The sequence below is a fragment of the Devosia faecipullorum genome (assembly GCF_015158295.1).
In the GTDB taxonomy this organism is placed as follows: Bacteria; Pseudomonadota; Alphaproteobacteria; order Rhizobiales; family Devosiaceae; genus Devosia; species Devosia faecipullorum.
Genome location: NZ_JACDXV010000001.1, coordinates 627,149 through 741,287 on the forward strand (window position 1 = coordinate 627,149; position 114,139 = coordinate 741,287).

Annotated in this window: 113 protein-coding genes (1 of these 113 only partly in view); 52 read left to right on the forward strand and 61 right to left on the reverse strand. The window is 62.0% G+C overall.

The features are described 5' to 3' along the window. Positions 1-49 precede the first annotated feature (49 nt). Positions 50-385 (forward strand): Grx4 family monothiol glutaredoxin, encoded by a 336-nt coding sequence (grxD, locus tag H0482_RS03145; RefSeq protein ID WP_193728545.1) that lies wholly within the window; start codon positions 50-52, stop codon positions 383-385. 54 nt (positions 386-439) lie between these two features. On the opposite strand, the gene H0482_RS03150 is transcribed toward grxD, so the two are convergent. Continuing rightward, positions 440-736: a Dabb family protein gene (locus H0482_RS03150; RefSeq protein WP_193728546.1), complete on the reverse strand. Its 297-nt coding sequence runs from the start codon at positions 734-736 to the stop codon at positions 440-442. A 147-nt stretch (positions 737-883) separates the two neighbouring features. On the opposite strand from H0482_RS03150, the gene H0482_RS03155 reads away from it, so the two are divergent. Together H0482_RS03155 and H0482_RS03160 are read left to right on the forward strand one after the other, a co-directional pair. Continuing rightward, positions 884-2,098 carry an MFS transporter gene (locus H0482_RS03155; RefSeq protein WP_193728547.1) on the forward strand — a complete coding sequence of 405 codons (1,215 nt, stop codon included), beginning with the start codon at positions 884-886 and terminating at the stop codon, positions 2,096-2,098. Positions 2,099-2,206: 108 nt separating this feature from the next. After that, entirely contained in the window at positions 2,207-3,460 is a 1,254-nt protein-coding gene (locus H0482_RS03160) for a multidrug effflux MFS transporter (protein ID WP_193728548.1), read from the forward strand. Positions 3,461-3,528: 68 nt separating this feature from the next. Here H0482_RS03160 and H0482_RS03165 read toward each other — a convergent pair whose 3' ends face one another. After that, entirely contained in the window at positions 3,529-5,082 is a 1,554-nt protein-coding gene (locus H0482_RS03165; RefSeq protein ID WP_230989424.1) for a UxaA family hydrolase, read from the reverse strand. A gap of 128 nt (positions 5,083-5,210) precedes the next feature. Here H0482_RS03165 and H0482_RS03170 point away from each other — a divergent pair, with 128 nt between their 5' ends. From H0482_RS03170 to H0482_RS03180, 3 genes are all read left to right on the forward strand, one after another. Beyond that, entirely contained in the window at positions 5,211-5,960 is a 750-nt protein-coding gene (locus H0482_RS03170; RefSeq protein WP_193728549.1) for a GntR family transcriptional regulator, read from the forward strand. Between the two features lie 18 nt (positions 5,961-5,978). Next, positions 5,979-6,413 carry an RbsD/FucU family protein gene (locus tag H0482_RS03175; protein ID WP_193728550.1) on the forward strand — a complete coding sequence of 145 codons (435 nt, stop codon included), beginning with the start codon at positions 5,979-5,981 and terminating at the stop codon, positions 6,411-6,413. Between the two features lie 84 nt (positions 6,414-6,497). Further along, positions 6,498-7,349, forward strand: coding sequence for a fumarylacetoacetate hydrolase family protein (locus H0482_RS03180; protein ID WP_193728551.1), 852 nt, complete (start codon positions 6,498-6,500; stop codon positions 7,347-7,349). Between the two features lie 80 nt (positions 7,350-7,429). On the opposite strand, the gene H0482_RS03185 is transcribed toward H0482_RS03180, so the two are convergent. From H0482_RS03185 to H0482_RS03220, 8 genes are all read right to left on the reverse strand, one after another. Beyond that, complete coding sequence (locus tag H0482_RS03185) at positions 7,430-8,242, reverse strand: inositol monophosphatase family protein (protein ID WP_193728552.1); 813 nt, start codon at positions 8,240-8,242, stop codon at positions 7,430-7,432. Between the two features lie 4 nt (positions 8,243-8,246). Continuing rightward, positions 8,247-9,083, reverse strand: a complete 837-nt coding sequence (ttcA, locus tag H0482_RS03190; protein WP_407925681.1) for a tRNA 2-thiocytidine(32) synthetase TtcA — start codon at positions 9,081-9,083, stop codon at positions 8,247-8,249. 92 nt (positions 9,084-9,175) lie between these two features. Then, a complete protein-coding gene (locus tag H0482_RS03195; protein ID WP_193728554.1) occupies positions 9,176-10,252 on the reverse strand; it encodes a putative transporter in 1,077 nt (358 codons plus the stop codon). A 177-nt stretch (positions 10,253-10,429) separates the two neighbouring features. Further along, positions 10,430-11,047 carry a 30S ribosomal protein S4 gene (gene rpsD / locus H0482_RS03200; RefSeq protein ID WP_193728555.1) on the reverse strand — a complete coding sequence of 206 codons (618 nt, stop codon included), beginning with the start codon at positions 11,045-11,047 and terminating at the stop codon, positions 10,430-10,432. A gap of 222 nt (positions 11,048-11,269) precedes the next feature. Further along, positions 11,270-12,508: an MFS transporter gene (locus tag H0482_RS03205; protein ID WP_193728556.1), complete on the reverse strand. Its 1,239-nt coding sequence runs from the start codon at positions 12,506-12,508 to the stop codon at positions 11,270-11,272. Positions 12,509-12,617: 109 nt separating this feature from the next. Continuing rightward, positions 12,618-13,415 carry an RNA methyltransferase gene (locus H0482_RS03210; protein WP_193728557.1) on the reverse strand — a complete coding sequence of 266 codons (798 nt, stop codon included), beginning with the start codon at positions 13,413-13,415 and terminating at the stop codon, positions 12,618-12,620. Between the two features lie 58 nt (positions 13,416-13,473). Next, positions 13,474-14,070: a GNAT family N-acetyltransferase gene (locus tag H0482_RS03215; RefSeq protein ID WP_193728558.1), complete on the reverse strand. Its 597-nt coding sequence runs from the start codon at positions 14,068-14,070 to the stop codon at positions 13,474-13,476. Positions 14,071-14,174: 104 nt separating this feature from the next. Continuing rightward, entirely contained in the window at positions 14,175-14,753 is a 579-nt protein-coding gene (locus tag H0482_RS03220; protein ID WP_193728559.1) for a GNAT family N-acetyltransferase, read from the reverse strand. 95 nt (positions 14,754-14,848) lie between these two features. Here H0482_RS03220 and H0482_RS03225 point away from each other — a divergent pair, with 95 nt between their 5' ends. From H0482_RS03225 to H0482_RS03240, 4 genes are all read left to right on the forward strand, one after another. Then, positions 14,849-15,286, forward strand: a complete 438-nt coding sequence (locus tag H0482_RS03225) for a GFA family protein (protein ID WP_193728560.1) — start codon at positions 14,849-14,851, stop codon at positions 15,284-15,286. A gap of 115 nt (positions 15,287-15,401) precedes the next feature. Beyond that, a complete protein-coding gene (locus H0482_RS03230) occupies positions 15,402-16,613 on the forward strand; it encodes an NADP-dependent isocitrate dehydrogenase (protein ID WP_193728561.1) in 1,212 nt (403 codons plus the stop codon). 185 nt (positions 16,614-16,798) lie between these two features. After that, on the forward strand, positions 16,799-17,800 hold the full coding sequence (locus H0482_RS03235) for a glycerophosphodiester phosphodiesterase family protein (RefSeq protein WP_193728562.1): 1,002 nt from the start codon (positions 16,799-16,801) through the stop codon (positions 17,798-17,800). 72 nt (positions 17,801-17,872) lie between these two features. Next, positions 17,873-18,757: a DMT family transporter gene (locus H0482_RS03240; RefSeq protein WP_193728563.1), complete on the forward strand. Its 885-nt coding sequence runs from the start codon at positions 17,873-17,875 to the stop codon at positions 18,755-18,757. 143 nt (positions 18,758-18,900) lie between these two features. Here H0482_RS03240 and alaS read toward each other — a convergent pair whose 3' ends face one another. The 9 genes from alaS to H0482_RS03285 all read right to left on the reverse strand — a co-directional run bounded on the left by alaS (position 18,901) and on the right by H0482_RS03285 (position 32,807). Next, positions 18,901-21,546 (reverse strand): alanine--tRNA ligase, encoded by a 2,646-nt coding sequence (gene alaS / locus H0482_RS03245; RefSeq protein WP_193728564.1) that lies wholly within the window; start codon positions 21,544-21,546, stop codon positions 18,901-18,903. Positions 21,547-21,838: 292 nt separating this feature from the next. Then, complete coding sequence (gene recA / locus H0482_RS03250; protein ID WP_193728565.1) at positions 21,839-22,912, reverse strand: recombinase RecA; 1,074 nt, start codon at positions 22,910-22,912, stop codon at positions 21,839-21,841. A gap of 236 nt (positions 22,913-23,148) precedes the next feature. Further along, positions 23,149-23,544 carry a DUF2237 family protein gene (locus tag H0482_RS03255; protein WP_193728566.1) on the reverse strand — a complete coding sequence of 132 codons (396 nt, stop codon included), beginning with the start codon at positions 23,542-23,544 and terminating at the stop codon, positions 23,149-23,151. A gap of 3 nt (positions 23,545-23,547) precedes the next feature. Further along, on the reverse strand, positions 23,548-26,115 hold the full coding sequence (cckA, locus tag H0482_RS03260; RefSeq protein WP_193728567.1) for a cell cycle histidine kinase CckA: 2,568 nt from the start codon (positions 26,113-26,115) through the stop codon (positions 23,548-23,550). A gap of 133 nt (positions 26,116-26,248) precedes the next feature. Then, positions 26,249-29,497 (reverse strand): hypothetical protein, encoded by a 3,249-nt coding sequence (locus tag H0482_RS03265; protein ID WP_193728568.1) that lies wholly within the window; start codon positions 29,495-29,497, stop codon positions 26,249-26,251. Between the two features lie 238 nt (positions 29,498-29,735). Then, positions 29,736-30,707, reverse strand: a complete 972-nt coding sequence (locus H0482_RS03270; RefSeq protein ID WP_193728569.1) for a MotE family protein — start codon at positions 30,705-30,707, stop codon at positions 29,736-29,738. Then, a complete protein-coding gene (locus tag H0482_RS03275) occupies positions 30,704-31,135 on the reverse strand; it encodes a DUF6468 domain-containing protein (RefSeq protein WP_193728570.1) in 432 nt (143 codons plus the stop codon). Before H0482_RS03275 ends, H0482_RS03270 begins: the two co-directional genes overlap by 4 nt. Further along, positions 31,132-32,310 (reverse strand): flagellar motor switch protein FliM, encoded by a 1,179-nt coding sequence (fliM, locus tag H0482_RS03280; RefSeq protein ID WP_193728571.1) that lies wholly within the window; start codon positions 32,308-32,310, stop codon positions 31,132-31,134. Before fliM ends, H0482_RS03275 begins: the two co-directional genes overlap by 4 nt. After that, on the reverse strand, positions 32,310-32,807 hold the full coding sequence (locus tag H0482_RS03285; RefSeq protein ID WP_193728572.1) for a flagellar basal body-associated FliL family protein: 498 nt from the start codon (positions 32,805-32,807) through the stop codon (positions 32,310-32,312). The genes fliM and H0482_RS03285 overlap by 1 nt, the downstream gene beginning before the upstream one ends. 281 nt (positions 32,808-33,088) lie before the next feature. Between H0482_RS03285 and flgF the strand changes: the two genes are divergently transcribed. From flgF to H0482_RS03330, 9 genes are all read left to right on the forward strand, one after another. Further along, a complete protein-coding gene (flgF, locus tag H0482_RS03290) occupies positions 33,089-33,829 on the forward strand; it encodes a flagellar basal-body rod protein FlgF (protein WP_210319058.1) in 741 nt (246 codons plus the stop codon). Between the two features lie 18 nt (positions 33,830-33,847). Continuing rightward, entirely contained in the window at positions 33,848-34,633 is a 786-nt protein-coding gene (flgG, locus tag H0482_RS03295; RefSeq protein WP_193728573.1) for a flagellar basal-body rod protein FlgG, read from the forward strand. A gap of 13 nt (positions 34,634-34,646) precedes the next feature. Continuing rightward, complete coding sequence (flgA, locus tag H0482_RS03300) at positions 34,647-35,594, forward strand: flagellar basal body P-ring formation chaperone FlgA (protein ID WP_193728574.1); 948 nt, start codon at positions 34,647-34,649, stop codon at positions 35,592-35,594. Positions 35,595-35,609: 15 nt separating this feature from the next. Then, entirely contained in the window at positions 35,610-36,347 is a 738-nt protein-coding gene (gene flgH / locus H0482_RS03305; protein WP_193728575.1) for a flagellar basal body L-ring protein FlgH, read from the forward strand. A 250-nt stretch (positions 36,348-36,597) separates the two neighbouring features. After that, positions 36,598-38,091, forward strand: a complete 1,494-nt coding sequence (locus H0482_RS03310) for a carboxypeptidase M32 (protein ID WP_193728576.1) — start codon at positions 36,598-36,600, stop codon at positions 38,089-38,091. Between the two features lie 172 nt (positions 38,092-38,263). Next, positions 38,264-38,698 (forward strand): curlin, encoded by a 435-nt coding sequence (locus H0482_RS03315; protein WP_193728577.1) that lies wholly within the window; start codon positions 38,264-38,266, stop codon positions 38,696-38,698. Between the two features lie 60 nt (positions 38,699-38,758). Then, complete coding sequence (csgH, locus tag H0482_RS03320) at positions 38,759-39,133, forward strand: curli-like amyloid fiber formation chaperone CsgH (RefSeq protein ID WP_193728578.1); 375 nt, start codon at positions 38,759-38,761, stop codon at positions 39,131-39,133. 198 nt (positions 39,134-39,331) lie between these two features. Next, a complete protein-coding gene (locus H0482_RS03325; RefSeq protein ID WP_193728579.1) occupies positions 39,332-39,745 on the forward strand; it encodes a curlin in 414 nt (137 codons plus the stop codon). A gap of 152 nt (positions 39,746-39,897) precedes the next feature. Beyond that, positions 39,898-40,320 carry a YciI family protein gene (locus tag H0482_RS03330; protein WP_193728580.1) on the forward strand — a complete coding sequence of 141 codons (423 nt, stop codon included), beginning with the start codon at positions 39,898-39,900 and terminating at the stop codon, positions 40,318-40,320. 53 nt (positions 40,321-40,373) lie between these two features. Here the strand turns inward: H0482_RS03330 and dksA are convergent, their stop codons facing one another. Further along, positions 40,374-40,790, reverse strand: a complete 417-nt coding sequence (gene dksA / locus H0482_RS03335; protein ID WP_193729081.1) for an RNA polymerase-binding protein DksA — start codon at positions 40,788-40,790, stop codon at positions 40,374-40,376. Positions 40,791-40,925: 135 nt separating this feature from the next. Next, positions 40,926-41,345, reverse strand: a complete 420-nt coding sequence (locus H0482_RS03340) for a flagellar assembly protein FliX (RefSeq protein ID WP_193728581.1) — start codon at positions 41,343-41,345, stop codon at positions 40,926-40,928. Positions 41,346-41,590: 245 nt separating this feature from the next. Between H0482_RS03340 and H0482_RS03345 the strand changes: the two genes are divergently transcribed. The 8 genes from H0482_RS03345 to flaF all read left to right on the forward strand — a co-directional run bounded on the left by H0482_RS03345 (position 41,591) and on the right by flaF (position 49,833). Then, positions 41,591-42,715 carry a flagellar basal body P-ring protein FlgI gene (locus H0482_RS03345; protein WP_230989425.1) on the forward strand — a complete coding sequence of 375 codons (1,125 nt, stop codon included), beginning with the start codon at positions 41,591-41,593 and terminating at the stop codon, positions 42,713-42,715. Beyond that, positions 42,715-43,038 (forward strand): rod-binding protein, encoded by a 324-nt coding sequence (locus tag H0482_RS03350; RefSeq protein ID WP_193728583.1) that lies wholly within the window; start codon positions 42,715-42,717, stop codon positions 43,036-43,038. Before H0482_RS03345 ends, H0482_RS03350 begins: the two co-directional genes overlap by 1 nt. Then, on the forward strand, positions 43,035-43,502 hold the full coding sequence (locus H0482_RS03355) for a flagellar protein FlgN (RefSeq protein WP_193728584.1): 468 nt from the start codon (positions 43,035-43,037) through the stop codon (positions 43,500-43,502). The genes H0482_RS03350 and H0482_RS03355 overlap by 4 nt, the downstream gene beginning before the upstream one ends. 110 nt (positions 43,503-43,612) lie before the next feature. Further along, positions 43,613-43,954 (forward strand): hypothetical protein, encoded by a 342-nt coding sequence (locus H0482_RS03360; RefSeq protein WP_193728585.1) that lies wholly within the window; start codon positions 43,613-43,615, stop codon positions 43,952-43,954. A 202-nt stretch (positions 43,955-44,156) separates the two neighbouring features. Continuing rightward, positions 44,157-46,481, forward strand: coding sequence for a flagellin N-terminal helical domain-containing protein (locus H0482_RS03365; protein WP_193728586.1), 2,325 nt, complete (start codon positions 44,157-44,159; stop codon positions 46,479-46,481). Positions 46,482-46,719: 238 nt separating this feature from the next. Further along, a complete protein-coding gene (locus tag H0482_RS03370; RefSeq protein WP_193728587.1) occupies positions 46,720-48,978 on the forward strand; it encodes a flagellin N-terminal helical domain-containing protein in 2,259 nt (752 codons plus the stop codon). 113 nt (positions 48,979-49,091) lie between these two features. Further along, positions 49,092-49,517: a flagellar biosynthesis repressor FlbT gene (flbT, locus tag H0482_RS03375; protein ID WP_193728588.1), complete on the forward strand. Its 426-nt coding sequence runs from the start codon at positions 49,092-49,094 to the stop codon at positions 49,515-49,517. Continuing rightward, positions 49,468-49,833: a flagellar biosynthesis regulator FlaF gene (gene flaF, locus H0482_RS03380; protein ID WP_193728589.1), complete on the forward strand. Its 366-nt coding sequence runs from the start codon at positions 49,468-49,470 to the stop codon at positions 49,831-49,833. Before flbT ends, flaF begins: the two co-directional genes overlap by 50 nt. Before the next feature lie 130 nt (positions 49,834-49,963). Here flaF and H0482_RS03385 read toward each other — a convergent pair whose 3' ends face one another. From H0482_RS03385 to H0482_RS03395, 3 genes are all read right to left on the reverse strand, one after another. Further along, complete coding sequence (locus tag H0482_RS03385; RefSeq protein ID WP_193728590.1) at positions 49,964-51,916, reverse strand: hypothetical protein; 1,953 nt, start codon at positions 51,914-51,916, stop codon at positions 49,964-49,966. Positions 51,917-51,930: 14 nt separating this feature from the next. Then, positions 51,931-53,769, reverse strand: coding sequence for a flagellar hook-associated protein FlgK (flgK, locus tag H0482_RS03390; RefSeq protein ID WP_193728591.1), 1,839 nt, complete (start codon positions 53,767-53,769; stop codon positions 51,931-51,933). Positions 53,770-53,835: 66 nt separating this feature from the next. After that, positions 53,836-56,583 (reverse strand): flagellar hook-basal body complex protein, encoded by a 2,748-nt coding sequence (locus H0482_RS03395; protein ID WP_193728592.1) that lies wholly within the window; start codon positions 56,581-56,583, stop codon positions 53,836-53,838. A gap of 238 nt (positions 56,584-56,821) precedes the next feature. Between H0482_RS03395 and H0482_RS03400 the strand changes: the two genes are divergently transcribed. The 4 genes from H0482_RS03400 (at position 56,822) to H0482_RS03415 (ending at position 61,309) form a co-directional block, all read left to right on the forward strand. Then, positions 56,822-57,688 (forward strand): ATPase, encoded by an 867-nt coding sequence (locus H0482_RS03400; protein ID WP_193728593.1) that lies wholly within the window; start codon positions 56,822-56,824, stop codon positions 57,686-57,688. A 67-nt stretch (positions 57,689-57,755) separates the two neighbouring features. Continuing rightward, the gene (locus tag H0482_RS03405) at positions 57,756-58,667 is read left to right on the forward strand and encodes a homoserine O-succinyltransferase (RefSeq protein WP_193728594.1); all 912 of its coding nucleotides are present in this window, start codon (positions 57,756-57,758) and stop codon (positions 58,665-58,667) included. A 177-nt stretch (positions 58,668-58,844) separates the two neighbouring features. Continuing rightward, entirely contained in the window at positions 58,845-60,296 is a 1,452-nt protein-coding gene (locus tag H0482_RS03410) for a YcjX family GTP-binding protein (RefSeq protein WP_193728595.1), read from the forward strand. Next, the gene (locus H0482_RS03415) at positions 60,293-61,309 is read left to right on the forward strand and encodes a YcjF family protein (RefSeq protein ID WP_193728596.1); all 1,017 of its coding nucleotides are present in this window, start codon (positions 60,293-60,295) and stop codon (positions 61,307-61,309) included. The genes H0482_RS03410 and H0482_RS03415 overlap by 4 nt, the downstream gene beginning before the upstream one ends. Positions 61,310-61,407: 98 nt before the next feature. Here the strand turns inward: H0482_RS03415 and H0482_RS03420 are convergent, their stop codons facing one another. From H0482_RS03420 to H0482_RS03465, 11 genes are all read right to left on the reverse strand, one after another. Continuing rightward, on the reverse strand, positions 61,408-61,728 hold the full coding sequence (locus H0482_RS03420) for a 2Fe-2S iron-sulfur cluster-binding protein (RefSeq protein WP_193728597.1): 321 nt from the start codon (positions 61,726-61,728) through the stop codon (positions 61,408-61,410). A 190-nt stretch (positions 61,729-61,918) separates the two neighbouring features. After that, entirely contained in the window at positions 61,919-62,944 is a 1,026-nt protein-coding gene (locus tag H0482_RS03425; protein WP_193728598.1) for an NAD(P)/FAD-dependent oxidoreductase, read from the reverse strand. Positions 62,945-63,093: 149 nt separating this feature from the next. Then, positions 63,094-64,368 (reverse strand): phosphoadenylyl-sulfate reductase, encoded by a 1,275-nt coding sequence (locus H0482_RS03430; protein WP_193728599.1) that lies wholly within the window; start codon positions 64,366-64,368, stop codon positions 63,094-63,096. 95 nt (positions 64,369-64,463) lie between these two features. Next, a complete protein-coding gene (locus H0482_RS03435; protein ID WP_193728600.1) occupies positions 64,464-66,122 on the reverse strand; it encodes a nitrite/sulfite reductase in 1,659 nt (552 codons plus the stop codon). Further along, on the reverse strand, positions 66,109-66,432 hold the full coding sequence (locus H0482_RS03440; protein WP_193728601.1) for a DUF2849 domain-containing protein: 324 nt from the start codon (positions 66,430-66,432) through the stop codon (positions 66,109-66,111). The genes H0482_RS03435 and H0482_RS03440 overlap by 14 nt, the downstream gene beginning before the upstream one ends. Positions 66,433-66,436: 4 nt before the next feature. Next, on the reverse strand, positions 66,437-67,798 hold the full coding sequence (cysG, locus tag H0482_RS03445; RefSeq protein ID WP_193728602.1) for a siroheme synthase CysG: 1,362 nt from the start codon (positions 67,796-67,798) through the stop codon (positions 66,437-66,439). A gap of 175 nt (positions 67,799-67,973) precedes the next feature. After that, the gene (locus H0482_RS03450; protein WP_193728603.1) at positions 67,974-68,294 is read right to left on the reverse strand and encodes a 2Fe-2S iron-sulfur cluster-binding protein; all 321 of its coding nucleotides are present in this window, start codon (positions 68,292-68,294) and stop codon (positions 67,974-67,976) included. Between the two features lie 23 nt (positions 68,295-68,317). After that, positions 68,318-69,169 carry a class I SAM-dependent methyltransferase gene (locus tag H0482_RS03455; RefSeq protein WP_210319059.1) on the reverse strand — a complete coding sequence of 284 codons (852 nt, stop codon included), beginning with the start codon at positions 69,167-69,169 and terminating at the stop codon, positions 68,318-68,320. Further along, positions 69,091-69,486, reverse strand: coding sequence for a hypothetical protein (locus H0482_RS16435; protein ID WP_210319060.1), 396 nt, complete (start codon positions 69,484-69,486; stop codon positions 69,091-69,093). The genes H0482_RS03455 and H0482_RS16435 overlap by 79 nt, the downstream gene beginning before the upstream one ends. Continuing rightward, positions 69,483-71,084 (reverse strand): peptide chain release factor 3, encoded by a 1,602-nt coding sequence (locus tag H0482_RS03460; RefSeq protein WP_193728604.1) that lies wholly within the window; start codon positions 71,082-71,084, stop codon positions 69,483-69,485. Before H0482_RS03460 ends, H0482_RS16435 begins: the two co-directional genes overlap by 4 nt. A 118-nt stretch (positions 71,085-71,202) precedes the next feature. Beyond that, positions 71,203-71,595 (reverse strand): Hpt domain-containing protein, encoded by a 393-nt coding sequence (locus H0482_RS03465; RefSeq protein WP_193728605.1) that lies wholly within the window; start codon positions 71,593-71,595, stop codon positions 71,203-71,205. 366 nt (positions 71,596-71,961) lie between these two features. On the opposite strand from H0482_RS03465, the gene H0482_RS03470 reads away from it, so the two are divergent. After that, entirely contained in the window at positions 71,962-77,091 is a 5,130-nt protein-coding gene (locus H0482_RS03470; protein ID WP_193728606.1) for an apolipoprotein A-IV repeat region-like domain-containing protein, read from the forward strand. A gap of 287 nt (positions 77,092-77,378) precedes the next feature. Here H0482_RS03470 and H0482_RS03475 read toward each other — a convergent pair whose 3' ends face one another. From H0482_RS03475 to acs, 5 genes are all read right to left on the reverse strand, one after another. Further along, on the reverse strand, positions 77,379-78,557 hold the full coding sequence (locus H0482_RS03475; protein WP_193728607.1) for an MFS transporter: 1,179 nt from the start codon (positions 78,555-78,557) through the stop codon (positions 77,379-77,381). A gap of 3 nt (positions 78,558-78,560) precedes the next feature. After that, complete coding sequence (locus tag H0482_RS03480; RefSeq protein WP_193728608.1) at positions 78,561-79,754, reverse strand: MFS transporter; 1,194 nt, start codon at positions 79,752-79,754, stop codon at positions 78,561-78,563. 136 nt (positions 79,755-79,890) lie between these two features. Next, the gene (locus tag H0482_RS03485; RefSeq protein WP_193728609.1) at positions 79,891-80,691 is read right to left on the reverse strand and encodes a UDP-2,3-diacylglucosamine diphosphatase; all 801 of its coding nucleotides are present in this window, start codon (positions 80,689-80,691) and stop codon (positions 79,891-79,893) included. Positions 80,692-80,792: 101 nt separating this feature from the next. Next, a complete protein-coding gene (locus H0482_RS03490) occupies positions 80,793-81,875 on the reverse strand; it encodes a glycoside hydrolase family 3 protein (protein ID WP_193728610.1) in 1,083 nt (360 codons plus the stop codon). Between the two features lie 230 nt (positions 81,876-82,105). Then, positions 82,106-84,058: an acetate--CoA ligase gene (acs, locus tag H0482_RS03495; RefSeq protein WP_193728611.1), complete on the reverse strand. Its 1,953-nt coding sequence runs from the start codon at positions 84,056-84,058 to the stop codon at positions 82,106-82,108. A 255-nt stretch (positions 84,059-84,313) separates the two neighbouring features. Between acs and H0482_RS03500 the strand changes: the two genes are divergently transcribed. Then, entirely contained in the window at positions 84,314-84,880 is a 567-nt protein-coding gene (locus H0482_RS03500; RefSeq protein ID WP_193728612.1) for a hypothetical protein, read from the forward strand. 16 nt (positions 84,881-84,896) lie between these two features. On the opposite strand, the gene H0482_RS03505 is transcribed toward H0482_RS03500, so the two are convergent. The 3 genes from H0482_RS03505 to H0482_RS03515 all read right to left on the reverse strand — a co-directional run bounded on the left by H0482_RS03505 (position 84,897) and on the right by H0482_RS03515 (position 88,197). Continuing rightward, positions 84,897-86,222 (reverse strand): lipopolysaccharide biosynthesis protein, encoded by a 1,326-nt coding sequence (locus H0482_RS03505; RefSeq protein ID WP_193728613.1) that lies wholly within the window; start codon positions 86,220-86,222, stop codon positions 84,897-84,899. Next, positions 86,219-87,391 (reverse strand): lipid II:glycine glycyltransferase FemX, encoded by a 1,173-nt coding sequence (locus tag H0482_RS03510; protein WP_193728614.1) that lies wholly within the window; start codon positions 87,389-87,391, stop codon positions 86,219-86,221. Before H0482_RS03510 ends, H0482_RS03505 begins: the two co-directional genes overlap by 4 nt. A gap of 110 nt (positions 87,392-87,501) precedes the next feature. Then, entirely contained in the window at positions 87,502-88,197 is a 696-nt protein-coding gene (locus tag H0482_RS03515) for a TerC family protein (protein ID WP_193728615.1), read from the reverse strand. 521 nt (positions 88,198-88,718) lie between these two features. Here H0482_RS03515 and H0482_RS03520 point away from each other — a divergent pair. Further along, a complete protein-coding gene (locus H0482_RS03520) occupies positions 88,719-90,209 on the forward strand; it encodes an integrase family protein (RefSeq protein ID WP_193728616.1) in 1,491 nt (496 codons plus the stop codon). Here the strand turns inward: H0482_RS03520 and H0482_RS03525 are convergent, their stop codons facing one another. After that, the gene (locus tag H0482_RS03525; RefSeq protein WP_193728617.1) at positions 90,210-90,488 is read right to left on the reverse strand and encodes a hypothetical protein; all 279 of its coding nucleotides are present in this window, start codon (positions 90,486-90,488) and stop codon (positions 90,210-90,212) included. Between the two features lies 1 nt (position 90,489). Between H0482_RS03525 and H0482_RS03530 the strand changes: the two genes are divergently transcribed. Continuing rightward, a complete protein-coding gene (locus H0482_RS03530; RefSeq protein WP_193728618.1) occupies positions 90,490-90,912 on the forward strand; it encodes a hypothetical protein in 423 nt (140 codons plus the stop codon). On the opposite strand, the gene H0482_RS03535 is transcribed toward H0482_RS03530, so the two are convergent. The 15 genes from H0482_RS03535 to H0482_RS03605 all read right to left on the reverse strand — a co-directional run bounded on the left by H0482_RS03535 (position 90,904) and on the right by H0482_RS03605 (position 99,103). Then, positions 90,904-91,266: a hypothetical protein gene (locus tag H0482_RS03535; protein WP_193728619.1), complete on the reverse strand. Its 363-nt coding sequence runs from the start codon at positions 91,264-91,266 to the stop codon at positions 90,904-90,906. The two genes, H0482_RS03530 and H0482_RS03535, sit on opposite strands and share 9 nt — an antisense overlap. 48 nt (positions 91,267-91,314) lie before the next feature. Then, on the reverse strand, positions 91,315-91,800 hold the full coding sequence (locus H0482_RS03540; protein ID WP_210319061.1) for a thermonuclease family protein: 486 nt from the start codon (positions 91,798-91,800) through the stop codon (positions 91,315-91,317). Between the two features lie 107 nt (positions 91,801-91,907). Continuing rightward, positions 91,908-92,714, reverse strand: a complete 807-nt coding sequence (locus H0482_RS03545; protein WP_193728620.1) for a metallophosphoesterase — start codon at positions 92,712-92,714, stop codon at positions 91,908-91,910. Between the two features lie 11 nt (positions 92,715-92,725). Then, entirely contained in the window at positions 92,726-93,346 is a 621-nt protein-coding gene (locus H0482_RS03550) for a metallophosphoesterase family protein (RefSeq protein ID WP_193728621.1), read from the reverse strand. A 62-nt stretch (positions 93,347-93,408) separates the two neighbouring features. Continuing rightward, the gene (locus H0482_RS03555; RefSeq protein WP_193728622.1) at positions 93,409-93,885 is read right to left on the reverse strand and encodes a hypothetical protein; all 477 of its coding nucleotides are present in this window, start codon (positions 93,883-93,885) and stop codon (positions 93,409-93,411) included. Next, positions 93,882-94,244 (reverse strand): hypothetical protein, encoded by a 363-nt coding sequence (locus H0482_RS03560; protein ID WP_193728623.1) that lies wholly within the window; start codon positions 94,242-94,244, stop codon positions 93,882-93,884. Before H0482_RS03560 ends, H0482_RS03555 begins: the two co-directional genes overlap by 4 nt. Continuing rightward, on the reverse strand, positions 94,231-95,103 hold the full coding sequence (locus H0482_RS03565) for a hypothetical protein (RefSeq protein ID WP_193728624.1): 873 nt from the start codon (positions 95,101-95,103) through the stop codon (positions 94,231-94,233). The genes H0482_RS03560 and H0482_RS03565 overlap by 14 nt, the downstream gene beginning before the upstream one ends. After that, the gene (locus H0482_RS03570; protein WP_193728625.1) at positions 95,100-95,576 is read right to left on the reverse strand and encodes a hypothetical protein; all 477 of its coding nucleotides are present in this window, start codon (positions 95,574-95,576) and stop codon (positions 95,100-95,102) included. Before H0482_RS03570 ends, H0482_RS03565 begins: the two co-directional genes overlap by 4 nt. Then, positions 95,573-96,322 carry a hypothetical protein gene (locus tag H0482_RS03575; protein WP_193728626.1) on the reverse strand — a complete coding sequence of 250 codons (750 nt, stop codon included), beginning with the start codon at positions 96,320-96,322 and terminating at the stop codon, positions 95,573-95,575. Before H0482_RS03575 ends, H0482_RS03570 begins: the two co-directional genes overlap by 4 nt. Beyond that, positions 96,315-96,650: a hypothetical protein gene (locus tag H0482_RS03580; RefSeq protein WP_193728627.1), complete on the reverse strand. Its 336-nt coding sequence runs from the start codon at positions 96,648-96,650 to the stop codon at positions 96,315-96,317. Before H0482_RS03580 ends, H0482_RS03575 begins: the two co-directional genes overlap by 8 nt. Before the next feature lie 85 nt (positions 96,651-96,735). Beyond that, the gene (locus H0482_RS03585; RefSeq protein WP_193728628.1) at positions 96,736-96,882 is read right to left on the reverse strand and encodes a hypothetical protein; all 147 of its coding nucleotides are present in this window, start codon (positions 96,880-96,882) and stop codon (positions 96,736-96,738) included. Next, positions 96,879-97,697 carry a hypothetical protein gene (locus tag H0482_RS03590; protein ID WP_193728629.1) on the reverse strand — a complete coding sequence of 273 codons (819 nt, stop codon included), beginning with the start codon at positions 97,695-97,697 and terminating at the stop codon, positions 96,879-96,881. Before H0482_RS03590 ends, H0482_RS03585 begins: the two co-directional genes overlap by 4 nt. Beyond that, entirely contained in the window at positions 97,697-98,209 is a 513-nt protein-coding gene (locus tag H0482_RS03595; RefSeq protein ID WP_193728630.1) for a hypothetical protein, read from the reverse strand. Before H0482_RS03595 ends, H0482_RS03590 begins: the two co-directional genes overlap by 1 nt. A 100-nt stretch (positions 98,210-98,309) precedes the next feature. Then, positions 98,310-98,759 carry a hypothetical protein gene (locus H0482_RS03600; protein WP_193728631.1) on the reverse strand — a complete coding sequence of 150 codons (450 nt, stop codon included), beginning with the start codon at positions 98,757-98,759 and terminating at the stop codon, positions 98,310-98,312. After that, positions 98,759-99,103, reverse strand: a complete 345-nt coding sequence (locus tag H0482_RS03605) for a hypothetical protein (RefSeq protein ID WP_193728632.1) — start codon at positions 99,101-99,103, stop codon at positions 98,759-98,761. The genes H0482_RS03600 and H0482_RS03605 overlap by 1 nt, the downstream gene beginning before the upstream one ends. Positions 99,104-99,471: 368 nt before the next feature. On the opposite strand from H0482_RS03605, the gene H0482_RS03610 reads away from it, so the two are divergent. Continuing rightward, positions 99,472-99,954 (forward strand): hypothetical protein, encoded by a 483-nt coding sequence (locus H0482_RS03610; RefSeq protein ID WP_193728633.1) that lies wholly within the window; start codon positions 99,472-99,474, stop codon positions 99,952-99,954. A 44-nt stretch (positions 99,955-99,998) separates the two neighbouring features. Here the strand turns inward: H0482_RS03610 and H0482_RS03615 are convergent, their stop codons facing one another. Together H0482_RS03615 and H0482_RS03620 are read right to left on the reverse strand one after the other, a co-directional pair. Beyond that, complete coding sequence (locus tag H0482_RS03615) at positions 99,999-100,217, reverse strand: hypothetical protein (RefSeq protein ID WP_193728634.1); 219 nt, start codon at positions 100,215-100,217, stop codon at positions 99,999-100,001. Between the two features lie 72 nt (positions 100,218-100,289). Continuing rightward, entirely contained in the window at positions 100,290-101,156 is an 867-nt protein-coding gene (locus tag H0482_RS03620) for a hypothetical protein (RefSeq protein ID WP_193728635.1), read from the reverse strand. Positions 101,157-101,684: 528 nt separating this feature from the next. On the opposite strand from H0482_RS03620, the gene H0482_RS03625 reads away from it, so the two are divergent. The 16 genes from H0482_RS03625 to H0482_RS03700 all read left to right on the forward strand — a co-directional run. Further along, the gene (locus H0482_RS03625; RefSeq protein ID WP_193728636.1) at positions 101,685-102,065 is read left to right on the forward strand and encodes a hypothetical protein; all 381 of its coding nucleotides are present in this window, start codon (positions 101,685-101,687) and stop codon (positions 102,063-102,065) included. A gap of 376 nt (positions 102,066-102,441) precedes the next feature. Beyond that, positions 102,442-102,672 carry a hypothetical protein gene (locus H0482_RS03630; RefSeq protein ID WP_193728637.1) on the forward strand — a complete coding sequence of 77 codons (231 nt, stop codon included), beginning with the start codon at positions 102,442-102,444 and terminating at the stop codon, positions 102,670-102,672. Positions 102,673-102,889: 217 nt separating this feature from the next. Next, a complete protein-coding gene (locus tag H0482_RS03635) occupies positions 102,890-103,114 on the forward strand; it encodes a hypothetical protein (protein WP_193728638.1) in 225 nt (74 codons plus the stop codon). 31 nt (positions 103,115-103,145) lie between these two features. Then, entirely contained in the window at positions 103,146-103,862 is a 717-nt protein-coding gene (locus H0482_RS03640) for a ParB/Srx family N-terminal domain-containing protein (protein WP_193728639.1), read from the forward strand. After that, positions 103,862-104,470 (forward strand): hypothetical protein, encoded by a 609-nt coding sequence (locus H0482_RS03645; protein ID WP_193728640.1) that lies wholly within the window; start codon positions 103,862-103,864, stop codon positions 104,468-104,470. Before H0482_RS03640 ends, H0482_RS03645 begins: the two co-directional genes overlap by 1 nt. Beyond that, positions 104,460-106,700, forward strand: coding sequence for a phage terminase large subunit family protein (locus H0482_RS03650; RefSeq protein ID WP_193728641.1), 2,241 nt, complete (start codon positions 104,460-104,462; stop codon positions 106,698-106,700). The genes H0482_RS03645 and H0482_RS03650 overlap by 11 nt, the downstream gene beginning before the upstream one ends. Beyond that, a complete protein-coding gene (locus H0482_RS03655; protein ID WP_193728642.1) occupies positions 106,693-106,923 on the forward strand; it encodes a hypothetical protein in 231 nt (76 codons plus the stop codon). Before H0482_RS03650 ends, H0482_RS03655 begins: the two co-directional genes overlap by 8 nt. Continuing rightward, the gene (locus H0482_RS03660; protein ID WP_193728643.1) at positions 106,923-108,494 is read left to right on the forward strand and encodes a phage portal protein; all 1,572 of its coding nucleotides are present in this window, start codon (positions 106,923-106,925) and stop codon (positions 108,492-108,494) included. The genes H0482_RS03655 and H0482_RS03660 overlap by 1 nt, the downstream gene beginning before the upstream one ends. Continuing rightward, on the forward strand, positions 108,484-109,350 hold the full coding sequence (locus tag H0482_RS03665) for a S49 family peptidase (RefSeq protein WP_193728644.1): 867 nt from the start codon (positions 108,484-108,486) through the stop codon (positions 109,348-109,350). The genes H0482_RS03660 and H0482_RS03665 overlap by 11 nt, the downstream gene beginning before the upstream one ends. Before the next feature lie 89 nt (positions 109,351-109,439). Then, positions 109,440-110,219, forward strand: a complete 780-nt coding sequence (locus H0482_RS03670; protein WP_193728645.1) for a hypothetical protein — start codon at positions 109,440-109,442, stop codon at positions 110,217-110,219. 11 nt (positions 110,220-110,230) lie between these two features. Then, on the forward strand, positions 110,231-110,641 hold the full coding sequence (locus H0482_RS03675) for a head decoration protein (RefSeq protein ID WP_193728646.1): 411 nt from the start codon (positions 110,231-110,233) through the stop codon (positions 110,639-110,641). Between the two features lie 62 nt (positions 110,642-110,703). Next, positions 110,704-111,744: a major capsid protein gene (locus H0482_RS03680; RefSeq protein WP_193728647.1), complete on the forward strand. Its 1,041-nt coding sequence runs from the start codon at positions 110,704-110,706 to the stop codon at positions 111,742-111,744. 73 nt (positions 111,745-111,817) lie between these two features. Further along, on the forward strand, positions 111,818-112,384 hold the full coding sequence (locus tag H0482_RS03685) for a hypothetical protein (protein WP_193728648.1): 567 nt from the start codon (positions 111,818-111,820) through the stop codon (positions 112,382-112,384). 3 nt (positions 112,385-112,387) lie between these two features. Beyond that, positions 112,388-112,762, forward strand: a complete 375-nt coding sequence (locus H0482_RS03690) for a hypothetical protein (protein ID WP_193728649.1) — start codon at positions 112,388-112,390, stop codon at positions 112,760-112,762. A gap of 2 nt (positions 112,763-112,764) precedes the next feature. Next, on the forward strand, positions 112,765-112,974 hold the full coding sequence (locus H0482_RS03695) for a hypothetical protein (protein ID WP_193728650.1): 210 nt from the start codon (positions 112,765-112,767) through the stop codon (positions 112,972-112,974). Between the two features lies 1 nt (position 112,975). Further along, positions 112,976-114,139 carry the 5' portion of a hypothetical protein gene (locus H0482_RS03700; protein ID WP_193728651.1) on the forward strand. The gene runs 147 nt beyond the window's last position, so 1,164 of the gene's 1,311 nt are visible here — the first part of the coding sequence; it begins with the start codon at positions 112,976-112,978; the stop codon falls past the right edge of the window.

The window sequence follows — 114,139 nt, forward strand, 5'->3', positions numbered from 1 at the left end:
GGCAGCTTCAGCCGGACCTTGACCCCGGACTTTTCGAAAGGCTCCACCCATGACCGACATCAACGCCTTCATCGACGACAAGGTGAAAAACAACGACGTATTCCTGTTCATGAAGGGTACCCCGGACTTCCCGCAATGCGGTTTTTCCGGCCAGGTCGTGCAGATTCTCAACTATCTCGGCGTCGAGTTCGACAGCGCCAACGTGTTGGCCAACGACGAATTGCGCGACGGCATCAAGACCTATTCCAACTGGCCGACCATTCCCCAGCTCTATGTGAAGGGCGAGTTCATCGGTGGCGCGGACATCACCCGCGAAATGTTCCAGTCGGGTGAGCTCAAGACCCACTTCGAGCAGGCTGGCATCACCGTCAAGCAAAGCGCCTGACCCGCTAAAGCAGATTTCGAAGACCCCACTCTAACCCGGTGGGGTTTTTGCTATTTAGCGTTGCGTCACAGCCTCGAAATCGGCGGCATGGCGCATGTCGCGCAGCGGGCGTACGCGCCGGGTCGCTTCGGCATAATTGGGATGGGATTTGTAGGCATCGAACGCCGCCCTGTCCGCAAATTCGGCATAGACCACGACATCCACCTCATTGCCGTAGAGGTCGACCTTGTTGTTGCGACTAACCTCGAAAACATCACTATGCGGTATGTCCGACAACAGCGACAACCCTTCGCAGATGGCGTCGATCTTGTCGGGTGACTTGGCGGTGAAGAAAACGATGTGGCGGATCAAGGCAGGCTCCTCATATCGCGCACCGTTTCCTCCCCTTTGACCAAAACGTCAACCCATCACGCCGGCTGATGCCAGCCATTTGCTATTATCGTTTTGCGTGATGCCGTCGGCGAGCATATGGTGCCGCGCCTGCCGGAGAATCTTTATATGTCCACCGCCGTCCGCCCCGCCGTCCCGCTTCCGCTGGTCATCATTTGCGGCTGCATCATCGCCGCCATCGGCTTCGGCACCCGTGGCTCTTTCGGGCTCTTCACCTTGCCGGCGACCGAAGATCTCGGGCTCAGCCGCGAGCAATGGGGCATGGCCATGGCCGTGCAGAACCTGGTCTGGGGGCTCACCCAGCCTTTTGCCGGAGCAATCGCCGATCGCTATGGCACTGCCCGCGTTCTTGCCGTCGGCGGCATCGTCTATGCCCTGGGCCTGTTGGGCATGGCTTTTTCGCCTGATGCGCTGACCATGACGCTGACCGCTGGAGTCGTGACGGGCGTCGGCATCGCCATCGCGTCCTTCGGTGTGGTCATGGCGGCGTTTGGCCGCGTGGTTCCCGCCGAAAAGCGCAGCTTCGTCTTCGGGATTGCGACCGCAGCGTCTTCCGCTGGCCAGTTCATTTTCGCCCCGCTCGGCCAGGGGTTCATCAATGCCTTCGGCTGGCAGATGGCGCTGGTCTGGATCGCCATGCTCCTGCTGCTCATCATTCCGCTATCGGTCGCTCTGCGCGGCCGGACGGAATCGGCGCCCGGCCAGGCGGACCTGCCATTCATGGAGGCGCTGTCGCGCGCCTGGGGCTTTGGCTCCTACCGCCTGCTGGTTATCGGCTTCTTCGTCTGCGGCTTCCACCTCGCCTTCATCAACGTCCACATGCCGGCCTATCTTGTGGCCTGCGGGCTTTCACCCGATGTCGGGTCCTGGACCATCGCCGTGATCGGGCTCTTCAACATCGTCGGCTCGCTCATGTCTGGCTGGCTGGGCAGCAGATTGCCCAAGCAATTGCTGCTTGCCGTGATCTACTTCCTCCGCGCCATCGCCATCGCCGCTTTCCTGCTGTTCCCCGTTAGCGAGGTCACTGCCTATGCCTTCGCTGCCGTCATGGGTCTGCTCTGGCTCTCGACCGTTCCGCTGACAGCCGGCCTGGTGAGTCTGTTCTTCGGCCCCCGCTATATGGGCATGCTCTATGGCATTGCCTTTCTCAGCCACCAGATCGGCTCCTTCGTCGGCGTCTGGCTCGGTGGCTATGTCTATGACGCGACCGGCGCCTATGACCTCGTCTGGTATCTGGGCATCATTCTCGGTCTGGCCTCGGCTGCCATCCACATCCCCATCAACGAGCGCTCGGACGCGGGCTTCATGCTCAAACCGGCGTAGCCATCCATCGGTTAATGACGATTGATTGCTTGCCAAACCGGGGCCACAGGTTCATGGTCCGATAATTCCTTTCGGCCGCCATTGTCGCGGCCATGACGAGTTTCAGACATGTCAGATCACTTTACGCGGGTTCTCTCCCGGCCCGAATTCATTGCCCTTGTCGCCGCGCTGATGGCGGTCAACGCCCTGGCCATCGACGTGATGCTGCCCGCCCTGCCCTATATGGGCGAGGCGCTGGGTATCAGCAGCGAAAATGAGCGGCAATTTGTCGTTACGGCCTATATGCTGGGCATGGGGATCGCGGTTTTGGCCTTTGGCCCGCTGACCGATCGCTTCGGCCGCCGCGCGCCTCTGCTCATCGGCGTCGGCATTTACGTCATCGCCGCCATAGCCGGCGCTTTCGCTCCCAGCTTCACTACTCTTTTGGTGCTGCGCTTCATTCAGGGCATGGGTGCGGCCAGCGTGCGCGTAATCGCGCAAGCGGTGGTCCGCGACCGCTATTCGGGCCGCGAAATGGCCGAAGTCATGTCCCTCACATTCATGGTCTTCATGGCCATTCCCATTATCGCCCCCGGCATCGGCCAGATCCTGCTGCTGACCGGCCCCTGGCAATCCATCTTCTTCTTCATGGGTGGATTGGCATTGGCGCTCTGGGTCTGGACCTATATGCGTCTGCCTGAAACCCTGCCGCTGAGCCAGCGTCGGCCCCTGAGCGTTTCAGGCATCATCGACAATTTCCGGCTGGTTTTCACCAATCGCGTCGCCATTTCCTACGGCCTGGCTGGCATGTTTCTCTTTGGTGCGCTGTTCGGCTTCATCACCTCGTCCCAGCAGATCTATGTCGATATTTATGGTCTGGGCGTCTATTTCCCCGTCGCCTTCGCCGCCATGGCCGGCCTTATGTCGATCTCATCTTTCACCAACTCGCGCGTCGTGCGCCGGTTTGGGATGCGGCGGCTGTCCCATGGCGCCATGCTGGTTTTCACGTTTTTCTCGGGTATCTGGCTGGTTTTGGCGCTCAACGACCTGATGCCGCTCTGGCTGTTCTTCAGCCTTCTCGCCATCATCATGTTTAGCTTCGGCTGGGCCTCGTCGAACATGAACTCGCTTTCCATGGAGCCTTTGGGAAAAGTCGCTGGCACGGCGGCTTCGGTCTTCGGTTTCATCCAGACCGTGGGCGGAGCTTTGATCGGCTCATTGACCGGCCAGCTTTTCAACGGCACCACGATCCCCACTGCCGCGGGTTATTTCCTCACGGGCGCGCTGGCTTTGGTTTTTATCCTGATCGCTGAAAACGGCCGGCTGTTCGGAGTCGGCGATTATTCCAAGCCCGATGCGAAGGCCGCCACGGACGGGAACTGACTGCCACAACAGGCCGCGCCAGCCATCAACGGCGCGGCCCACAAGGCTGAAGAAAGCCAGACGCCCGGCTACATCACCGCCCCGACCTGCCAGGGTACGAATTCATTGTCGCCATAGCCCAGCGCTTCGGATTTTGTCTCTTCGCCGGAGGCAACACGCAGCATCAGTTCGAAGATCTCCTGCCCCTTGGCCTCGATGGAAACACCTTCGACGATGTCGCCACAATTGATGTCCATATCGTCCTGCATGCGGGCATACATGTCCGAATTGGTGGCGAGCTTGATCGAGGGCACCGGCTTGCAGCCATAGGCCGAGCCGCGTCCGGTCGTGAAGGCGAGAATATTGGCCCCGCCCGCCACCTGCCCGGTGGCGGAAACCGGATCGAAACCCGGCGTATCCATGAATACCAGGCCCTTTTCGGTGACCTTTTCGGCGTATTCGTAAACCGCAGTCAGGGGGCTCATGCCACCCTTGGCCGCCGCGCCCAGAGATTTTTCGAGAATCGTGGTCAGCCCGCCCAACTTATTGCCTGGCGAGGGATTGTTGTTCATTTCCCCGCCATTGCGACCGGTATAATCCTCCCACCAATGAATGCGCGAGATCAGCTTTTCACCGACCTCCCGGTTCACGGCGCGGCGTGTCAGCAAGTGCTCCGCGCCATATATTTCCGGGGTTTCCGAGAGGATCGCCGTGCCGCCATTTTTCACCAGAATGTCCGCCGCGACGCCCAGCGCCGGATTGGCGGTAATGCCCGAATAGCCGTCCGAGCCGCCACATTGCAGCGCCAGCGTCAAATGACCGGCATCGACCGTTTCGCGCCGCGCCCTTGCCGCCACCGGCAACATGTCCTTGATGCGTTCGACGCCCCAATCGATCATCTTCTGCGTGCCGCCGATCTCCTGGATCGTCATGGTCTGGAAAGTGTCGGTTTCCTTGAGGTTGTAGGCCTCCTTCATCCTGTCGATCTGGAACCCCTCGCAGCCCAGCCCCACCAGCAAAGCCGCGCCAAGATTGGGGTTGGACGTGTAACCCCATTGCGTGCGGCGGAAGATCTGATAACCCTCGCCCTGCAGGTCCATGGCGCAACCAGTGCCATGCACGAAGGGGATGACGCCGTCGATTTCGGGGTAATCGTCGAGTATTCCTGATCGATTGATGGCTTCCGCCATGAACTTGGCCACTGTCGCCGAGCAATTCACCGATGTCAGGATGCCGATATAATTGCGTGTGCCGACGGAGCCATTGGCGCGGCGAAAGCCTTGAAACGTCGTCCGCTGGGCGGCGGGCAGGACATCCACCGGGACGACGCCCTGCGAGAACGCATAATCATGGGTCAACGAGCCATCCGCGCCACCCATGCCGCAATTATGCTCATGCACCCAATCACCAGGAGCGATGGCCTCCTTGGCAAAGCCGATGATCTGGCCAAACTTGAGAACGGCCTCACCTGCCCCGATGCCCCTCGTGGCGAATTTATGCCCGCGCGGCACCCGGCGGATGATGGAAACACCCTGTGCAGTCATTGTGCCCACATCCAGATTGGACAATGCCACGGCGATATTGTCGGCAGCATTGAGCACCAGCGTCTTGCCCTCTGCGGGGCGGGTCATGATGTCGGTCATGGCAATGGTCTTCCGGGGGCCTGGAAAATATAATGGTGCTTTTCCATGCCTTGGTTTACCTCCTGTTCATCGCTGACTTGGAGGAAATCGGCATTGTCTTTGAACACACCTCTAACTAACATGTTAGCATGAAAACGGAAGCCGGTCCCTACGATTTTCTCCCTGCGGCGGGCACATTTTCGCGCGGCAGCGTCACCGTGGACGTCACCAATACGCTGCGCCACGCCATCGTGACTTTGGCCTTGCCGCCGGGCATGACGCTTGACAAGTCGGCCATTTGCGCCCAGCTCGGCGTATCTCGATTTCCGGTCAGCGAAGCTTTGGCGCGTTTGGCCGAAGAGGGTTTGGTAGACATCGCGCCCCAGCGCGGATCCACTGTCTCGCTGGTGAAAATCGCCGATGTTCGCGAATATATGCTGATCCGGAAGGGGCTCGAAAGCGAGGCCCTGCGCGTCCTTATCGGCAAGCATGATGCAGACGTCATCGCCGCGCTGCACGCCAATATGGCGGCACAGCGCGAAGCTGCGTCTCGCGACGACGCCGAAACTTTCCATCAGATCGACGTCGATTTCCACGACATCATCTTCCGCACTATGCGCCTGTCCAAGGTCAAGGCGATCATCGACCGCGCCCGCGCCAATCTCGACCGCGCCCGCCGCATGATCATCACACCGCGCCGGCTGGCCCTGACCATTGCCGAGCATCAGGCCATTTTCGACGGTATCCTGGCGGCCAATGCGCCCCAGGCCATTGCCGCCATCCGCGCCCATATCGACGCGGTAATGGTGGAATTGTTCGCTTTCGCCGCCGACCATGCCGAGCATTTTGCCGACGGCGCCGAATTCGCCCCGGAAAAAGATGACTTCCCATTCGGCTGAGCACCCCTGGAGACCCAAATGCTCAAAAACATTCCACCCATTCTTGGCCCCGAACTTCTCGCCACCCTTCGCGCCATGGGCCATGGCGACGAAATCGTCATCGTCGACGCCAATTTCCCGGCCTCTTTTCTGGGCCCCAGAACGCATCGCGCCGACGGCATTACCGCCACAGACATGCTTGATGCGATCCTGACGCTAATGCCGCTGGACGAATTCGTCGATGAGGCGGCCATCGGCATGGCAGTGGTCGGCGATCCCCAGGCGCGCCCGCCGATCGTCGCCGAATTCGAGGCCATGCTTGCCCGCCACGAACCCAATTTCCGCTTTTCCACCATCGAGCGCTTCGCCTTCTATGATCGCGCCAGGAGCGCCACCGCACTGGTCCAGACAGGAGAAACGCGGCTTTATGGCAATATCATCCTGAAGAAGGGCATTATCCGCCCAGCCGCCTGAAACGGAACGGATTGAACCAAAGCCGCCCTCGACAGGCTAACATGTTAGCCTTATGAGCAGCCGACAGACAACGGAGACCCCGCCATGAAACTGCTTCGCGTCGGCGCCAAGGGCGCTGAAAAGCCCGCCATTCTCGCCCAGGATGGATCCATTCGCGACTTGTCCAGCATCGTCAACGACATTGGCGGCGAAGCACTGACCCCCGAAGGGTTGGCAAAAATCGCCGCAGCCGACATCGACTCCCTTCCTAAACTGGACGAAAACCAGCGCATCGGCGCCTGCGTCGCCAATGTCGGCAAATTCATCTGCATCGGCCTCAACTACGCCGACCACGCCGCCGAAACCGGCGCGAAAATCCCCGAAGAGCCGATCATCTTCATAAAGGCGACCAGCGCCATTATCGGACCGAATGACGACGTGATCATTCCCAAGAACGCCATCAAGCCCGACTGGGAAGTGGAACTGGGCATCGTTATTGGCAAAGAAGCCCGCTATACCGAGGAAGCCGACGCGCTCGATCACGTTGCCGGCTATTGCCTCGTCAACGATGTCTCCGAGCGCCACTTCCAGACCGAGCGCGGCGGCACATGGGACAAGGGCAAAGGTTGCGACACTTTTGGTCCGATCGGCCCCTGGGTCGTCACCAAGGACGAAATCGCCGATCCGCAAAATCTCGGCATGTGGCTCGAAGTCGACGGGCATCGCTATCAGAATGGCTCGACCAAGACCATGATCTTCGGCGTGGCCAATGTCGTGTCCTATGTCAGCCAGTTCATGAGCCTGCAGCCCGGCGACATCATTTCCACTGGTACACCGCCGGGTGTCGGCATGGGCATCAAGCCCGAGCCCGTCTGGCTCAAGCCCGGCAATGTCATGCGTCTGGGCATCGATGGCCTGGGCGAGCAGACCCAGAACGTCAAGGCCTATACCGCCTGATCGGGCCTGGCGGGGCCTTGTGCCCCGCCATCGCCCCTCTCCCGGCAGCGCCGGGAACATCTGCCCAATGGCCAGCGCCCTTAGACGGCGAACACTTCCCGCTTCAACTCATCCCAGCTCGCCTTGTCCGGCGCGACCAGCAGCCCCCCGTCCACATCGCCGGGCCGATAGGCGCTGCCATCGAACTTGGCAACATGCGCGCCGCATTCCTGCATCATCAGCGCACCGGCCACGTGGTCCCAGGGCATGAGCTTGCCATAGGCAAGAAAATGCACATTGCCGCCAGCGGCGAAACGATATTCGTGGCCGGCGCAGCGATAGCCGGCGATCATTTTCACCTTGGCGAGATTGCCCAGAATAGTGCGCCGCTGTTCAAAGGGAAAAAACGCCGTGGAGGCGAGCCCGCCCATTTCCGACAGAGGCACCGGATCGGCATATCTCAGCCTATGACGTCGGCCATCAGGAAACACCTGCCAGGTGCCGCAGCCCTTTTCGGCCATGAGGAAATCATCACCCATTGGATCGTAGATGATCCCCGCGACCGGCTCACCATTCTGCACCACGGCCGCCATGACCGCGAAGAGCGGCAGGCCGCCGGCAAAATTGGCAGTTCCGTCAACGGGATCGACGTAAACGGTGTTTCTGTCTTCAAGGCTTGAACTCAGCAGCGCCGGATTGGCTGCCACCGCTTCCTCTCCAATGACCAGCGTCTTCGGCGAATGGTCGAGGATGGCGGCGGTTATGACGCGCTCGGCGTTGGTGTCGGCTTCGGTGACAAGGTCGAACGCCCCGGTCTTGGTCTGGATCATACCCTCATCGAGCCGCCGGAAGCGCGGCATGATTTCGTCCTTGGCGGCCTGTCGGAGAATTGAGGCCAGCCGCTCGATATTCATTCGCTTAGTCCTTGGGTTGGGTGGCAAGACCCGCGAAATCGAAGAGCCGCGGATCAAGCATATGGCTGGGATTGATATTGCCCAGCGCCCGGATCATCACATCCTTGCGCCCGGGCATGGCCTTTTCCATGTCGGTCAGCATGGCCTTGGTGGCATTGCGCTGCAAGCCATCCTGACTTCCGCAAAGATCGCAGGGAATGATGGGAAAGGCCATGGCGTCGGAAAAGCGTTGCAGGTCTTCCTCGGCGCAATAGATCAGCGGACGCAGCACTTCGAGATCGCCATCGTCATTGACCAGCTTGGGCGGCATGGCAGCCAGCTTACCGCCATGAAACAGGTTCATGAAGAAAGTTTCGAGACTGTCGTCGCGATGATGGCCAAGGACCAGTGCCGTGCAGCCCTCCTCGCGCGCAATGCGGTAAAGATTGCCGCGCCGCAGCCGCGAACAGAGCGAACAATAGGTCGCGCCGGCCGGCAGCTTGTCGGTGACGATGGAATAGGTGTCCTGATATTCGATCCGGTGCTCGATGCCGAGCCCCGTGAGAAATTCCGGCAGGATATGCTTGGGAAAATTCGGCTGGCCCTGATCGAGATTACAGGCCAGCAGATCCACCGGCAGCAGCCCTCGCCATTTGAGGTCGAGCAGCAGCGCCAAGAGGCCGTACGAGTCCTTGCCACCGGACAAGGCGATCAGCCATTTGTCGCCCGGCCGCACCATGAAGAATTTTTCCAGCGCCTCCCGCATATTGCGGACGAGGCGCTTGCGCAGCTTGTTGAATTCGACCGAGCGCGGCGCCTGCGCAAAAATCGGGTGGGCGCCGGATTCTGCCTCTTCGGGCATTGGCGCTTCAATCGGGGCAGCGGCGTTCATGGTGAGCCTGAAACGATGGTGACTTGCGCGGCTTTCTTACCTCAACACTCGATTGCGCGCCACTACACTGGCAGCGGGCTCGCCTCCTGCGCGTTCGCCGCCACGTCGTGGCCAATATCATAGCGATCGAGATTTTCCTCAAACTCGTGCAGACGCTTCCAGATCGAGCGCAATTCGGTCAGCGTGGTCCAATTGTTGAGCACCACGGAGAATGCGCCGTCCACCTGCCCGTACGCATTGGTGACCTGAAACAGCAGGCCCACCGAAACCGCACCGGTGAACATTGCCGGCCCGATCATCAGCAGCGGCGTCATCGAGGTGATCTGGCCATAGGCGTTGGACCAGAGATTGAAGTAACCGTAGTGCAGATAGAGACGGAAATAATTGGTCCGCAGGCCGGTGAAAAGGCTGAACAGGGTTTCGGGCTGAGCATGATGTATCTTGTCGTCTTCGCCCAGGACCAGTTCCTTGCGGAACGCTGCCTCCACCTTCTGGTTTTTGTATTCGAGCCCGGGCAGGAACCAGCCGACAAACCACGATATCGTCATGCCTCCCACGCTCACCAGCAAGGCCGCCCAGACCAGCGAGCCCGGAATGTCACGGATCACCGGCAGGTCCACCTGCCCGCTTAGCGTCCACAAGATGGGCAGGAACGCGATCAGGGTGAGAATAGCCCGCAGCAATTGCAACCCCAGGCTCTCGACGATCCGGGCAAAACGGTTCGCGTCTTCCTGGATACGTTGCGAGGCGCCTTCGATCTCGTGTTCCACATGGCGCCAACGCGGAATGTAGTTCTCGGTAATGGCCTGACGCCAGCGGAAGCCGTAATGGGAGACCAGAAAGGAGCCTAACGTGCCCGTCAGGACGATAGGGACGGCGAGCCAGATGAAAGTCGTCGGGACCAGCATCGGCACCACGAAAAAGATGTGGCCCCACTGCCATTCCCAGCCGAACAGCGCATGCCAGAATTCGGACACGTCGTGCTCTGATGCGGTTTGCAACAGGTCGTAGAAGCCGCGATACCAGGTGTTGATCTGAACGGAGAGATCAACCTGCATCCAGATGATGAGGACGATCAGCAATCCTATGCCATAGGCCCACCCGGCCCAGCGGCGGCTTTTGAAGAAGGCGTGAATCATTGGCTTCACCTGCTGCGGTCGTTGCCGCATTGACAGGATTAGTCGTCAATGGAAATTCGGGCAGCAGCAAGCCCTAGTTTCCAAACTTACCAAGATTTAATCGCTATCCATGGCCCGAAAAGAAAGGGCCGCCCCAGCGGAGCGGCCCTTTCCAATTCTTTGTGCGTCGCTTCGCGCTTAGCGCGAGTAGAATTCGACGACCAGGTTCGGTTCCATCTGCACCGGATAGGGCACGTCCGATAGGGCCGGGACGCGCGCATAGGTAGCAACCTGCTTGCCGTGATCGACTTCGACGTAGTCAGGAACATCGCGCTCGGCGAGCTGGTTGGCTTCCAGCACGACGGTGAGCTGCTTGGAGCGCTCGCGCACTTCGACCTTGTCGCCGACCTTGACCTGGTAGGACGGAATGTTCACGCGCTTGCCGTTGACCAGAACGTGGCCGTGGCTGACGAACTGGCGGGCCGCGAACACGGTCGGCACGAATTTGGCGCGATAGACGATGGCGTCCAGACGCGATTCGAGCAGGCCGATCAGGTTCTCGCCGGTATCGCCCTTGCGGCGGGCAGCTTCGTCATAAAGCTTGCGGAAGCTCTTTTCAGTGATTGAGCCGTAATAGCCCTTGAGCTTCTGCTTGGCGCGCAGCTGCAGACCATAGTCAGACAGCTTGCCCTTGCGGCGCTGACCGTGCTGGCCGGGGCCATAGGCACGGGCATTCAGCGGGGACTTCGGACGACCCCAAATGTTTTCGCCAAGGCGGCGGTCAATCTTGTACTTGACGGAATGACGCTTCGACATCGCGTATCCTTTTCTAAAGCGTGGCCACGAAAATCGTAGAAAAGCCACGCGTCCTTGCGGACTGGTTTGAATGGATCGCGCCCTCCTCTGCCCTGCCTTGCGGCAGGACCGACAGACTCCCAACAGAGAATCCCGGGTGCGCCTATGGGCCGTTTGGCCGGAATAGGTGGCCGCGTCTTAGAGGCGCAGGCCTGCCGAGTCAAGCATTGCTGCAGGCCGCCGCTAAGCCATACGCTTGTCGAGACTGCGCTGATTGCGCAATTGGGGAAAAAGTCCCGCCCAGACACCGGCGATTATGATGGCGCCCACACCGCCCATGATCGCGGCGGGCACGGGGCCGAGTAAATGCGCAACACTTCCCGCCCGGAAGTCGCCCAATTCATTGGACGCGCCGATAAAGACCGAGTTCACCGCATTGACGCGACCGCGCACATCCTCCGGAGTCCAGAGCTGCATGATGGCTTCGCGAATGGTAACGCTCACCATGTCGGACGCGCCCACCATGGCCAGGGCGGCCATTGAGAGCCAGACATTGGTGGAAATGCCGAAAACCACGGTAAAGACCCCGAACAGGCCAACAAAAAGAAACAGCAATTTTCCGGCATGGTCGCGAATGGGATGGCGCATCAGCCACAGCGCCATGAACAGTGCTCCAATGCCCGGTGCAGCGCGCAGCAGGCCAAGCTCTTCCGGCCCCGCATGCAGAATATCCTTGGCATAGATCGGCATCAGCGCCACCGCGCCGCCGGCCATGACCGCAAACATGTCAAGCGACATGGCCCCGAGAACGACGCGATTGGAAAAGATGTAGCGGAACCCGCCGAGCAGGGTTTCGAGGCTCTTGGCCTGCGCCTGACGAAGCTGGGCCGGGCGCGGAATGAGAGACACCATGATTGCAGCAATGAGGATCAGCGCTCCGGCAACGCCGAAGGCAACCTCTGGCGCAATGCCATAAAGAAGGCCACCGGCAGCCGGCCCCATTATGGCGGCGAACTGCCAGGCAGAGGCATTGGCGGTGATTGCATTGGCCAGCGCCTCGGGCGGCACGATATTGGGGGCAAGCGATTGCGCCGCCGGTCCCCAGAAGGCTCTCGCGGTGCCCAGCAGGAACAGAATGGCGAAGATCGGCCAGATCTGGTCAGCATCAGCATTGGCCAAAAGGAAAAATCCGCCCGCGCAGGTCGCTTCGACCATAAGACAGGCCCGCATGATGCCACGACGGCTGAACCGATCTGCCGTAAGGCCAGTGAGCAGGATCAGGAGCAGCGCCGGCGTAAAAAGGCAGAGACCGACCACACCGAGCAGGAAGGCATTGCCGGTAACGTCATAGACCTGCCAGGCCACCGACACCGCCATGATCTGCACGGCGAAGCTGACGAAAAGCGTCGTCAGCCAAAAGAAACGAAAACCTTTGTAGTGGAAGGCGTGTTTGGAAGGCGCGGCGGAATGGGCATCGTTCATGGTGAACAAGCCATGTCATTTTGTCGACCGGCGGTCAAAGGCGGAATCAGCAGATCGGGCATGAGGATTTCAGCAACCGTGACTGTCCCTCCCGTACTCCGCCAATTCACTATTCGTCTGACTTCTTTTGTCGGTTGGGATTGGGCCGTTCATGGCGTCGGTCAATGGAAGAAATCACTCCGCGCAAAGTGCGGATTTCCTGGGCGGTAAATCGCCCGCGTGTCAGCGCCGTCCGCAGATTATTGACCATGCTTGGCCGCTTGTCCGGAGTCGTGAAAAAGCCCGACTGATCGAGCACGCCTTCGAGGTGTTCAAACAGGCCAACCAATTCGCTGCGCGGCGCAGCTTCATCCAATCCGTCTCCAAAGGGCAGCGCCCGGCCCTCGGCGCTGGTTCGGCGCCATTCATAGGACATGAGCAAAACGGCTTGGGCGATATTGAGCGAAGCAAAAGCCGCTTCGACCGGTAGCGTAACAATGGCGTCTGCCATGGCCACTTCGTCATTGAGCAGGCCCCACCGTTCACGCCCAAACAACAGGCCCGTCCCCCGACCGCCCGCGACATGGGCCGCCATTCGGGCAGAGGCATCCTCGGGACCAAGCACTTCCTTCTGCATGTCGCGCGAACGGGCGGTCGTTGCGTAGACGAGAGTAAGATCGCTCATCGCCGCTTCGAGAGTATCGAACACACGCACACGTTCCAGAACGTGGTCGGCGCGCGATGCAGCGGCTATCGCCTTTTCATTGGGCCAGCCGTCGCGCGGGCGCACCAGCCGCAAATCCCATAGGCCGAAATTGGCCATGGCGCGCGCGGCCGAGCCAATATTCTCGCCCAATTGCGGCTCGCACAGGACGATGGCCGGCGAAGGCGCGAGGGTGACCGGGATCGAAGAATCTGTACCTGCCATGGGCCGCCCCTTCCGAAAACTGGCGGGCGACATAACTCAATTGCGTTTCGCGCGCAAATCAGGCCACCTTTTCGCGCCGGGGCAGATCATGCACTTTGTCGTCTCGGACCCATTCACGGTCGAGCAGCGCGAAATGCAGTTCCTCGTCCCATTCGCCTTGAAACAAGGCGTGTTCGCGGTAGTGGGCTTCAAGGCGCATGCCCAGCCTTTGCATCAGCCGACTGGAATGGTGGCTCCGCCCATCGCAGCGCACCATCAGGCGATGGACACGGAAGTGACCGAAAGCCAGATCGAAGATCGCCGTCAAAGCTTCAGTCAGATAGCCCTTGCCGCTATGGGCCGGATCAATGGCGAAGCGCACCTCCCCCTGCCCCGATGTGGCGTCGGACCATTTGAGGCTGACCTGGCCGACCAATATGCCGTCGTCCTTGCGCACCATGGCCAGGGTCAGCGCATCGCCGGGCCGATGCAACTGCACCTGCTTGCGCATCATGTCCACGGCAATGGAAACATCGTCAGCATAGCGCGTTGGGCGCTCGAGATAACGCTGCACCGCCGGAAGAGTGTGGTATCGGGCAACGACTTCACAATCGCCACGCTCGAAAGGACGAAGACACAGGCGACTGGTCATGATCGGCAAGCGCAGACTGGACATAGTTCGATTTCCCGGCGGTCAAAGGAAAGCCCTTGAGGCAGAACGCCTCGACTCTGCCGGGGTTCCTGTCAGGCCCGGTAACATCTGCCGGACGGGAACAATTGTCAGATAGCGCCGGATTGGCGCAGCGCTATCCATTCTCGACGCAGGATGGCGTAGTAAAATTCCTCGTCCCACCGGCCCTTGAACAGGCCATGTTCGCGAAAATGAGCCTCGCGGCGCATGCCGAGCCGCTCCATCAATCTCCAGGAGGGCGCATTGCCGGCGTCACAACGCGCATAGACACGGTGCAGGTCGGCCTCGTCAAAAGCCAGGTCAAGCAGCCGCGCAGCCGCTTCCCGCGCATAGCCTCTCCGCTGATGATCAGGGTGAAAAATCCAGCCCAACTCCCCTTGCCGCGCTTCCACAGACCGCCAGATCAGCGACAATTCACCGACCAGAATGTCGCCGGCGCGCGTTTCGGCGGCCAGGATGATACGGTCATCCTCCTCCTCCAGCGACAATTGCGCCGTCCGCTGCTGCACCGCCAGGGCGCACTCTTCTCGGCTCATGGGCTGGTCGAACAGATATCGCGCCACGTCCTCGCGGCTGCGATAGGCGAATACTGCATCGACATCGCCGCGCACGAAAGGGCGCAGGCGAAGCCGCTCGGTCATCAGCGGATACTGGGGACGAAAAGCCATGCGCCTCCTTTCCGGCCACGCCAGTTATGTCGGAAGACGCCGCAAAGGCAAGCAGCGGTCTTGCGCAGCCACGACATGCATGCGAATCTGCAAGCATGAGCCGGATGCCACAACTGGACCTGACCGCGGCCTGCGATTGCGGCGCGGTAGCGCTTTTCGCCAAGGGCGAAGCGATTTCGATGTTCCAGTGCGCCTGCCTCAATTGCCAGAAGGTTTCAGGCGGCGGCCATTCCTCGGTACTTCTGCTTCCCGCCGATGGCGTACGAACGACCGGTGCCACGAAAAGTATCGCGCGATCAGCCGATTCCGGCGCAACCTTCACGCGTCACTTCTGTCCCGAATGCGGCACCACGCTCTATGCCCAATCCTCGCGCGTGCCCGGTTTCCGCATTCTTCCAGTCGGGCTTTTCGCAGGGCAGAACGACTGGTTCGCTCCCAATCAACTGATCTTCGCGCGCAGCCACCCTGCCTGGGATCTAGTGGAAGATCACCTGCCCCGCCACGAAGCCTACCGGCCCAGCCAGAAGCAATAGGGAAACAGCAAGCCCCCTTGCCGAGCGCAGCTTTGCGCTTTTTGCCAGCGATGGTATACGGGCCGGCGACAGGGCCCTCAAAGGCCGAAATCCGCATTTCCAAGGGAGTTACGCGATGAGCAAGATCAAGGTCGTCAACCCGGTCGTGGACCTCGACGGCGATGAGATGACCCGGATCATCTGGCAGGCGATCAAGGACAAGCTCATTCATCCCTATCTCGATCTGCCGATCGAGTACTACGACCTGTCGGTGGAAAGCCGCGACGCCACCAATGATCAGATCACCATCGATGCCGCCCATGCCATCCAGAAGCACGGCGTCGGCATCAAGTGCGCCACAATCACCCCCGACGAGCAGCGCGTCGAAGAATTCAAGCTCAAGAAAATGTGGAAGTCGCCCAACGGCACCATCCGCAACATTCTGGGCGGCGTGATCTTCCGCGAGCCGATCATCTGCAAGAACGTGCCGCGCCTCGTTCCCGGCTGGACCCAGCCGATCATCGTGGGCCGCCATGCGTTCGGCGACCAATATCGCGCCACCGACTTCCTGTTCCCCGGCAAGGGCACGCTGTCGATCAAGTTTACCGGCGAAGACGGCAAGGTCATCGAGCACGAAGTCTATCAGGCTCCGGGCGCCGGCGTGGCCATGGCCATGTACAACCTGGACGATTCGATCCGCGACTTCGCCTATTCGAGCTTCAACTACGGCCTTGCCCGTGGCGTACCGGTCTATCTCTCCACCAAAAATACCATCCTCAAGGCCTATGACGGCCGCTTCAAGGACATCTTCCAGGAGATTTACGACGCCGAGTTCAAGGAGCGCTTCGAAGCCGCCAAGATCTGGTACGAGCACCGCCTGATCGACGACATGGTCGCCTCCGCGCTCAAGTGGAGCGGTGGCTATGTCTGGGCGTGCAAGAACTATGACGGCGACGTGCAGTCCGACATCGTGGCGCAGGGTTTCGGTTCCCTCGGCCTGATGACCTCGGTTCTGGCCACGCCCGATGGCAAGATCGTGGAAGCTGAGGCCGCCCACGGCACCGTGACCCGTCACTATCGCCAGCATCAGCAGGGCAAGGAAACGTCCACCAACTCGACCGCATCCATCTTTGCCTGGACCCGTGGCCTCGCCCATCGCGCCAAGCTCGACGACAATGAGGCGCTGGCCAAGTTCGCCACCACGCTGGAAAAGGTCACCGTCGATACGATCGAAGAAGGCAAGATGACTAAGGATCTCTCCCTGCTCGTCGGCCCCGACCAGCCCTGGCTCTCCACGCTCGGTTTCCTCGACGCCATCGACCAGAACCTGCAGAAGGCCATGGCGTAGGCCAGGCCTGGTTCGTTATGGAAAGGGCCGGTGCGATGCATCGGCCCTTGTTTTTTGGAATCGATTGAGGCGGACCTGGCCAGGCCCGCCACAAGTGAACAATCAATTCACCAACGCTTACCCCCCAGCCCAATTTTCACCACGGTCAGCACCGAATTTTCGTTTCTGTTTCGGGGGGCAGAAATTTGAAGCGTCCGATTTTGATTGTTATCGTCGCATTCGCGGCCGCGATATACGTCTACAATGCCAGTTGGCGCGTGGGACCGCCCACAGATGGCGGGCTTACATTGATCGCCCATAGAGGCGTCCACCAGACTTTCTCTCGAGCCGATCTCGACAATGCGACCTGCACCGCCGAACGCATCGACACACCACGCCACGGGCTCCTGGAGAACACCATTCCCTCGATGCAGGCGGCTTTCGCTTCAGGAGCCGACATCGTTGAACTGGACGTGCATCCCACCACGGATGGCCAATTCGCCGTCATGCATGACTGGACGCTCGATTGCCGAACCGAGGGTGACGGGGAAACCCGGGCTCATTCCATGGAAGAGCTTCGGGCGCTCGACATTGGCCACGGCTATACTGCCGACGACGGACAGACCCACCCATTCCGAGGAACCGGCGTCGGCGCAATGCCGGAACTCCGGGAGGTTCTCGCTGCCATGCCGAACCGGAATTTTCTCGTCAATTTCAAGAGTCGGGAAGCACGCGAAGGCGACATGCTGGCCGCGCTTCTGTTCGACCACCCCGAATGGCGCGCGGCAATCTGGGGCGCGTATGGCGGCGACGAACCTACCTATCGCGCCGCCGATCTGATCGAGGGATTGCATGTGTGGTCCCGACGAGGGCTGGTCGATTGTCTCGGACAATATCTGGCCCTGGGCTGGACGGGCTTTTTGCCGGATGCCTGTCGAGACACCCAGGTGATGATCCCCATCAATATCGCGCCCTGGCTCTGGGGCTGGCCGAACCTGCTTCAGGCCCGACTGCACGAGGCTGGCAGCCGGATCATCCTGCTTGGTCCCTACGGGGCCGGCGATCCGGGCACGGCGGGCATCGACGATCTCGATACGCTGGCGCTGGTGCCGCCGGGCTTCACTGGTCTGGTGTGGACCAACCGGATTGAGCTGATCGGCCCGGCGATTAAGGGCACAAATCCGCCGCAGATTCCGCCGGCACCGTAATGACCCTTTCACTTTGGCCCTATATGATGACAGGATATTTTCTGCCCTGCTTCTCATGATCTGGATATTGCGATGCCAGTCGGCGTCATCCTGGCCTTTCTGGCCTATGCCAGTTTTTCCATTGCCGACGCGCTGATCAAGACGACGGGCCAGACCCTGTCGGTCTTCGAAATCGCATTTTTTACCACCTCGTTCTCGATCATTCCGGCAATCGTGACCAATCGGCACGAACGCTGGCGCGACATGTACAAGCTGCGCCATCCATGGCTGGTGCATCTGCGCTGCGCCACCTCCATAACCGGCACGGCGGGGGTGATGTACGCCTTTACCCACGTTCCCTTCGCCGAAGTCTATGCCATCGGTTTCACCACACCGCTTTTCGTGACATTTCTTTCGGTATTGGTGCTACGCGAACACGTGGCTGCGCACCGCTGGATGCTGCTGCTGATCAGTTTCATGGGCGTGCTGCTGGTCATAAGGCCGGGACTGCGCGAACTGGAACTGGGTCACTACGTGATGATGGGCGCAGCCATGCTCGGCGCGGTGACCACCACAGTTTTGCGCCACGTCGCGCCGAGGGAGCGACGTGTCAGCCTCGTGGGAGTACAGGTGGTCTATTCCGGAATTTTCAACGGCATATTGATGCTGCCGTCCTTCGTCATCCCCACAATGGAGCAAATAGCCATTCTGATCGGCATCGGCCTTTTGGGCGGCATGGGCGGCTTACTATTGATTCAGGCCAGCAAGCAGACACCAGCCAATCTCATCGCCCCGGTGCAATATAGCCAATTGATCTGGGCCATCCTGTTTGGCGCGCTGTTCTTCGGCGAGTTCCCCGACTGGATTGCCATTGCCGGCATGCTGGTGGTTGTCGTCGCGGGCCTGCTCAATGTTCTGAGCGAAAAACGGCCCATACGCTGGAAGGCACGGCTGTTCTTCTTCCGCACCGGCCAGTAGCGCATCCAAATTGCGGGCAATGGTCATGGAGACTTCCTGGACGCGCATATCTGGATGCACCTCGGCCGGCCCGCCCCATACGTCGCACCGAAGATCACGCGGCGCGAAGAGTGCAGCGGCCACCAAGGTAGCCGCTGCATCACTCAGTTGAGCAAGGCCCGCACAGCCGCGAGCGCGTCCTCTGCTTTGGCGCCATCCGGGCCGCCGGCCTGGGCCATGTCCGGGCGGCCGCCGCCGCCCTGCCCGCCCAAAGCCGCCGCACCGGCTTTGACCAGGTCAACAGCGGAAAACCGGCCGACGAGATCTTCGGTCACGCCAATGGCGATGCCGGCCTTGCCGTCTTCGGCGCGGCCGACAATGGCCACCACGCCCGAGCCGATCTGCTTTTTGGTCTGGTCCACCAGGCCACGAAGATCCTTGGGTTGAAGATCATCCACGATGCGGCCGGCAAAGGTGACGCCATTGATGGTTTCGCTGGCATTGCCGCCATCAGCCGCGCCTCCCCCCATGGCCAGCTTCTGGCGGGCGTCGACCAGGGCGCGTTCGGCCTTCTTGATTTGGTCCTGCAGCGCCTCGATGCGCTCGAGCACTTCATGGGTGCCGGACCGCAGCAGGCCGGCAGCCGAAGCCACGATATTGGTGTTGGCATTGCCACGGTGACGCGCCGCCTTGCCGGTCAGTGCCTCGATACGGCGAACGCCACCAGCAACGGAGCTTTCGGCGACGACCGAGACGAGGCCAATATCGCCAGTACGGCGCACATGCGTACCGCCGCACAATTCAACCGACCAGCCGAGGCCATTGCCATTGGGCTCACCCATGGAAACGACGCGAACCTCGTCCCCGTATTTTTCGCCAAACAGGGCCCTTGCGCCCGATTCCTTGGCTTCGTCCACGCCCATCATCCGTGTTTCGACTGGTGCGTTTTGCAGCACGATGGCATTGGCGATGTCTTCGACCTCGGCAATTTCCTGCTGACTCATCGGTTTGGTGTGCACGAAGTCGAAACGCAGCCGGTCCGCGGACACCATCGAACCCTTCTGCGCCACATGATCGCCGAGCACGATCCTCAGCGCCTCGTGCAGCAAATGGGTTGCCGAGTGATTGGCGCGGATGGAGGAGCGCCGTTCATGATCGACGATGAGTTCGACCGCCAGACCGGGCTTGAGCACCCCTTCGACAACCTTGACCTTGTGCGCGAAGACGCCATGGAACTTGTTGGTATCGAGGACTTCGGCCACCACGCCCTCGCCCCTGATCACGCCGCTATCGCCCACCTGGCCGCCGCTTTCACCAAAAAATGGCGTCTGGTTGACGACGACCAACCCTTCCTCGCCCGCCGCGATCGCATTCACTTCCGCGCCATTGGCCAGCAATATCCGGATTTCGGCCTCGGCCGTCTCGGTTTCATAGCCGAGGAATTCGGTTGGACCCACCTTGTCCGAAATTCCGTACCAGATCGTATCGGTGGCCGCCTCACCCGAGCCAGCCCAATTCTTGCGGGCTTCGGCCTTCTGCTGGGCCATGGCACCGTCGAATCCGGCCTGGTCGACCGAAATGTTGCGCATGCGCAATGCGTCCTGCGTCAGATCGAGCGGAAAACCATAGGTGTCGTAGAGCTTGAAGGCCGTGGCGCCGTCGAGCACGTCGCCCTCGCCAAGATTGGCCGTTTCGGCTTCGAGAATTTGCAGGCCTCGACCCAGCGTCTTGAGGAAGCGGCCTTCTTCGAGACGCACGGTCTCGGCGATCATCGCTTCGCCACGCGCGAGTTCAGGATAGGCCTGGCCCATCTCACGAACCAGCGTCGGCACCAGCTTGTGGATCACCGGCTCATTGGCGCCCAACAGAGTGGCATGACGCATGGCGCGGCGCATGATGCGGCGCAGCACATAGCCGCGTCCTTCATTGGAGGGCAGCACACCTTCGGCAATGAGGAAGCTCATCGAGCGCAGGTGATCGGCAATGACGCGCAGACTGCGATTTCCGGGCCCGTTCACATCGGCATTGGTGGCATTGGCCGCCGCGCCGATAAGCGCCCGGAACAGATCAATGTCGTAATTGTCATGCACGCCCTGCATGACAGCGGCGATACGTTCGAGCCCCATGCCGGTATCGATGGACGGATGCGGTAAACCGCTGCGCGACCCGTCGGGATGCTGCTCGAACTGCATGAACACAAGGTTCCAGATCTCGATCCAGCGGTCGCCGTCTTCATCGGCAGAACCCGGCGGGCCGCCCCAGATCTTGTCGCCATGATCGTAGAAGATTTCCGAGCACGGACCGCAGGGGCCGGTATCGCCCATCTGCCAGAAATTGGACTTGGCGCCGAGCCGCACGATGCGGTCTTCGGAAAGCCCCGCGATCTTCTTCCACAATTCCATCGCCTCGTCATCGTCTTCATAGACGGTGACCATCAGCTTTGCCTTGGGAAGCGCCCAATCCCGGGTCAGCAGGTTCCAGGCAAGTTCGATGGCCTGATCCTTGAAATAGTCCCCGAAGGAAAAATTCCCCAGCATCTCGAAAAAGGTGTGGTGGCGTGCGGTGAAGCCGACATTGTCCAGATCGTTGTGCTTGCCGCCGGCCCGCACGCATTTCTGCGCCGTGGTCGCGGTGGAATATGGCCGCTTCTCAACGCCGGTAAAGACGTTCTTGAATTGCACCATGCCCGCATTGGTGAACATCAGCGTGGGGTCATTGCGCGGCACGAGCGGGCTCGACGCCACGGCCTCATGGCCATTCTTGGCGAAATAGCCGGTAAAGCTCGAACGAAGATCGTTTACGCTGGTCATGCACAGGCTTTCATGGCGAGCGGGCGGAATATGCCCGTTAACAAAAACGTGGCTTTTTAGCTTGGGGGCGTGAGCTGTGTCCAGCACCGGGGACGGTATTCCGAGGGTTGAATTCGCCTCTTTCGGCAGGGACAGCCCCGCCGGGGCCGAAATCTCCGATTTCCAATGTCATCGTCAAATGGCTTTCCCGCTTTCCGGGCAAATTTCTCCTGGCACGTTTCAGTCCCCCGCATCCGTCTGAAAACAAAAACCCCCGCCGAAGCGGGGGCAGATGCATGGGAACGTTTGGAGATCAATCCTCGCTGCTGCTGTCGTCCTCGCCGCCAGCAACCAGCAGCACTTCGCCCAGAAGACCGGAACTCTCGCGTACGCCCTGCTCGATCGTCGCCGCGATCTCGGGGTTATCCTTGAGGAATTGCCGGGCATTTTCACGCCCCTGCCCCAGACGCTGGCTATCCCAGGAGAACCATGCGCCGGCCTTGTCCACGATGCCGGACTTGACGCCCAGATCGAGCAATTCGCCGGTCTTGGAAATACCTTCGCCATACATGATGTCGAACTCGACCTGGCGGAAGGGCGGCGCCAGCTTGTTCTTGACCACTTTCACCCGGGTCTGGTTGCCGACAATCTCCTCGCGGTCCTTGAGCGCGCCGATGCGGCGGATGTCGAGACGGACCGAGGCATAGAACTTGAGCGCATTACCGCCAGTAGTGGTTTCGGGCGAGCCATACATGACGCCGATCTTCATGCGGATCTGATTGATGAAGATGACGAGGCACTTCGACTTGGAGATGGACGAAGTCAGCTTGCGCATGGCCTGGCTCATCAACCGCGCCTGCTGGCCGGGAAGGCTGTCGCCCATCTCCCCTTCCAGTTCGGCCCGCGGAGTGAGCGCCGCGACAGAATCGACCACCAGCACGTCGATGGCTCCGGACCGGACCAGTGTGTCGGTGATTTCCAGCGCCTGTTCGCCGGCATCCGGCTGGGAGATCAGCAAGTCATCGACATTGACGCCCAGCTTGCGGGCATAGACTGGATCAAGTGCGTGCTCGGCATCGACAAAGGCACAGATACCGCCTTTACGCTGCGCCTCGGCGATGACATGCAGAGCCAAGGTGGTCTTGCCCGAGCTCTCCGGTCCGAAAATTTCCACGATGCGGCCCTTGGGCAGGCCGCCGATGCCGAGTGCGATATCCAGGCCCAGCGAACCGGTCGAGATGGCCTCCACCTCGATATTGGTGTTTTCGCCAAGGCGCATGATCGAGCCCTTGCCGAAATTGCGCTCGATCTGGCTTAGCGCTGCGGCGAGCGCCTTGTCCTTATCCATTGATCCACCTTCAACGACGCGAAGCGGCGAAGCTGCCATGTTGCTATCTCCTTATTTCACGCTCTCGAAGGTCGCGCAACGAGAGGACTAATCAGCTAAAGTGCAATATATGTACGCTCTTTGTTCTCATTTTGTTTCCGCGACGTCAAGAGACAAAATGAGAACATCATCACGGACGCAAGAACAAAGACCACAAGCGAGGAAAGCTGATTCTCTTGTGATGCCATGCCGTCCCATCGGCGCAGTCGGCGGAGCGCATGAAGATGGCCAACCGTCTAGTTGAGGTCCAGGGCATAGGCCTTGAGGACATCGAGCGGAATGAGGTCCAGAACCTTCAGATTGGTCGCACGCAGATAGAGCCGGGGCGCCCTATCCGCCTCATAAGCCTGCAACCAGCGCGCGGCCACCAGACACCACCTATTGCCCGCCACCAGCCCGGGAAAGGCAAATTCCGGGCGAGGAGTCGAGAGATCGTTGCCGACGCGGGCGGAATAGACAAGGAATTCTTCGCTCGCCGCGATGCATACAAGGTGTGCAGCCGCGCTGTCGGGCCCGGCGGCGCAATAGCCGCTGCGAAAAAAGCCGGTCAGGGGATCGTGCGAGCAGGGTTGCAGCTTTTCGCCCAGTACGTTGAGCTCTGACGCGCCATCGAAGCGGGGATGGGCCGTCATGGCCTATCCCTCTTTGTCCAACCGGCGCAGCACTTCCTTGACCTTGGAATTGATCTGGTCGAGCGAATAGGGCTTGGGCAGGAAATCGACGCTCTGATCCTCGCCAATGTCTCGCCGCACGCTTTCCTCCGCATAGCCGGACACGAAGATGATCTTGAGGTTCGGCATCTTCTCGCGAATGACCTTGAGCATGGTTGGGCCGTCCATTTCCGGCATCACCACGTCGGAAATGATCAGATCGACCTCGTATTCGAGCTCTTCCAGCACTTCGATTGCTTCTTCGCCGCCATCGGCCTCGAATACCTCATAGCCGGTGGCCTTGAGCGCCCGGGCGGAGAAGGCGCGCACGCTTTCCTCGTCCTCGACAAGCAGAATGCGCTCCTGTCCGGTCAGGTCCTTGACCGGCGCCGCCGCATTGGCGGCCTTGGCCGCGGTTTCCTCGGTGCTCGCAAGATAGCGCGGCAGGAAAATCTTGAACGTCGTGCCGACCCCGAGCGTCGAGACCGGATAGATATAACCCTCGGTCTGCTTGACGATGCCATAGACCGTGGACAATCCGAGCCCGGTTCCCTTGCCCAATTCCTTGGTGGTGAAGAAGGGCTCGAAAATCTTCTCCAGCACCTCCTGGCTCATGCCGGTGCCGGAATCCTGCACATCGATCAGCACATAATCGGCCGGGACCATACCCTCGAACTTCATTCCCGCTATGTCGTTCTCACCGACATTGGAGGTGCGCAGCGTGATCGCGCCGCCATTGGGCATGGCGTCGCGCGCATTGACCACCAGATTGATGATCACCTGCTCGAGTTGCACCACATCGGCGCGCACCGGCCAGATATTGCGGCCATGTTCGACCGAGAGCGAGTTCTTCTCCCCGATCATGCGCTTGAGCAGCACGGTCAGGTCGTCGACGATCAGTGGCAGTTCCAGCACTTGTGGGCGCAGGGTCTGGCGGCGCGAGAAAGCCAGCAGCTGGCGGGTCAGGCCAGCGGCACGGTTGGCGTTCTGCTTGATCTGCATCAGTTCGCTGAACGAGGGATCACCCGGCTTGTGCTTGAGCAGCAGCAGATCGGAAAAACCGATAATGGCGGTGAGCAGGTTGTTGAAATCGTGTGCGACACCGCCAGCGAGTTGACCCACTGCCTGCATTTTCTGGCTCTGGGCGAACTGGGCTTCCAGCTTGCGCTGGTCGGTCATGTCCAGCGCATAGACATTGATCTGCTCAGGCGATCCGGCGCTGACCTCGGACGCCGAGACATAGAGCCTGACCGCATGCTCGCCTTCGACGCTGAGCAGCGCATCGACCGGCTCGACCTCCGAATGCTGCGCCAGCGCGGCGGCGAGGGCACGGTCGAGCTTTTCGCGGCTGGCCTCCCCCACCAGATCGTGCAGCTTCTGCAATTCGAGGCTTTTGTCTTCGCCTGACCAGCGGAAAATGCGCCCGAACGGCGCATTGGTGCGTATGATGCGGCCCTCGCCGTCCAGAGTGGCGATGGCAAAAGGCGTGTCGTTGAAGAAGCGGGAGAACCGCACTTCGGCGGCGCGCAATTCTTCTTCGGTGTCTGGGGCGCTCGACATGTCGAGCACCAGCGTGCGCGTCTCGCCCAATTCGCCATCGGCGAGGCGCGCTGCCCGGTGCAGCAAGCGCACCGGCAAGGCAGTGCCATTGCGGCGCACCAGGTCGATGTCGATGATTTCAGTGCGGATTTCACCATCGCCCCGGCCCCGCATCAGCAGCGATGCGCCGTCGCCCCGCACGATATCCTTGAGGTTGAGATGGCCGGAATTGAACTCGGCAAGGTCATAGCCGAGCCAATCAGCCAGGGTGGAGTTGAGATATTGGATGCGGCCATTCGCGTCCGCAGAAAAGAAGCCGGACGGCGAATGATCGAGATAGTCGATGGCGCGCTGAAGGTCGCGGAACGCAGTCTCGTTGCTTTCGCGGTCGCGTGTCGTGTCTTCGATGGACCAGGCGACCAGCGCCTTGCGGGCATCGTCGGTCTGCGGCAGCGGCCGCACCGCCACGCGATACCAGAACACGCGGCCAGCCTCGGCCTGCGATCCGCCCAGCCCTCCCGGCACGCGAATATCCTCGATGGCACTGCGGCCATCTTTGGCAGCGCGCGACAGGCGGTAAATGGCCTCGCTGGCATCGGCATAACCGGCGAACAGGCGCGGTACACTGACCGGAACGCCATTATTCATCGCGCCGGGAAAACGCCCATAGTGCTGGTTGACATAGGCGATCTTGCCATCTCGGCCCGCAATCACCGTGCCGAAAGGCAGGCTGTCCACCACCGCATGGCTCAATGTGCGCCGCTCTTCGGTCGGTGAAAAGCGAAAGAGCCCCGCAACGAGCCCGAACAGGAAGAATACGCCCGCCACAGCCAGCACGCCCACAAAGGCCATCATCGCCTCGGCTGGAATCTGGTCGCTGAACAGGGAAAAGCCGACCGCCATCAGGATCAGTACCAGTCCGAGAAGCGCCACGCGCCACAGATCGATGCCGGCGCGCGCCGCGTCCAGAACCGGGTCGGGATAGCTGTCCTCGCCGCGCGGCGTCGATGCCATGATCTAATGCTCCAGCAGGCACAGGCCGTCCCGAATCGGGACATCGTCCAAGGTCTAGCAAATGCACCGCTCCCATGGGAGGGCGAAGCCGCTTTTCAACATGGGATGGTGGAATCTGCTGATGCCAGGTGGCTCAGCGCGCCACTGGAGCGGCGCTGGCCTCGGCGGCATTGGCCGGAGCCAGGGCGCCATCGGCGCCATAGGTTTCGCGATAAGAGGAAAGGAAAGCGGTGAGGCTGTCCTGCGCCGCAATTTCGGCAGCAACCTTCTTGAATTCGAGGCTCGTGGCCTGGATCGGCCCGGTCACGAAATCGAACATGGGCCATTCCGGCGAATTGACCATCTGCTCGCCAAATTTGTTGCGCAGCCGGGACAGGCCGTAATCGTCGCCGGCCAGCACGTAGCCGACCGCAGCCTTGACCAGGTTCAGGCGGGCCGTGCGGTTCAAAGCCTGCCCGCTGGTGTCACGGCCATAAATCGCCTCGATCATTTCCCCGGCCTGGCTGTAGCGCCGAGCTTTCCAATGAGCATCGATCCGCAACAATTCCACGTCCTTGCCGTCCATGTTGTTGACCAGATCGAGCGCCAGCTGATCGCGCCCGCCATCGATCATCGCCCGTGCCTCCAGGATGCGACGCTGGCGTGCCAGCGATTCCGGGATTTCGGGCAATCGTGTCTCGTTGAGCACCCGAAGGGCATCCTGCGGCTTGCGGTCGGCCAGGTAGATGACCGCAAGATCGGCAGCGATCTGCGTCCGCGCCACGCCGCGCAGCCTGTTGTCCAACTGGTATTGCAGCAGATCGGCGGCCTGCGGCAGCAGGTCCACGCGCACCAGCCGCCGCGCGAGATTGCGGATCATTTCATCGCCGCGCGCCCCCGGAGGCGTCAGATGGCGGAAATCATAATAGATGGCCAGAGCTTCGACCGCCCCGATGGAATCGGCAACGCCATTGAGGAAGAGGTCGGCGAACATGGTCTGGGCCTGATCGCGCAGGGCATTGACCGCGGGGCTTTCAGGAAAGCTGGTGACGGCGGCTCGAACGGTTTCGAACCCGACCCGGTATTCGCCATTGCGGAAATAGAGTCTGGCGAGCAGAGCCTGCATTTCTGCTTCAAGCGTATCGCCGCGCCAGAGCAGCGTTTCGGCCGCCAGGGTCTGGGTCGCCTTGCCCAGACTGAGCCGATCCTGCTGATCCAGCAGCAGCAGAGTACGATAGACCGCCTCGGCGCGGGTGGGGCGCACTTCCGACGCGATCACCTGCCCGTAAGTGTCCAATGCTTCCTGCAGGCGTCCGGAGGCTTCATCCACCCTGCCCGACAGCAGATGATAGAGCGATGCGTCCTCAACGCTGAGCGACGCGAATTCGATCTGCCCCAGCAGTTGCTCGGCAAATTCACTGTCCCCGACCTCGATAGCCGAGCGAGTAGCCGTCAGCCGGAATAGATTGCGGAGCCATTCGGGATATGAATCGACCACCAAGCGCGCATCGAGCGCGTCCTGCCGTGCGCCCCGGTAATCGCTTTGGCCCGCCCGCGCCATGCTGCGCCAGAACATTGCGTCAACCTCTTGGGCCAAAGCAGCGGCATTGAGAGCCTGCAACGCTTCATCCGGGCGGCCGGACATGACATTGGCCAAAGCCTGCGTCATGCGCATCGACTTGGTCAGATCCTGCGCCTTGAGATCGCCCTCGAGCACCCGCAACACCCCCAGCGCCTCGAACGAAAAGCGGTTGGCCAGTAGGAACTGCGCCAGATCGAGCCGGGCAATATCCCGATTGCGCCCCTCGCTGGAGGCGGCGGTCAGTTCCAGCGCATCACGTTTCTGCCCGAACTTGATCGGATCGCGTTCCTCGAGCGCCAAAAGGTTGATGAACCCCGCGCGAGCGGCCTCCTGCGCTTCCGTACCGAAATTGCGCAATGCATCGGAGGCGGACACCGTCAGCCCGCCAGTGTTGGAAATCACCGCGAGCGGGCTCTCCAGCGCCACATGGAGACCGGCGGATTTGGGCATGACCACCAGGCCATGTACGCTTCGGAGGGCGGTGAAATCGACATAATCCAGGGTGCGCGTCAGGCCCCGTGCCGGCGGATAGGCCGTCACCACCTTGAGAACGTCACCGACCAGCGGATCGCGAAAATCATGAATGCGACCGGGGCGCACCACATCGGCCACCATCTCGAACGCCCCCTCGACGTCGCGGCGGCGACTGAGGCTCATGGGCTCCGTTGGGCTCAGCATCATGTCACCAAGCGAGAGAACCCAGGCCATGCCTTCCGAGCCCAGCGTTGCCAGCCGGTCGTGCGACAGATCGATGCGCACCACCTGCGTATCGCCGGACGGGATCACGGCAAATTCGCTGGCGATATCATCGAGAGCCGAATTGGGCGACGGCGGTTGAATGCCGCTCACGCTGTCGAACACCATCCAGACCGTGTTGCCGCGCCGGAACACGCCGGCCGGCGTATCCTGCTCAAAGGGAAAAATCAGTCGGACGGTAGAGCCCAGAACGCTGACGAAAGGAGTGATCACCTCCGCAGCCGACGATTGCAGGGCGGCAATGCGCGGAGCTTCCGCAACCGGCTCGGCCGATTTTTCACTTTCTGCGCTCGCCGTCGCCAGATCTTCAGGCGTCAATACCGGAAGGCCCTGCCCGGCAATATCGATGTCGAGCACATATTGGCTGGGCGTGACCTCGTAGAAGCGCGGCTTGACGCCTTCGGCAAAAATGAAGGTAGCGACCGCTCCATCAGCGGACGATCCCGATTGAACCGAGACCACCTCGTCCGGCAGACCACCCATCAAGGCGCTGACGTCCATCCCGACCGGCCATTCGAAAGTGGCTGCGCCGATATTGCCCTTTTGAGCGAATTTCGCATCGGTTGGCACCGTCCAGTCGAATTGGATCCGCAGGAAGGTCGCGTTCTGTCCGACCCGGATATTGACCTCGGGATCAAGTTCGGCAGCCATGCGCGCCTTGCGCTCGCGCTCGGCCCTGATGGCGGCAAGGCGGGCCCGCTCAGCCAGTTCCTCGATGACTTCTGGCGGCAAAGGTGGCGGCATACCCTGCCAGGTGGGCGGCAGTAGATCGATATAGAGCTGTTCACCCGCCTCGATGCGGTTGAAGTTAAAACTGGATCTGAGACCAATGCGCAAGCCGCGCCCGTCGGGATCCACGCGGGCGATCGTGAGATAATCGGGCATCGTCAGCCCGACATCGGGCAGAGTAATCGCGACGGGCTCTGCGAATTCGATGGAGAGCACACCGTTTTCGATGCGAAAATCATGCTTGGGCAAGTCATCCAGCGCCGGAAAACTCAGGATCAGCCGGCCATAGCCATCTTGCGCGGCAGCATAGAGCTGGCCCTGGTCCAGTGCATGCACAGGCGCTATCATTGCCAGAAAACTGGCAAGGAAAGGAGCGACCAGGGCTATTCCTGCCCGTCGCAAGCCTGCGATATATGCGGTCTTCACCGGCTTTCTGCCCGTCCCGACGCCAGAGATAAACGTTTTGTGGTCGGGTTTTCTGCCCCGGAAGCCCCAAAACGCGAAGGATTACGCTCGTTGAGCCGTAAATCTAGCGAGGCGGGCTTAACGTCCCCCTAAAGCATTGCGGCCAGATTTACTGGCCGATGATCTGCGGCAATGCGGCAAGGTCGTCCTCGCTCATACTTTCGAGCGGATCGGTACTGGCCGAAGCCATGCCTACCGTCAATTCCTGGGCCCGGGTCGTATTCATCTCGGCAAGGATTGGCGCCATCTTGCGCGGCGCCATCATCTTGGACACCCGCAAAAGCACTTCCATCTCCAGATTGTCGAAAATCTTGGCAGCATCCTTCGGCTTCATGGTCTCGTACATGGCCACGATGCTGGCGAATTGCCCTTCTTCCATCTGCTTGCGCTGTTCGACCAGCGAGGCGATCTGGTCCTCGATGGACTGCATGGTCGCCTGGCGTTCCTCGATGCGCTTTTCCGCCGCTTCCACCAGCGAGGCGCGCATGGCCAATTGCTGTTCGTAGGTTTCCAGCTCGGTGCGCCGCGCGGCAAGGCGTTCAAGCAAGACCTGCTCGGTCTGTCCGCTCTCACTATTGCCAAAGGGCACCAGACCTTCGCCGGTTACCAATTGCGGCAAGGCATCGACCATCGGTGGGCAATCGGCGGGCATCACCATCAACTGGCCGTCCGAAGCACTCTGCTCGCCTTCAGGCAATACCGGGCGCAATGCACACGCATTTTCATCGGCGATCAAGTTTTCGCCGCCCTGCTCAGCGGCGGCGCCGATCACGTCACCCTCGTCATGGTCGACGGTTTCTCCGCTCACACCCTGCGCCGAGGCTTCCGCAGGCTGCATTGCCAGCGTCGGCGTCTTGTCGCCCAATGTCGGCGTCGTGTCAGCAATGGTGGGTTCCGAGGGCATGGTGACGGTTTCGCCCTGCGCCACCGGCGTCGTGGTGGGGGCGGCACCACCGGCCGCCTCCGCGATGCTTACCCCTGTCAGCACATAGCCGCCATTGGTCACCAGACCCACCGTCTTGAGGACGAAAAGGGCGGCAACAGCAAGAATGACGACGGGCAACAGGCGGATATTGGTCACGCGGCGGCTCCGCGATTGCGCACGCGCGCCGACAATTGCTGCAGCGCGGACTGAACCTTGTTGGGCTCCTCTTCCGTCTCGATGGCCTGGCTCTGGCGCGCCACGCTGGTGATCCGGGCAATGCGCTCCATCAGCACCGTGCCGGCATTGACGTGATTGGCAAGTTCGACGCCGAAACGCTCAGCCTCTTCAAGGCGGGCTGTCAGGCTGAGATCGGCCTCGACGGCGGTTGATTTCAGTTCCTTGATGGCCTGATTGGCCAGATTGGTGGCGCCAACCAGGTCGGCAACCATCTGGCGCAGCGCATCCTTGTCCTGATGCAGGCGCTTGAGCCGCTGATTGAGCAGCACGCAATAGCCGATTGTCAGAGCCAAGAGCACGGCCACGGCGCCTTCGACAAAAATTCCCAGCGGCAAACCGAACATCATCGTCCTTCCATCGTTTCGTCGATTGCCTCGAAGGCCGCCATGGTGACCTTGGGCGGGTTGAGCGGGCGCGTCACCCGCACGGAAACATTCTTGCCGATATGGCCCATGATGGCCTCGGTTAATTCGACATCGCCACAGCGCAGCCGGATCGGATCGCTGGGTGCGCGCTCGAACATCAAAGTCTGTCCGGGTTGCAGATTAAGCACCTTGGACAGCGGCAGATCCTGCTCGTGCATCACCGCCTCGATCTCGACATCGGCCTGATAAATCTCAGTGGCCAGATGTCCTTCCCAGATCGGGTCGCGGCCGAACTTCTCGCCCATGAACATCTGGAGCAATTGCTCGCGGATCGGCTCAATGGTGGCATAGGGCAGCAAAATCTCGATCTTGCCACCGCGATCATCCATCTCAATGCGCAATTCGATTAAAATGGCAGCGTTGCCAGGCCGGGAAATGGCAGCGAAGCGCGGATTGGTCTCCATGCGCTCCAGCTTGAAATTGATCTGCGTCACCGGCTCGAAGGCGCGATGCGTATCATCGAGAATGACCTCGATCATGCGACGGGCCAGCGCCATTTCGATGGTCGTGTAAGGGCGCCCCTCGACCCGGATATTGCCCCCCACCCGGCGGCCGCCGAGCAGTACGTCGATCATCGAATAGATGAGATTGGAATCGACGGTGAGCAGGCCGTAATTCTCCCATTCCTCGGCCTTGATCACCGAGAGGATGGCCGGCAACGGAATGGAATTGAGATAGTCGCCGAAGCGGACCGAGGAAATCGAATCCATCGTCACTTCGACATTGTCGCTGGTGAAATTGCGCAGCGAGGTCGTGGCCAGCCGCACCAGCCGGTCGAAGACGATCTCCAGCATCGGCAGGCGTTCATAGGAAACGAGCGCCGAATTGATCAGCGCCTGAACGCCGCTCAGTTCGACATTGCCGGCAGCGCTGGCGTCGAAGCCGAGCAGGCTGTCGATCTCGTCCTGATTCAGCACCCGGTCGGGGCCGCCATCCTCTCCGCCGTCGCCTCCTTCGAGCATCGCGGCCCATTCGGCAGCCGCGGCGGCATTGCGCTCTTCCTCGGTCATTTCCGATTCATCGGGCATTGCGGAAGCCGCGAGGCCTTCGACACCCCAATCGTCGCTCAATTTGTCCTGTTCGCTCGGCCCAGCCATTACTGCACCAGGATTTCCTTGAAGAGCACGTTCTGAACGTGGGCGGGATAGATCGCGATATTGACCCGCCGCAGCAGCTCTTCCTTGAGGCGATAAATGCCGGCCGATCCCTCGAGGTCGCTTTTGCGCAGTTCGCGCAGATAAACCTGGAATGCGTCGATCACCCGTGGCAGGCGCGGCTGGATTTCGGTCATCATCTTTTCGTCGGCGACTTCCAGCGCGATGGTCAGCTTCATCACCGCCGCATTGCCGTCATCGGTGCTTAGATTCACCATCATGGGCGGCAGGTTGAAGATGAAGGTGTTCTGCGGAATCGGCGTTCCGGCCACGCCATCCATTTGCGTTGCCGCGTCGGATGAACCCGAGGACGAGAGAAAGAAGAAGATCCCGCCGCCCGCCAGCAGCACCACGATGAGAGCGGCGCCGATTATCAGAAAGAGGTTGGGAATACCCTTCTTGGCAGGCGCTTCAGTTCCGACTTCTGCTTCCGCAGCCATTGCTCGCCCCACCAAATCCGGCAATTCCGGCCGATTCCGGCCTCTCATCCAGCTAAGGGGCACTTGGTTAACGAATAGTTACGATTAGCCCTGGCCCGGCAGTTTTTGCCGGGCAGCTTTTGCCGGCGACGCAGACATTAATTGCCGATGACTGCATCTGACACACCGTTAAGTATCTGATTTTACTAAAATACCGCTCTTGGCATGGTTTCTGCAAAGTTAATGGGCGAGGCGGTCAGCTTGGGGAAGCGGCTGTCTCGGGGAAAGACACGGGGAATGTCATGATCGAGAACGCGCAACTTATCAGCCTGTCCCGGCAGATCGCTTTGCAGCGCCGGATGGACGTGGTGGCGCACAATGTCGCCAACATCAACACGACCGGCTTCAAAGCCGAACAGATCCTGTTCGAAGAATACACCATGCCGGTGGCGCGCGACCGGACTTTCCCCAATCTCGACCAGCCGCTCTCCTATGTGCAGGACTGGGCGACGATCCACGACATGGCCGGCGGCACCATGATCCAGACCGGCAATGACCTCGATGTGGCCCTTAATGGCGACGGCTTTTTCGCCGTCCAGACCCCTGCCGGCGAACGCTGGACCCGGGCCGGATCGTTCCAGATCAGCAGCAACGGCACGCTGGTCGATCTTTCGGGCAATCCCGTTCTCGGCCTCGCCGGCCCGATCCAGTTCGGCCCCGAAGAAGTCGGCATCGCCATCGCCACCGATGGCATGATCTCCTCCAGCGCCGGCGCCCGGGGGCAGTTGCGCATCGTCGAGTTCGATAACCCGCAGGCCCTGGCCCGCGAGGGCAGCAATCTGTTTTCCGGCGGCACGCCCGGCCCCAACACCAATACCCGGGCCATCCAGGGCCACGTGGAGCGCTCCAACGTTTCCGGTGTGTCGGAAATGGCTGAACTCATCCGCGTCACCCGCGCCTACGAATCCATCGCTTCGCTGACGCAGAAGCAGGACGAGCTGCGCCGCTCGGCCATTCAGCGTCTCGGCGACGCCAACGCTTGATCCTGAGGACGAACCGCCATGAAAGCACTCTATATCGCATCGACCGGCATGAGCGCCCAGGAACGCAATGTCGAAGTCATTTCCAACAACATCGCCAATATGCGCACCACTGGCTATAAGCGCCAGCGCGCCGAATTCCAGGATCTGCTCTACCAGCAGATCACCCGCGCCGGGTCGCAGACCTCGGGTCAGGGCACCATGGTGCCGGCGGGACTGGAGATCGGCTCGGGTGTGCGCACCATCTCGACGCCTCGCGTCATGAGCCAGGGCTCGGTCAATATGACCGAGCGTGAATTGGACGTGGCCATTCGCGGCGAAGGCTTCTTCATGATCCAGCTGCCCGATGGCCGCACCGCCTATACCCGCGACGGCTCCTTCGAGCGCGACGCCGAAGGCACGCTGGTCAATTCCGCTGGTTATACCGTCGATCCCGGCATCAACATCCCCGGCGACGCACGCGGCGTCGCCATTTCGCCGGACGGCACGGTGGAAGCCTATATCGGCACCGACACCATGCCCACCCAGCTCGGCCAGCTGCAATTGGCGCGTTTTGTCAACAAGTCTGGCCTCGAATCCATGGGAGACAACCTCTTCCTCGAAACCGCGGCCAGCGGCGCGGCCCAGGTGGGCGTGCCCAATGCCGATGGCGCCGGTGACCTGCTGCAAAATTATCTGGAACTGGCCAACGTCAATTCGGTGACCGAAATCGCCGACCTGATCGCCGCCCAGCGAGCCTACGAAATGAACGCCCGTGTCATTTCCGGCGCCGACCAGATGATGCAGGCCACGAGCCAATTGCGCTGACTAGGAGGACGCCATGAAAAAAGCACACTCCCTCATCGCCATCATCGCCCTGACGCTGTCGGCCGGCACTGCCTTTGCAGCGCCCGTGCTCAAGTCCGACATCGTGGTTATGGCCCCCGTTGTGACCGTCGGCGACATGTTCGACGATTCCGGCGCGCTGGCTGAAAAACCGCTATTCCGCTCTCCGCTACCGGGCACGACCGGCAATGTCGATCTGGCCGCCATCCGCCAGGCGACGGCCCGCATCGGCCTTGATTATTTTGACGCTCAAGGCCTTGGCCAGGTGCGCGTGTCGCGCGCAGCCGCCATGGTCGACAAGGATATTCTGACTGCCCTCATCACAGATGACCTGCGCAGCCGGGGCATTCTTGCCGATGACATGAATGCCGATATCCTGCTGTCCCAGCCCTTCGATCCGATCCGCGCGGAGGCCGGCGAGGCCCCTGCCCGCCTCGACACCCTGCGCTATCTGCCGGGCAACGGCTCATTTGCGGCCCGTTTCATCGTCGCCGGCGTCAGCCAGCCGCTGGACCTTGCCGGCACCATCGAATTGAGCGTCAACGCGCCCCATCTGGCAGCGAACCTGCCTGCTGGCACCCTGCTGCAACCCGAGCATTTCGTCATGCGCCCGGTTCCGGCGCAGCAGGCCGCCGCCCAGGGCATCGCGCCGCTCGAGCAGTTGATCGGCATGTCCCTCAACCGCCAGAGCCGCGAAGGCATGCTGGTGCGCGCCAGCGATGTCGGCGTGCCGCAGGCCGTCTCCAAAAATGACCTCGTCACCATCTACTACCGTCACGGCCCGATGACGCTGACCGTGCGCGGCCAGGCCGTTACCGGCGCGGCCAAGGATGCTCCGCTCCAGGTGCTCAACCTGGTCTCCCGGCGCGTGATCAATGCCACGGCCATCGCCCCCGGCGCCGTCGAGGTTTCGACCGCTCCCATGACCCTTGCCGGCCTCTAATTCAGGATCGCAGAAATGAACCTCATCAAGCTCGCCACCATCCTGACCCTTGCCGCCACACTGGGCGCCTGCAGCACTATGGACCGTCTCGCCAATGTCGGCCAGGCGCCGGCCTTGTCCGCCATCAACGACCCCACCACTACGGCGGGCTATCAGCCGGTGCGCATGCCCATGCCCGAGCCCATCGCCGATACCTACCAGCCCAATTCGCTCTACCGCACCTCGGCGCGGGGCTTCTTCAAGGATGAGCGCGCCCACCGCATCGGCGACATTCTCACCGTGATGGTCACGATCGACGACAGCGCCAAGATCAACAACCAGACCCAGCGCAACCGGAACTCGACCAATTCGGCCGGCATGGGCGGGATTTTTGCTGCCGGCTTCAACAACATCACCAATAACAGCATCGACCCCAGCGCCGCCATCGACTTCAATTCGGGCATGCGCGACACCGGAAACGGCTCGGTGAACCGCGCTGAAAGCCTCGAAACCACCGTTGCCGCCGTGGTGACGCAGGTCCTGCCCAATGGCAATCTGGTCATCGAGGGCCGCCAGGAAGTCCGCGTCAATTTCGAGGTTCGCGACCTGATCGTTGCCGGCATTGTTCGCCCCTCGGACATCCAGGCCAACAATACGATCCTATCCAGCAAGATTGCCGAAGCGCGCATCTCTTATGGCGGACGTGGCCAGATCACCGACGTGCAGCAATCCCGCTACGGCCAGCAGGTCATGGACGCCATCCTGCCCTTCTGATCCCCACTACCGGCGCCGTCTCCTCCCCGTTGACGGCGCCGCTCCCCAGGCCGGACTGCAAAAGCCGTCGGCCATCCCCACAGGCTCCTCGTTCCCCAATGTCGCGAGCCTGGCTCCCCGAGGCACAGCTTCCCCGGCTGTGCCTCTCCCCATTTCCATGAACACCGCCACGCTGGCCGAGCCCCCCACCAACCTTGATCCGGCCGGACCTCTATGAAACAGATCGGGTTCATATTGCAGGAACCCGTTCATGTCCTTTGCCAAACTCGATGATCTCGGACGCAAGCTGGAAGCGCTCGAGCATGCCCTTTCCATTCTCGGCGCCGACGAGGCGACCCATATGGCCGTTGGCGGCGGCGAAAAGCGCGCCGAGGCCATGTCGCAACTTGCGGGCATGTATCACGCACAGGCCATCGCGCCGGAAATTGGCGACTGGATCGCATCGGCAAAGGCGGAGGCTCTGACCGAGGACCAGATTTTGGCCATCGGCGAGTTCGAGCGCAATTACATCAACGCCACCTGTCTGCCGACCGAATTCGTCCAGCGCCGCACCGCCGCCACCCTGCGCTCGGAGCAATTGTGGCGTGAATTGCGGCCCAGGGGCGATTGGGATTCCTTCCTGCCGGCGCTTGAAGGCGTCGTGTCACTGGTGCGCGAGGAGGCTGCCTTGCGTGCCGCCGCAACCGGCCTTTCCCCCTACGACGCCTTGATGGACCAATATGATCCGGGCAACCGGACTGCCGACATCGATGCCGTTTTTGCCGATCTAAAATCCTTCCTCAAGGAATTCGTACCAACAGCTTTGGTGGCGCAGCAGGAGCGGCTTGCCCGCCGCCCGCGCAAGGCGCTCAATGCCCACTACCCGATTGAAAAGCAGCGCGAACTGGGCCTCGCTGCCATGCGCGCCGTCGGTTTCGACTTCACTCACGGTTCGCTCGCTGTGTCGCATCACCCGTTTTGCGGTGGCGTGCCCAGCGACGTGCGCATGACCACCCGCTACCGCACCGACGAATTCCTGACCTCCCTGATGGGCGTATTGCACGAAACTGGCCATGCGCTTTACGAGCAGGGATTGCCCAAGGGCTGGTCGCATTGGCCTTTGGGCAAGGCGCGCGGCATGGGGATGCATGAAAGCCAGAGCCTGTTCGTGGAAATGCAGATCGCCCGCAGCGGCGACTTCTGGACCTATATGCTGCCTCTGGTCCATCAGCATCTGGGTGAGGACGCCATTCTCGGCTGGGACGTGGCCGACATTCTCAGCGAGGTCAATTTCGTCGAGCGCGGCTATATCCGGGTCGATGCCGACGAGGTGACCTATCCCCTGCATGTGATCCTGCGCTACGAACTGGAGCAGGATCTGGTCTCAGGCAAGCTCGAGGCCAGCCAGATCCCCGAGGCATGGGATGCCAAGATGATTGAATATCTCGGCATTTCCACCATCGACGACCCCAAGGACGGCCCGATGCAGGACGTGCACTGGCCCGGCGGCGCCTTCGGTTATTTCCCCTCCTATACACTCGGCGCGATGATCGCGGCACAATTGGGCTCCGCCATGAAGCGCGACATTCCCGATATGGGCGAGCACATGCAGAGGGGCGATTTCACCGCCATCAATCGATGGCGCGCCGATAAGGTCTGGTCCCAGGCTTCGCGCTATTCCACGCCTGACTTGATCATGAAGGCCACCGGCGAAGCGCTCAATGCCGAGCATTTTAAGGTCCATCTTACGAAAAGATACGGCTGATAATTCTTTATTTTCAGATACGTAGCGGAAAAGGCGGAATCAAGATCCGCCTTTTTCATATTCTGAACCGATTATGAATCCCGCCTTCAGGGGCGGTTCCAAATCACCCCCATAAAACAGTCTCCATCAACGACGCGGTCGGAGGGACCGCCACCCAACAAGGAGACGACAAATGATCCGCAAGCTCATCATCACCGCCCTGACCGTCAGCGTCATCGCCGCTTCTGCTACCCCTTCCATGGCCAATGACATCTACATCGACCAGTTCGGCTTCGGCAACGCCGTCGGCGGTGGCCAGGCGGGCTGGAACAACAAGTTCGGCGCCAAGCAGACCGGGTGGTGGAATACGGCCATCAGCCAGCAGAATGGCGGCAATAACACTTCCGCCATCGGCCAGCAGGGCAATAACAATTACGGCGATGTCTGGCAGAATGGCTGGAACAATGCCGGTGGCGTCGGCCAGTTCGGCGACAACCACAACGCCATCCTGACCCAGGACGGCAACGGCAATATCGCTGCCGGTGTGCAGGTGGGAAATGGCTGCAACGCCAATGTCGTCCAGCATGGTTCGGGCAATGTCAGCGCCTTCGTCCAGGCCTGCCCCTGACCCCTCCTGACCGGGCCGGCGTCATGCCGGCCCCCACACAATCCCCAAGAGGAGGAAAACATGCTCCGTTCACCCATCCGGCTGGGCCTCGTCGCCCTGCTCGCGCTCGGCGGCGCAGCCGTCGCAGCCAATGCCAATGGCAATGCCGGTTCGAGCGACATCACTTGCGGCATCACTACCGCGACCGATCGCGGCATGATGGCCATCGAAGGCGTCCTGCAGAGCCCCGACGCGCTGCATGGCGAATATCGCTTCGCACTCAGGAGTTCGGGCGCCGGCGGCTCCACCAATATCAACCAGGGTGGCCAGTTCTCGGCTTCCCCCGGCATGCTGGTGTCGCTGGGCAAGGTCATGGTCAATGCCGGTTCGGTTATTGAAGCGGATTTCACCATCACCACCGGCGGCAAGAAATTCGATTGTTCAAGCCAGATCTGAACCGTCCTCAACTCACCTCTATGGGCCCCGCTCGCGCGGGGCCTTTTTGTTTTCCATTGCCCCGACGAGGCAGCGCCAAAATGGTGAACGCCGTCTGAACAAAGCGCTCCGGATGAGTTCAGGTCAACGATTCTAGTCTCCGATCATGCGCTGGAGACACCAGCAACAGGGAACGCACCAATCTTAAGGGAGAGACAAATGACCATCCGCTTCACCAAGACTTTCGCCGCCGCCCTCACCGCCGCCATGCTTGGCCTTTCCGCCGCCCCCGCCATGGCGGGCGGTCAGATCGCGATCGGCTTTTCGCCCAGCGATCCGGATCAGGCACAGGCACTCGGCATGGGGCTGCAAATGTTCTCGCTGTTCCAGGGCATGTCCGCCACCGGCGCCAATGCCTACCAGAACGGCAATGGCAACGGGGCCGGTTTCAACCAGAACGGCTCGGGCAATCACGGCGTCATCTTCCAGGAAGGCAATGGCCATAACGGCACGATCAGCCAGAACGGCAACAACAATTCCTGCGGCCTCTTCCAGTTCGGCCAGGCCACCAATGCGCAATGCGTCCAGAACGGCAATGGCCAGTCCGGCATCACCACGGTGTTCGGCTTCTAGGCATCGCCACATACCATGTCGAAAAGGCGAGGCTTGAGGGGGCCTCGCCTTTTGCATTTCACAAATCGCGCGCAAAATGTCGAAGCTCAGGGCGCCGGCTCGTCGGCTGGGCAGAAAGGCAATTCCGCCTTCGTCGCATCAGGGGAACAACCATGCGCGTCGTCGTCTTCGTAAAAGCCACCACAGACAGTGAGCAGGGCACCATGCCGTCAACCGAACTGCTCGAAGCCATGACAAGGTATAACGAGCAACTGATCGAGGCAGGCATCATGCTCGGCGGCGATGGCCTGCAACCGTCCGCATCCGGCAAGCGGATCGCCTTCAGTGGCTCCAACCGCTCAGTGATCGATGGCCCATTTGCTGAAACCAAGGAATTGGTCGCAGGCTATTGGATCTGGCAGGTCAAAGACATGGACGAGGCGGTCGAATGGGTGAAACGCTGCCCCAATCCAATGCTCGGAGACAGTGAGATCGAAATCCGCCCCGTGATCGAAATGGAGGCGTTTGACGAGATCATGACGCCGGAAATCCAGGAAATTTATGATCGCAACTTAGCCAATTCCAGCAAGCGGTGAACACAAAAGCCCGCATCGCTGCGGGCTTTTTCAATCCTGTCCAACCTTGCGGCTTATTCGTCGCGATAAACCTTTTCGCGACGCTCGTGCAGCTCCTGGGCCTCCAGGCTCAGCGTGGCGGTCGGCCTGGCGTCGAGCCGGGCAATACCGATGGGCTCGCCGGTTTCTTCACAATATCCGTAAGTATGTTCCTCGATGCGCTTGAGCGCCGCATCGATCTTGGCGATCAGCTTCCGCTGCCGGTCGCGTGTGCGCAACTCAAGGGATCGATCGCTTTCTGAACTGGCACGGTCAGCCATGTCTGGATGATTCTGGCTTTCTTCCTGCAGGTTTTCCAGGGTCAGCCGGCTTTCGCGCAGAATTTCGTCCTTCCAGCTTAAAAGCTTGCTCCGGAAGTATTCCCGCTGCCGCGGGTTCATGAACGGCTCGTCCTCGCTGGGCCGATAGTCCGTAACGTCAACTGAAGACATGTGCAGACTCAACTTTTAAACGCCATTTGCGGCCTATATAGGCGGGTCGCCCTGCCCGGGCAAGCATACAAGTTACGACTTGTTAACGCATGAATTTCCACGCGGGCGGGACCGGGGTAAATCGATGGCAATCGATCAGAAGCGGGGATAGCGCCCGAGCTTGGCCAGTTCCACCAGCACGCGCAATTCGATGTCGTCGATAATAGCGTCGAGACCCGGATCGACCCGCTCGCGCATATCGTTGAGCTGGGTCACCAGCGTGTCGAGCTGATCGCCCCCCATTCGCCCCACCAACAAATCCGCCTTCAACCCTTCCAGGAGGTCGAGCAGGTCGGAGCCGCGCCGGACCGCCCTGCGGCGGCCCTCTCGGAAATCGCCCACGGCCTGAAGGGCAAGAATGGCATCGAGCCCGGTCGTCGATGCAACGGGCGTCGTGCTGGCAATACGCGATGCGCCGTGTTCCCCCGCCGGCACAAAGGCGGGCGCGCTGCCCGCCCGGCCCGCAGCGGACCGGCCGGAAACGCCATTGGAACGATTGGTGGCATCAATACGCAAAGCGCGGGACTCACTCGCCGAAAGCTACCCCGGCAAAATCTGCCCACGGGAGTTAACAAAGCGTTAACGCGCTCGGCAGGAATTGCTCACCAATCACCAGCCGGCTCCACACAACCCGACCCAGACAAGAAAAAGCCTTTCAATTTCAAAAGCATAAATCTGAAAAATCGAACTGGCACAGTTCTGGCATTAATCGATGCGAAGGTCGCGCCATGGAGATGGCACGGCTTCAGCCGGGGAAGAAAATGCCAAATCGCCTGTTCCGCACCATTATCGCCGCCACGCTGAGCGCTGTCCTGATCCTGCAACCGTTGACGACCGCACAGGCCGCGCCCGCCCGCATCAAGGACATCGTCGACATGGAGGGCATCCGCGAGAACCAACTCGTGGGATACGGCCTCGTGGTCGGCCTCAACGGCACCGGCGACAGCCTCAACAATTCGCCCTTCACGCGGCAATCGCTGCAATCCATGCTGGAGCGCCTCGGGGTGAATACGCAGGGCGAGAACGTCCGCACCAAGAATGTCGCGGCGGTTATGGTCACGGCCAACCTCCCGCCCTTCGCCACTCAGGGCTCGCGCATGGATGTGTCCGTGTCGGCCCTTGGCGATGCCGGCAGCCTTCAGGGCGGCACCCTGCTGGTCACACCCCTGCTCGGCGCTGACGGTGAGGTCTATGCCATCGCTCAGGGCCCGGTGCTGATCAACGGCTTCAAGGCCCAGGGCGATGCCGCCACGGTGATTTCCGGCGTCCCCACCACCGGCCGCATTTCTTTGGGCGCGCTGATCGAGCGCGAGATCGACTTTCACCTCGGCTCCAAGCATTCGCTGCGGCTGGCCCTGCGCAATCCCGACCTCACCACCGCGCGGCGCATCGCGCTGGCCGTCAATGACTTCATCGGCGCGCCTACCGCCGTGCCAGAAGATCCAGCGACGGTGCGGCTGACCCTGCCGCGCGGCTTTAACGGCAATATTGTCGATCTGCTGACCGACATCGAACAATTGATCGTGCAGACCGACCAGCCCGCCAAGATTGTCATTGACGAAAATTCCGGCATCATCGTCATGGGCAAGGATGTGCGCGTCTCCGCCGTGGCCGTGGCCCAGTCCAACCTCACCGTGACCATCGCCGAGAACCCGCAAGTGGTGCAGCCCAACCCGCTGAGCTTCGGCCAGACGGCGGTGGAGCCCAATACCGACCTCAACGTCAACCAATCCGATACCGCACTCCAGATGGTGCCTGAATCGGTGACGCTGCAGCAATTGGTGGATGGCCTCAATGCGCTGGGCATCTCTCCCCGCGACCTGATCGCCATCTTGCAGGCGATCAAGGTCACCGGCGCCCTGCAAGCCGAAATCGAGGTGCTGTGATGGTCGAGATCAACACGACCGGCTCCGTCTCTCCCCAGCAGATGCAGCGCCTGCGGGCGCAGGCCGAGGAAATGGAGGGCGTCTTCCTCAACATGCTGACCAAGCAGATGTTTTCCGGCCTCAAGTCCGACGAGAATTTCGGCGGCGGGTTTGGTGAGGAAACCTGGCGCTCGATGCAGGCCGAAGAGCTTGCCAACACCATGGCCAGGAATGGCGGGGTCGGTATCGCCGACCAATTGCTGGGCGAGATGATCGCCGCGCAGGAGGCCGCCAATGCCTCCAGAACAATGATCTTCCCAAGTGCCGGAGTATATGGAAAATGACCGCAGCCGCCCGCCTCGCCGCCCTCGACACCATGCCGGCCGAAGAGTTGTGCCGCCTTGCCGAGACCGGATTGTCGGCCCTGGTCGATGTGATGAACCAGGAAACCACCCTGCTGCGCGCCGGCCACATGCGCGAAGCGGGCAAGCTGACGCCCGAAAAGACCGGACTGGCGCAGGATTACGTGACCCTCGCCCGCGCCGTGCAGCGCCAGAACCAGCGCCTTTCCGTCGAGGCCCCCGCCGCGCTCGACCGGCTGCGGGCCGGCCACGAAAGCCTCGCCACCCAGATGGCCGAGAACCTGCGCGTTCTGGCCACGGCCAAGACCGTCACCGAGGACATTCTCACCGATGTGGCGCGCATGGTGGGGCAACAGGATCGCGCCCGCACCTATGGAACGGCCGGACGCGTTGCTGTCGACCCCGCTTCCGCCGCGCGCGGACTGACGGTGAACCGGGCGCTGTAGCACGCGCCCGAAATCGTCACATCTTGAATAAAACACGCCCGGAATTGCTCACGTCCGGCTAGGAATTGGTCTCTAGTCTTTCCCCGATTTGGTGCATTCGGGGGAAGACAATGGTTACGGCCCTTGCCATCGAGCCCGTCTCCTCGGGCACAACCCATCTTCAGGACTACCGTCATCGCCCGGCAATGGGCGAGCGAACGCTTTTGCCGAACGGCACGGCGCAGACGCAGCCCGGCGCTCAGCCGCGCAATGAACAGCGACAGCACGACCGCCGTCAGGAAGCAAGCCCCTCGCCTCCGCCCTCGCGCTCCGGATCCTCCATGTTTGCGGCCGCCGTCATCGCCGGCGCGCTTCCGCCCACGCCCCAATCCATGGACGAATTGATCCGGCGCATAGGCAGTAGCGAAATCCCTCCCGAATCCGAGGCCCGGCTCAAGGACATCCTCGCCTAGTTAACGATTGGTGCCACCCTCGCCAGACCCCTGTAAGCCCCGCCCTGCGGGGCTTTTCGTTTTGGTGGCAGGCCGGTTCATCGCGGAATTTGCCTAAGTCTTAATCCCGAATTTAACGCTTCCTTATCGTCTGAAGCGCAAGGATCGCCACTAGCCTCAGGAGAGGTGTCGTACAGAAGTATCCTAGAAAGGGACTCTATAAATGAGTGATGTCTCGCTCTCGAAAGCCGTTCGCTCGAACCTGCTTTCCCTCCAGAACACCGCGACCATGATGGCCAAGACGCAGGAGCGTCTCGCCACCGGTAACAAGGTGAATTCTGCCCTCGACAACCCCACCAACTTCTTCACCGCGTCGGCCCTCAACAGCCGCGCCGGCGACCTGAATTCGTTGCTCGACAACATGGCCAACGGCGTCAAGACGCTCGAAGCCGCCGACAACGGCCTCTCCGCCATCACCAAGACGCTGGAATCGATGAACTCGACCCTGCGCCAGGCCCGTCAGGACAAGTCCTTCCAGGTCGCTTCCTTCGACGTGACTGCAGACTCCGTGCTCAACATCGGTGGCGGCACCCTTGATGCAGAAGGCATCTCGGTTTCGCTGGCTGCTGCTGACCCCGGCGTGAAGGCTTCGGTCTCTACCGGCAGCAACTTTACCGGCCCGGTACCTGCTGCTGCAAACGAACTCGGCGCCGGCGCTGGCGCACGCACCACCGTGACGCTAGACGCCGCCAACGCCCTCGCTGGTGCTGCGATCAGCGTTGATGATCACGAACTCACCCTGGATGGAGCCTCGAATACCGCCGCTCTCGCTGCCGCCGATATTCAGACTAAGCTGAATGCGCTTGCGGGCGACGGTGCCTACACTGTTGGTTTCACCGCCGACAATGAAATCATCATCGAAAATAGCGCGACCACCGGCGCGACTTCCACTGCTCCGGTCGTTGACCTTGGAGCCACTGCCGCCGTTACCGGCTCGCAGACCTTCACCTACGATGCATCCCGCTTCCAGGGCAGCTTCAGCGTTGGTGGCACTGCATACGCAGTCGATGGCGCCAATGTGAACGACTTCGTGGCCTCCCTGCAGGAGCAGGTTGGTGCCGCCTATGTCGTTAGCAATGAAGGCAACGACGTCACCATCACCAATGCTACTGTTGGTGGGGTTGCACCTACACTGTCTCTGCCAAGCGCAACGCAGGCAACGACCACTTTCAACATCGGCGCTGTCACCGACGATACCCGTGATGGTCAGACCTTCATGGTGGCGGGCCAGGAAGTCACCGTAGCCTGGTCCACTGACGCGACTGGCACCAATGGAGCCATGGAAGCCGCTATCAGCCAGGCACTGGATGATGCTGGCCTGGATCCCACTGACTACACCGTTGCTGTAGACAGCACCACCGGCGCGGTCTCGATCACCGCAGATACCGCCGGCGCCTCTAACGCAGTTACAGCCGGCAATGGCACCGTTACCCTGACCAACAACAACGCGGTCAACGGTCTCGCTGCGATCGCGCCGACCACGACCGTGGGCGCTGCTGGCACGACCCAGGAAGCAACGGCCGCCGCCAAGCAGACGTTCAACGTCACCTATGGCAACAAGACCACCGAAATCACTATCGGTGCGGGTGAACCTGCTGACATTGCGTCCAGCATCAACTCCCAGCTTCAGGCCGCAGGCATCAAGGCAGAAGCAACCATCGGTGACGACGGCGCACTGAGTATCTCGGCAACCTCTGCCGAGGCCAAGACGCTGGCAATTTCTGGTGGCAACAGCGCAGCGATCTTCGGTGACAACGACACCGTTGCCGTCGGTACAGCTGCAACGGCTCCGATCAATGCCACGAAGGCTGTCGACAAGTTCGTTGAACTGATCAACCGCGATCATGGCGTTTCGATCCGCGCCTCCAACGACAACGGACGCCTCCGCATCGAGAACCTCTCGACTACCGAGATGAACGTTTCAGCAGACAAGGTGGGCGACGGCACCTTCACGGACACCAAGATCGGCGGCAACTCCGTCCGCGAAGGTCTGGCTGGCCAGTTCAACGAACTCAAGGATCAGCTCAACAAGCTGGCCGACGACGCTTCGTTCAACGGCATCAACCTGCTCCGTGGCGACCAGCTGACGATCACCTTCAACGAAACCGGCAACTCCTTCATGCAGATCAAGGCCGGCGACCAGCGTGGTATCAACTCGCAGTCGCTGAACCTGAACGATCTGGTCGGTTCCGATTTCGACAGCGACGCCAACATCGACAAGCTGCTGGGCGACATCAAGCTGGCCCTCAACAGCGTCCGGTCGCAGGCTTCGGCCTTCGGCTCGAACCTGTCGATCGTGCAGAACCGTCAGGACTTCACCAAGAACATGATCAACACGCTTGAGACTGGCGCTGCCAACCTCACGCTTGCTGACATGAATGAGGAAGCCGCCAACCTGCTGGCTCTCCAGACCCGCCAGTCCCTGTCGTCCTCGGCGCTGTCGATGGCTTCGCAGGCGGACCAGAGCGTACTGCAGCTGCTGCGTTAATCGCTGGCGATTCATCTCGAATCGAAAAGGCGGGCTTCGGCCCGCCTTTTTTCATTTCCGGGACCGCCCTCCCCTCAATTTTGGTGCCCAGCAGAAGAAAATTCAGCATTAACACCCAGGTAACAGACCTTTCCGGGCCGTTAGCGAGCACGGTTAATGGCTCGTTAACATTTACCTTCGTAAACATTTCCTTGATCAGTGGCGGTTCTCGAGAGTCGCCTGGATAAGGAAAAGGTCCATGTCCGACATTACGCTTTCAAAGGCCGTTCGCGCCAACCTGCTGTCGCTTCAGAATACCGCTGACCTGATGTCCAAGACCCAGGAAAGGCTGGCGACGGGCAAGAAGGTTAACAGCGCCCTGGACAACCCGACCAATTTCTTCACTGCATCGGCCTTGAATTCACGCGCTGGCGACCTAAACGCGCTGATGGACAACATGGCCAATGGCATGAAGACCATCGAAGCGGCGGACAATGGCCTGACAGCCATCACCAAGAATCTTGAATCGATGCAGTCCACATTGCGGCAGGCCCGCCAGGACAAATCCTTCCAGGTCACCACTTTCGACGTTACGGCCGATTCCATCATCAACATTGCCGGCGGCACCCTGCCCGATCCTGTGACCGTTGAACTGGCCGCCCCCTATGAGGGTGTCCGCGCCACGCTTACCAGCCAGGCTGCCTATGCCGGCCCCGACACGACCGGCACGACGCTGGGCGGCGCTCAAGCCGTTGTTGCCTACAACGCTACAATGGACAACAGCACCTCGATCACGGTCAACGGCGTCGGCATCAATCTGGCGGGCACAACCGGCATCAATGATGTTGCCAACAAGATCGGCGCTGATCTCGGACCCAATTATTCTGTCTCGGTCGATGGCACGGACATCGTTATCGAAAACGTCGACAGCACCCTCGCGCCGCCACAGGTTGATCTTGGCGGCGCTGCTGCAACGCCCTCGGTCGCGACATTCGCCTACGATCCCGCTCGCATGGGCGGCTCTATCGACATTGGCGGCACGACCTACACGGTCCCCGGCGGCCCGATCGAAGACTTCGTCGCTTCCCTTGGAACTCAGCTCGGCTCCGCCTATCAGGTTACCAGCCAGGGCAATGAAGTCACCATTCTGGCGACCAATCCCGGTGCAACCCCGATCAATGTGTCGGGACTGCCGGCAGCCACTTCTGCAACCACCACTTTTGACATCGACGACGTCGATGCCCTGATTACCGCTGGCTCGATCAATGTCGGCGGCGTCAATGTCAACCTTTCGGCACTGACTGCAGGAACCGATGATGAGGATGACGTCGCAGCGGCCATGCAGACACAGATCCAGACCGCGCTTGGTGCTGGCTGGACGGTCAATAATGCGGCCGGAACGATCACCATTTCTCATACCGCGGGCGCACAGACAGCACTGGATGTCGCCCCGGCAAGCGGCGTCGATGCGGCCAGCGTTTCTCGGACCAATGGCGTCGCCGCCATCACCGTCAATGGCGCCACCGGCAATGCCGGTGCCGTCGTCAGCACCAACAACGCGCCAGCGGATACATTCCGCCTGACCTACGGCACAGGCCATGTCGACCTCAAGATCACCGCAGGCGATGAGGCACAGATGTCCGCCCGGCTGAACAATCAGCTTGAGATCGCCGGGATCAAGGTGAAGGCCAGCTTCGTTGGCGGTGCGTTGACCTTTACCTCGGATGAGCCGGAAGCCAAGACTCTGGCTCTGTCGCAGGGCAGCTCAACCGCCATTTTCGGTCAGGAAACCGTGGCAATCGGCGAGGATGATGTGCCTCCGCTCAATGCCACCAAGGCCGTCGACAAGTTTGTGGAGCTGATCAACAGCTCCTATGCGACCTCCGTCCGCGCCTCCAACGACAATGGCCGCCTGCGCATAGAAAACCTGTCGACCAGCGAAATGAATGTCGTGTCGGACAAAACCGGCAATGGCGCGACGACCACGCATAAGATTGGCGGCAACGCGGTCCGTTCCAGCCTGGCCAATGAGTTCAACGATCTCAAGAACCAGCTCGATCGCCTCTCCGATGACGCCTCGTTCAACGGTATCAACCTGCTGCGCGGCGATAATCTACGCATCACGTTCAACGAGAGCGGTAATTCATTCATCGAGATCCAGACCACGACGGGCGATGGGCTCAATGCCGCAACGCTGAAACTGCGGGATCTTGACGCCAAGGATCTCGACGCGGATTCCAGCATCGATGCCCTGTTGGCCGAGGTAAAGCTCGCCCTGAACGGGGTACGCACGCAGGCATCCAAGTTCGGCTCGAACCTGTCCATCGTGCAGAACCGCCAGGACTTCACCAAGCGGATGATCAATACGCTGGAAACCGGCGCCGCCAACCTGACGCTGGCGGACATGAACGAGGAAGCGGCGAACCTGCTGGCGCTCCAGACCCGCCAGTCGCTCAGCTCCTCATCATTGTCCCTGGCCAGCCAGGCCGACCAGAGCGTGCTGCAACTGCTCCAATAGGGCATGGCTTCACGCACCAGTAACCAGAAGGCGGGCCTCTGGTCCGCCTTTGTTGTTCCGGCCGGATTCGCGAACTAGATTGCTTCGTCGTTGCAGGAATTGGAGGCGGTATCATGGCGCTCAAAGTCGAACTTAAGCCGGGGGAAAAGCTCCTGGTTGGCAATTGCATCATCACCAATTCGGACCAGCGTACCCGGCTGTTCATCGATGGTCGCGCTCCCATCCTGCGGGAAAAGGACATCCTGACCGCAGAGACTGCCACCAGCCCCGCCAAGCGCATCTATTTGGCTGTGCAGCTCATGTATATTGAGGACGACATCACCACGATGCGCGACGAGTATTTCGCGCTGGTCGATGATTTTGTCACTGCCGCCCCCTCGACCACCGAGACAGTTAACCAAATAAACAACGAGATATTAACCGGGCAACTATACAAGGCTCTGAAGGCTGCCCAAAAGCTTATCGAGTACGAACAGGAACTGCTTTCTAATGTACCAACAAGGCGCGCAGGTTTACCAACAGACGGCGAAGATCGTTGAATCGCCCCGCGAGAGGGAATCCGCGCTGCTGATGAAAGCAGCCGCCGCCCTGCAAAAGATCAAGGACGAGTGGCCCAACAGCTTTGACGACATGCCCGCCGCGTTGAACTTCAATCGCAAGCTTTGGTCGATCTTCATGATTTCGGTGACCAAGGAAGAAAGCCCCCTGCCCGAGGAAATCCGCCAGAATATCGCCAATCTTGGCCTGTTCGTGATGAACCAGACTCGCGAAATGCTGCTGGAGCCGCAGGTGCAGAAGCTGGACGTTCTGGTCCGCCTCAACCGCCAGATCGCCGCCGGCCTGCGCGGCATGTAAGCGGAAACCGCATTGAAAACGATCAAGGCCCCGCAATGCGGGGCCTTTTCTTTTGCGCGCATATTCCCATCAGCCGCAACCCTCGCGCTTGTCGCGAGGGCGAGGATCGGGGGGCCGGGACGGGCTTCGGCTAGATGAAATTGACCAGGCTCAGCTTGCTGACCATTGAGGTCACCTGATAGCTGGCCGTCAGGCGCGTTTGCAGCGCCATGATTTCCATGGCCACGTCTTCCTTGCTGACGGTCTCGACATCGCTGAGCAGGTTGTCGAGCTGGGTCTTGTAATTGGTGTGGCGCTGGCTTGCGGCCTGCAGCGAGGCGTGGGCGACACCAAGTTCCATGGTCACGATCTCGATGGAGCCGCGCTCGACATTGTGGGCTTCGGACAATTCCAGTTGTTGCCGCCGCGCCATGGCGTCGAAACGCAGCTTGGCGGGCTTGAGTCCCGCCGCATCGGGATCAGTCGAATTGCGCACTTCCGGATAGGTCTCCACGCTCATCGCCGCCATGGTGCGGATTAGGCGCAGATAGCCGCTTTCATTGGCCTGCATGCCGTAATTGACCCGGCCGGAATCCTCGATCGCGGCATTGACGCTCTGGCGCGGATTGCCCTCGGCGTCGGCGGCGGCCTGGGTGACCGAACGGTTGAGCGCGGCTTCGAAATTGGCCGCACTTTCTTCGGCATTGGCTCCCAGGGAAAATTCTCCCGCGACCGCCTTGCCGCTGACGGCGGTGAGGGTCACGTCCCGCTGCTTGCCGCTCGGATCGGTCAGGGTCAGCGTCACCTTGTCGCCCGCCGCAATATTGGCTCCGAACTGCACGGAGAGTTTCGCCGGATCGCCCGCCAGATTTGAGACGATGCCGCCGGGATTTGCCGAAGTCGACGTCCCATTGGTGATGCGGAAACCATGGGCCGGCGACACCGGCGCATTCTCGCTGAGGGAAACGGTGTCGCCCGAATTGGCAATGCCGAGCCGCCCTATGCCCGTGGCGGACACAGCGGGGCTCTCGCCGCCATACCACATGACCGTGTCGGTCTTGGTGGCGAGGCGCAGCGAGGTGGACGTCGCCGGATCGCCGGATACGCGCAGCACCGGCTCGCCCGGACCGTTGAAGAAATTCTGCGCCGCCGCAAAGGTCGATGCCGCAGCAAGCTCGGTATCGGCGCTCGCCGACAACGTATTGTTCAGCGCCGCCTGGAATGCCAGAGCCGTATCGGCCTCGGTGTCGCCGATGACGAATTCATCGACGGCGCCCGTGGCATTGGCAGCGTCGGCGGCGCGCAGCGTGATCTGGGTCTCGGTGCCGTCCGGCAGGGTGAAGCCGAGCGTGATGGTCTGGCCGGGTCGGATCTGGTCGTCGGGCGCCGGACCGAAGGTGAAGCTGACCTGATCGCCCAGGGGCAGCGCGCCGGGCTGCGGCTGTGTGACCTGAACATTGCCGCTGGTGGTCGAAACAGTGGAGAGCTTGAATCCGAACGGATGCACGCCGTCTTCTGCCAGCGTCACCACGTTCGGCGTCAGCGCGTCGATGTCGGTCCGCACCCGGCCCAGTCCGTCGACGCCGGCATCGGCGGCCTTGCGCTCCGTCACCAGTGTCTGATAGCCGGCGCGCCCCCCAACCCCGTTCATCAGGTCGTTCGAGGTCGGCAGCGGCGCCTTGTCGGTCACGCTGCCGCCAAACAGATAGCGCCCGGCAATGTCGGAATTGAGCATGGTGACGATTTCGTCGAACCGCGCCTTCGACAGGTCGGGAATGGTGGCCATATTGATATTGCCGGTGCCGTATTGCCCCTGCATGGCCGAGTTGCGCGCCTCCCCTTCCATCTTGTCGAAGCGGGTCAGCGCATTGTCGAAAAAGGTCAGCCGCAGCGCCACCTGCTCGATATTGGCATTGTATCCACCAATGGTGCTGAGCCGCGAGCGCACTGATAGCGATACCGGCAGGTCGCGCCCCATTTCGGATAGCGTCTGCGCCTTCACCCCGGTTCCCAACTGCATTTGCAAGTTGGCGAACTTGTCCTGCATCTTGGAAATGACGCCAAAACCGGTTTGCAGCGGGAACATCGACTTGTTGACGATCATTGTATTTTACTCCCTCAAGTCGAGGCGAACAGGGTGTCGAGCAGTTCCTTGACCACCGATACCACGCGGGCATTGGCGGCGTAGGAGGACTGCAACTGAATGAGGCGCGACATTTCCTCATCGACATTGACGCCATATTCGGCGTCCATCTGGGTGGTGATGGTGTCGAGCGTAAGCTGGCGATTATCGCGCGCGTCCACGGTCGTGCCGATGACCGAACCGTGATAGTTCAGCATCTGGTTGATTAGCTGCTCGACCGTGCCGTTGAGCTGGTGACGACCGGAATTGGCGGAAGGCGAACCGCCGGACACGAAACCCATCGTGTCGAGCTGGTTCAGGATAAAGTCGGGACGGGACGCATCGCCCAGCGACACTCCGACATCGAACTGCACCAGAAGGCGATTATCGGCCAGCAGCGCCGGATTGATGGCGATGCGGGACGCCAGCCCCATGATTTGCGGCGGCTTGCTGTCGGGATCGTCGGTAAAGGCGGCATTGCCTTGGTCCACGAACAGCGCCAGCCCGAGCTCCCCTGTCTGCGTGCCGGTGATATTGGAGCGCGTTGTCAGGCCGGTGACGTCGACGCGGCCATTGGTGCCATCGTCGAGCACCTGCAGAACCCCGGCCGTCGGGCTGGAAATCGACAGATTGCGCAGCTTGCCCTGCAATTCGGCGGCAGCCGCGGCGCTGTCGGAGAGGTCCACCGAGATCACGCGCTGGCCATTGGCATCCACGTAATCGTCGCCATTGGTGCTGTTGACGATGTGGACCCGCTGTTCGACACCGTCGCGGGTATAGTTCAGCACGATGTCATTGCCGGGCTTGAGCTGGCTGACATCGGCCGACAGTCCAGTAGCGCCGCCAGGGCCGCTGGCAGCGGTGCCCGGGGTCGCCCGGCTTGAGAATGCGATGGCGAGACCGGCGGCGATTTCGTCGAGCTGGTTCTGTGTTTCCACCAGAACCTTGTCGCGAAGCTGCACCAGCCCGGCCAGTTCCCCGCCCTGCAAAACGCCCTGCTGTACCAGATCGATGGTGAGGCCCGAGGGTGTCGTGAGCAGCAGGGTACCGACACGGCTTTCCTCGGAATTCATCGAGGTCTGCGTCGTGGGCGACAATGCGCCAGCGGTCTTGAACTGGAACGTGCTCACGCCATTATCGAGCAATCCCACGCCGGAGCGCGTCAACAGTGCCACCGTGCCGTCGGGGCGGTAATTGGCCTGAATGTCAATGACTTCCGCCACCGAGGCCACCAGACGATCGCGCTGGTCATAGAGCGCGGCGCGGGCTGTGTCGGTCATGCCCAGGTCGAGCATGCGCTGGTTCACCTCGTTGAGCGAGACGAGCATGGCGTTGACATTGGTGACGTTGCTGGAAATCTGCGTTTCAGTTTCCTGGCGCAAATTCTGCACCATGGACGACATTTCGTTAAGCCGCTGCGCCATGGCCTGCGCCTGGGCAACCGCGGTCGCGCGGGTGGAATAATCGTCCGGGCTGGTGGCCAGCGCCTGGAGGGAATTGCGAAACGAGCCGAACATGGTGTCGAGCGACCCGGCCGAGCCCGGCTTGCCCATGAACCCTTGCAGCTTGTTGAGATAATTGGCCATGACATCGGCCTGCGCCGTGTCGGACACCTGCCGGTTATAATAGGTCTGGAGGCTAAGACTGAAGGCGCGCTGCACCCCGGCCGAACGCGCATAGGTGGCGTTGATCGAGTTGTAGTCGATGATGTTGAGCGATTGCTTGTGATAGCCGGGCGTGCCCGAATTGGCGACGTTCCGGCTCAGGATGGTGATGGAATCCTGATTGACCCGCAAGCCGGAAACGGCGTTGGACAGCGACGAAAGCAGACCCATGAAACTCGCCCTCAACCTCTGGAGCGGCCCGGAACCCTTGTCCCGGGCCGATTACGCCTGTCCGGCCTAGCGGACCATGTTCAGGGCTTCCTGCAACATCTCGTCGGCCGTTGAGACGATGCGGGTGGCAGCCGAATAGGCCTGCTGGGTGATGATCAGTTTGGTGAACTCGTCCGAAATATCGGTATTGGAGGCTTCGAGCGCGCCCCCGATAATACCCGAGCCGGAGAGGTCGAAGATCGGCTCGCCCGATTCCGAGGTGGACTGATAGACGCCGCCATCGAGGCGCTTCAGCGAATTGACGCCATTGAATTGGGCGGTCACCACCTGCGCCATCTCGATGCGCTCGCCATTGGAATAGGTGGCCACGACCCGCCCGGCATCGGTAATCGCCACCGACAGGAATTCACCGGCGCCATATCCGTTCTGGTTCAGCGTCGAAACGGTCACCGTGCCATTCACGTCCGCAAACTGGGAAACGCCATTGGTGTCGTGGCGGAGCTCGACATTGCCGATATAGACGCCGTTGACCGACAGGTTGTTGATCATCGTCTGGGGAACGCCGGCCCCGATCAGCGAACCATTGCCACCGAATTCATAGCTCTGCCCGGTATTGGTCCAGGCAGGTGCGCCACCCACGGCCGTGCTGTCGGAGAGATAGAAAAGCTGCCACTTGTCGGTGCCGCCTGCAGCAGCGCTGTCCACCTTGGCCCAGCGCATCTGCACGTTCACCGGTGCGCCGTTGCTGGCATAGACGGTAATGGCGCCGCCGGAGATCGACTGCGACACGAACCTGTCGGAGTCCGCCGCCGAGACATAGTCGAGCTCGCCGGTTTCGGCCTGGAACGAACCGGCCACGCCCAGCGTATTGGCTGCCGTACCGCTGATTTCGACGTCATAGTGATAATTGTCGTCGAAGGAGATCCGCACCTGGCCAGCTTCGTAGGTCACCCTTGCATTGGCAGCGCCGGGCCCACCATTGGTCTGCAGATCGGCCTGAATGTCGGCGAGGACATCGGCCAGCGATTGGCCGGCATTGATCTCGACCAGACCGGCGCCCGTCGAATAGGAGCCGTCGGTGTCGAAGCGATAGGAACGCGTGATATTGCCCACGGTGACGACCAGGCTGTCGCCATTGCTCAGCATCAGGTCGGCCGGCAGGTTTTCCGGTGTGATGGCGCCATTGGCAATCGAGTTGTGCGGGCCTGCCCCCAGACCCAGCAGATCGCCCGTCAACACGCCGTTGCGCGTCGTGATGAAGGAAACTGGCTGGGTATTGGTCGTGCCGGCAGAAATCTCCACCGCACCATTGCGCAGCATGGCCGTGACGGTGCTGTCGCCGGTCAGGGTGCGCAGCTCGTTCTGGATGGCCGACATCATGGAATTAATGTTGCCCAGCGCCGAAATGGCGGTTTCGCCTGCACTAGCCATTGTGTCTGCTGCACGCGCACCGGGCGGGTAGGTGATGCTGAGTTCGCCCGTGCCGGCATTGTAATTGGCGATCGAGCCGGGGAAAGCAGTCTGGATTGCGCTCACCAGGCCGGCGCCATCGGGGTTAAGCGGCGCAGCAAAGGGAATTGTTGTCTGCGTCGGATTGCCGATCTGGAATCCCCCAGCCGCGTGAATTGCGGCGAGGTCATTGGAACCGATCTGCAAAACCGTCGTTGCCGAACCCGTGACGAATCCCGGAAAGGCCGCATCGAAAGACACGCCTCCCGCGCCGGCAGCCGAGGCGGCGGGCGTCCAGGCAGTCGTGGAATAGGTGATGTCGAGATTGCCGGTGACCGGATTATAGACCGCCGAAGTACCGGCGGGCAAAGTATCCTCGACGGCCTGAATCAGGCCCGCCGCATCCGCCGAATAGCTGCCGTAGAACGGAATAGGCATACCACCCACATTGAGATCGCCTACGCCATGCAGCGCCGCGAGATTGGCACTGGGGATATTGATGCGCATCGTGCTCGTAGCCGATCCGGCGGTCGCGCCGCCAATGCCTACCGCCGGATTGGCGACGCCATTGGTATCGAACCGCAGGTTATAGGTCGCGCCGCCAATGGTGACGGTCAGCATGTCGGCATCGTTGACCACGCTATTGGCCAGCGCCGTGCCCACCAGATTGGCGCCGGTAGCGCGCGCCGGAACAGTCATCGTATTATTGGGCGGAATTGCCTTGCCCGTCGTCGTATGCGGATAATAGGGCGCGCCAGCCACCGAACCATAAGACCACGGCCTCAGCAATTCGCTGTTCGGAGTGGTCGCATTATAGCTTGCCGTCTTGGGCAATTGCGGCAAGTTGGCCTGGTAATTGATCGTCCGGGTGACGTTTGCAGGCAGGAAGGCGTTGGACAGCTTGATGACCTCAGGCACCGAGCCGGAAATATTGCCCGTGCCAGCATCGATCGGCAGGCCCTTGAGATAATAGCCGGCGCCATTGACCAACAGACCATCCTTGTCGATCTCGAAATCGCCACGGCGGGTGAAGAAGTTCGAGCCGGCAAAAACCGAATTACCGTCCGACTGACCGACCTTAGGCTCGACCACAAAGAAGCCGCCCGAATTGAGCGCGATATAGGTCTCGTTGGCACTGGTCTGGATGTCGCCCTGGAGATTGTTGGTGGCGCGGGACTGCGCCAGAACGGCTCCCGGAACCTGCGACTTGAGCGGGGCGTCGGGAATGAGGTCGACAAAGCTCGTTTCCATGCGCTTGTAGCCCACGGTCTGCGAGTTGGCGATATTGCCCGAAATATTCTCCAATGCATGCGCCTGCGCCCGCAGGCCGGTCACCGCACTGGAAAGAGCCCCATAGATACCCATCTGTCACTCCATAAACCCGGTCGCGCCCAATGACGCATTCGCCAAATACCAATGCAAAGCCCGTACCAACTTTCTTACGCATTGATTTTGTTGATATTTTTGTGGGTTGACCGACCAAATATGGCCGCAAGGCGGCAGAAGAGTCCGGGCGGGCGGGCAGATTTTGCCGCCTGCTTGTGAAACCCCTGCCATTCGCGTAAATCGGCTACTGACCCGAACCCGCACCGATCAGGCCACAATGCTGTTTTCCAGCGTCGATGAATTTGTCAAAGCGCCTAGCCGCGCCATCACCGTGTTCGGCATGGCCGGCGTCGGCAAGACGCGCCTGTCAAACATGCTGCGCGAGAACCATTGGTTCCACTATTCCGCCGATTATCGGATCGGTACGCGCTATATGGGCGAATTCATCGTCGATAATTTCAAGCGCGAAGCGATGAAAGTGCCGTTCCTGGCGCAACTTCTGCGCACGGATTCGATCTATATCTCGTCCAATATCACCTTCGACAATCTCGATCCGCTCTCGACCTATCTCGGCACGCCCGGCGATCCCAATCGCGGCGGCCTGCCCCTGGCCGAATATCAGCGCCGGCAGGAACAGCACCGTATCGCCGAAATCGCCGCCTTGGGCGACGTGCCCTATTTCATCGAGCGGGCCAAGGCGCTTTATGGTTACGACAATTTCATCGCCGATACCGGCGGTTCGCTGATCGAGGTTATCGATCCGACCAATCCCGATGATCCCGTGATCAAGACCCTCACGGAACACACCGCCCTCATCTATATTCGCGGCACCGAGGAGAATGCGGCCGATCTGGTCAGGCGCTTCAGGAAATCGCCCAAGCCGATGTATTATCGCCCCGAATTCCTCATCGAGAAATGGGCCGAATACAAGCTGATCCAGGGCATACACGGTGACGACGACGTCGATCCCGCTGGCTTCGGCGCCTGGGGCTTCGAGGCCCTGCTGCATGACCGCCTGCCGCGCTATCAGGCGCTGGCCGACAATTTCGGCTATGTGGTGGAAGCCTCCGACCTCGCCATTGTCCGCGACGGCGACGAATTCGTCGATCTCGTCGCGGCAGCGATCGAAAAGCGAATGCGCTAGCGCGCCCCTGCTCAGGGTCGCGCACAGCTTGAATCGCCTTCTCATCGCACCCAGCTAAGAGGCTGCCATGCCTATTCGAATTCCCGACAACCTGCCCGCCAGAAAAACCCTCGAAGCCGAGGGCGTCTATGTGATGGATTCCAGCCGCGCCGCGCGGCAGGACATTCGCCCGCTTGAATTCGGCCTGCTCAACCTGATGCCGAACAAGGAACGCACCGAGACCCAGTTCACCCGGCTGATCGGCGCGACCCCGCTGCAGATCAATCTCAGCCTCGTGCGCATCACCGAGCACCAGTCCAAGCACACGTCCGAAGAATATCTCAACAGCTTCTACCAGACCTGGGAAGAGGTGAAGGAGCGCAAGTTCGACGGCTTCATCATCACCGGCGCGCCCATCGCCAATATTCCCTTCGAGGAAGTGCGCTACTGGCCCGAAATGCTCGAAATCATGGAATGGACGCGCACCAATGTGCACCATACTATGTTCATCTGCTGGGGCGCGCAGGCGGCCCTCCATCATTTCCACGGCACTCGTCGCTATCGCATGGACAAGAAGGCGTTCGGCGTCTTCCGGCACCGGATCGTCAAACCCGGCTCGCCCTGGCTGCGAGGACTTTCGGACAATCCGATGATACCCGTCTCGCGCTATAACGACATCGATCGCACCTCGCTGAGCGGCGATCTCGACGTGTTGGTCGACAATGACGAGCTGGGCCTCTGCATGCTGGAGCGCAGCGACGGGCGCGCGGTCTATTTCCTCAACCATCTGGAATATGACAACCGCTCGCTGGCCGACGAATATGAGCGCGACATCGCCGCCGGTCTCGACACTCCGCCACCGGCCAATCTCTTCCCCGAAGACGACACCAGCCGCGAGCCGGAAAACCGCTGGCGCAGCCACGCTCACCTGTTGTTCCAGAACTGGATCAACGAGATCTACCAGACCACGCCCTACCGGCTGGACGAGATCGGACAATAAGCCACCGACGATCCGGCTTTCGTCACCACCGGGCTTGTCCCGGTGGTCCATGCCGCCGGACTGGGTTGCCGGAACAAGTCCGGCAATGGCGACTAGCTTCAGGCATCGCTTCTGCCCCCGCCTCTTTCCAAACCGCCCGGCGCTCCCTACCTTGCTAGGAAATCTAGGGAAGCCACCTTGCCGCAGCCGCCGACCAATATCACCGACGAACTGGGCATTGCCCTGTCCAATCTGGCCGATAGCGCAACCGGTGTTTTCACGCCCACGCTGCGCCTCGGCGTCACCGGGCTCAGCCGCGCCGGCAAGACCATCTTCATCACCGCTCTGGTCCACAATCTGCTGACCCAGGGCCGCCTGCCGGGCTTCGCGCCGCTGGCCGAAGGCCGCTTCATCGGCGCCAGACTGGCCGAATATCCCGACGCCACCATTCCCCGCTTCGCCTATGAACAGCATATGGCGGCCCTTTCGGCCGGCACTCCGACCTGGCCCGAAAGCACGCGACGGATTTCCCAATTGCGGCTGGTGCTGAAATTCCAGTCGGCCAAGTGGTGGGCGGGCATGACCGGCCCCGCCATTCTCAATCTCGACATCGTCGATTATCCCGGCGAATGGCTGCTCGATCTGCCTTTGCTCGGCCTCTCCTTCGCCGAGTGGAGCGTCGAGGCGCTGGAGCGGGCCCGCCAGCCCGGCCATGAAGACGAAGCCGGAGAATTCCTGCGCGAGCTGGACAGCACCGACATCGCTAAGCCGGCCAATGATCCCGATGCCGAACGGCTGGCCGCCGCCTTCACCACCTATCTGCGCCGCTCGCGCGAGCATGGCGCGCTCTCCACGCTGCCGCCGGGCCGGTTCCTGCTGCCGGGCGACCTCGAAGGCTCGCCCGCCCTCACCTTCGCGCCCCTGCCGCGCCCGCAAGCGGCACAGCGCCATTCCAGCCTCTATGCCATGCTGGAAAACCGCTACGAAGCCTACAAGGCCCAGGTCGTCCGCCCCTTTTTCCGTGACCATTTCGCCCGGCTGGACCGACAGGTAGTGCTGGTCGATACGCTGCGCGCCCTCAATACCGGCCCCGCCGCCGTCAACGACCTCGAAACCGCTCTCACCGCAGTTCTGGCCTATTTCCGTCAGGGCGAGGCCAATCCGCTGCTGCGGCCCTTTTCCCGCCGCATCGACCGCATTCTCTTTGCCGCCACCAAGGCCGACCATGTGCATCACACCAGTCATGACCGGCTGGAAGCCATCCTCAACCGGCTCGTGGCCAGCGCCAGCAAGCGCGCCCGCTTCGCCGGGGCCGAAACACGCTCCATCGCCATGGCCGGCATCCGCGCCACCAGCGAGGGCACGATCCGCGAAAACGGCGAAACCCTGCCCACATTGATCGGCACGCCGCTCGAAGGCGAGGTGCTGGACGGCACACGCTATGACGGCAGGACCGAAATTGCGTTATTTCCCGGTGACTTACCCGAACGGCCGGATTCATTGTTCGAAGGCGGTAATCCGGTAGCGCTCAATTTTCTCCGTTTCGCGCCGCCGCAACATCTGGAGCGCAACGCGGCTGGCGATCCGGTCCTGCCCCATATCCGACTCGACCGAGCCTTGGACTATCTCATCGGAGACTGGTTGGCATGAAGCGTCCTGTTGCCCACACGATCACCCGTTCGGGGGACGAAGCCGAGCCGGGCCGAGTCCCCCGCGCCTTCACGCCCGATCGCGCCGAAATCGTCGAGATCGCCTTCGAGCCTGAGCCCGATCCGCAATTGGTGGCGCCCCCGCCGCCGCGCATGGGCTGGATCGGCAAGCTGGCCTGGACCAGTGGCAGCATTCTGGTCTCCGCCGGGCTCGGCCTCGCCGCCGACCGGCTGATCCGCGACCTTTTCGCCAGCAATCCCTATCTGGGCTATATCGGCCTCGGCGTTCTCGGAGCGTTCATCGTCGCCATCGCCGTCCTGGTGCTGCGCGAAATGCTCGCCTTGCGCCGCCTGCGCGTGCTCGACGCGCTCAAGGCCGAGGCCGCCCGCGCCAGCGCCGACAATGACCGCAAGCGCGCCGACGCAGTGCTTGGCCAGCTCGATGGCGTCTATTCCCATCGCGCCGACCTGGCCCGCGCCCGCGAGACGGTCAACCAGCATCTGCCCGACCTGTTCGATGGCACCGAGGTCATCGCGCTGGCGGAGCGCACATTGATGGCCCCGCTCGACGCCCGCGCCAAGGCGCTGACCGCCGCCTCCGCCCGGCGCGTTGCCCTGGTGACGGCGATTTCGCCCCGCGCGCTGATCGACATCGCCTTCGTCATCTATGAAAGCATCCGCCTCGCCGGTTCCATCGCGGCGCTCTACGGCGCGCGACCGGGCTTTTTCGGCTTCTGGCGGCTGGCCGGGTCGGTGCTGGCGCATTTGGCCGTCACCGGCGGGCTGGTGCTCACCGATGGCGTGGTGGAACAACTTGTAGGCCAGGGCCTCGCCGCAAAGCTGTCGGCGCGGCTGGGCGAGGGCGTGGTCAACGGGCTGATGACCGTCCGTGTCGGCATCGCCGCCATGCGCGTGGTCCGCCCCCTGCCCTTCGAAACCCTGCCCCAACCCATGGTGCGCGATTACATTCCCGAACTGGTGAAGGTCACGCAGGACGCTGGAAAAAGCGCGTAGAGAGGCTTGCGGAGTGCCGGCTCCTGCGCCCCTCACTCCTCAGGGAAAGGGATTGGGTGAGGGGTGAAGGCACACGGCGTCCGCCGCAAGTGCGATGGTCAATCCTTGGCCGCGCTCGGCGCCAGGGTCAGTTTCAATCCGTCCAGCGCGTCCGAACAGAGGATCTGACAGGAAAGGCGCGAGTTCGACTTCACGTCGCCCACGCTGTCCAGCATGTCCTCTTCGTCCTCGCTCGGCGCGCCGACAATGTCCAGCCAATCGCCGTCCACATAGCAATGACAGGTGGCACAACTCAGCGCGCCGCCGCATTCGGCTTTGATATTGAGGCCCCAGTCCCGAATGACCTCCATCACGCGCCAGCCCTCGAGCCCTTCAAGCTCATGGGTTTCGCCATTCTGGTCGGTAACGATGATCTTCATGCAGCGCTCCTCAACAGCGCAGTGGGGATAACGTCAAGTTGCCAGAACAACAAGACTATCATTGATCGTCACCACCCGGCTTGCCCGGGTGATCCATGCCTCAGCAAGATGGATGGTACGGACAAGTTTATCCTCGGGCGCGAAGCAACCCGTGGGCCGGGCAATGACGGCGTAAGGAGCGTGTTGCGCCTTACACCACGCCCAGCTTCTTCTGCAATTTGGTGGAACTGGTCGTGTACTGGAACACCACCCGCTCACCCGGCGAGACAATGGCCTTGGCCGCCTGCGCCATCAGCGCTGCCTCGTGGAAGCCGGAAAGGATCAGCTTCAGCTTGCCCGGATAATAATTGATGTCGCCAATGGCGAAAATGCCGGGCACCGAGGTCTCAAACTTCTCCGTATCGACGACGATCGTATTGTCATTGAGCTCCAGCCCCCAATCGGCCACCGGACCGAGCTTCATCGTCAGGCCGAAAAACGGCAGCAGGCGCGTCGCCGGAATGGAGAGGTCACCGGCATCGGTGCTTAGATGCACATGGTTGAGCTGGCCGTCCTCGCCCTCGAGCCGGGCAATCTGGCCCAGCTGGAAATTGACCTTGCCCTCGGCCACCAGCTCTTTCATCTTGTTGACCGAAGCTGGCGCTGCCTTGAAGGCATCGCGGCGATGCACCAGCGTCAGCGTGCGCACGATGGGTTCGAGGCTGAGCGTCCAGTCCAGCGCCGAGTCGCCACCACCGACGATGACGACGTCCTGATCGCGAAAATCCTCCATCTTGCGGACGGAATAGAACACCGACTTGTTCTCAAAATGCTCGATACCCGCCACCGGCGGACGCTTGGGCTGGAACGAGCCGCCGCCGGCGGCGATCACCACGACCTTGGCGTGGAAGATTTCATCGGCGTCGGTGGCGAGGCGGAACGTGCCATCTTCCTGCTTCTCGATGGAATTGACCATGCGCGAAAAATGGAATTCAGGCGCGAAGGGCGCGATCTGAGCCATCAGATTATCGGTCAGTTGCTGGCCGGTGATCACCGGAAAGCCGGGAATGTCGTAGATTGGCTTTTCGGGGTACAGCTCGGCGCATTGCCCGCCGGGACGATCGAGGATGTCGATGAAGTGACATTTGATGTCGAGCAGCCCGAGCTCAAAGGCAGCGAACAGCCCGACAGGGCCTGCGCCAATGACGACGACATCGGTTTTGATCTCAGTGCTCATTTTCAAAGTCCGTTCGTAACCGGAACCGCCCTGGCTCCGGCATTGTTCCCATCGGGGCACCCCGCCCCGTTTTTCTGGATGGGAACCGCCGCTGTCACCAGCGGCCCCGGCTATGCGCCCTCAAAGGCGACGAGTATGCTCCACTTATCTCACGATACGCGGCGAAGGAAGGGGCGAGTGCCCAGAGGCACTTCGCTGACGCCCACCGGCTGATAGAAGATCGCCACCCTGGGCAGACGATCCTCGATCAGCGCCTGGCGGCTTGGCTCATGTGTCACCACCAGCGCATTGATGCCGCAACGTTGCATATGCGGAATCTGATCCTGCAAGACATCGCCTACGGCCCTGATTTCACCGGCATATTTGTAGCGCTCCACCAGCAGCCGCGCCGTCGAATAGCCGCGACCATCGGTAAAGGTCGGAAACGTGATGGCAATGGAAGCAAATCGCGACAGGTCATCCGCCGCGTCCTCGATCTTGTCTCCCGGCGACACCAACAGGCCGAGCGGGTGCGGATTGGCCATGAACGCGACCCGGTCGGCGAGAAAAACAGCAAGCGGAACATGTACATAGCGCGCCTGCGACGGATCGATGCCTTCTTCCCAATCCTTGAACGGATCAGCGATGAACGCATCGTCTTTCCAGAGATTGTGGCGGTTTGCGGCTTTCATCGGATTGGCGATTGCCCCGCTGAAATCGTAATGGATGCCGCATTCCTTCTTGTTGAGGCCCCGCCAGCGGCCGGCGCGCGGGTCTTCGCCCTCGGCCACGATCGAGGTGCAGGGCGCGCAACCAATGGACTTGTAGCCCTTGGCATAGAGCGGATGCTCCGGCAGGTCATGTCTGCGGCGATATGCGATGACATCTTCATCGGTGAAATAGGCCAGCGGATTGACTTTGATACGGTCATCGCTGGTCAATTCGAAATGCGGCAACACGCCGCGCTCGCGGGTCTGGTAGCGCTTCCGCCCCGTCACCCAGCCGCCATATTGCTCGGTGATCGGCTCCAGCGGCTCGGTCTTGCGGATATGGCAGCAGGAATCGGGGTCGGTCTGCCACAACTCTCCATTGGGATCGAAACGCTGCACATCGTTGGGGGCGGGATGGACGGCGCGCACATCCTTGAGCCCGAACTGCTTTTTCAGCAATTCCACATAGGCCAGCGTCTCGGGAAAATGCTTGCCGGTTTCGAGGAAGTAGACCGGCATGGACGGGTCCACCTGCGCCACCATATGCAGCAGCACCGCGGAATCCGCCCCGAACGATGAGACGATGGCCAGATCTCCCGGCAAGACATCGCTCACCGCATAACGCAGCACCCCGACCGCATCCATTTCGTCGAACATGCCATTGAGCGCCACAACGCCAAGGGCACGGAGTTTCTCCTGGGCGACAGGCCGCGCGGCGCGTTCAGACTGGGTCATGAAATTCTCCTGTTTCGCAACGACGCAGCTCCTGCGCCCCCTCGCCCGGCGCCTCCGCATCGACCTCTCCCATCAGCAGAGAGGTAAAGACCCGATCAGGCATTACCATAAAGCGCCTCCTTGAACGGGGCCTCGCCCAGCCGGCGGTAGGCCGCGAGAAAGCTCTCGTCCTCGCCCTGCCGCTGGGCAATATAGACATCGACCAGTTTCTCGATGGCACCGGGCACATCCTCGCCCCCAAATCCCGGCCCGATGATCTTGCCGACCACAGCGCTTTCTGTCGCGTCACCGCCCAGCGTGATCTGGTACAATTCGCCCCCCTTCTTCTCGACGCCCAGAATGCCGATATGGCCAACATGATGGTGCCCACAGGCATTGATGCAGCCGGAAATCTTGATCTTGAGTTCGCCGATCTGCTGCTGGCGCGCCGGCTCAGCAAAGGTTCTGGAAATTTCCTGCGCGATGGGGATCGAGCGCGCATTGGCCAGCGCGCAGAAATCGAGGCCGGGGCAGCAGATCATGTCGGTGATCTGATTATTATTCCCCTCCGCCAGGCCACTAGCCTCCAACGCCTCATAAACCGCCCGCAGGTCGGACACGGCGACATGGGGCAGGACCAGGTTCTGCTCATGCGTCACGCGCAATTCGTCATGGGAATAGCGCTCGGCCAGATCGGCCACCACGTCCATCTGGCGGTCCGTGGCGTCGCCCGGCGCGCCCCCGACCGGCTTCAGCGAAATGGTCACCGAGGCATAACCCGCCTGTCTGTGGGGATGAAGGTTGTTGTCCAGCCAGCGTCCATAGGCGGGGTCGATGATCGATTGATAGGCAACATCGACCCGATCGCCGGACCGGTCGACGAATGCCGGTGGCGCGAAATAGGTATTGATGCGCTCCACTTCCTCCTGGGGCAATGTCAGTACGCCGCCGCGTATCTCGGCGAATTCCGCCTCGACCTGCCCCTTGATGCTTTCCAGCCCTTCCTCATGCACGAGGATCTTGATGCGCGCCTTGAACTTGTTGTCGCGCCTTCCATAGCGGTTATAGACCCGCAGGATGCTTTCCAGATAGGCGAGTAGATGCTCGTTGGGCACGAAGGCATTGATCAGCTTGGCGATCATCGGCGTCCGGCCGAGACCGCCGCCAACCCAGACCTCCCAGCCGATTTCGCCCGCCCCGTTTGCCGCCGCCTGCAATCCGATGTCGTGAAAGCGGATCGCGGCGCGATCATTGGGCGAGCCGGTAATGGCGATCTTGAACTTTCGCGGCAGATAGGAAAATTCGGCATGCAGGCTCGACCATTGCCGCAGGATTTCCGCCACCGGACGCGGATCGATGATCTCGTCGGCGGCGGCCCCGGCAAACTGGTCGGTGGTGACGTTGCGAATGCAATTGCCCGAGGTCTGGATCGAGTGCATTTCGACGCTCGCCAGTTCCTCCAGAATGGCCGGGACATCTTTGAGCCTGGGCCAGTTGAACTGGATATTCTGCCGAGTGGTGAAATGGCCATAACCGCGATCATAGGTGCGCGCGATATGGGCCAGCTTGCGCATCTGGCGGCTCGACAAGGTGCCATAGGGCACCGCGATGCGCAGCATATAGGCGTGCAATTGCAGATAGAGCCCGTTCATCAGCCGCAGGGGCCGGAACTGGTCTTCGGAAAGCTCGCCGGAAAGACGGCGCTTCACCTGATCTGAAAACTGCGCCGTGCGACCCGCTACGAAAGCGGCGTCGAATTCGTCATATCGATACATGCCCGTCGTCACCTAAGTGCTGGCGTTCATACGCCCGCCCATTGAGAGAGAGGGGAGCGGTGGGGCCCGCCGCCCTGATGCGTTCGCGCAGGCGCCGGGGCACGATCTCTGAGCCCTCCTGCGAGATTTCCTCGATATCGAGACTGATGATCCGGCCACTCGCCCGGCTCGCCCCCAAAGCGGCGTCGCGCTCGGCGGCCTCGTCCGTGGAGAACAGCCGCGCCGCCTGCAGATCGGTGCTCCAGTTTCCGGAGCGGTCGAGATAGACGGTCGCGCCCGAGATCAGTTCGTTGCCGGTGAGAATTTCCATGGGATCATGCTGCCTTGTATGTGTTCGCCGCTGCATTGGCCGCATTGCGCCAATCGCCATGCGCCACGGCGTGGCCTACCAGGATGACCGCCGGACCATCGGCGAAGTCCACCGCGCCGCCAGCCAAGTCCCCCAACGTGCCCGCATAGGATGTGCTGTCGGGGCGCCCGGCATTGACGACGATGCCCAAAGGCAGGTCGGGCGCCGCGCCATGCGCCAGCAGCCGCCCCGCCGTCTCGGCCGCAATGGCCTTGCCCATATAGAGCGCCAGTGTCAGGCCGGACCCGGCCAATGCGGCCCAATGCGACAATTCGGAATCCTCGGCGCCATGAGCCGTTGCCATCACGATGCCGCTCGACACAGTCCTCAGAGTGACCGGCGTGGCCGTATCAGCGGCGGCGGCAAGGGCGGCGCTGACGCCCGGTACGATTTCATAGGCCAGCCCCGCCTTGCGCAAGGCGGCGATCTCCTCGCCGGCGCGCCCGAACACCAGCGGATCGCCGGATTTGAGCCGCACCACTTTCTTGCCCTCGCCCGCCAGCCGCACCAGCAGCGCATTGATCTGCGCCTGCGAAAACGAATGATGCCCGCGCGCCTTGCCGACACAAATCTGCTCGGCGTCGCGGCGACCCATTTCGACCACCGAGGCGGGGACGAGTTGGTCATGCACGATTACATCGGCCTGCTGCAGCAAGCGCTGGGCGCGCAGGGTGAGCAGATCTTCCGAACCCGGCCCGGCCCCGATCAGCCAGACCACGCCCGATCCCGCGCCATTGGCCACATGCTGTGCCAGCAGCGCCTCGGCATCAGCCTCTGGCCGCGTCAGCAGATCCTCATAGAACCGCCGCCGCGCCGCGCCATCCTGAATCAGGCTCTCAACCCGCTGCCTTAACCCACCAGCGAGACGGGCGATTTTGCCGATCCCCGGCGCCAGCAGCGCCTCGATCTGCGCTCGCACCAGCCGCGCCAACACCGGCGCATCTCCCTCGGTCGAAATCGCCACGACCAGCGGCGCACGATCCACGATGGAAGGGGTATAGAAATCGCATTCGCCCGGCACATCAACGACGTTAAGCGGAATATTGAGCCGCCGCGCCTCGGTCTTGGCCAGTTCGGCATCGGCGCCCTCTTCGGCGACGAAGACCAGAGCCGCGCCGGCAATATCCGCCGCGCGCAATGGCCGCGCCTTGAGCCTTACCGGGAATGCGGAGAAATCGGCATCGATATGGCGGGCATAAATCTCTACAGAAGCAGTAGTCTTAGAAACCAGCCGCACCTTGTTGAGGGCTTCATCGCCGCCACCGACGATGATGATGCGTTTGCCCTTGACCTTGAAACTCAACGGAAATGTGTTGAGGGCGCCCATCTTGTTCCTGCTTGTAAGATGCCGGAAATTAATCCGAACCCCCACTTCGCAGCAAGATGTTGAAATCTAATAGCTTTTTTATTTCCCACCAACAGGCGGGATTGGAATGGGCTATGCGGCTTTCGCGGCGCGCCGCCAAATGAATCTTCACTTCGGCGGCGCGGCGAAATTTTCCTCAGCCCTGCCGGGTCGGCACGTGCACGACCAGCCCGTCCAGTTCCGGGCGCACCTTGATCTGGCAGCTGAGGCGGCTCGAATCCTTCACCTCGAAGGCAAAATCGAGCATGTCCTCTTCCATGGTCGAAGGGCCGCCGACGGTTTCGCGCCAATCTTCATCGACATAGACGTGGCAGGTGGCGCAGGTGCAGGCGCCGCCGCATTCCGCGACAATGCCGGGAATGGCGTTCATGATCGCCGTTTCCATGACGGTCGCGCCGTTCTCGCCTTCGGTTTCGATGCGCTCACCCTGCGGGGTGACATAGGTAATCTTGGTCATTGGGGCCTGCATTTCACACTGCTCTAGGGGGCGAGCAGAGTCTCCAGATAGTGCTTCTCGATCCCGAACATAGCCTTGACCGCCACGATCCGGTCAAGCGCCGCCTGCCGCGACCCAGCGCCGCCCTTCTGCGCCACGATCAAATTGTTCTTGGGCGTATGGGCGTCGGAAACGAACTCGAACACCTTGGTGCGATAGCCATTGGCTTCCAGCAATAGCGCCCGCAGCCCGTCCGTGACCATCTCCGCCTGCTTTTCCAGGAACGTGCCATGGCGCAGCAGGAAGTCGAGATTGGCGTCAGGCCTCCCCGCCTCCATCTGCCGCCGGATCTGCTTGTGGCAGCACGGCGCGACGGCAATCAGCCCGGCCCCGGCTTGGATGCCTTGATAGATCGCATCGTCCGTGGCCGTGTCGCAGGCATGGAGCGCGATCACCGCATCAGCGCCGCGCGCATCAAAATCGAGAATGGTGCCGGGCTCGAAACGCAACCCGGAAAAACCGGAGGCGCGGGCATGTTCATTGCCATCCGCCACCAATTGCGGGCGCATTTCAACGCCAATGATCTCGCATGCCTGCCCAAGGCCCGAGAGGTAATCGTAGAGCGCGAAATCGAGATAGCCCTTGCCCGCACCCATATCGAGAATGCGTGGATTCTTTGCATCAAGCGCCTGAATCAGCGGCGCAAATATTTCCACCATCCTGTTGATCTGGCGGAACTTATCCTGCGCGTCATTGCGCACTACGCCGTCCTTGCCGGTAATTCCCAGGGCATGCAGCCATGGCTTGCCGACCTGGCCTAGCGGCCGGTTTTTGGTCCGGTCGTGCCCGACGGAAACCGCCTCGCGCCCCGCAATCTCGGTGCGCTTGAGGCGCAATTTATCGCCTCCCGCTCGAATTGCAGGTCGAAGCCGGTGGTTTCCAGCCGCGCGCTGCGCCATTCGGCCAAGAGGCCCTGCCGCAGAAACGCCGATGCTTCGCCCAGCGTCAGGTTCTTGGTGATGTCCCGCGTCTTGTAGCGGAACACCAGGCTCAGCCGCTCGCCGGCCTTGAGCGAAACCTTGCGTGCCTCGGCCGATTTGAGCGCGACCTCCGCCCCATGATAGCCGCCCAGCTTGAGCCGGATCAGCGATCCGTCGCCAAAGGCTTCCGCTAGCGCTTCGGCAAATTCGCCTATGCGATCGGGCGCGTTCAATGCCGTTCCTTGGTGGTGAGAAAGCGGATTTTCGGCCAGTCCTGCTTGGCTCGGTCCGCCCACCAGCTGTTCTGTGCCAGAAACACCGGCGCATCGTTGCGGTCTTCCGCCATGTTCATTTTCTGGGCGGTGATGAAGCGTTTCAATTCGTCCGCATCGTCGCTTTCCACCCAGCGCGCTACTTCATAGCCCATGCTTTCAAAGCTGATCGGCACGCCATATTCCTTGGCGACACGGGCCGACAGCACTTCGAGCTGAAGCTGGCCCACCACGCCCACGATCCAGTCCGCCCCCACCATGCGGCGGAACACCTGCGTCACGCCTTCTTCGGACAAATCGGTCAGCGCCTTGGCCATCTGCTTGGATTTCATGTGGTCCGTCAGCCGCACGCGGCGGATGATTTCCGGGGCGAAATTGGGAATGCCGGTCACATTGATATTGGCGCCCTCGGTCAGCGTGTCGCCCACCGACAACGTACCGTGATTGGGAATGCCGACAATGTCGCCGGCCACGGCTTCCTCGGCCAATTCGCGATTATTGCCGAAGAAGAACATCGGGTTGGAGACCGCCATGTCCTTGCCGGACCGGACATTTTTCAGCCGCATGCCGCGCTCGAACTTGCCCGAGCACAGCCGCACGAAGGCGATGCGGTCGCGGTGATTGGCGTCCATGTTCGCCTGCACCTTGAACACGAAGCCGGTGACCTTCTTCTCGTTCGGCGCGATAGGTGCCGGCAGCGCCGGCTGCGGGCGCGGCTCCGGCCCCCAATCACCGAGTGTACGCAACAATTCGGCCACCGAAACGCCCTTGAGCGCCGAGCCGAACAGCACCGGGCTCAGATGCCCCGCATGGAAGGTTGGAAGATCGAATTCCGGCAGCATGGCCTGCGCCATTTCCAGCGTTTCCAGCGCCGTCATGAACACCGGATTGTCGACCAGTTCCTCGACCTCGAGCAGGTCTTCGAGCGCCTCGAATTCGGCGATAATCTTGCCCTGCGGGTTGAGCACCCGCTTTTCCACCAGGTCGATATAGCCGCCGAAATCCACGCCCTGCCCGATCGGCCACAATACCGGGGTCAGGTCCAGCGCCAGCTTGCCCTGGATTTCGTCGATCAGTTCCAGCGGCGCATGGCCTTCGCGGTCGATCTTGTTGATGAAGGTGATGATCGGAATATCGCGCAACCGGCAGACTTCGAACAGCTTGAGCGTCTGGGCCTCGATGCCCTTGGCCGCGTCGATCACCATGATGGCGGCGTCCACCGCCGTCAGCGTCCGATAGGTATCCTCGGAAAAGTCCGAGTGGCCCGGCGTGTCCAGCAGGTTGAGCGTCAGCCCGTCATAATCGAAGGTCATCACCGAGGAGGTAATGGAAATACCGCGCTGTTGCTCCATTTCCATCCAGTCCGAGCGCGTCGAACGCACGCCGGATTTACCCCGGACCAGTCCGGCCGACTGGATCGCGCCGGCCGCGGCCAGCAGCCGTTCGGTCAGCGTGGTTTTGCCCGCGTCAGGGTGCGAAATGATCGCAAAGGTGCGCCGCAGGCGGAAAGGTTCGGAAACGGGCCGGGCATTAGCCTCGGCGGCAGTGGATAAGGACATGAGCTCTGCTGGATGCTGGCTCGCGCTTGCGGCGCGGCGCGTCAAATTTGCTGCTCATATAGATTCTGGCGGCGGGAGGGTCAAATGCGCCCTTCCCTATCTCCGCCATCAGGACCGCTCAGGGCCCCTCCTTGTCCGCCAGCATGCGGGCGATGAAATCGCGCGTTTCTTCCACCACCATGGCCAGATCTTCGATCCGCTCATGCCGCAGCGGACGACCATCGCGCAATTCCGTTTCCAGCGCCGCCGCCAGCTCGGACACGCCCCAGGCGCCGACCCCGGCTGCCGCGCCCTTGATGGCGTGGAGATTGATGGCCAGATCGTCAAAGCTGCTCGCCAGCGTCAGCCGCTGAAAATAGGTCGCGAGCGTGGTATCGAACAGGCGCAGGATTTCCAGTTCGAGATTTTCATCGCCCAGGCATTGCCGCGCGAGGTGGACCAGGTCCACCGGCCGCATCGGTCGACCCTGTGCGGAGAGTTCCGTCGTTTCGACGAAAGCACGCTGCGCCATTCCGGCACCTCCTGAACGCGACGGATACGCGCGCCTGACAGCCAGGCCAATTCCATCACCATCCACACTAGGATTGCCGGGTGAACAGGTGATTAAGCCACATCTTCGCCTTGGTTTGCCGTTTCATTCCTTAACGTTTCCCACTCGAAAATTAACCTTTGAGTAAGAAAACGTTCGGTTTGCATAAAATTGAATGTATGTATGGACTTTGAACCAGCGCGCGGCGGCGAGGGTTGGGGGGACGATGCGGGGCATTTGCATCGAATTGTTCCAAAATGGCTTTGGCCCCTGAAAGGGCTATTGCGTCATGACAATTCCCGAAGTCCGCCTTGTCGCTGATATGCCGACGCGAGAGTTGTAAAGAGTATGGCGAAGAACCCGACCCCACAGAACGATCCCGCCGCCCTGGCCTTTTCGGCCGTAGAGGACGCTCTCAAGGAATCCGTGTTCAGCCTCGACGCTGCCGCCCAGTCCGCCCCGGAGCGCAAGCCCGCCGAACCCTCGCGCTCGGAGCGCCTGCGCGCCGCCGACAAGATCGCCCAGCAGGCCGGTGCCGTCGCCAATGACGACCGCATCTCCGCCTCCAAGCTGCTCTATGGCCTGCAAACCCGTTCCTCCTCGACGCCGACATGGCTGGCCCTGCTGCTCTCCATCGTCTGGATCGTCGCCACCGGCCTCGTCGCCGGGCTGCGTCTGGGCCCGCAAATGGCCGATTTCGGCACCTTCGCCGGCTCCATCGAATTCGTCGCCCTCTTGGCGATCATGATCCTGCCGGTGCTGGGCTTCTTCGCCGTGGCGACGCTGTTCCGCCGCGCGGCCGATCTGCGCAATGCCGCCTCCTCGATCACCCAGGCCGCCATCCGCCTCGCCGAGCCGGAAGTCACCGCTGCCGACAAGGTCGCCTCGGTAGGTCAGGCTGTGCGCCGCGAGGTCAATGCTTTGGGCGACGGCCTTGAGCGCGCCCTGTCCCGCGCCGGCGAACTCGAAGTGATGATCCACAATGAGGTCACCGCGCTCGAACGCACCTATTCGGACAATGAATCGCGCATGCGCGCATTGATCGCCGAACTGGCCAGCCAGCGCGAAAGCGTTCTCACCAATACCGAGCGGGTCCGCGAGGCCATCACCGAGAGCCATACCGGCCTGGTCTTCGACCTCGACATGATCAGCCAGCGCATTGCCGGCACCATCGTGGAAAGCGGCGGCAACCTGACCCGTGCGCTGGAAACAGCGGGCAATACCCTCAATTCCGGTTTCAACGAACGTGCCGACAGCTTTGTCGGCCTCGTGGAAAACCGCACTACGGATTTCCTCGGCGTGCTTGATCAGCGCTCCGACCGTCTGGCACTGGGTTTTGAGGAACAGAGCGCCGCCATGGAGCGCGCGCTGGACGCCCGCGCCGCCCAGCTCAATTCCGGCATCGAGGAGCGGATCGCCATTCTGGGCGACGCGCTTGACGCTCATGCCGGCAGCATTGCCGCTTCCATCGAGAGCCGCACCCGCCAGATCGCCGACCGCACCGATGCGGTTACGGCCAGCTTTGAAGATCGTTCGCGCACCATTGCCGGGCTGATTGAATCGCGCACCGGCGATCTCGCATCGGCGCTGGACGAGCGCACCCTGACGCTTGCCAACCTGCTCACCGATGGCGGCGCTTCGCTGCTCGATCAATTGCACAATCGTGGCGATCAGGTCAGTGCCGCGCTGGCCGACATCGGCGGCCGCGTCGCCGGCGACATTTCCAGCCGCGCCACCGAAGCCGAATTGCTGCTGGCGACCATGACCCGCCAGCTCGATGAATCCGTGTCCATCCAGCTCAACGCCCTCGACAGCCGCCTGCAATCGGCGATCATCGAGATCAATGGTGCTCTGGACGACACTTCCGAGCGCGCGCGCCTCACCCTTTCCACTGCCGGTCAGGAATCGCTGGGCCTGTTCGATACCCGCCTCACCGAGATTACCGGCCTTCTGGACGAGAAGCTGCACGCCCTCGACAATGTCATCGGTGACAAGGGCGAGCACCTGATTTCCCGTCTCGATGAACAGGGCACCAGCTTTGCCGCGCGCGCCAATGTCCTGGAAATGGCGCTCAACGAAGAATCCGGCCGTTTCAACGACATCGTCAGCGAACGCACCCGCGAACTCTCCGAAGTTCTGGGCGCCAAGACCAAGTCCATCGCCGAAACCGTGGACCATCGCACCCGCGAAATCGCCGATACGCTCGATAGCCATGCCGGCCTGATCGCGGAAACCTTCGACAGCCGCGCCGGCCGCATCGACGAAATTCTGGCCAGCCGCGCCAGCGAAGTCACCGAGGCCATCAGCAGCCGGACCAGCGAACTCGACCAGACGCTCGCCGCCCGGTCGAGCGAGATCGCCAGCGCCATCGGCGCCCGCTCCGAGCAGATGCAGCAGACCCTTGGCTCGACCGCCAGCGAGATCGCTGACACCATTGCCTCGCGTTCCGAAGAGCTTCAGCAGGCCCTTGCCGCCCGGTCCACCGAGATGAACGAAGCGATCCGCACGCGGTCGCAGGAGCTCGGCCAGACCCTCGGCGCCGGCACGCAGGCCTTTGATCAGGCCATTGCCGGCCGCACCCAGCGGCTCGCCGATACCCTCTCCGAACAGACCAATGCGCTGTCGCTGGAGATCGAAACCCGCACCAATGACCTGTCCGGGCAGATCGACGAGCGCGCCATCACCCTGGTGAACCGCCTGGACGAGCGCACCCGCGCCCTTTCCGACACGCTCTCGACCCACACCACCTCCATCGGCGAGACCATCGGCCTTCATACCAGCGAACTGGCCGAAACGCTTGACCAGCACGGTGCCAGCGCCCGCGACAGCATCGACGCCTCCCTGCGTCAGGTCACCAGCACCATGGAATCGCGCCTCACCGAAATGTCGAGCCTGGTCTCGTCCAAGGTGGCGGAGGTCAATTCCAGCCTTGGCGATGGCCTGGACAACGCCATTATCCGCATCTCCGACGCCGAAAAGGGCGTTGCCGCCAGCATCGAACATGCCAGCCAGAGCGTCGGCGAAAGCGCCCGTCAGGCCGCCGCGCTCATTGAAAGCGGTGTCACCTCGGCCCGCAACGCCATTGCCGAAATGGTCGATCAGCGTCTGGGCACCCTGCCCGAGGCCATCACCGCGCGCGCCGACATCACCGCCGAGCGGCTGTCCGCGCTCAATGCCTCCATCAGCACCTCGATCACTCAGTCCATGGCCGATCTCGAAGCCGGTGCCGACCGGATCGAGGAGACCATCGCCACCCGCATCACCGCCGCCACTCAGGCGATCACCCAGAATGTGGAGAGCACCGCCAATCGCATGGACGTGTCCGTGCGCGACGCGCTCGACCAGATCCGTCTGGCTGCTGCCAATATCGACCAGATCGTTTCCATCAAGGCCGTGGGCGCGGTGGACGCTATTGAGGGCCGCCTGACCGACATCAACCGCAATGTCGAGGAGAAGACCAGCCATTTCGCCGATCTGGTGACCCAGCGCTCGGCCGAGCTGGAACATGCCCTGGCCAGCCACGGCAACCTGCTGCGCGACGCCTTGGCGGAAAATTCCCGCGAGGCCGAGCAGATCATGTCGGTCTCGACCACCCGCATTCTCAGCGACGTCACCAACGCGCTCAACAAGCTCAACGATTCCAACCTGCTGCTGCAGCGCGTCCTCGATGCTTCGACGGCGAACCTGGCCAGCCTCGAATCCAGCGTTGCCCAGCAGACCGCCAATTATTCCAGCACCATGCGCGAAGCCATGGGCCAGACCGAACAGGCCGGCACCATGGTCACCCAGCATGTGGGCGCGCTGCAGAACACCATTCGCGGCATGGTCGAGCAATTCTCGACCATTCTGGGCAAGCTCGATGCCGAGGCCGTCGGTCTCACCCACGCCTCCCAGGCGCTGGAATCCAGCAGCAGCACCGCATTGGAAAACCTCGAAGACCGCCGCGGCGCCATGGATGCGCTGGCGCAGAGCTTTGCCTCCCGCGCCGACGACATCGATGGACGGATGCGTCTCTTCGCCCAGACCATTGCCGATACCGTCAACGACACCGAACGCCGCCTGATTTCGGCGCGCCGGGCCATGGACGATGCCTTGCAGGCCACGTCGCATTCGGTCCACGAAGTGCTCGAAGGCACGACCAACGCCATTACCAGCGCATTGGAAAGCAATTCGAGCGCCGTTACCGGTGCCCTGGAGAGCAATTCCAACGCCGTCAGCAATGCGCTCTATGCCACCAATGAGCGCTTCTCCGGCCAGCTCAACGCCAATGTGGCGCAGATGGACAATGCGGTTCGCCGCGCTGCCGATGCCGCAGCCTTGGCGCTTGAAGACAATGCCTCCAAGGTCAGCGACGTGCTGACTTCCACGGCAAGCACCGTCACCGACGTGCTCACCTCCACCACCAGCACCCTGGCCGACACCATTTCGGACTCCACCAGTTCGGTGCGCAACGCCATTGCCTCCAATACCGGCCAATTGCGCCGCGCGCTCGACGAGACCAGCGGCGAAGTCACCGGCAAGCTGGGCGAGTTCCATTCGGTTGCCGATGGCGAAAGCCGCCGCGCCAGCGCCGCCCTGCAGGACGCTCATCAGCGCATGGTCTCTGAAGTCCAGCGCGCCATCGAGGACGCCACCCAGCGCTTCGCCGACACGGCGCGGGCCATGCGTGAAACCGCCCGCGAAGTGGGCGGCGAACTCGAAGCCACCCGCGCCGAACTGGCGCGCGGCGTCAACGAACTGCCCGAGGAGACCCGCGCCAGCGCCGCCGCCATGCGCCGGGTCGTGGCCGAGCAGATCGAGGCATTGAGCGAGTTGAACGCCATCGTGCGCTCCCAGCCGGCCAGCCATGACCTGACCGACCGGCGAGCGCCGCAGCGGGCTCCCCGCCAGCCCGAACCGCCGGCCTTTCAGAAGCCGCGTCAGCCGGAGCCGCGCGAATCCTATCGCGCCGAGCCCGCCCCTGCCCGCGCGCCGCTGGCGGATCCGATCCGCTCCAATGTGATGGAACAGCCGGCGCCGATCCCCGCGCCTGCTCCTGCCCAGCCTGCACCTGTCCAGCCTGCACCGCAGCAGGCCGAAGGCGGCTGGCTGCGCGACGTGCTGCGCAACGCCTCGGCCAATCAGGCCGGCGCCGCCGCGCCGCAGGGCCTGTCCGGCCTCAGCGAGGAAATCGTGCGCTCCATCGATGACGGTGCGCTGGCCGAAGCCTGGTCCCGCTATCAGGCCGGCGAGTCCAACGTCTTCACGCGGCGCATCTATACCCTGACCGGTCAGGGCACCTATGACGAAGTCCGCAAGCGCGTTCAGCGCGACGCCGACTTCGCCCGTACCGCCCAGGCCTATATGAGCGAGTTCGAGCAGCTCCTGAAGCGCGCCGCAGCCGGCCCCAACCCGGCCGCCGAAACCCGCGATTACCTGCTCTCGGATCGTGGCAAGGTCTACACCACCCTCGCCCATGCCAGCGGCCGGTTGAACTGACCGACAGCCAAAACACAAAAGCCCCGGATCGCTCCGGGGCTTTTTTTTTGTGGGCCAGCTAAAGCAACGGACCTAAAAGTGTACTTGCGGTTTTCGCATAGTCAGATGCGCAAACAGGGGATCAGAGCGGCAATTCTCGTTCGATAGAACGCATGCCTTTCTGATGAAAGGCGCGCCGCCGAACCCAGCGCCGGCCCCGCCGATCCCCTCCCCTCCATCGTCATTGCCCGGCTCGTCCGGGCAATCCATCCACGAGGAGCATCGGCCATGCGGACGGCAACAAAGCCCTAGACTGGCTTCGGAGCCTGCAACCGTATCGACAGCCAGATGCACAGCGCGCCGATCAGTGCGAAGGCCGACGCCACGAAATAGGCCTCTGCGCCCATGGATGGGATCAACAGCCCGAACCCGGTCACCGCGATAATCGACAGCAATTGCTGCCCCACCACGAACAGGCTCTGCGTTTCGGCGGCGATGCTTTCATCGGTCCAGTTGGCGATGAAATGTACGCAGCCGAGAAAGCCGAGTGCGAAGGTGATGCCATGGGTCATTTGCAGCAGCACCAGGACCGGAACGCCCGGTTCGAACCCCATGATACCCCAGCGGACCACCGCCGCCAGCGCCGAAATGACGATGAGATGACGGGCGCTGACCCTGCTGCCGAAGCGACGCCAGACGAACATCATCAGCGCCTCCGAGGCCGAGCCGAGTGCGATCAGCGGGCCGATGATCTGCTCGGACACACCCTGCTGCTTCCAGAGCAGCGCCCCAAAGGCATTGAGGACGAAATGGGTTCCGAACACCATGCAGAAGCCGAATAGCGGCAGGATGAACCACGGCTTGGCGACGGCGCGCAAGCCTCCTGCCGGTGACTGCACCGGCACCGCAGCGAGAACCTTTTGCTCATCGGGCGCGCGGAACAGCGGCAATTGCAGGGACACCAGCGCCCGCAGGATCACCAGTCCGACGAATAGCGGCACGAATACCGCCGAGCCGAACCAGACGACGAGAAATCCGGTAAAGCCGTTGAAGAACATATAGCCCAGCGTCCCGAAGGCGCGCATGAAGCCGTAGTCGCTGCCATTGCGCCGGGCCAGCCGCATCGCCGCCGCGTCGAGAACCGGTCCAACTGCGCCACCCGGCATCGAGGCCAGGGTCCAGAACAGCAATATCCCCCAGAACTCATTGACGAAAAACAGCCCGATAGGGACGATGCCGCCGATCAGCGCACCGATGACGATCACCTGCCGCCAATCCCGGGCCCGGTCGGCGAGCCGGCCGATCACCAGGTTCAGTGTCAGGATCGCAAAGATCGGCACGGCATTGATGAGGCCAATCTGTTCTGGTGAAATACCCTTCTCGCTCAGCCAGATGGGCAGGAACATCACCGCCGCCCCCGGCCCCATATAGAAGGTGAGGTAGAAGGCCGTGACCCGCGTTTCGGGCTTGGTGGAGAGCAGCGCCATGGATCATGCGGCCTTTGGCGGCCGCAATTTCAGCGACCACAACACGCACAGTATCGCCAGCGCCGAGGTGATGGTGGAATAGAAGAAGGCATAGCTGCCGAAATGCTCGACCAATATGCCGAACAGGATCAGCGCCACCATGGACGCGCCCATGCCGAGCATGTTGGCAAAGCCCTGGGCTTCGGCGGCATTTGCCTCGTTGGTCCAGTTGGCGATGAAATGCACCACGCCGAAATAGCCCATGCCGAAGCTGAAAGCATGCAGCAATTGGGTGAAGAACAGCACTTCCACCGGCGGATTGAAAGCCATGATGGTGAAGCGCACCAGCCCGGCGATCGCCCCGACAAGGATCATGTTGCGCGCCGTCACCTTGCCGCCGAAGCGGCGCCAGGCAAACATCAGAATGGCCTCGCCTACCGCCGCGACACCCAGCAAGGGGCCGAGGAAATAGCCCGGTATTCCGTTTTCATGCCAGAGCAGCGCGGCGAAACTGCCGATCACCGAATTGGAGGAATTGACCAGCGCAAAGGACAGCAAAGGCAATATGAACCAGAGCTTGAGGCTATCCTTGAGCCGGCTGACCGGCTGGGCCGCCTCCGGTGAAGCACTCGCCAGGGTCACCTGCGGCGCCGGCGTGCGGAAGCGGGGCAAGAGGAAGGCCAGGGCCGCCCGCGCCACCACCATAGCCACATAGAGCGTGACGAAAATTTCCGAGCCCAGCAGGTTGAGAAACAATCCCAGCCCACCAGCCGCGAACACATAGCCCACCGTCGCCCAGGCGCGGATCGCGCCGAAATCGGTGCCGTTGCGGCGCGTCATGCGCACGGTGGCCGCGTCGATCACCGGCGCGACCAGACCATTGCTGGCGGCGGTCAGCGCCCAGATCGTCAGGATGCCCCAGAATTCGGAGACGAAATATAGCGGCAGCGGCGCCAGCGCCGAGACGATGGAAATGACGATGAGCGCCGTCCGCCAGTCATCGGCCTTGTCGGCAATGCGCCCCACGATGATGTTGAGCAGCAGCAGACAAAGCGTCGGCAATGCATTGATCAGGCCGATCTGGTCGGCGGGAATGCCGTGATCGCTGAGCCAGATTCCGAAAAACACGGAAGCGACGCCACCGGGGATATAGACGGTGAACTGATACAATGTTGCGCGCAGCTCGGGCGTATCCAAGCGCGATAGTAACGATGTCATGGAGAAAAGAACTCCGGGCGCACAACTGCGCCGCGTGTCGTTTCGTGCCTTGTAAATCGTTGCAATGCAAGGGGGCTGCGACGGGACGGGATTGCTTTTGTCCGCAACGCCATCAACCGGGCGCGGCGGAAGAAAATTATTGCTCGCTAACCCGCCGCGCACGCGTCTTGCGCGATTCACCGGTGACCATTTCGGTCCACTTGATCAGCTCGAATCCGCCGTCATGGGCTTCCACGATGGCAGTGCAGCTTTCCACCCAATCGCCGGTATTGATATATTGGATGCCCAGCCGGTCATGAATGTCGGCAAAATGGATATGGCCGCAGATGACGCCATCGACGCCCGATTCCTTGGCCTCATGCACCAGCGCTTCCTCGAAGCGGCCGATCACGGATACCGCGTTCTTGACCTTCTGCTTGGCCCAGGCGCTCAGCGACCAATATTGCAGGCCCAGCCGGCGGCGCACCCAATTTATGGCGATATTGACGCGCAAAGCCGCGTTGTAGGCCCAGTCCCCCACATGGGCCAGCCATTTGGCGTTCATCACCACGACGTCGAACTGATCGCCATGGATCACCAGATACGTCTTGCCGGTGGCCGAGGTGTGGATGGTGCGGTCCACCAGCTCGATCTCGCCGAAATATGTGCCGAGATATTCGCGCAGGAATTCGTCGTGATTGCCGGGCAGATAGACGATGCGGGTGCCCGCATTGGCCTTGGCGAGCAGCAGATCGATGAGGATGTTGTATTCCGCCGGCCAGTGCCATTGCTTGGACAGCCGCCAGCCGTCGAGAATGTCGCCGACCAGATAGATCGTCTCGGCATCATGGGCGCGCAGGAATTCGATCAGCTGTTTGCTGCGGATCGGCTTCATGCCCAGATGCACGTCGGACAGGAACAGCGCCCGGACATGCCGGATTTCGCGGTCTTCCGCCATCAGCCCTTGGCCTCCTGCTGGTTCGGCGGCACATTACAAGCTGGCGGTGCCGGTGCAAACACGCGCCGCGAGAAAGACGGGGAAAGTGCGCCCGGCCCCGCTTATTTCACCCGCGCTTTCAGCGCCACGATGCGCGCATAGCTCTGTTCGATCCGCCGTGCGAAGTCCGGGTCTGCCGCTGCTTCGGCAAGCAGGATGTCGAGAATTTCCTGCGACAGGCCGGGCCGGTATTTCGCCGTATTGGAAAACAGCAGCACATCCATGCCCGCGCGCACCGCCTTGATCACGGTCTCTTCCAGCGTGAAATGATCGCGAATCGCGCCCATTTCCAGATCGTCGCTGATCACCACGCCGTCAAAGCCCAGTTCGTCCCGCAATATTCCATCGATCCAGCGCGGGGATAGGGACGAAGGCGTCTCCCCGTCATCATCGGCATAATCGGCGTGATAAAGGTGCCCGATCATGACCATGTCGGCCAGCCCCTCCCCGATCAGCGCCCGATAGGGTTCCAGCTCCTCGGGCGTCCAGGTCTGGGTAATGTCGACGAAGCCCTCATGGCTGTCCGCCGTTGAGGAACCGTGGCCGGGGAAATGCTTGAGCGCGGTGATCAGGCCCGCCGCGTGGTGGGCCCGGATGAAAGCCGCATCATAGGCGATCACCGTCTCCGGGTCGGCCGAAAAGGCCCGACCGAACCGCGCGATGACCTGATTGTCGGGATTGAGATTGAGGTCGGCCACCGGCCCGAAATTGACGCTGAAGCCTTCGGCGGCGATCCCGTCGGCCATCGCCCGATAGATGTCCTCGGCCTCCTGCGGGGTTTTTCGGGCCGCGATGCTGGCGGCATTGGGGATTTCCGAAAAACCCACCTCCCCGGTCAACCGTTCCACCGCCCCGCCTTCCTGATCAAGCGTGATGAATGGCGGCAGATCGGGCGTCGCGGCGCGGAAAAGGGCATTCATCTCTCGCACCATGGGCAGGTCGGTGACGTTCTTCTTGAGATACATCACCCCGCCCAGCCGCCCCTCGCGCAATTCCTCCGCTACCGCTTCCACCCCATCGGCATCGGCGCTGGCTCCCTCGAAGCCGACGATGATCATCTGCCCGGCCATCTGCTCCAGGCTGGCGGCGACTACGGGGAGGCCCGAGAGGAGCAGAGCGAAGACGGCGGCTAGGAAACGGAACAAGAGAACACCGGAGGCATGAATCGGGAACACCAGAATGAATGCCAAAAACGGGCAAGACAATGTTCGCCCCCCATGTTTGGGGGATGCGAACAAAGCCATGAAGCCGCATTCTTTCCTCTGGTGGACCAAGGTCCGGGGACTTCAACCTTCCTTCCGGGCAGCCACCAAACTGATCGGGCGGCGGCCTTGCGACCACCGCCCGATTTTTAAGTTCCGCCTAGGCCGACCTGTCAGGCCGGCTTGTGCTGCCGATTGGCGATCAGGTCTTCGACCACGGCCGGATCGGCCAGTGTCGACGTATCGCCCAGTGCGCCGAAATCGTTCTCCGCCACCTTGCGCAGGATACGGCGCATGATCTTGCCGGAGCGCGTCTTGGGCAGGCCGGGCGCCCATTGGATATAATCGGGCGAAGCGATCGGGCCGATTTCCTTGCGCACCCAGCTGCGCAACTCGTTACGCAATTCGTCAGTATATTCCTCGCCGGACATCAGCGTGACATAGCAATAAATGCCCTGCCCCTTGATGTCGTGCGGGAACCCGACCACCGCGGCCTCGGAGACCTTGGGATGGGCGACCAGCGCGCTTTCCACCTCGGCGGTACCGAGACGATGGCCAGAAACGTTGAGCACGTCATCGACGCGGCCGGTAATCCAGTAATAGCCGTCCTCGTCGCGGCGACAGCCGTCGCCGGTGAAATAGCGGCCCTTATAGGTCTCGAAATAGGTCGAGACAAACCGCCCGTGATCGCCCCAGATGGTGCGCGCCTGGCTCGGCCAGCTATCGTCGATGGCGAGCACGCCTTCGGCCTTGGTCTGTTCCTGCAACTTGCCTTCCGGCGACAGCACCGATGGCTTGATGCCGAAGAAGGGCTTGGTCGCCGAACCCGGCTTGGTCGCCGTCGCGCCGGGGAACGGGCAGATCATGTGCCCGCCGGTCTCGGTCTGCCACCAGGCGTCGAGCACTTCGCAGCGCCCCTTGCCCACCTTGTTATAATACCAGAGCCAGGCTTCCGGGTTGATCGGCTCGCCCACCGTACCGAGCAGGCGCAGGCTGGGCATGTCGAATTTCTCGACGAATTCGGGGCCGGCGCCCATCAGCGCGCGGATGGCGGTCGGCGCAGTGTGGAAGATATTGACCTTGTGCCGCTCGACCACCTGCCAGAAGCGGCTGGCGTCGGGCCAGGAGGGGATGCCCTCGAACATCAGGGTCGTCGCGCCATTGGCCAGTGGACCGTATAGAATATAGGAATGGCCGGTGATCCAGCCCACGTCCGCCGTGCACCAGAACACTTCGCCGCGCTTGTAGTCGAAGCTCAACTCATGGGTCAGCGAGGTGAAGGCGAGATAGCCACCCTGGGTATGCACCACGCCCTTGGGCTTGCCCGTCGAGCCGGACGTATAAAGGATGAACAGCGGATCTTCCGCATTCATCGGCTCGGGTTCGTTGAACGGCTCGACGCCGGCGGCGGCCTCATGCCACCACACGTCGCGGCTGCCCTTCATCGGCACGTCGGCGCCGGTATTGTGCACCACCAGCACCTTGCTGACGCCGGGGCAGTCTTCGAGCGCCTTGTCCACATTGGCCTTGAGCGCCACGGTCTTGCCGCCGCGACGGCCTTCGTCGGCGGTGATCACCACGGCCGAATCGCAGTCATTGATGCGGCCGGCGAGCGAATCGGGAGAGAAGCCGCCGAACACCACCGAATGCACCGCCCCGATACGGGCGCAGGCCAGCATGGCATAGGCGGCCTGAGGGATCATCGGCAGGTAGATGGTGACGCGGTCGCCCTTCTTGACGCCCAGCGATTTCAGCACATTGGCGCAGCGGCAGACTTTTTCGTGCAGCGTGCGATAGGTGATATATTCGGCCTGGTCATCGGGATTGTCGGGCTCCCAGATGATGGCGACATCGTCGCCCCGCTCCGCCAGATGGCGGTCGATGCAATTGGCCGCGACGTTGAGCACCCCGTCCTCGAACCATTTGATCGAGATATCGGGATATTCGAACGTGGTGTTCTTGATCTTGGTGGGAAAGGTCATCCAGTCGAGCCGCTTGGCCTGTTCGGCCCAGAACCCGTTGGGGTCGCTGATCGAACGCGCGTAAAGCTCGTCGTACTGTTCTTTCGTCGTGTGGGTGCGTGCGACGGCAGCCGCACTTGGCTGGAACAAGAGCTGGTCGCTCATCGTCTTCCTCCCTAAGTCTCTCCCGAGAATTGTTCTAATGAGCGGACCCGCCAGCGGCAAGGGCCACATGCCGCGACTTAATCGCTATTTCAGCATGGGTATATGCCGAAAAGGCACTTGTACCCCATGTTAACCGTCCTGCCCCATATTGAGCCGGCTTTTCTGTGCCGGTCATTCGCGTGATGGCGCCGGTTCGAAGAGCCGGAACGCGGCGGGCAATCTGTCCGGCCGCGACGCGCTTCATGAGGAGCTGCCATGGCCGAGATGACCATCCGCGCCGCCGACAATGCGGATATCGACCTCATTCACCGCGAACTGGTCGATGTCATCATGACCTCGCCGCATTACAGCGACCATTTCAAGCGGCACGAAGCGGCCCGGCTGGACAAGAATTTCCTGCGCGGCCTCATCGCCATCGATCCCTGGCATATCATGATCATGTGCGCCGACGGCGTGCCGGGCGGCGCCATGGTTTCCGGTCCCGAATGCGGCGCCATCTTCCGCTATTGGAGCTGGGTCTTTCCCTCCCACCGCCAGACGCGCCTGGGCATGTTCGGCATGCGCGCCTTCGACGAACACTGGGACAATTCCCGCTTCCACAAGGCGTTCACCTTTGTGCGCCCCGACAACGAAGTCGCCCGCATGCTGCTCAAGCGCTACGGCTATCGCGAAACCGTGCTGCTCCAACAACACATTTTCGGCGAGGATTATCTGCTCATCGAAAAATTCTACACCCGCCAGGATGTCCCCTATGACCAAGGCGCCGTCCCCGGCCGCTTCGGTCGCCTGAAACGGCGCTTGCAGGGCCTGACGGGCTCCTGAGCCAGATCGGGTAGACCTATTCCGCCGCTGCCAGCGCCCGTCGGGCCCGGAACCATTGCAGGATCGACACATCGATCCGCGCCGTGCGCAGCGCGATCACCCACAGCGCCACCGACCAGGCGGCAATGCCGATCAATGCCGCCATGGCCGCGCCGACAAGGTGGAACATCGGAACCAGCACGATATTGCCGAAGACCAACGTGCCCATGCCCAGGATCACCGCCGGCAGGCTGGCCCATGGGCGGTCATGGATCGACAGCACCATCGAGGCCGGCCCCATGGCCGAGCGCACCACCAGCGCCAGGCACAGTATCGCCAGCGGCACCGCGCCCGCGCCAAATCCCTCGCCGAACAGCAGCAATGCGAAATTGCCGCCAATGGCGACCAGCACGAACAGGGTCAGCGAGACGAGCGTGGCGACCAGATTGGCCTCGCCCACCTTGCGATGGAAGGCGGCGCGATCCTGTTGCGCCTCGCTCTCGAACATGTCGGGCAGCGTCACTGCATAGACGGCGGCCACTCCGAACGACACCAGCGAGAAAATGCGCGTGCAGACCCCGAAAATGGCCAGCTCTTCCTTGCCGAGCAAATTGGCCAGGAGCAGCAGGTCGATGTCGAAGAAAAAGTCCGTGGCCAGCGTGATCAACACCCATGGCGCAGCGAAGCGCCACCAGCGCGGCCATTCGCTCTGCCTGATCTCCGCCTTGCCTTCGACGCGCCCAACCGTCGCGACAACGAAGCCTAAATGCACCAGCGCGATCACCACATAGCCGATGGCAATCACCCAGAGCATGGCCGAAAACCCTTCGGCGGGCTGTTCGAACGCGGTGACGCAGATCACAAACGTGCCCAGCACCACCATGGGGCGAAACACCCCATCGGCGAAAAAGCCGGCAAAGGGGCGCTTGAGCCCCACCAGCACGCCGCCACTGACATAGACCAGCGCCGTCGCCAGCGCCAACAGCAGCACAGGCAGGAAATGGGCGGCAATCGTGCTTGCCCCCTGCCCCAGCGTGTTCACCAGGGATGGCCCGGCAACCAGCAGCAAGACGAAGGCCAGCGCCACATGGCCATAGGCGCGCCGGAGAAAGGCGATCAATTGCCCCCTTTCACCCAGCGCCCGATATTCGGCGGCAAAATATGTCCCCACCGTCTGGAAGCCCAGCGGCATGGCCACGGCGATGAGGTTCACCGCCGCGATGATGAGCAGATATTCCCCCAGGATCGCCGCGCCCCAGAAGCGGGCAATGAAGGCCTGGACCAGAAAAATCAGCCCCGCACCGAACAGGCGTCCCCCGAAAATGATGCTGGATTGCGAGGCGAGCCGGCGCGCGAGACTCATTTCAGGTAATCGTCCAGCTCCGGCGGCGCCTGATCGGGCCGGGCCACGCCGGAGCGCAGGTGAAGCAGGTGTTGCTTGAGCCGGTTCACGCTGTCGCGGGCGGCAAAGGCGGAAGCGCCGAGCCAATAGGCGAACGGCGTGGCGGCGTAGTTGACGACGGGCGGCACCGGCTTGATATGCCCCGCCTCGCCCACCATGCCCTTCTTGAACTGGTGCAGTCCCTGAAAGCCGTCTGTGCCTCCCAGGTCATACCAGCTTGCCCGCGTATAATCGCGCAGCCAGCGGATGATATGCCAATGCAGGAAATAACCGGCGCGCAGCGGCAGTGCCCTCTCATTGGTCGCGCCATAGAGATAGACCGCGCGGTCGCCCGCCTTGAAGATCAGCGCTCCGGCAACGATCTCGCCTTCGTGCCGCACGAAGAACAATTCGGGCCGCAAGGCTTCGTCCATCGCCATCAGCACGTCGAGCGTGTCATAGGCCGAATAATCGGGAAATTGCTTGCGGTCGGACATCGCCTCGTAGAGCGTCTTGAACTCGCCCAGACGCTCCGCTCCGGCATGTTCGAAATGCAGGTCCGATTTTTCCGCCTTGTGTAATTGCCGCCGCCAGGTCTGGTGGAAGCTCTTGCGCTGTTCGGCATCATCGAGTCGCAGATTGACCATGTAGCGGTGCGGATAGCCCAGCGCCGAACCGCGCCGGAACCCGCGCGCCCGCAGCGCCAGATAATCCGCATTGACCGGCGCTGGCGAGGCATGAGGGAGGATGGACAGCATCATGCCGCGCTGTTCGGCATAATTGGCCACCATGGCCTCGACCATGCCCGCATGGATCGCCGACGCATCGGCGGCCTTCATGTCGGCCAGCATCGGCCCCCACTTCACCACGGCAATTTGGCCCAGACGCAGCGGCAGCTTCTGCACCATGACCAGCGCGCCGCCGACGATCCGGCCATGTCGCTCGAAGAGGTTCGCCTCCAGCGTCACGCCGGGCCAGCGGATCGCGGCAAAGCCGTGCAATTGCTCCTGGCAGATGCCGTCGAAACCGGCGGCGATCTCGTCCCAGCGCGCGCCGTCCACGCGCCGCATCACCAGCGCTGGCGACAGGCGCGACGTCTCGCGGTCGGATGCGATATCGGATTGGGGGACCAGATCGGCAATTGCGGACATGGCGAATTTCCGGCTCTCGTTCGTTCAGCCGGAAATTAGCGCCGATGAATGTGCAAAGTCCTATTGGCATGCGGCAAATGCCGCAAACCTTCGCCCTTGGTTACCAAAAACTAATGCGCGACGGCAGCGGCCGCATGCGGAGTATAGAGCAGCGGAATCTCGGGAATGGCGACGAATGCGCCCAGCCCTTCGAGCCCCATGCGCAGGGCGACGAACAGGATCATGACAAGGCCGATCCAGGCGATCCAACGGAAGCGATGCAGCAGCCGGGCGATAAAGGTCGCCGCCACGCCCATCAGCACCACCGACAGGGCCAGTCCGAAAATCAGGGCCTCGAAATGGTGCTGCGCCGCGCCGGCCACCGCCAGAACGTTGTCGAGCGACATGGACACGTCGGCAATGATGATCTGGGTGACGGCTTGCCGCAGCGTCTTCTTCGGTGCCTTGGCGGCAATGCTGCCATCGGCATTGAGATCGGCATCGGCAAGGGCTTCGGTCGCTTCGTGCTCCTCGTCATGGGAGACGGTCAGCTCGCGATACATCTTCCAGCAGACCCAGAGCAGCAGCACGCCACCGGCGATGAGCAACCCGCCGCCCAGCGACAGCAATTGCGTGGTGATCAGCGCGAAGAAAATGCGCAGGACCGTCGCCGCGATGATACCGATCAGGATGGCCTTGCGCCGCAATTCGGCGGGCAAACCAGCCGCCGCCAGGCCAATGACCACCGCATTGTCCCCCGCCAGCACCAGATCGATCAGAATGACCTGAAACAGAGACGAGAAGAAACTCGGATCAAAACCGAACATGACATATCCTTGCGGAAATGGGCAGGAAGACGCTTGAGCAGCTACTCCTCCCTCACCCTCTCTGCAAGGCCGCACCCGCCGAATCCCGCAGAAAACGTCATATTTCCGTGATGAACCGGCCTTGCTGACAGGTCGGTGACAGAAATCCCTATCAGCGAACAAAAAAGACGTCCGGCGGCGTCTTCTTGATTGTCATTTCGCCGCGGCGGCATTCCGCCCAGTTCACCACAAGGCGGATTACCCAACACCTGAGTGGCCATGGACGAGCCTTCAACGCCCGACAAATTCAGCACGGGGGCGAGGCGGGATTTTTTCTAATTTCAGGGAGAAACTTTGGTGGGTGCACAAGGGATCGAACCTTGGACCCGCTGATTAAGAGTCAGTATCCCGTGCCACTCCAGCGCCGCCCCCGTTAACCTTTCGACCCCATTTTCTGCGGGTTTCAAGGGTTCCTCTTGCATAGCACCGGCGTGGCTGATTTTTTCGACGCCGTCCCAATCCCGTCCCAGCATCGATTCGTAGTGCCCAAGACCACCATCACACAGCAGACCATCGCCAAGGCCCGGCGCGACGCCGCCGACGCCAAGGCCAGATTCGAGATCCCCGACGTGCAGGCGCCGGGCCTGATCCTGCGCGCAGGTCCAACGGGCTTGCTGTGGCAGTTCCGGTTCGAGATGCACGGCAGAGGCACCCGCCTCGTCCTTGGCAACGTGGACGAGTGGTCAATCGCCGAGGCTCGGTCCCTGGTCCTCGAAGGCCGCAAAATGATCGCCGGTCGGATCCGGCGCCCCGATGATGAATGGGTGCACGAAATGCGGGTATCCATGGGGAAGGCGGCGGCCGCGCCCGTCACTGTCGCTCACCGGCATTCGACGTTCTGGACCTACAAGCAAGCCGTCACGGCGTACTTGGAACATGTGAAGCGCACGAAATCGCCGGCCACGTATCGCGACTATCGACAGTCCCTCGGCAATGCCGACCTCGCCGTGCTCGCGAAGCGACCGGTGCCATCGATCACCCGCCCCGACCTGTCGAAGATCATTGCTGGCGTTGCGGCTTCTGGCCGTGAATCCACGGCCGAGGGAATGGTTCGCAAGCTAAAGCCATTCTGGGCGTGGATGTCGGAGGATGCCCAGCGTGGCGACACTGGCATTGATCACGGCGTCATGGCCGGCTTGAAGGCCCCTCCCCGGTCTCGCCTGTCCGAGGACCAGTTCGAGGAGGCAGAAGCTGCGATGCGCTATGTGCCGCCGATGCACGAAGTCGGGCGCATCCTCGCCATCGCCCGGTCCGGCGCCCTCGACGAGATCGTAGGACTGGCGGTCGAGCTGCTGGTGTTCGCGCCTCAGCGCCGTCGTGCCATCGCCACCGCCCGCGTGGACAAAATGCGGGCTATCGGCTCAACTGAGGGCCTGTGGCGCATCCCAGCACCGCACCGCAAGACAGCGATCATGCGAGGGGAATTCTCCGAGCTCGTTATTCCCCTGCCCGCGCCGGCTTGGAGTGCCGTCAAGAAGGCAATGGAATTGGGTGACCCGACCGACGAGCGCAGGGTGTTCTTCCAACGACGGCCACGCCGTGCCGGCGACGAGATGGATCACATCGATCCGTCCACCCTGACCCACACTCTCTCCTATATGCCGGGCGTCATCGCGTCGCCCCACGATCTACGGCGGGCGTTGGCAACGCATGGCGAGAACGACTTGGGCCTGAGCCGCTTCGACACCAAGACCGTGCTCGACCACAGCCGCGGACAGGCCCCCGGAGATGTGACCGCGACCAGCTACGCCCTGTCGGACGGCACACATTACACATGGCGCATCATGCGGGCATGGGCCGAGCACGTCGAGAAAGCCTATCGCAACGCGATCGAATTTGACGATCGCCTGCGCGACGTCGAATGGATCAGGCAGCGAATCTATGAAGCCCGCGAGCGGTCCAAGGGACGTGGAAAGCCCGTGAGTTTGGTGAAGGCGTCGACGGCGAACATGTGGACGGAGGCTGGGAGCTGATCACTCCATGTCCGGCACATCGCCGTGCTGCCACAGCACCTCGGGCTCCCCAAATTCGCCTTCATCTGGCCTCGCTGGCCGCCTCCATGCGATGACGCCGGCATAGGCCCTGCTCATAAGCTTCGCGCGCTGGATAGCGCTGTGCTCGCTAGGCATCTGCTGGGCCTCGAATGCTGGACGCAGCTCGCCGTCCTCGCCGCGTTCGAATGCCGCCAGCACGATTAAGGTCGTCGATTTCTGGACCGGCGCCTGGCCCGTCGATTGCTGCTGCAGTCTCATCGTGATCGCTCCCACGCTTGCCATTCTCGATCGCTCGAAAGTAGAACAAAACAAGAACATGCAGCAATGGGATTCGATGACCAATTCACCGCCATCATCGGAATTCTATCGCCCCCGGCTCGGCCAGGCTGCGGACAAGGGATTGTTGCTGGTGGCCAAGTGCAACATGTGCCGGCGCAGCCGGGCTTACCTCGCTAGCGATCTGCTCCAGATCTACCACCGCGACACATACCTCGATGACCTGTTCGACGGGTGTTGCCCGCGATGCGGTCGGTCCGATTTCTGGCGGGTGCGGCAGCGGTATCCGTCGAACAACGACGTCGGCATGCTCGTCGTGCGGCGGCTGGCTGGCACGCGGACGACGCACCTGTGGCGCGACGAGCTCTACAGCGCGCCGGCAACCAACGAAGGGAATTCAGCGTAGTAGCAGCGGCATGCAAAGGCTCTGGAAAAGCGCGGCCATGACATCTGGTGCGGAATCGTCCTCGGAAATGTTCTTGAACTCGGTCTCGAAGACGCCAGACATATACGCCAGCGCCAGCATTAAGGCATTGCCGTTCTGCGTATACCGCTCAGTCTGAGAGAGCAGGCTGCGGCGCGGCTCCTGAAGGCCCACTTTTCCCGCGATGTCGATGCAGGCCAGCACATTCCTGCTCTCCCCGGGCTCTACCAGCCGATACATCTCTTCCAGATCCGCGATGTAGGTCTCAGCCGAGAATTGAGCAAAGCTCGGCTGGGCCCACAGCGCAATTATCATCGCCATCAAGATCCTGATCACAGCCACCCCTCCAGTCCTCTTCGGAACAACCTAGTCCATTCGATCCCGTCAACACCAGAATTCCCTGCCATTCGGCCACCGCCGAGCCAGCCCTTCTGCAATCAGGATATCACCCACATCGCGGCCACCGATCCGGATCGTGGCCAACGTCCGATCATAGCGATCCTGCCCATGGGTCTCGACGGTGAACGCATTGCCATTCAGCAGTTCGAGCAACCGCGCGCTGGCCCGATGCGCCAGCGCCACCTCGGTCTGCCCGCCACAGATGTCATTATAGGGCTCGGGCGTATCATACGATTCCAGCCTGAGATTCTGGCCCTCGAGCCAGATGGTGTCTCCGTCTACGATGCACGTGTGGCGGTTGCTGCCGCACATGCGGAAGCTCACGCGCCATTCGCCCGGGGACGATCTTGCCATCGCCGTCGAGATCGCCGGCGCAGCCGTCCTGGTCGATGGCGACTGCCCGTTGCCGCCGACCATGGCGGCGATGCCGCCGATGAGGAGGACGCCGACAACCAGAGGCCCCGACCGCATGCGCGATCGGCGCGGTCTGAATGGATTGCGCGGCAGCAGGCGGGGTGGGCGTGGTGTGAATCGTCTTCTGGCCATGCCGGCACTATGCCGGGCGCTGGCGATATCGTCTACGGCACCCGCGGCTTCGGCGCCGGCTCGCCGATCTCGACGACGAGCTGCGGGTTGAAGCCGTGCCGGTTCTCAAGGCGGTAGCCCTTGGGGTTGGTCATCACTCGAGTGTTCCCGACGTTGTAGTCAAAGGATTCATGCACGTGCCCGTGGTACCACAACGCCGGCTGATACTTGGCGATCAGCGGCTCGAGATTCGAGATGTACGCGGCGGTCAAGCTGTCGTTTTTGTACCGCTCGCCGATAGATCCGCGGGCTGGCCCATGGTGCGTGACGACGATGGTTTCGCCATTGAAGGGCGTGGACAGAACTGACTCTATATATGCCACCGATTTGCGATGGATTTCGCGGGCGTGCTGCGGAATGAAGGGCCGCGAGCTGCTGTCGACAAGCCGGATCAGCCGGTGGTCGTTCAGGCCGCTGCGCGCGACATACATGTGGCTGTCGAGAAGGATCGGATCGGCGTTTGGATTGAAAAGCATGTAGTCCGTCCAGAGCGTCGCCCCCACGAAACGCACGCCGCCGGTTGTCCAGGTCATGTCGTCGAGAACGCGCACGTCGCCCCATGCCGCAGCTCTGCCGGCTGCGAGGCGCTCGGATTCAATGCTCGAACGATAGAATTCGTGGTTCCCGAGGACGCTGACGACGCCGCTGCGCGTATGCGGCGCGATGTTTTCCTGCAGCCAAGTGACATGCTCTTTGCCGCCCCGGGCAATGTCACCGGCGCAGAGGGCAAAGTCGACGTCGTCGGGCACACCGAAATGGGCGACGTTGTGGTATTCGACCTCCGTGTGGAGGTCGGACATCAACCAGATTCTCACAGCTTCCACCCGTCACCGTGGTCGCTATCAAGCTCATTCGGATCGATCGGCGCTGGGATGACTTCCGGCTCGAAGACCTCGTCGTCGCGATCGCTGAAGGTGATCGGCGGCAGCGTGTCGAGATGCGACCGGATCTCATCGAGAGTGACAGGCCTATACTGGAACGCATCGACGCCGACGTCGCAGCTCTGGGCATTGCCGGCGAGATTGGTGTGGCTGTGGCCGAACAGCATGTAGACGCCCCGGCGCATCGCTGGCCAAACCCTCATGGCATAGTGAGACAGGATGAGCCTGCGACCGTCGACAACGATGTCGGCCATGTGCTCGACGCTGTTCCACGGAAGTTTTTCGCGGACGAACGGTCGATCGTGATTTCCGATGATTAGATTTTTGACACCGTTTAGCCTGTCGAAGTTCTTGGCGAGACGGGCGTTGTCTCCCCTGTAACCAAAATCGCCCAGATGCCAAACGACGTCGCCTGGACGCACGGCAGCATTCCAGTTGGCGATCAGGACCTCGTCATGCTCGTCGATGTCGCGGAACGGCCGATTGCAGAAACGGATGATGTTCTGGTGACCGAAGTGGGTATCGGCGGTGAAGAGAACGCGCTGGCTCATTGGTGTCTCCCGTTGATGACCAGCTTCTGCCCCGGGACTTAGCAAGGCACACGCACTTTCTTTCAGGACGCCGCCACGCTGTCAGTCTGTACGCCTGACGGCCCGTCCCATGCCCTTTGCCGGCGCTCGGATCTTGGTGCCTTCGGCTTCACCTGGTCGTCGTCGAGGGGCGTATACAGCGTGCGGCCGACCGCCACCTTCCGCAGTCCCAGATATCCAAGCACCGCCGGACCCGGCTCTCGGCGCCCGGACATGACGTCTGCCAATGCCTGCCGGGTGATGCCGATCTGGCGTGCGAGAGCGGCGTCACTGCCAGCTTTCGCCGAGGCGGCAAGCAGCCGGCGGTGAACCTCGATGGCGTCCAGCTGCAGCGGGCCCTGTCGCAGCGATTCCAGTGCGCGGAACATGTGGTGCCGCAGGTCGGCGGCACTGTAGTGCTCGCCGTCGAGGTCGAAGCCCTGGCTGTCGATGTCGGCCTCGGCCACGAATTCGATGAGATGCTGCGCGAGCCGAAGGGCATGGGTGGCGGTGGCGGTCATGCTGCAGGTCTCCATTCGTACGGTCGGGCCATGAGCTCGGGATTGGCTTCTTTGACGACATTGCCGGCGGCATCGACGTGCCAGATGCCCTCGCGGATAGCCCACAAGCAGGCATTCTCGATGCACTTGCCGACGCTCCATTCGTCGATGCCATCAGCGACGAGCGACGCGAACGCCGGATCCTTTTCCGGCTTCCATGTGCAGTGTTCTGGAAGCGGCGCCGGGTCGGGCTGCGGATCGATCTTGCGGGCGATCAGCACGTCGTCGAGTTCGTCGATCGTGCATTCCAGTTCGACGGCGACATCGCTCGGCCGGCGCCGGCGCAGCATGCCCATCAGCTTGACCTCAGGCGTACTCATGAGCCGCTCCTTCCGCTGCCGCGAGGCGAAAGCTAGTGTCCGCGTGGGCCACCTCCTCGACTGCTTTGATCGGCTGCTGGACGCCGAGACGCTTGCCCTCAGCGATCACCGCGGTGATAGAGACGCCGTGGTCGAATGCGATCGACGACCACTGCTTCGACGACAGCATCTCGCGCAGCTCGACGTCGGAGTAGTCCGTCAGCGACTGACGCTCGACGACCTCGACCGGCTCCGACTTCGCGGCGCGCCCGTCGATGCCGAGACGCTTGCGGTGCTGGTAGATCGTAGCCAAGGAGACATCCCACTCCTTCGCCAGAAATGGAGCAGGCATCGTCGAGATCTTCTCGCGGAGATATGCGTCGCCGTAGCGGGAGAGCTTGCCTTTCCTGCGACGCTTTTGCGCGGTCGCAGGGGAATGGGCTGCCTTCTCTGGCACTGCTGCTATGCCCAGGCGACCGCGGTACTCTTCGATCAACGACGCCGACACACCGAATTCGAAGGCAGCCTCATCAACGGTCAGCGTCGACAGCCGCTCGCGCAGTTCGTCATAGGTGAAGCTCGTCAGCTTGCCGACCTCTTCTCGCCGGCTGTCTTCTATGTCGACGGCAGTGGGAGCGGTGGCCCGGGGACGAACAAGAGTGTGCCTTGGCTCTGGTGTCGGCTCAGTGACCACTGCAGGCACCGGTGCCGGCTCGACCTTGGCAACGACAGGATTGATCGCAGCGCCACCAAGGATCAGCTCTGCAATCCTGTCGCGGGGCAGCTCCAGGGTGATCCCGATCGGCTGCTCGATTTGTACGCCAGCGAATTCGAGCTTGGCGACCCCGAGGTCGATGCGGACGGAGATATTGTCGCTCATGCTGCGATCCCTTCCTTGGCCATTGCCGCCAAAATCCGCGCGGCGACGGCGTTAAACCCCACGACATCACCAACGTGGTCGACGTGGGCGTAGAGGCTAGCCAGCCGACCATTCTTGACGATGACCCGGTTCTCATAGCTGTCGCCGCGCAGCGAACGCCCTCGCGGTTCTTCGAGGAAGCGAGCCTCGTCGGCCATGGCGAAATGGAAGCAGGGGATCAGCCTGTCGGTGGCGCCCTGCGCGCCGATAACGGAAAGGTCCTGATAGTGGTCACGACGGTCGGGCGCGTAGAACGACGGCACGATGGCGACGACGATGTATCGACGATATTCCGTGAGTAGGACGGTCCCCGGCTTCACCAGATCGGGCACCGTGGTCGCGGCGGGTGCGGTCGAACGGATGTTAGGCAGCCATTCGCGCGCTGCAGGGGCGGCGAACATATCGAGCTGGGCAGGATTGGATTTCCGTCTCATATCGCGAAGCCCTCCAGTGCCGAGATGTCGGCCGGCGCCAACACGGTGGCCTTGGGCAGATGCCGAACGGTGGCGAACAGGTTCTTGAGCGCCATGGTCGTCATGTAGGGTTCGCCCGACTCCATGCTGTCGATGGAATCGAGGATCAGCTGCTGGCACGACCCGGCGTCATCGAAGCCGGCGATGGCATACTTCTCCAGCCGGCCTATCAGCTTGGTCTCCGGCGCGCGATCGACGATCGCATCGAGCAGCATCTTGATCTGCGGACCGAACTCAGCGATCTCGCGCAGCCGGGCGCGCTCACGCCTGCCGAGCTCGCGCTTCCAGAGCTTGGCCGCGACGACCGCTTCGCCGTCATCGACGTGACCGCGCACGCGGAGAGAGCGCTCCTTCCGGTGCCCGCCGATGATTTCGAACTGGCACTCCGGTTCGAGCAACCGCCAAACTTGCCCTCCGGGTACGCGCTCGACGATGCCCATCTCGACGGCCCAGCCAAGGGATTCCCCGATCTTGAGGGCACAGAACTGGTCAGACCACTCGGGGTGCTGCTCGGACATGTGTGCGATCAGCTCGGAGCTGGTGCGCTCCGTCTTGCCGCCGAAGCCGTGGAGGACCTCGCGATTCCTGATGGCGTCCGCGCACGGGCCGAGCGGATAGCGCTGGTGACCGCGGCGCGAGGCGATGTCGATGACCTCGAGCGGCATGTAGTCGAAGAGCGATTTGCCGGCGAGAAGGATCTTAGCCATGGCTGATCCTCCTCAGCAGAAGCCCGCCCATCTTGACGTGGGTGGCCTCGCCGTCGCTCAGGCCGTCGAGGGTGTCGGGCCGATACCATTCGAACTCGGCGGCGACCGATTGGTCGAACACGCGATACATGCTCGACCGCATGTGGCCCTCGCAGCCGGCGGTGGCTTTGCAGCCGATCATGAAAGGCGTCACGCCGTAGTCGCGGTCTCGGGTGATGACGTGACCCTTGCAGATGTCGCACACGTAGATGTTGCGGCGCTCAGGCGGGGTCCGGCGTGCGTGGTCGTCGATGAAAGACTGCACGTCTTTGGGGAGCTGCAGGCTCATGGTGTCCCTCCAAGGGTGACGAAAAGGGTGAATGCCGCTGCCGAAATCAGGCCCGCGAGCGCGGCTATGCGCGGGCCTATGCCGGTCATGACGACCGGCTCCATGCTGTGATTGCGCTGGCCAGCAAGAGGCCGATGGCGGTGTTGCCGATGCCGAAGTGCACGGCGCTGGCGATGAGCATGCCGGCGACGGCGATGGTGGTGATGGCGACGATGGCGTTAGGGCGGGTCATGCTGCTTCCCGCCCGAGCTGGGTGACGGAGTATTTGCCGACGAGTACGCGACCGAGCTTGATGCCGGCAGCGCGCTTGGCCGGATCGCCGGAACCAATCATCGCGGCGCACCAGTGCCCCGGGCTGCTGTCCGGGCGGTTCCAGCCGATGTCGTTGTCGAACAAGGCCATGTCGCCGTCGCGTCCGGTCAGCTTGAGCACGGCGTCGACGACTTCATCCTCGGGCCAGTCGACGGCGGCTTTGTCGACGCTGGCGACATGGCGAAGCATGCTGTCGGACTTGGAATCGGTATCAGCAACGGCAGCCCGCAGATCCGCCAGCGACGCCTCGCCGAGCGGCCAAGGCGCATCGGGGTTCTCCGAATTGGAGATGATCTCACGGACGCGCTTCTTGTTGACAGTGAACTCGCCATAGGTCGCCAGGCACTGGCGAGCAGCCGCGATGGCCTTCGGCAGCTCCGCGGCGAGCATTGCTTCCTGCTCTGCCTTCTTGGCGGCGCGCCGGGCGGCAATCTCGGCCTCGAACTCCGCTCGGCGGCGCTGGGCCTCGTCGCGCTCGGCGGCGGTGTCCCGGAAGCGCTGCAGGAGAAGGTCGACGCACTGCTGCACATTCGCCGGCGCGAAGCGGGCCGTGTAGACGACGCGCCACTGGTCATGATCGACGGCTTCGACCTTCAGCCCGATGCGGAACAGTCCATTCTTGTTGGCGCGATAAAGGGGCCAGAATTCCTCGGTCGGGGGTGCCTTCCAGACGCCATTGCCGGCGTCGGTGAAGATGAGGCCGCAGAGGCTGGGCGGGGGAACGTAGGTCTGCATCACGCATACTCCGAGCGGAAAAAGGTCTTGCTGCCGATCGCGTGCCCCGGAGGACAGCGCGTTATCCTGCCCGCGGCGATGGCTTCGTCGGCGAGCCGGCGCATCTCGGCGCGGTCGCGGTCGGACAGCGGCTTCTGCTTGCCGAACAGGCCGCGCATGGAAGAGCGGACGGTGGCCTGCTGGGGCTTGGGCGTCCGGATGCGGACGTGAAGGTGGATGCCGCGCTCATCGCAGAAGCGCTGGATCGCCCGCTCGCTGCAGCCGATCTCGCGGGCAATGGCGAAGGCCGACGTGTTCGCCGCCGCCATGGTTTCGATGCGACCGCGCTGGGCTTCCAGGCGCTCGACTTTGGCCTGCGGCGAATCCCCCATGCGGATGTTGGCGCGGGAAAAAGCGCCGGCGATGACGCCTTTGGTGGTGCCGAGGTCGCGGGCGACTTCGGCCATGCTGCGGTGATCGGGGCGCTTCATTTCGAGGCGCAGCTCTTCGATGATGGATTTCGACAGGGCCATCAGTTGGCTCCTTTCCATGCGCGGTCGAGCTCGTCGAGCAGGTCGTCGAGGATGACTTCCGACAGCCAACAATCGAGCCAGTGATAGATGTCTGGTGCCATCAGTCCTGCCCTCCGAGGCCATGGCCCGGCCGGAGCTGGAACATGAAATCGGGGAAGCCGTAGCGTCCGGGGCGACGAGTGCGCTTGGGAGTACTCCCCTCGCGGATTTCGCGGGCAGACAGGCCTTCGCGCTGCAGAGCGGTGTGGACGGCCGAAGGGGTTACGCCGGCTTCAGCCGCGATCGTGCTGGGATGCTCGCCGGCCTCAATGCGGCGCACGATCTCGCGAACGGCCGGCAGCTTGCGATGAGTGCCCCGCACGATCGGAAAGCGGTAATGATCGCGCACTTCCATGCCGCGGCGGCTGAGGGCCCGATAGACGGCAGTGACGGTCACGCCGTGGGCAGCGGCGATGATCTTGGGATGTTCGCCGCGCTCGAGGCGAGCGACGATCTCGATGACCGGCGGCAGCTTGGGCGCTGCGCCACGGCGCTTCGTGATCTTTTCCATCAGCGTGTCCTCGCGGCAAGCTTGGCGATGGCAATGCCTTCGGGCGAGCGGTCGTTCACGACCGTCGCCTTGGCGATCGTCATCAGCATCGCATGGGCGCTGATCAGATCGGCCAAACCGGGATACTCGATGTGCGGTCTGGCCGAGGCCTTCAGCAACAGCTCGGCCAGCAGCACGGGGGAAGACTGCTTGTACTGCCACCCCATGCTTTCGCGCACGGCCTCAGCAATGAGCTCGGCAGCGGCGACGATGCCGTCCCGGTGGACGGTGATGAGGGGGGCTTGGCCGTGCTTCAGGGCGAGCGATTCCGTGGCGCTGTCGTGCGCGTTTTTTGCGGTTTTCATGATATGGTCCCGGTGGCGTCAGTCTGTTCAAAAGCCGCAAGTCAAGACTTGTATCGTGACCGGCGTCATGCATAGGAGCCTGGAGAAGTCGCCTGAGAAAATCAAACGTTAATTTTCACCCCAATATCACTTCAGTGCGCTAGATGCGTAAGATTTTAAAGTGAAGTTAGAGGGGCTTAGCTACAATTACGGGAGTCACGCCCCAGTGTTTTCAAGGGCTGTCGAGGGGTGGAATAGGAACCCAGAATCATCGTTAACGGCCTGTTGTTCGCTACTATTGAACAGACTGTTCACAGTCGATTCTGGAGGGTGGATGGTCTCTTGCATGCCTCAGCGGCATGCTTTCGGCATCGAAAAGGAGACCTTTGATGCTGAAAACGTTGCTGAGATCGATTCGCGCCATGCTCGCCGCTCTGCCCCGATTCGTGACTGAGCGAGTGTGGGATGGCGTGAGGTGGATGAGCAGGCTGGTGGCGATGCCGGCGCCGGCGATGGAGCCGGATCCCGTCGACGAAGACAGACAGGTGCTGGCTGCGGAAGAAGCCGCTCACATGGACGCGCTGCGGACGGTCGCGGCACATCTTGCTGCCGATGGCATGCCGCCGGAAGCCGCGCTCGATGCGCTGCGCGAATTCGATATCGAATGGCTTACGGCGATGGACCGGCCGATGTTGTGCCGGATCGCCACCGCCAGCGATGCGGCTCTCAAAGCCCACATCAGGAGAACGGAGAACATCCGTGGCGTGCTCGCGCATGATCGGGTCGCGGTCGCCGAGTATCGCGCAGCGCGGCGCCGGCGGCAGGAACGAGAGGACGAGGAGCTGGGGCTGGTGCCCGCGATGGTGATGTAGAAAGGGGGCCGCGAGGCCCCCTTCGTCATTCTGGCGTCGCCGGCTCAATGCCGGGTCAGATAGTCCATGATTGCCTGCCGGTGGCGAGCCGTGCGCTCAGCTACCAGTTCTCTGTTCTGGCGCTGGACATGGCCGAGCTGGCGATATGCGCGGCGGCTTGCAGCGGCATGGCGATCGACAACCTGCTGAGCATCGGCGACGGTCTGCTTCATGTTGGCGGCGCAGGCTTGGGCGATGGCAACGCTTTCCCAGCTATCTAACATGGGTTGATCTCCTTGGTTGCCTTGGTGATAGCACGAAGGTCCTGGTGAAGTCCGGAGGGGATGGCCAGCATTTTATCGAAGCGCTGGATCATCGCCCCGCCGGTGTTTTGTCCGGTGGTATTCTGCTCTCGCCGCTGTGAAGTCATTGAGCTCCTTCAGCGTGGCGCGCTTCGGCCTCGGCCCGAACACGATGTCCACCCTCTTCCACGCCCGCCCCCTGCCCGCCTCTGCAGGCTTTACCTGGTCGATGCCGATGAGCATGTCGTCGACGTTTCGCTGGATGTCGACGACACCCGGTTCGAGCAGCACCCGCGTAACCCTCGACAGCGAGATGGTCTCGCTTGTTTCGCCGGTCGCCAGCGTCTTCTTGCTCTTGGCGGCTTGGCAATATTGGCCGAGCGCACCGAACACGTCTTCGATCGCCCACCGGATCGAGTGCTCGGTGGCATTAGGGCTGGCAGCTATCAGGGCTTTGCAGCGCAGGTAGAGCAAGATCCCGGGGACCGTGGAAAGCCGGCGAAACTCGGAGATGGGGACAGGCACGGTGCCTGACCACCGCAGATCAGCAACGACGGCCATGGCCTCGGGCGACAGCTGCGCGACGAACCGGCCGGCAAGCTTCTTGCGCTCGCCTGGCACGAACTCGATGGAATCGAACCATGGCAGCCCCGACAGCTCAGGCTCAGCCGGGATGTCGATGAGCGTGGTCCTGAGAGGCTCGACATAGCGGTGCCCGGCATCGATCCGCACCGACGCCTGCTCTTCGAGGTGGGGCTTCAGGATGTCGATGACACCATCCTTGCCGACGCTGGCCAGCATTACGGCGAAGACCCTCAGCATTGGCGCTGTCAGGCCTGATGGCAGCACGCCCATCGCAAGGCCACGAAAGGCCCGAAAATCAAGGCCTGTCGGTCGGTCATGGTCTGCTCTGGCGGTCATCGGTAAACCCTCTAAAACTGCAACCAAGATGTGGACTTGTCCGGCGAGTGTCAAGAGGCAAGGCCGACGATGCATGGGCAAGGGCCGGTTACGGACCGCAATAGAAGCAGTACGGTTGGGTTACCTATTTAGAGATAGCATATATAGTAGTTTGCTAACTATCGCGCGCACGCGCGCGTGAGGCAGCGTTGGCTTGCAGGGCCGCTGGCCCTGCTTCGCACTCGGGTGTGTCTCGCTATCGGGGCATGACGATAACGCGCCTCTCCGAGGCGCTGGAGGTCACGCCGACAGCCAAGATGATTCTGATTTTAAGATGGGCCGATCCCTCGCTCCGCGAGGGGAAGGGATGGCATTGCGCTGACTATGTCGATGATGCGCTAGCGCTGCTGCCGCAGCACCCCGCCTTACACCAGCGAAGCGTGGCGGCCTTAACTCACCTGCCGCTGGTGCCCGGACACGTCCGCGGATTGTCCTTGTGCCTTGCTGCTGCGGTGGACATTTTCGGTCCATCGAATCGGAGGGCTGCTCATGCCACGCACAATCGCTGAGATCCGTCGTCACGACCGTGAGCGTAAGCGCCAGCAGCGTGCCGCCGCGGCTGCTGCAGGCATTCCCAACAGCGCCCAGGTGCACAATGCCATTGCCGAGGCATTGGCTTTTGCCGCGGCGTCGGATGTCAACATTGAAGCAGCCAAGGCTGGCCAGCAGCCGGCAATCGAGGTTCGGCATGTCTTGAGCGCAGCGCATAAGATCTTGGCTGTGCGGCTGGGCTTCGATGGCGAGGCATCCCACAAGGCGCTGCTCAAGGCGTTGGCGCCGAGGCCCGAGCATCGTTGGCCTTCGTACATTCCTTCGCGCTACGCGGGGCCGATGCCGCTGACGGATACCCCCATAGGTGCCCACGATTGATTTTGCGGGCATGAAAGCTGCGAGATCGACCCGTGGCCCATTGCTGGCATTTTGCCCCTGCCAGCGTCGATCCTAGGACGCGTCCGCGATGCACATGACGACAGCCCCGTTACTCCCTCAGGACGCGTCCGCGGCAATAACACTTTTCTAGAAATCGCGGGGACTCTTGTCGCATGCTTGTGTCCAGCGTATATTGCGAGGGTCCGCGATCGTCAGTCGCAGAATTCCGAGGCCGCTCTGTTCCAGCAGGCGGCCTCACCTATTTCGGCATAGTCCGATGCATGGCCACCCCCCAGTCTCCCCATGCTGTCCAAGGGGCAGCGGTCGCGATTGCGACCTGATAGGCGCCCGCGGGCGTCGCTTCAGGAGGCCCGCCGTGAAGGTCGAATTCCGCATCAAGAAAATCGAGCGCTATATCGTCACCCGCTTTGAGCAGGGCTTTGCCACGGATGGTGAGGCCGTGGTGGCAACGTTCGGGACTTATGACAATGCCGATCAAGCCCACCACGTGGCCATGGCCTTGGCCAGAGATCAGGCCAATCGCCTCGGTATACCGCTCAATCATCCGTCCATCGTGTACCCCAGAAAGCCATCTAATCGGGCCTGATGCAGATCGGCATAGTTCGATGCAAACGCCCCTGTCATTCTCACCCTGCCCTCCCGGTGTTGGGCCTGCTGTTGGACCGAGAGATCCATGAACCCAGCGGGTCCTCCCCCGGGGGGTGGGTAGCCCGGCAGGTTTCCCGACCCCGGGGGTCCGGTAGCTACAGGGATTTTTTTTGGGTTCGCACCCCTCCTGTGGTTCGCACCCACGGGAGTGCAAGATGACCAGACGAAACCAAAATCCAATCGTCGTTTTCTCCAACAACGTCACAGAAATCTTTCCAGGTGAAACCGTCATCCTCGTCGCGGACTCCAACGGACACGGGGGTGTCTGGCTAAAAACAGCCGTTGGCAACTCACTAGATGAAGCCCTCGCCGAGCTCCGCGAGCTGAACGAGTTCATCGCCGAAAATCCCCCCGCGAACCCCGCGCACCATTCGTCGTGAGGTACGCACTATGCGAACCCCTGACGATTTCATGCGTCATCAGACGCTAGAGCGCGTACCCGTCGCCGATCTGCACGGATACGATCGTAATGCGCGCACTCACAGCGCCGCGCAGGTCGCGCAGATCGTCGCGTCCATCCGCGCCTTCGGCTTCACCAATCCGCTGCTGATCGACGAATCCAACATGATCGTCGCCGGTCATGGCCGCTTCGCCGCGGCGCGAGAGCTGGGCTTCGACGAGGTGCCATGCATACGGCTGCGCGGCCTGTCGCCGGAAAAAGTCCGCGCCCTCATTCTGGCCGACAACCAGCTGGCATTGAACGCCGGCTGGGACGAGAAGATGTTGGCCGAGGAGATCGCCGCCATTGATTTCTCGATCGGCGAGCTGGAGCTGGACTTTGACATCGGCGTCCTCGGCTTCTCCGAACTGCAGCGCGGGGAGCTCGCGCAGCTGCTCGTCGAGGCAGAGCCCGAAGACGCGCCGGCGACCATTGAGATGGAAGCCGAACCAGCCGTCGCCAAGACCGGCGAGACCTGGTGCCTCGGCCCGCACCGCCTCACTGTCGGCGGCAGCCAGGCTGCGCGCGATGTCGATGCGCTCATCCTCGCTTGGCAGCGAGACCATAAGGGCGAAGACGCCCGGCTGTCCAACAGCTCCGAGACCTTCAATGCCCGGGCGCAGGCCTTGGGCATTGAGTTCGTGCGACCGAAAGCCAAGAGCCAGAAGGCGCGTAGGAAGGCCGGCTGATGGGTCTCTCGCGCCGCGCCTATGCCGACCATCGCAAGCGGCTTGGACTGTCAGGCACGTCGGAGGCGGCCGTCCGGAAGGCGCTGCTCGCCGGTCGCATCACCGCGCTCGCCGATGGCACCATCGATGCTGCTGCCGCCGATCGCGACTGGGGTGGTTCGACGAGCGAGGCCAAGGTCAGGTCAGGCCGGCCCATCGAGGCAGACAGCTATCGGCTCGACGAGGACGATCAGGAACGTCCGATCATCATCGCCTCGCCCACGGCCGGGATGGATCAGAAGTCCGCGGCCACCTTGAACCAAGTCAAGATCGCGCAGGAGAAGCTGAAGCTCGACGAGGCGCTCGACAAGCGCAAGCTTCGCAAGGGTGAGCTGATGCTCAGGCAGCCGGCTCGAAAATTCGTCTTCGCCCTCGGCAAGCTCTTCTCGACTGGCTTGCGCTCCCATCATTCGGTTGCTGGCGCTGCCTTGGCCGCGCGGTTCGGCATCCGCGAGCACGACATGATCCAAGCCTTGCGCGAGGAATATGCCCCCTTCTTGGAGGCCTTGTCGAAGGAGGACGACGACCTCGACCACGCCGCCGGCAAGGACAAGGCCAATGCTGCATAACCTCTACGTGGACATGATGGGCGAGATCGAACCGTTCGACGGTCTCGAGGACCTGCTGTCGAATTTCATGAAGGGCTTGGCCCCGCCACCAGATCTGACGGTCTCGCAGTGGGCGGACAGCTCCCGCATCCTCGACAAGCCCTTCACTAAGAACCGCATGAGGTGGCGCACTGACTATGTGCCCTACACGCGCGAGATCATGGATTGCCTGTCGCCATCGTCGCCTGTGAAGCGCGTGGCATGGCTCAAGTCGGCACAGGTGGCCGGGTCCGAAACGGGCAACAACTGGCTGGGCTACACCATCGCCCACCATCCCGGCCTGCTCATGCTTGTCAACCCGACCAAGTCGATGGTCAAGCGCATGTCGCACCGCGTGCAGGCACTCATCGATTCCAGCGATGGCCTCAGCGACCTGGTGCTTCCGGCCCGCGTGCGGGACAGCAAGAACACCCGGGAGATGAAGCAATTCCCCGGCGGCATGATCCTGTTCGTCGGTGCCAATAGCGGCCCCGATCTGCGATCGTATGCCTGCCCGTTCCTGTTCTTCGACGAAGTGGACGGCATGCCCAACGACGTCGACAACGAGGGACACCCCGTCGCCGTCGCCGAGGCCCGAACCTTCGGTCAGGGCGAGGAATACAAGATCTACCTGAACAGCACCCCCAAGATCGAGCAGACCAGCCAGATCTGGAAGGAGTGGCTCCGCGGGGACCAGCGGCTCTACATGATGCGCTGCCCCCATTCCGACCTGTTGATCGACTGGCAGTTCAAGCACCTGCAGCTCGAGGAGATCGGTCGACCCGACAGCGTCTTCTACCAATGTCCATGCGGATGCGGGAAACGGATCGTCGAAGGGCTGAGCAAGACCGCTATGCTGCGCGACGGCCTCTGGGTGCCCAAGATAATCCGCACCGACGAGGACATGTTCGATCGGCTCAATGTCGATGGCGACATGTATGAGCTGAAGCAGTTCAACGCGCAGTCGCTCGAGCGCAGCTACGCCATCAATGCCCTGTATTCGCCGATCGGCATGATGTCGTGGAAACGCATCATGGAGCAATGGGAGCAGGCGCAGGGCGTCTATCCCTTGCTGAAGGCCTTCCGCAACACCGTCGAGGGCTTGCCGTGGAAAGAGATCGGCGACGCCCCGGACGCCGAGGTAATCTGGAATCGCCGGTCTCGCGTCAACAGAATGCGGGTGGTGCCGTCCGAGGTGGTGATGCTGACGGCCGGCGCCGACATCGGGCAGGACCATATCGAAATCTCGGTCTATGGCTGGGGCCGTCGCCGGCAGCGCTGGCTGATCGAGCACATCCGCATCGATGGTGCCTACAACGACAAGAAGACTTGGGACCGGCTGACCGACATCCTCGAGCGCCGCTATCAGCATGCCAGCGGTGCCATCATGGCGATCCGTCGCCTTTGCATCGACCGCGGCAAGTGGACAGATACCGTCGACGGCTGGGTGAATACCCAGAACGAGCGTCGCGTCACGGCCATCAAGGGCTATGACAAGCTGGAGGCCCCATTCCGCTGGGCTGGCCAGAAGAAGCAGCACGCGGACGGCACCCAGTCCCAGCGCAAATATTCCATCAAGTGGGCCATGGTCGGCGTGAGCTATTTGAAGCTCGAGCTGCTCGGCAATCTCAATCTCGCCCGCGAGGACGAGGACACCTTCCCGCCGGGCTGGCTGCACCTCCCAGAGGATGTCACCCTCGACTGGATCAAGCAGCTGACAGGCGAACGTCGGGTCTACACCACCGAGAAGAAGACCGGCGTGGTGAAGGCGTACTGGGAGAAGATCTCCGACCGTGTGGAGGCTCTCGACTGCACGAACTATGCGCGCGCTGCGGCGGCTATGGAAGGCTGGGACGACTGGACCGACGTGGAGTTCCAGCGTGAGGAGCAACACCTGCGCGAGGCAGCCGAGGACCGGCGCATCAAGCTCTATGAGTATCAGCAGAGGAATGGCGGCATGGGCACGATCTACGACGTGGTACCGGGGCTGGTGCTGCCGATCGAGGCACCCGATTTCAGCAAGCCCGATGCCGGTGCCATGGCACTGAACGCGCCGGCCCCTGCCCCTGCAGCGCCACCGCAGCCGTTAGTCAACGCGCCTGACAAACCCATGGTCACTACCCCCGCTCCCGAGATCGGCATTGTCGGATGCAAGCCGGCGATGAAATCCATACCGATGCCGAACTTCGGCTCGGATGAGGATGATGACTGATCTCGCAACGCTGAAATCGCGACTGGCCGAGGCCGAGGCGCAATACCACCAGGTGAGCCTCAAGGGGTCCATCACGCAGACGGCGTTCTCGCTCGGGGGTCAGAACGCGGTGCAGCGCGCTGCCGTCGATCCGGTCAAGCTGCAGGCATACATCCAAGATCTCAAGATGCAGATCGCCCGCCAAGAAGGCGGTGCCGGTCGTATGCGGCAGGTGACGTGGTAATGGCAGACAACCTCCCGATGATCCTCGACGCCCGCGGCAACCCCATCCAGCGTCATGCCGGGTTCGGTGGCGACAGCCAGTACGATGCCGCCAGCTTCAAGGGCGAGCTCAAGAACTGGTCGCCGTTCCCCGGGTCGGCTGACACCGACATCCTGCCCGAGCTCGGCGATATCATCAGCCGCGCCCGCGATGCCGACCGTAACCAGCCGGTTGCGAAAGCCACGATCAGCACGATGGTGCAGCAGGTCGTCGGCGATGGCCTGCGCGTGGTGCCCACGCCGAATTATCGCGCGCTCGGCAAGACCAAGGAATGGGCCGACGATTGGGCGCAGGCCGTCCAGTCCGAGGCTGATGCATATTTCGGTTCGACGGACTGCGATCTCGCCGGGATCGAGGATTTCTCCAGCATGACGGCGCTGGTGTTCCAGTCCACGCTGATGAATGGCGGCACCCTCGCCCTGCCCCATTGGCGCGCCCGATCGGCCCCGCACCGCATGACCGAGTATCGGACCGCGTTCCGGCTCGTCGAGATCGATCGGCTCGAGAACCCGAACGGCATGATGGACACCGAATTCCAGCGTGGCGGCATCGACTTCGACGAAGATGGGGAGCCGATCGGCTACAACATCCTGCGCCATCACCCTGGCGATGCCATCATGGGATTCACGCGCGAATGGGACCACGTGCCGGCATGGACGGAATGGGGTCGGCAGCGCGTCGTTCACGTGTTCTCGCGCGATCGCATCGATCAGCACCGCGGCGTCCCCGTCCTCGCCACGGTCTTGCCCGATCTTAAGGTCGCCGACGACTACAAATCCGCTGAGCTGCATGCCGCGGTGGCCAACGCCTTGGTGGCGCTGGTGGCCGAATCCCCCATGGGGCCGGAATTCATCCGCGACCTGTTTGGTGATGCCGAGACTTACTTGCAGATGCGCGCCAAGAATTCCCCAAAATTCAAGTCGGGCATGATGGCGGCGCTGTTCCCGGGCGACAAGCTCGCCGGGTTCACCCCTGCCCGCCCGAACGCCAACTACGGCGGCTTCATGGAATCGGTGCTGCGCCCGGTGTCGGCGGCGTCGGGCATGCCGCTCGAGCTGGTGATGAGGAACTTCACCACCATGAATTACAGCTCCCTCAGAGGCATGATGGTCGAGGTCAAGCGCGCCGCGTCGACGATGCGGTCGTGGCTCACCCGCCGGTGGTGCAACCCTGCCTATGCCCTCTGGTTCGAAGAGGCGGTCGACCGCGGGCGCGTCCCCGACTGCACCCTCGACGACCTCTATGAGAACTGGAGCGCGTGGACCAAGAGCCGCTGGCTCGGTTCGGGATCAGGCTGGGTAGACCCCAACAAGGAGGCCGACGCGGCGCACTACCGCGTCGCCTACGGCCTTGGAACGCTCGAGTCGGAATGCGCCGATCAGGGCGAGAACTGGCGCGACATCGCCGACCAGCAGGCCACCGAGCGCAAGTACTACGCCTCGCGCGGCATGGCCTATCCCGGCGACGCCAATGTCGGCAAGCCCGCCCCTGCCCTGAAGCAGGCAGACGAGGAGAAGACCAATGCCCGGTAAGCGCATCCCCCGCCGTACGCTGTCGGCGATTCAGGAAACCCGCTGGGCAATGACGCCCGATCAGCTCGAGACCATGATCGCCATCGCCAATCGCGAGGACCTCGGCGCGCTGGCAGCCAGCCGACCCGAATACCTGCAGGACGACGACGCCGATGCCGTCCTCAAGGTCTACAACGAGGGCCGCACCGCGGTCATCGAGGTCGTCGGTGCCTGCTTCCGCTATGCGAACCTGTTCACGGAATTCTGCGGCGGTGCCGTCTATGAGGACCTCGCCCTGCAGCTGGCGGTCGCCGAGGAGACCCAGCAGATCGAGAACGCCGTGCTGCTGCTCGACACGCCCGGCGGCATGGTGACAGGCTGCGCCGAGTGGGTCGGCATGATCGAGAAGTTCAGCAAGCCCATCGTCGCTTATGTCGATGGCGATGCCTGCAGTGCCGGATACTGGATGGGCGCGGCATGCGACTACATCGTCGCCAGCAGGACCTCTCAGCTCGGCTGCCTCGGCGTCGTGGCGGTCTACACGGACAACAAGAAGCAGCTCGAGATGGAAGGGCTGCGCGAATACGAACTGGTGTCGACGCTAACACCGAACAAGCGTCCGGACGTGACAAGCAGCGATGGCCGCGCCGAGATCATGCGCTCGATCGACGACACCGCCGAGATCTTCCTCGGTGACGTCGCCCGCTTCCGCGGCTTCAAGGGCGGTGCCAAGGGCGTGGCCAAGGCCACCAATGGTGGCGGCATTTATGTCGGCCAGAAGGCCGTCGACATCGGCCTTGCCGACGAGATCGGCACTTTCGCCGACGTCATCGAGACCCTCGCACCGGCCAAGAAGAGCCTTTCTCGCGCTGTCTGAGGCGGTCTGCAATTCGGCATTGTTGGATGCAAGGACGCCCCTGATCCTCCCGTAAATCCTGAACTTTTCACGGATCACGGGAAACAGACATGCCGCGTCTCAAGAGACTGAATCACTCGCTGCTCCGCAGCGTCTCCCGCGCCGCCCTTGGCGCCGATGCACCCGCCGACGACCCGAACGCCGAGGACGAGGACATCGACGGCGAAGAGGAGGATACCCCTCCTGCAGGTCGTCGCGGACGCAAGTCTAAGAAGGCCGGCAAGCGTTCGCGCCGTTCTCAGGAAGACGAGAACGCCGAGGACGACGAAACCGCTGAGGATGAGGAAGCCGAGGACGAGGAGGCCGATGAGGACCCCGACGCCGAGGACGATCTCGATCCGGATGCGGAGGACGAGGACGAGGACCTCGACGGCGAGGACGATGAATCGGCTGAGGACGAAGATCCTGATGCCGAGGACGAAGAAGCCGAGGATGAGGACATGGAGGACGAAGATCCCCCGGCCTCGCGTCGCGGCAAGAAGTCCCGCAAGTCCAAGGCCACCGGTCGCACCTCACGCACCGCAGGTCGTCGCACCAGCCGCACGGCAGGTGGTGGCGAACGCGCTCGCATCGCCGCGATCACCCGCAGCAAGCTCGCCGCGGGCCGTGAGGGCCTTGCCGAGTACCTGGCGTTCGACACGGGTCTCAGCACCCGCACTGCGCTGGGCATCCTGAAGCACTCGCCGAAGGCCCGCACCACCACCAGCCTGCGCTCGCGCATGGCTTCCGTCGACAACCCCCGCACCAAGGCCGGCAGCGGTCGCACCGTCAATGACGACGACAGGATCGTCGCTTCGGCGGTCAAGACTGTCCAGTCCTTCGGCTTCTAAGGAGACCAGCCATGGCTGAGTACGAACCCACTTACGGCGCTTCGCCGAGCTACTCGTCCTACGAAACCTCGTACGACGAGATCGACACCGGGCAGATCCCTCTGATCTCCGAGCCGATCACGATCCTCGCCGGTGCCGGAAAGCTCCCTCGCGGCGCGGTGCTGGGCAAGGTCACGCTGACCGGCAAGTACGTGCTTTCGAAAGCGTCAGTCGGCGGTGTCGCTGTCGCAGACGGCTCTCAAGTGCCAGCAGTTGTGCTCGCGCACGGTGTCGATGCCTCCGGCGCAGCTGACATCAAGAGCGCTGGATACGTGCACGGCCAGTTTATCTGGCAGGGCCTGACGGTCGGCGAAGGGCATGACTTCGACACGCTCAAAGCCGCCTGGGCTGGCACCACTCGATTCCTCGTCAAGGCCGCTTAACCGCGGCCTTCGGCTTCCCTTCGACGGCGGGGCTGCCCCGCTAAGCAAACTGGAGATGCTCCATGAACCGCCTTTATACGACTACCGCGCTGCTGGGCGTTCTCCGCTCGCTTCTGCAGCCCCAGTCGTTCCTGATCGACCGGTACTTCACCGGCATCGTCGAGAGCGACAAGGAAGAAATCGCCTTCGACATCGAGCTGCACGACGAGCAGCTTGCCCCCTTCGTGGCTCCCACGGTCGAGGGCAAGATCGTCCGTGAGCTCGGCTTCAAGACCGACGTCTTCACCCCTGCTTACATCAAGCAGAAGACCCCGCTGGCTCCCTACAAGTCCATCAAGCGCACGATCGGCGAGCGCATTGGTGGTGGCGAGATCACCGCGCAGCAGCGTCAGGAGATCCGCGTCGCCTACACCCTGACCCGCCATCAGCAGCGCATCACCCGCCGGCTTGAGGCCATGGGTTCCGAAGCCCTGCGCGAAGGCCAGGTGACCGTCGCCGGCGAGGACTACGAAACCAAGGTCGTCAACTTCGGCCGCGATCCGTCTCTCCGCATCACCCTTGCCGGCGCTCAGCGCTGGGATCAGGCCGATGCCGATCCGATCAAGGATCTCGAGGATTGGGCGCAGCGCGTGTTCGACGTCTCCGGTGCCGTTGTCACCGAGGTCGTGTTCGGAGCCAAGGCGTGGAACGCCTTCCGCAACAACGACAAGGTGAAGGCGCTGCTGGACATCCGTCGCGCTGATGGTGCCGGCCCGATCAATATCGGCCCTGCCACCGCCACCCCGACCGGTGCTCAGTTCGTCGGCTCCTTGGGCGGCTTCATGCTGTTCAAGTATGCCGGCAGCTACAAGGACGCCGCTGGCCAGCGCCATCGCTTCGTGCCGGACAACGGCGTCATGGGCGTCGACCCCCAGAACTATCAGGGCGTCCGCTACTTTGGCGCCATCATGGACGAAGAGGCCGGCCTCAAGCCATGGGCCTTCTTCCCGAAGAGCTGGCTCCAGCCGGATCCCTCGGTTCGCATGATGATGACCCAGTGCGCCCCGCTGCTGGTGCCGGGTCGGAAGGACGCGAACTACTACGCCGAGGTCCTGACCCTCTAAGGCCAGAACGACGCCAACGCCCCGCGCCCACCAGCGCGGGGCTTAGCCCCTGAGAAACCCGGGAGATTCCGTCATGTCGAACCAGTCCAGAGCCGAGCGTCGCGCCGCTGCAATCGCAGCCCAGAAGGCCAAGCAGGACGCCGCCACATCCGCATTGCAGACCACCACCGCATCGGCAACGCCACCGGCCAACGATCCGGCTCCTGCTCCGCAGACCGATCCCGCCACCAATTCCGCGCCGGCGAACGACGCTGCAAACGCTCCGCAAACCGGTAGCGAAACGGTGACCAATTCGACGGAGCCGACCACTGCCGAACCCAGCAATTCTGGGGCGTCAGGCAATTCGACTGACACCAAGACCGACGACAAGGACGGCGCGAAAAACGCTGGTGGAAATGATGGCGCGAACGCCACCACGACCGACAGCGAAACCGCTGGCCAGAACGATGGTCAGGACGGCGGCAATGACGGCAACGATGATGGTGCCGATACCGTCGTCGAGGACGGCGACACGATCGACATTGTGACCGTCCACGCTCTCAAGTTCACTGCCGACTACACCGAGCCGGGCACGCCGATGACGCTCGGGCGAGAGATGGCCCTGCAGCTGCTCGCCTCCGGCGCCGTGAAGAGGGCCTGATCGATGTCGGGCGGCTTGAAGACCCCATGGACCCGGCCATTCGGCGATCCTGAAGCGCTGCCGATCATGTCTGCGCGCGTCGCAGACATTGTGCGCGTCCCGGACGCCGACGTGGCTGCGGACAGGTGGGAATTCGAGCTGCCGTCCGGCACCCTGGCGTTCGAGCTCACGGCATTGAACGCCGGCGATGATACGGCCCGCATCACATACTGGGCCGGTCCTGACCTGCACAGCGCGATCGGCGGCATTATCCGGCCCGTGCCCGCGGGCGGCGCGCTTGTCGAATTCCGGCACGCGATCGCCGGCGACATCGTGGTCGTCGAAGATGGCGGCAACGACGCCCTCGAGGTCGTCGTCCACGCTCATATCGGGGGCTGACGATGCTTGGACCCAAGATCATCGGCCAATCCGGCGGCAAGGCCCAGCAAATCACCGTGGAGGTGATCGACGAGATCACCGGTGAAGTCACGAAGCGCACGCTCGACGTGGTGCTCACCGAGCTGGAGACGATCGGTGGCCCCCTGCTCGGACGCGCCATCGACGGGCCGACCAGCGCCCTGAACACACCAATCGATTCCCCGGAGAACTGACATGCAGACGATCAACAAAGGGGACGGAACCGGCACTGGCGACAGCGTCAAGCAAGCGCTGGCGAAGACCGCCGACAATTTCGCGGAAGTGTCCGACCGCTTGGACGACATCGAGGCCCGTGGCTTTCCCCGCAAGCTCAGAGGATGGGCCGGTCCCGTGCCGGGCTTTCCGCAGCCACCCAGTGCCAAAGGCAGCGCATGGACCGGAGCGACGAGGAAAGGTTCGCATCAGTTCGCTGCTGGCTCCCTGACAAACGCTTGTCTTCTGCACATGCCGAGCGGCAAGCTCCTCGCGCTCGGGATACTGTCCAGCGCGCTCTACGCGCAGATCTACACTGTCGAAGCCAATGGTGCTTTGACTGCCCTTGGCGGCGTTGTGCAGCTCCAGAGCGGCGTAGCGACTGGCCAGATTCAAGCGATGTCGATTGGGCCTGATCTCGCCGTTCTGCTGACCTCGTCGTCGTCCAACGGTTCCGGCGCCCGCCGCATTGTGCTCGATTTCAGCACCGGGGCGATCGTCGTCTCGAGCGACACCGCACTGCCGAGCAATAGATTCACGACGGCATTCGCCTCATACAATGTTCGCGGCCTCCGGTCATCGAACGCGGTGTTCGGCATGATGACAGAATACGCCTCGTCGAACGGCTATCCCGTAGGCGCTATGACGCGACAAATGTCAGCCCTGTCCGCTGACAACTACTGCCGGGATCTTAGCTTGAGCTGGATGTCGAACAGCGGCCAGTACGCGTACACCACTCATGACAACTTGGGAACCGATAGCGCCGTCGTTGTGACCACGCGCTCGAATTTCGACGGCAATCTCTCGGCCATGGCGCTGCTGGTCGCTGTCAATGATGACGGCGCAAATGTCATCGACCGCATCGCGCTTGGTTCTGGTGCCACGCCGAATCCATCCGTTATCGCGTTGTCGCCAAGCCGAGCACTTGTCCGTCCTTCAGTAGCTGCGGGCGCCTTCACGCTCGATGTCGTCGACGGCGAGCTGCAGTTGCTCACTACCGACGTCCAGACGTCAGGCGTACTGGGCAGGCTCTGGCGAGCCGTATGTGCTCAGGACAGCAATCGGGCCGTTGTGTTCGAGCAGTATCAGGACGCCACCGTGCCAACGATCCTGCAGATCGACGAAGCGACTGGCGCAATCACGGAA

Coding starts and splice junctions, on each gene's coding strand:
- grxD (WP_193728545.1), top strand. CDS start 50: ATGACCGACATCAACGCCTTCATCGACGACAAGGTGAAAAACAACGAC.
- H0482_RS03155 (WP_193728547.1), top strand. CDS start 884: ATGTCCACCGCCGTCCGCCCCGCCGTCCCGCTTCCGCTGGTCATCATT.
- H0482_RS03160 (WP_193728548.1), top strand. CDS start 2,207: ATGTCAGATCACTTTACGCGGGTTCTCTCCCGGCCCGAATTCATTGCC.
- H0482_RS03165 (WP_230989424.1), bottom strand. CDS start 5,082: ATGACCGACATCATGACCCGCCCCGCAGAGGGCAAGACGCTGGTGCTC.
- H0482_RS03170 (WP_193728549.1), top strand. CDS start 5,211: ATGAAAACGGAAGCCGGTCCCTACGATTTTCTCCCTGCGGCGGGCACA.
- H0482_RS03175 (WP_193728550.1), top strand. CDS start 5,979: ATGCTCAAAAACATTCCACCCATTCTTGGCCCCGAACTTCTCGCCACC.
- H0482_RS03180 (WP_193728551.1), top strand. CDS start 6,498: ATGAAACTGCTTCGCGTCGGCGCCAAGGGCGCTGAAAAGCCCGCCATT.
- H0482_RS03185 (WP_193728552.1), bottom strand. CDS start 8,242: ATGAATATCGAGCGGCTGGCCTCAATTCTCCGACAGGCCGCCAAGGAC.
- ttcA (WP_407925681.1), bottom strand. CDS start 9,083: ATGCCCGAAGAGGCAGAATCCGGCGCCCACCCGATTTTTGCGCAGGCG.
- H0482_RS03195 (WP_193728554.1), bottom strand. CDS start 10,252: ATGATTCACGCCTTCTTCAAAAGCCGCCGCTGGGCCGGGTGGGCCTAT.
- rpsD (WP_193728555.1), bottom strand. CDS start 11,047: ATGTCGAAGCGTCATTCCGTCAAGTACAAGATTGACCGCCGCCTTGGC.
- H0482_RS03205 (WP_193728556.1), bottom strand. CDS start 12,508: ATGAACGATGCCCATTCCGCCGCGCCTTCCAAACACGCCTTCCACTAC.
- H0482_RS03210 (WP_193728557.1), bottom strand. CDS start 13,415: ATGGCAGGTACAGATTCTTCGATCCCGGTCACCCTCGCGCCTTCGCCG.
- H0482_RS03215 (WP_193728558.1), bottom strand. CDS start 14,070: ATGTCCAGTCTGCGCTTGCCGATCATGACCAGTCGCCTGTGTCTTCGT.
- H0482_RS03220 (WP_193728559.1), bottom strand. CDS start 14,753: ATGGCTTTTCGTCCCCAGTATCCGCTGATGACCGAGCGGCTTCGCCTG.
- H0482_RS03225 (WP_193728560.1), top strand. CDS start 14,849: ATGAGCCGGATGCCACAACTGGACCTGACCGCGGCCTGCGATTGCGGC.
- H0482_RS03230 (WP_193728561.1), top strand. CDS start 15,402: ATGAGCAAGATCAAGGTCGTCAACCCGGTCGTGGACCTCGACGGCGAT.
- H0482_RS03240 (WP_193728563.1), top strand. CDS start 17,873: ATGCCAGTCGGCGTCATCCTGGCCTTTCTGGCCTATGCCAGTTTTTCC.
- alaS (WP_193728564.1), bottom strand. CDS start 21,546: ATGACCAGCGTAAACGATCTTCGTTCGAGCTTTACCGGCTATTTCGCC.
- recA (WP_193728565.1), bottom strand. CDS start 22,912: ATGGCAGCTTCGCCGCTTCGCGTCGTTGAAGGTGGATCAATGGATAAG.
- H0482_RS03255 (WP_193728566.1), bottom strand. CDS start 23,544: ATGACGGCCCATCCCCGCTTCGATGGCGCGTCAGAGCTCAACGTACTG.
- cckA (WP_193728567.1), bottom strand. CDS start 26,115: ATGGCATCGACGCCGCGCGGCGAGGACAGCTATCCCGACCCGGTTCTG.
- H0482_RS03275 (WP_193728570.1), bottom strand. CDS start 31,135: ATGATGTTCGGTTTGCCGCTGGGAATTTTTGTCGAAGGCGCCGTGGCC.
- fliM (WP_193728571.1), bottom strand. CDS start 32,310: ATGGCTGGGCCGAGCGAACAGGACAAATTGAGCGACGATTGGGGTGTC.
- H0482_RS03285 (WP_193728572.1), bottom strand. CDS start 32,807: ATGGCTGCGGAAGCAGAAGTCGGAACTGAAGCGCCTGCCAAGAAGGGT.
- flgF (WP_210319058.1), top strand. CDS start 33,089: ATGATCGAGAACGCGCAACTTATCAGCCTGTCCCGGCAGATCGCTTTG.
- flgG (WP_193728573.1), top strand. CDS start 33,848: ATGAAAGCACTCTATATCGCATCGACCGGCATGAGCGCCCAGGAACGC.
- flgA (WP_193728574.1), top strand. CDS start 34,647: ATGAAAAAAGCACACTCCCTCATCGCCATCATCGCCCTGACGCTGTCG.
- flgH (WP_193728575.1), top strand. CDS start 35,610: ATGAACCTCATCAAGCTCGCCACCATCCTGACCCTTGCCGCCACACTG.
- H0482_RS03310 (WP_193728576.1), top strand. CDS start 36,598: ATGTCCTTTGCCAAACTCGATGATCTCGGACGCAAGCTGGAAGCGCTC.
- H0482_RS03315 (WP_193728577.1), top strand. CDS start 38,264: ATGATCCGCAAGCTCATCATCACCGCCCTGACCGTCAGCGTCATCGCC.
- csgH (WP_193728578.1), top strand. CDS start 38,759: ATGCTCCGTTCACCCATCCGGCTGGGCCTCGTCGCCCTGCTCGCGCTC.
- H0482_RS03325 (WP_193728579.1), top strand. CDS start 39,332: ATGACCATCCGCTTCACCAAGACTTTCGCCGCCGCCCTCACCGCCGCC.
- H0482_RS03330 (WP_193728580.1), top strand. CDS start 39,898: ATGCGCGTCGTCGTCTTCGTAAAAGCCACCACAGACAGTGAGCAGGGC.
- dksA (WP_193729081.1), bottom strand. CDS start 40,790: ATGTCTTCAGTTGACGTTACGGACTATCGGCCCAGCGAGGACGAGCCG.
- H0482_RS03345 (WP_230989425.1), top strand. CDS start 41,591: ATGCCAAATCGCCTGTTCCGCACCATTATCGCCGCCACGCTGAGCGCT.
- H0482_RS03350 (WP_193728583.1), top strand. CDS start 42,715: ATGGTCGAGATCAACACGACCGGCTCCGTCTCTCCCCAGCAGATGCAG.
- H0482_RS03355 (WP_193728584.1), top strand. CDS start 43,035: ATGACCGCAGCCGCCCGCCTCGCCGCCCTCGACACCATGCCGGCCGAA.
- H0482_RS03360 (WP_193728585.1), top strand. CDS start 43,613: ATGGTTACGGCCCTTGCCATCGAGCCCGTCTCCTCGGGCACAACCCAT.
- H0482_RS03365 (WP_193728586.1), top strand. CDS start 44,157: ATGAGTGATGTCTCGCTCTCGAAAGCCGTTCGCTCGAACCTGCTTTCC.
- H0482_RS03370 (WP_193728587.1), top strand. CDS start 46,720: ATGTCCGACATTACGCTTTCAAAGGCCGTTCGCGCCAACCTGCTGTCG.
- flbT (WP_193728588.1), top strand. CDS start 49,092: ATGGCGCTCAAAGTCGAACTTAAGCCGGGGGAAAAGCTCCTGGTTGGC.
- flaF (WP_193728589.1), top strand. CDS start 49,468: ATGTACCAACAAGGCGCGCAGGTTTACCAACAGACGGCGAAGATCGTT.
- H0482_RS03385 (WP_193728590.1), bottom strand. CDS start 51,916: ATGATCGTCAACAAGTCGATGTTCCCGCTGCAAACCGGTTTTGGCGTC.
- flgK (WP_193728591.1), bottom strand. CDS start 53,769: ATGGGTCTGCTTTCGTCGCTGTCCAACGCCGTTTCCGGCTTGCGGGTC.
- H0482_RS03395 (WP_193728592.1), bottom strand. CDS start 56,583: ATGGGTATCTATGGGGCTCTTTCCAGTGCGGTGACCGGCCTGCGGGCG.
- H0482_RS03400 (WP_193728593.1), top strand. CDS start 56,822: ATGCTGTTTTCCAGCGTCGATGAATTTGTCAAAGCGCCTAGCCGCGCC.
- H0482_RS03405 (WP_193728594.1), top strand. CDS start 57,756: ATGCCTATTCGAATTCCCGACAACCTGCCCGCCAGAAAAACCCTCGAA.
- H0482_RS03415 (WP_193728596.1), top strand. CDS start 60,293: ATGAAGCGTCCTGTTGCCCACACGATCACCCGTTCGGGGGACGAAGCC.
- H0482_RS03420 (WP_193728597.1), bottom strand. CDS start 61,728: ATGAAGATCATCGTTACCGACCAGAATGGCGAAACCCATGAGCTTGAA.
- H0482_RS03425 (WP_193728598.1), bottom strand. CDS start 62,944: ATGAGCACTGAGATCAAAACCGATGTCGTCGTCATTGGCGCAGGCCCT.
- H0482_RS03430 (WP_193728599.1), bottom strand. CDS start 64,368: ATGACCCAGTCTGAACGCGCCGCGCGGCCTGTCGCCCAGGAGAAACTC.
- H0482_RS03435 (WP_193728600.1), bottom strand. CDS start 66,122: ATGTATCGATATGACGAATTCGACGCCGCTTTCGTAGCGGGTCGCACG.
- H0482_RS03440 (WP_193728601.1), bottom strand. CDS start 66,432: ATGGAAATTCTCACCGGCAACGAACTGATCTCGGGCGCGACCGTCTAT.
- cysG (WP_193728602.1), bottom strand. CDS start 67,798: ATGGGCGCCCTCAACACATTTCCGTTGAGTTTCAAGGTCAAGGGCAAA.
- H0482_RS03450 (WP_193728603.1), bottom strand. CDS start 68,294: ATGACCAAGATTACCTATGTCACCCCGCAGGGTGAGCGCATCGAAACC.
- H0482_RS03460 (WP_193728604.1), bottom strand. CDS start 71,084: ATGTCCTTATCCACTGCCGCCGAGGCTAATGCCCGGCCCGTTTCCGAA.
- H0482_RS03465 (WP_193728605.1), bottom strand. CDS start 71,595: ATGGCGCAGCGTGCTTTCGTCGAAACGACGGAACTCTCCGCACAGGGT.
- H0482_RS03470 (WP_193728606.1), top strand. CDS start 71,962: ATGGCGAAGAACCCGACCCCACAGAACGATCCCGCCGCCCTGGCCTTT.
- H0482_RS03475 (WP_193728607.1), bottom strand. CDS start 78,557: ATGGCGCTGCTCTCCACCAAGCCCGAAACGCGGGTCACGGCCTTCTAC.
- H0482_RS03480 (WP_193728608.1), bottom strand. CDS start 79,754: ATGACATCGTTACTATCGCGCTTGGATACGCCCGAGCTGCGCGCAACA.
- H0482_RS03485 (WP_193728609.1), bottom strand. CDS start 80,691: ATGGCGGAAGACCGCGAAATCCGGCATGTCCGGGCGCTGTTCCTGTCC.
- acs (WP_193728611.1), bottom strand. CDS start 84,058: ATGAGCGACCAGCTCTTGTTCCAGCCAAGTGCGGCTGCCGTCGCACGC.
- H0482_RS03500 (WP_193728612.1), top strand. CDS start 84,314: ATGGCCGAGATGACCATCCGCGCCGCCGACAATGCGGATATCGACCTC.
- H0482_RS03505 (WP_193728613.1), bottom strand. CDS start 86,222: ATGAGTCTCGCGCGCCGGCTCGCCTCGCAATCCAGCATCATTTTCGGG.
- H0482_RS03510 (WP_193728614.1), bottom strand. CDS start 87,391: ATGTCCGCAATTGCCGATCTGGTCCCCCAATCCGATATCGCATCCGAC.
- H0482_RS03515 (WP_193728615.1), bottom strand. CDS start 88,197: ATGTTCGGTTTTGATCCGAGTTTCTTCTCGTCTCTGTTTCAGGTCATT.
- H0482_RS03525 (WP_193728617.1), bottom strand. CDS start 90,488: ATGAGACTGCAGCAGCAATCGACGGGCCAGGCGCCGGTCCAGAAATCG.
- H0482_RS03540 (WP_210319061.1), bottom strand. CDS start 91,800: ATGCGGTCGGGGCCTCTGGTTGTCGGCGTCCTCCTCATCGGCGGCATC.
- H0482_RS03545 (WP_193728620.1), bottom strand. CDS start 92,714: ATGTCCGACCTCCACACGGAGGTCGAATACCACAACGTCGCCCATTTC.
- H0482_RS03550 (WP_193728621.1), bottom strand. CDS start 93,346: ATGAGCCAGCGCGTTCTCTTCACCGCCGATACCCACTTCGGTCACCAG.
- H0482_RS03555 (WP_193728622.1), bottom strand. CDS start 93,885: ATGACCGCCACCGCCACCCATGCCCTTCGGCTCGCGCAGCATCTCATC.
- H0482_RS03560 (WP_193728623.1), bottom strand. CDS start 94,244: ATGAGTACGCCTGAGGTCAAGCTGATGGGCATGCTGCGCCGGCGCCGG.
- H0482_RS03565 (WP_193728624.1), bottom strand. CDS start 95,103: ATGAGCGACAATATCTCCGTCCGCATCGACCTCGGGGTCGCCAAGCTC.
- H0482_RS03570 (WP_193728625.1), bottom strand. CDS start 95,576: ATGAGACGGAAATCCAATCCTGCCCAGCTCGATATGTTCGCCGCCCCT.
- H0482_RS03575 (WP_193728626.1), bottom strand. CDS start 96,322: ATGGCTAAGATCCTTCTCGCCGGCAAATCGCTCTTCGACTACATGCCG.
- H0482_RS03580 (WP_193728627.1), bottom strand. CDS start 96,650: ATGAGCCTGCAGCTCCCCAAAGACGTGCAGTCTTTCATCGACGACCAC.
- H0482_RS03585 (WP_193728628.1), bottom strand. CDS start 96,882: ATGACCCGCCCTAACGCCATCGTCGCCATCACCACCATCGCCGTCGCC.
- H0482_RS03590 (WP_193728629.1), bottom strand. CDS start 97,697: ATGCAGACCTACGTTCCCCCGCCCAGCCTCTGCGGCCTCATCTTCACC.
- H0482_RS03595 (WP_193728630.1), bottom strand. CDS start 98,209: ATGGCCCTGTCGAAATCCATCATCGAAGAGCTGCGCCTCGAAATGAAG.
- H0482_RS03600 (WP_193728631.1), bottom strand. CDS start 98,759: ATGGAAAAGATCACGAAGCGCCGTGGCGCAGCGCCCAAGCTGCCGCCG.
- H0482_RS03605 (WP_193728632.1), bottom strand. CDS start 99,103: ATGAAAACCGCAAAAAACGCGCACGACAGCGCCACGGAATCGCTCGCC.
- H0482_RS03610 (WP_193728633.1), top strand. CDS start 99,472: ATGCTGAAAACGTTGCTGAGATCGATTCGCGCCATGCTCGCCGCTCTG.
- H0482_RS03615 (WP_193728634.1), bottom strand. CDS start 100,217: ATGTTAGATAGCTGGGAAAGCGTTGCCATCGCCCAAGCCTGCGCCGCC.
- H0482_RS03620 (WP_193728635.1), bottom strand. CDS start 101,156: ATGACCGCCAGAGCAGACCATGACCGACCGACAGGCCTTGATTTTCGG.
- H0482_RS03625 (WP_193728636.1), top strand. CDS start 101,685: ATGCCACGCACAATCGCTGAGATCCGTCGTCACGACCGTGAGCGTAAG.
- H0482_RS03635 (WP_193728638.1), top strand. CDS start 102,890: ATGACCAGACGAAACCAAAATCCAATCGTCGTTTTCTCCAACAACGTC.
- H0482_RS03640 (WP_193728639.1), top strand. CDS start 103,146: ATGCGTCATCAGACGCTAGAGCGCGTACCCGTCGCCGATCTGCACGGA.
- H0482_RS03645 (WP_193728640.1), top strand. CDS start 103,862: ATGGGTCTCTCGCGCCGCGCCTATGCCGACCATCGCAAGCGGCTTGGA.
- H0482_RS03650 (WP_193728641.1), top strand. CDS start 104,460: ATGCTGCATAACCTCTACGTGGACATGATGGGCGAGATCGAACCGTTC.
- H0482_RS03655 (WP_193728642.1), top strand. CDS start 106,693: ATGACTGATCTCGCAACGCTGAAATCGCGACTGGCCGAGGCCGAGGCG.
- H0482_RS03660 (WP_193728643.1), top strand. CDS start 106,923: ATGGCAGACAACCTCCCGATGATCCTCGACGCCCGCGGCAACCCCATC.
- H0482_RS03665 (WP_193728644.1), top strand. CDS start 108,484: ATGCCCGGTAAGCGCATCCCCCGCCGTACGCTGTCGGCGATTCAGGAA.
- H0482_RS03670 (WP_193728645.1), top strand. CDS start 109,440: ATGCCGCGTCTCAAGAGACTGAATCACTCGCTGCTCCGCAGCGTCTCC.
- H0482_RS03675 (WP_193728646.1), top strand. CDS start 110,231: ATGGCTGAGTACGAACCCACTTACGGCGCTTCGCCGAGCTACTCGTCC.
- H0482_RS03680 (WP_193728647.1), top strand. CDS start 110,704: ATGAACCGCCTTTATACGACTACCGCGCTGCTGGGCGTTCTCCGCTCG.
- H0482_RS03685 (WP_193728648.1), top strand. CDS start 111,818: ATGTCGAACCAGTCCAGAGCCGAGCGTCGCGCCGCTGCAATCGCAGCC.
- H0482_RS03690 (WP_193728649.1), top strand. CDS start 112,388: ATGTCGGGCGGCTTGAAGACCCCATGGACCCGGCCATTCGGCGATCCT.
- H0482_RS03695 (WP_193728650.1), top strand. CDS start 112,765: ATGCTTGGACCCAAGATCATCGGCCAATCCGGCGGCAAGGCCCAGCAA.